Origin of the sequence: Providencia vermicola, assembly GCF_010748935.1 — a bacterium.
Classification (GTDB): Bacteria; Pseudomonadota; Gammaproteobacteria; order Enterobacterales; family Enterobacteriaceae; genus Providencia; species Providencia zhejiangensis.
This window is the reverse complement of sequence record NZ_CP048796.1, coordinates 65001-180343: the sequence shown is the minus strand read 5'-3', so window position 1 is coordinate 180343 and position 115343 is coordinate 65001. Positions and strand designations below refer to the sequence as shown.

98 protein-coding genes, 1 tRNA gene, 2 rRNA genes and 4 pseudogenes (2 of these 105 cut by a window edge) are annotated in these 115343 nt (G+C 40.7%); 50 read left to right on the top strand and 55 right to left on the bottom strand.

Going from position 1 to position 115343, the window contains the following annotated elements; genetic code table 11:
• The 20 genes from G3341_RS00785 to G3341_RS00690 form a co-directional block, all read right to left on the bottom strand.
• Positions 1-572, bottom strand: the 5' portion of a protein-coding gene (locus tag G3341_RS00785; RefSeq protein WP_230085850.1) for an inositol monophosphatase family protein. Its footprint begins 217 nt before the window's first position; the window shows 572 of its 789 coding nt (coding positions 1-572); it begins with the start codon at positions 570-572; its stop codon lies off the left edge, out of view.
• Between the two features lie 583 nt (positions 573-1155).
• On the bottom strand, positions 1156-1416 hold the full coding sequence (locus tag G3341_RS00780) for an acyl carrier protein (RefSeq protein WP_154624771.1): 261 nt from the start codon (positions 1414-1416) through the stop codon (positions 1156-1158).
• A complete protein-coding gene (locus tag G3341_RS00775; protein ID WP_163860498.1) occupies positions 1413-3527 on the bottom strand; it encodes a hypothetical protein in 2115 nt (704 codons plus the stop codon). The genes G3341_RS00780 and G3341_RS00775 overlap by 4 nt, the downstream gene beginning before the upstream one ends.
• A 99-nt stretch (positions 3528-3626) precedes the next feature.
• Positions 3627-4619, bottom strand: coding sequence for a hypothetical protein (locus G3341_RS00770; protein WP_163860497.1), 993 nt, complete (start codon positions 4617-4619; stop codon positions 3627-3629).
• A gap of 4 nt (positions 4620-4623) precedes the next feature.
• Complete coding sequence (locus G3341_RS00765; RefSeq protein WP_154624774.1) at positions 4624-5931, bottom strand: hypothetical protein; 1308 nt, start codon at positions 5929-5931, stop codon at positions 4624-4626.
• Between the two features lie 21 nt (positions 5932-5952).
• Positions 5953-8148, bottom strand: coding sequence for a type III secretion system translocon subunit SctE (sctE, locus tag G3341_RS00760; protein ID WP_163860496.1), 2196 nt, complete (start codon positions 8146-8148; stop codon positions 5953-5955).
• Between the two features lie 10 nt (positions 8149-8158).
• Positions 8159-8674 carry a type III secretion system translocator chaperone SicA gene (gene sicA, locus G3341_RS00755; protein ID WP_154624776.1) on the bottom strand — a complete coding sequence of 172 codons (516 nt, stop codon included), beginning with the start codon at positions 8672-8674 and terminating at the stop codon, positions 8159-8161.
• A gap of 109 nt (positions 8675-8783) precedes the next feature.
• Positions 8784-9887, bottom strand: coding sequence for an EscU/YscU/HrcU family type III secretion system export apparatus switch protein (locus tag G3341_RS00750; protein ID WP_154635689.1), 1104 nt, complete (start codon positions 9885-9887; stop codon positions 8784-8786).
• Positions 9888-9902: 15 nt separating this feature from the next.
• Complete coding sequence (sctT, locus tag G3341_RS00745) at positions 9903-10703, bottom strand: type III secretion system export apparatus subunit SctT (RefSeq protein ID WP_163860495.1); 801 nt, start codon at positions 10701-10703, stop codon at positions 9903-9905.
• Positions 10700-10972 (bottom strand): type III secretion system export apparatus subunit SctS, encoded by a 273-nt coding sequence (gene sctS / locus G3341_RS00740; RefSeq protein ID WP_163860494.1) that lies wholly within the window; start codon positions 10970-10972, stop codon positions 10700-10702. Before sctS ends, sctT begins: the two co-directional genes overlap by 4 nt.
• Before the next feature lie 12 nt (positions 10973-10984).
• A complete protein-coding gene (locus tag G3341_RS00735) occupies positions 10985-11650 on the bottom strand; it encodes an EscR/YscR/HrcR family type III secretion system export apparatus protein (RefSeq protein ID WP_163860493.1) in 666 nt (221 codons plus the stop codon).
• A 1-nt stretch (position 11651) separates the two neighbouring features.
• Entirely contained in the window at positions 11652-12581 is a 930-nt protein-coding gene (locus G3341_RS00730) for a FliM/FliN family flagellar motor switch protein (protein WP_163860492.1), read from the bottom strand.
• A 2-nt stretch (positions 12582-12583) separates the two neighbouring features.
• Complete coding sequence (locus tag G3341_RS00725; RefSeq protein ID WP_163860491.1) at positions 12584-13972, bottom strand: hypothetical protein; 1389 nt, start codon at positions 13970-13972, stop codon at positions 12584-12586.
• Positions 13944-14399, bottom strand: coding sequence for a hypothetical protein (locus tag G3341_RS00720; protein WP_154623048.1), 456 nt, complete (start codon positions 14397-14399; stop codon positions 13944-13946). The genes G3341_RS00725 and G3341_RS00720 overlap by 29 nt, the downstream gene beginning before the upstream one ends.
• Positions 14399-15691: a type III secretion system ATPase SctN gene (sctN, locus tag G3341_RS00715; RefSeq protein WP_163860490.1), complete on the bottom strand. Its 1293-nt coding sequence runs from the start codon at positions 15689-15691 to the stop codon at positions 14399-14401. The genes G3341_RS00720 and sctN overlap by 1 nt, the downstream gene beginning before the upstream one ends.
• 2 nt (positions 15692-15693) lie before the next feature.
• Positions 15694-16101 (bottom strand): type III secretion system protein, encoded by a 408-nt coding sequence (locus G3341_RS00710; protein WP_154623050.1) that lies wholly within the window; start codon positions 16099-16101, stop codon positions 15694-15696.
• Between the two features lie 11 nt (positions 16102-16112).
• Positions 16113-18182, bottom strand: a complete 2070-nt coding sequence (locus G3341_RS00705; protein ID WP_163860489.1) for an EscV/YscV/HrcV family type III secretion system export apparatus protein — start codon at positions 18180-18182, stop codon at positions 16113-16115.
• Between the two features lie 4 nt (positions 18183-18186).
• Positions 18187-19299, bottom strand: a complete 1113-nt coding sequence (gene sctW / locus G3341_RS00700; RefSeq protein WP_163860488.1) for a type III secretion system gatekeeper subunit SctW — start codon at positions 19297-19299, stop codon at positions 18187-18189.
• Complete coding sequence (sctC, locus tag G3341_RS00695; RefSeq protein ID WP_154623053.1) at positions 19290-20987, bottom strand: type III secretion system outer membrane ring subunit SctC; 1698 nt, start codon at positions 20985-20987, stop codon at positions 19290-19292. Before sctC ends, sctW begins: the two co-directional genes overlap by 10 nt.
• Entirely contained in the window at positions 20977-21756 is a 780-nt protein-coding gene (locus tag G3341_RS00690; protein WP_154623054.1) for an AraC family transcriptional regulator, read from the bottom strand. The genes sctC and G3341_RS00690 overlap by 11 nt, the downstream gene beginning before the upstream one ends.
• A 197-nt stretch (positions 21757-21953) precedes the next feature.
• Between G3341_RS00690 and G3341_RS00685 the strand changes: the two genes are divergently transcribed.
• The 10 genes from G3341_RS00685 to G3341_RS00640 all read left to right on the top strand — a co-directional run bounded on the left by G3341_RS00685 (position 21954) and on the right by G3341_RS00640 (position 29213).
• Complete coding sequence (locus tag G3341_RS00685) at positions 21954-23150, top strand: PrgH/EprH family type III secretion apparatus protein (RefSeq protein ID WP_154623055.1); 1197 nt, start codon at positions 21954-21956, stop codon at positions 23148-23150.
• An 11-nt stretch (positions 23151-23161) separates the two neighbouring features.
• A complete protein-coding gene (locus G3341_RS00680; protein ID WP_154623056.1) occupies positions 23162-23491 on the top strand; it encodes an EscF/YscF/HrpA family type III secretion system needle major subunit in 330 nt (109 codons plus the stop codon).
• 54 nt (positions 23492-23545) lie between these two features.
• Positions 23546-23839: a type III secretion system inner rod subunit SctI gene (gene sctI / locus G3341_RS00675; RefSeq protein WP_154623057.1), complete on the top strand. Its 294-nt coding sequence runs from the start codon at positions 23546-23548 to the stop codon at positions 23837-23839.
• A gap of 3 nt (positions 23840-23842) precedes the next feature.
• Entirely contained in the window at positions 23843-24601 is a 759-nt protein-coding gene (gene sctJ / locus G3341_RS00670) for a type III secretion system inner membrane ring lipoprotein SctJ (protein WP_154623058.1), read from the top strand.
• Positions 24585-25139 carry a hypothetical protein gene (locus G3341_RS00665; RefSeq protein WP_154623059.1) on the top strand — a complete coding sequence of 185 codons (555 nt, stop codon included), beginning with the start codon at positions 24585-24587 and terminating at the stop codon, positions 25137-25139. Before sctJ ends, G3341_RS00665 begins: the two co-directional genes overlap by 17 nt.
• Positions 25117-25767 carry a hypothetical protein gene (locus G3341_RS00660; RefSeq protein WP_154623060.1) on the top strand — a complete coding sequence of 217 codons (651 nt, stop codon included), beginning with the start codon at positions 25117-25119 and terminating at the stop codon, positions 25765-25767. Before G3341_RS00665 ends, G3341_RS00660 begins: the two co-directional genes overlap by 23 nt.
• Complete coding sequence (locus G3341_RS00655) at positions 25745-26239, top strand: hypothetical protein (protein WP_163860487.1); 495 nt, start codon at positions 25745-25747, stop codon at positions 26237-26239. The genes G3341_RS00660 and G3341_RS00655 overlap by 23 nt, the downstream gene beginning before the upstream one ends.
• A gap of 344 nt (positions 26240-26583) precedes the next feature.
• Positions 26584-27012 carry a winged helix-turn-helix domain-containing protein gene (locus G3341_RS00650; RefSeq protein ID WP_154635688.1) on the top strand — a complete coding sequence of 143 codons (429 nt, stop codon included), beginning with the start codon at positions 26584-26586 and terminating at the stop codon, positions 27010-27012.
• Positions 27013-27026: 14 nt separating this feature from the next.
• Positions 27027-27461, top strand: a complete 435-nt coding sequence (locus G3341_RS00645) for a YbaY family lipoprotein (protein WP_163860486.1) — start codon at positions 27027-27029, stop codon at positions 27459-27461.
• A 1293-nt stretch (positions 27462-28754) separates the two neighbouring features.
• The gene (locus tag G3341_RS00640; RefSeq protein WP_154622707.1) at positions 28755-29213 is read left to right on the top strand and encodes a hypothetical protein; all 459 of its coding nucleotides are present in this window, start codon (positions 28755-28757) and stop codon (positions 29211-29213) included.
• A gap of 78 nt (positions 29214-29291) precedes the next feature.
• Here G3341_RS00640 and G3341_RS00635 read toward each other — a convergent pair whose 3' ends face one another.
• Positions 29292-30809, bottom strand: coding sequence for an MFS transporter (locus G3341_RS00635; protein ID WP_163860485.1), 1518 nt, complete (start codon positions 30807-30809; stop codon positions 29292-29294).
• Position 30810: 1 nt separating this feature from the next.
• Positions 30811-31896: an HlyD family secretion protein gene (locus tag G3341_RS00630; protein WP_163860484.1), complete on the bottom strand. Its 1086-nt coding sequence runs from the start codon at positions 31894-31896 to the stop codon at positions 30811-30813.
• Positions 31897-32024: 128 nt separating this feature from the next.
• On the opposite strand from G3341_RS00630, the gene G3341_RS00625 reads away from it, so the two are divergent.
• Positions 32025-32648 carry a TetR/AcrR family transcriptional regulator C-terminal domain-containing protein gene (locus G3341_RS00625; RefSeq protein WP_154622704.1) on the top strand — a complete coding sequence of 208 codons (624 nt, stop codon included), beginning with the start codon at positions 32025-32027 and terminating at the stop codon, positions 32646-32648.
• A 271-nt stretch (positions 32649-32919) separates the two neighbouring features.
• Here the strand turns inward: G3341_RS00625 and G3341_RS00620 are convergent, their stop codons facing one another.
• From G3341_RS00620 to G3341_RS00575, 10 genes are all read right to left on the bottom strand, one after another.
• On the bottom strand, positions 32920-33921 hold the full coding sequence (locus G3341_RS00620) for a fimbrial protein (protein WP_230085797.1): 1002 nt from the start codon (positions 33919-33921) through the stop codon (positions 32920-32922).
• Between the two features lie 13 nt (positions 33922-33934).
• A complete protein-coding gene (locus G3341_RS00615) occupies positions 33935-34501 on the bottom strand; it encodes a fimbrial protein (RefSeq protein WP_154635686.1) in 567 nt (188 codons plus the stop codon).
• 39 nt (positions 34502-34540) lie between these two features.
• Positions 34541-35155: a fimbrial protein gene (locus tag G3341_RS00610; protein WP_154622808.1), complete on the bottom strand. Its 615-nt coding sequence runs from the start codon at positions 35153-35155 to the stop codon at positions 34541-34543.
• A 10-nt stretch (positions 35156-35165) separates the two neighbouring features.
• The gene (locus G3341_RS00605; protein ID WP_154622809.1) at positions 35166-35915 is read right to left on the bottom strand and encodes a fimbria/pilus periplasmic chaperone; all 750 of its coding nucleotides are present in this window, start codon (positions 35913-35915) and stop codon (positions 35166-35168) included.
• 13 nt (positions 35916-35928) lie between these two features.
• On the bottom strand, positions 35929-38460 hold the full coding sequence (locus tag G3341_RS00600) for an outer membrane usher protein (protein WP_163860483.1): 2532 nt from the start codon (positions 38458-38460) through the stop codon (positions 35929-35931).
• 28 nt (positions 38461-38488) lie between these two features.
• Positions 38489-39034, bottom strand: a complete 546-nt coding sequence (locus G3341_RS00595; protein ID WP_244316460.1) for a fimbrial protein — start codon at positions 39032-39034, stop codon at positions 38489-38491.
• A gap of 66 nt (positions 39035-39100) precedes the next feature.
• Positions 39101-39664 carry a fimbrial protein gene (locus tag G3341_RS00590; protein ID WP_154622811.1) on the bottom strand — a complete coding sequence of 188 codons (564 nt, stop codon included), beginning with the start codon at positions 39662-39664 and terminating at the stop codon, positions 39101-39103.
• An 82-nt stretch (positions 39665-39746) separates the two neighbouring features.
• The gene (locus G3341_RS00585; protein WP_154635685.1) at positions 39747-40136 is read right to left on the bottom strand and encodes a helix-turn-helix domain-containing protein; all 390 of its coding nucleotides are present in this window, start codon (positions 40134-40136) and stop codon (positions 39747-39749) included.
• 907 nt (positions 40137-41043) lie between these two features.
• Positions 41044-41610 carry a tyrosine-type DNA invertase gene (locus G3341_RS00580; protein WP_154622043.1) on the bottom strand — a complete coding sequence of 189 codons (567 nt, stop codon included), beginning with the start codon at positions 41608-41610 and terminating at the stop codon, positions 41044-41046.
• Between the two features lie 732 nt (positions 41611-42342).
• Positions 42343-43125, bottom strand: coding sequence for an SDR family NAD(P)-dependent oxidoreductase (locus tag G3341_RS00575; protein WP_244316459.1), 783 nt, complete (start codon positions 43123-43125; stop codon positions 42343-42345).
• 235 nt (positions 43126-43360) lie between these two features.
• Here G3341_RS00575 and G3341_RS00570 point away from each other — a divergent pair, with 235 nt between their 5' ends.
• Positions 43361-44506 (top strand): MFS transporter, encoded by a 1146-nt coding sequence (locus tag G3341_RS00570; protein WP_244316458.1) that lies wholly within the window; start codon positions 43361-43363, stop codon positions 44504-44506.
• Here G3341_RS00570 and G3341_RS00565 read toward each other — a convergent pair.
• Entirely contained in the window at positions 44483-47209 is a 2727-nt protein-coding gene (locus tag G3341_RS00565) for an ATP-binding protein (RefSeq protein ID WP_154622040.1), read from the bottom strand. The two genes, G3341_RS00570 and G3341_RS00565, sit on opposite strands and share 24 nt — an antisense overlap.
• A gap of 654 nt (positions 47210-47863) precedes the next feature.
• Between G3341_RS00565 and G3341_RS00560 the strand changes: the two genes are divergently transcribed.
• The 4 genes from G3341_RS00560 to G3341_RS00545 all read left to right on the top strand — a co-directional run bounded on the left by G3341_RS00560 (position 47864) and on the right by G3341_RS00545 (position 52541).
• Positions 47864-48343: a cold-shock protein gene (locus G3341_RS00560; protein ID WP_154622039.1), complete on the top strand. Its 480-nt coding sequence runs from the start codon at positions 47864-47866 to the stop codon at positions 48341-48343.
• Positions 48344-48386: 43 nt separating this feature from the next.
• Positions 48387-49127 (top strand): MurR/RpiR family transcriptional regulator, encoded by a 741-nt coding sequence (locus G3341_RS00555; protein WP_154598569.1) that lies wholly within the window; start codon positions 48387-48389, stop codon positions 49125-49127.
• A 472-nt stretch (positions 49128-49599) separates the two neighbouring features.
• The gene (locus tag G3341_RS00550; protein ID WP_154623532.1) at positions 49600-51156 is read left to right on the top strand and encodes a PTS transporter subunit EIIC; all 1557 of its coding nucleotides are present in this window, start codon (positions 49600-49602) and stop codon (positions 51154-51156) included.
• 14 nt (positions 51157-51170) lie between these two features.
• Positions 51171-52541 carry a class-II fumarase/aspartase family protein gene (locus G3341_RS00545; RefSeq protein ID WP_154623533.1) on the top strand — a complete coding sequence of 457 codons (1371 nt, stop codon included), beginning with the start codon at positions 51171-51173 and terminating at the stop codon, positions 52539-52541.
• Positions 52542-52633: 92 nt separating this feature from the next.
• Here the strand turns inward: G3341_RS00545 and G3341_RS00540 are convergent.
• Positions 52634-53235: pseudogene (locus G3341_RS00540) on the bottom strand (tyrosine-type recombinase/integrase); the annotation flags it as partial.
• A gap of 158 nt (positions 53236-53393) precedes the next feature.
• A tRNA-Sec gene (locus G3341_RS00535) sits at positions 53394-53488 on the bottom strand.
• A 255-nt stretch (positions 53489-53743) separates the two neighbouring features.
• Here G3341_RS00535 and prlC point away from each other — a divergent pair.
• Both prlC and rsmJ read left to right on the top strand, forming a co-directional pair.
• Positions 53744-55786 (top strand): oligopeptidase A, encoded by a 2043-nt coding sequence (gene prlC / locus G3341_RS00530; protein ID WP_154624688.1) that lies wholly within the window; start codon positions 53744-53746, stop codon positions 55784-55786.
• Positions 55779-56543: a 16S rRNA (guanine(1516)-N(2))-methyltransferase RsmJ gene (gene rsmJ, locus G3341_RS00525; protein WP_154624689.1), complete on the top strand. Its 765-nt coding sequence runs from the start codon at positions 55779-55781 to the stop codon at positions 56541-56543. The genes prlC and rsmJ overlap by 8 nt, the downstream gene beginning before the upstream one ends.
• Positions 56544-56602: 59 nt before the next feature.
• On the opposite strand, the pseudogene G3341_RS00520 reads toward rsmJ, so the two are convergent.
• A pseudogene (locus tag G3341_RS00520) lies at positions 56603-56944 on the bottom strand (NADP-specific glutamate dehydrogenase); the annotation flags it as partial.
• A gap of 344 nt (positions 56945-57288) precedes the next feature.
• Here G3341_RS00520 and G3341_RS00515 point away from each other — a divergent pair.
• The 9 genes and pseudogenes from G3341_RS00515 to G3341_RS00475 form a co-directional block, all read left to right on the top strand.
• Positions 57289-58083, top strand: a complete 795-nt coding sequence (locus G3341_RS00515) for a class I fructose-bisphosphate aldolase (RefSeq protein WP_154624591.1) — start codon at positions 57289-57291, stop codon at positions 58081-58083.
• A gap of 11 nt (positions 58084-58094) precedes the next feature.
• Entirely contained in the window at positions 58095-58652 is a 558-nt protein-coding gene (locus G3341_RS00510; protein WP_004916012.1) for a glycerol-3-phosphate responsive antiterminator, read from the top strand.
• A 275-nt stretch (positions 58653-58927) separates the two neighbouring features.
• Complete coding sequence (locus tag G3341_RS00505; RefSeq protein WP_072502633.1) at positions 58928-60469, top strand: FGGY-family carbohydrate kinase; 1542 nt, start codon at positions 58928-58930, stop codon at positions 60467-60469.
• An 18-nt stretch (positions 60470-60487) separates the two neighbouring features.
• Positions 60488-61249 carry an SDR family NAD(P)-dependent oxidoreductase gene (locus G3341_RS00500; RefSeq protein ID WP_163860480.1) on the top strand — a complete coding sequence of 254 codons (762 nt, stop codon included), beginning with the start codon at positions 60488-60490 and terminating at the stop codon, positions 61247-61249.
• Positions 61250-61283: 34 nt separating this feature from the next.
• Entirely contained in the window at positions 61284-62279 is a 996-nt protein-coding gene (locus G3341_RS00495; protein ID WP_060561511.1) for a 2-hydroxyacid dehydrogenase, read from the top strand.
• Between the two features lie 435 nt (positions 62280-62714).
• Positions 62715-63971 (top strand): PTS galactitol transporter subunit IIC, encoded by a 1257-nt coding sequence (locus G3341_RS00490; RefSeq protein WP_154624588.1) that lies wholly within the window; start codon positions 62715-62717, stop codon positions 63969-63971.
• Positions 63972-64535: 564 nt separating this feature from the next.
• Positions 64536-65245, top strand: a pseudogene (locus tag G3341_RS00485) (AAA domain-containing protein); the annotation flags it as partial.
• Between the two features lie 323 nt (positions 65246-65568).
• Complete coding sequence (locus tag G3341_RS00480; protein WP_163860479.1) at positions 65569-66090, top strand: serine hydrolase; 522 nt, start codon at positions 65569-65571, stop codon at positions 66088-66090.
• Positions 66091-66114: 24 nt separating this feature from the next.
• A pseudogene (locus tag G3341_RS00475) lies at positions 66115-66258 on the top strand (class I SAM-dependent methyltransferase); the annotation flags it as partial.
• Between the two features lie 59 nt (positions 66259-66317).
• On the opposite strand, the gene gdhA reads toward G3341_RS00475, so the two are convergent.
• Together gdhA and uspA are read right to left on the bottom strand one after the other, a co-directional pair.
• Positions 66318-67649 carry an NADP-specific glutamate dehydrogenase gene (gdhA, locus tag G3341_RS00470; RefSeq protein ID WP_154624239.1) on the bottom strand — a complete coding sequence of 444 codons (1332 nt, stop codon included), beginning with the start codon at positions 67647-67649 and terminating at the stop codon, positions 66318-66320.
• A 264-nt stretch (positions 67650-67913) separates the two neighbouring features.
• A complete protein-coding gene (gene uspA / locus G3341_RS00465; RefSeq protein ID WP_047756456.1) occupies positions 67914-68348 on the bottom strand; it encodes a universal stress protein UspA in 435 nt (144 codons plus the stop codon).
• 473 nt (positions 68349-68821) lie between these two features.
• Between uspA and uspB the strand changes: the two genes are divergently transcribed.
• Positions 68822-69160: a universal stress protein UspB gene (gene uspB / locus G3341_RS00460; protein WP_154623236.1), complete on the top strand. Its 339-nt coding sequence runs from the start codon at positions 68822-68824 to the stop codon at positions 69158-69160.
• Positions 69161-69287: 127 nt separating this feature from the next.
• On the opposite strand, the gene pitA is transcribed toward uspB, so the two are convergent.
• Positions 69288-70775: an inorganic phosphate transporter PitA gene (gene pitA / locus G3341_RS00455; RefSeq protein ID WP_154623235.1), complete on the bottom strand. Its 1488-nt coding sequence runs from the start codon at positions 70773-70775 to the stop codon at positions 69288-69290.
• Positions 70776-71249: 474 nt separating this feature from the next.
• Between pitA and G3341_RS00450 the strand changes: the two genes are divergently transcribed.
• Positions 71250-72449 carry an NAD(P)/FAD-dependent oxidoreductase gene (locus G3341_RS00450; protein ID WP_163860477.1) on the top strand — a complete coding sequence of 400 codons (1200 nt, stop codon included), beginning with the start codon at positions 71250-71252 and terminating at the stop codon, positions 72447-72449.
• A 512-nt stretch (positions 72450-72961) separates the two neighbouring features.
• Entirely contained in the window at positions 72962-73660 is a 699-nt protein-coding gene (locus tag G3341_RS00445; RefSeq protein ID WP_154622044.1) for a pirin family protein, read from the top strand.
• Between the two features lie 60 nt (positions 73661-73720).
• On the opposite strand, the gene pckA is transcribed toward G3341_RS00445, so the two are convergent.
• The 4 genes from pckA to G3341_RS00425 form a co-directional block, all read right to left on the bottom strand.
• Complete coding sequence (pckA, locus tag G3341_RS00440) at positions 73721-75340, bottom strand: phosphoenolpyruvate carboxykinase (ATP) (RefSeq protein ID WP_154622045.1); 1620 nt, start codon at positions 75338-75340, stop codon at positions 73721-73723.
• A gap of 204 nt (positions 75341-75544) precedes the next feature.
• Positions 75545-76417: an Hsp33 family molecular chaperone HslO gene (gene hslO, locus G3341_RS00435; protein ID WP_163860476.1), complete on the bottom strand. Its 873-nt coding sequence runs from the start codon at positions 76415-76417 to the stop codon at positions 75545-75547.
• A gap of 112 nt (positions 76418-76529) precedes the next feature.
• Complete coding sequence (gene hslR / locus G3341_RS00430) at positions 76530-76940, bottom strand: ribosome-associated heat shock protein Hsp15 (protein ID WP_163860475.1); 411 nt, start codon at positions 76938-76940, stop codon at positions 76530-76532.
• Positions 76941-76991: 51 nt separating this feature from the next.
• Positions 76992-79085, bottom strand: coding sequence for an IgaA/UmoB family intracellular growth attenuator (locus G3341_RS00425; protein ID WP_163860474.1), 2094 nt, complete (start codon positions 79083-79085; stop codon positions 76992-76994).
• A gap of 430 nt (positions 79086-79515) precedes the next feature.
• Between G3341_RS00425 and nudE the strand changes: the two genes are divergently transcribed.
• On the top strand, positions 79516-80067 hold the full coding sequence (nudE, locus tag G3341_RS00420) for an ADP compounds hydrolase NudE (protein WP_154621841.1): 552 nt from the start codon (positions 79516-79518) through the stop codon (positions 80065-80067).
• A 119-nt stretch (positions 80068-80186) separates the two neighbouring features.
• On the opposite strand, the gene mrcA is transcribed toward nudE, so the two are convergent.
• Positions 80187-82718: a peptidoglycan glycosyltransferase/peptidoglycan DD-transpeptidase MrcA gene (gene mrcA / locus G3341_RS00415; RefSeq protein WP_163860473.1), complete on the bottom strand. Its 2532-nt coding sequence runs from the start codon at positions 82716-82718 to the stop codon at positions 80187-80189.
• A 116-nt stretch (positions 82719-82834) separates the two neighbouring features.
• On the opposite strand from mrcA, the gene pilM reads away from it, so the two are divergent.
• The 12 genes from pilM to G3341_RS00355 all read left to right on the top strand — a co-directional run bounded on the left by pilM (position 82835) and on the right by G3341_RS00355 (position 93503).
• Positions 82835-83677 carry a pilus assembly protein PilM gene (gene pilM / locus G3341_RS00410; protein ID WP_163860472.1) on the top strand — a complete coding sequence of 281 codons (843 nt, stop codon included), beginning with the start codon at positions 82835-82837 and terminating at the stop codon, positions 83675-83677.
• Entirely contained in the window at positions 83664-84203 is a 540-nt protein-coding gene (locus G3341_RS00405) for a PilN domain-containing protein (protein WP_163860471.1), read from the top strand. Before pilM ends, G3341_RS00405 begins: the two co-directional genes overlap by 14 nt.
• Positions 84196-84744 carry a hypothetical protein gene (locus G3341_RS00400; RefSeq protein WP_154621845.1) on the top strand — a complete coding sequence of 183 codons (549 nt, stop codon included), beginning with the start codon at positions 84196-84198 and terminating at the stop codon, positions 84742-84744. The genes G3341_RS00405 and G3341_RS00400 overlap by 8 nt, the downstream gene beginning before the upstream one ends.
• Complete coding sequence (locus G3341_RS00395) at positions 84737-85777, top strand: secretin N-terminal domain-containing protein (RefSeq protein ID WP_163860470.1); 1041 nt, start codon at positions 84737-84739, stop codon at positions 85775-85777. The genes G3341_RS00400 and G3341_RS00395 overlap by 8 nt, the downstream gene beginning before the upstream one ends.
• A gap of 503 nt (positions 85778-86280) precedes the next feature.
• The gene (gene aroK, locus G3341_RS00390) at positions 86281-86802 is read left to right on the top strand and encodes a shikimate kinase AroK (protein ID WP_154621847.1); all 522 of its coding nucleotides are present in this window, start codon (positions 86281-86283) and stop codon (positions 86800-86802) included.
• A gap of 34 nt (positions 86803-86836) precedes the next feature.
• Positions 86837-87925, top strand: a complete 1089-nt coding sequence (gene aroB / locus G3341_RS00385) for a 3-dehydroquinate synthase (RefSeq protein WP_154621848.1) — start codon at positions 86837-86839, stop codon at positions 87923-87925.
• Between the two features lie 327 nt (positions 87926-88252).
• Positions 88253-89161, top strand: coding sequence for an SPOR domain-containing protein (locus G3341_RS00380; RefSeq protein WP_163860469.1), 909 nt, complete (start codon positions 88253-88255; stop codon positions 89159-89161).
• A gap of 80 nt (positions 89162-89241) precedes the next feature.
• On the top strand, positions 89242-90126 hold the full coding sequence (dam, locus tag G3341_RS00375; protein ID WP_154621850.1) for an adenine-specific DNA-methyltransferase: 885 nt from the start codon (positions 89242-89244) through the stop codon (positions 90124-90126).
• A 34-nt stretch (positions 90127-90160) separates the two neighbouring features.
• Positions 90161-90835, top strand: a complete 675-nt coding sequence (gene rpe / locus G3341_RS00370; protein WP_154621851.1) for a ribulose-phosphate 3-epimerase — start codon at positions 90161-90163, stop codon at positions 90833-90835.
• Positions 90832-91524: a phosphoglycolate phosphatase gene (locus G3341_RS00365; RefSeq protein WP_163860468.1), complete on the top strand. Its 693-nt coding sequence runs from the start codon at positions 90832-90834 to the stop codon at positions 91522-91524. Before rpe ends, G3341_RS00365 begins: the two co-directional genes overlap by 4 nt.
• A 19-nt stretch (positions 91525-91543) precedes the next feature.
• The gene (gene trpS, locus G3341_RS00360) at positions 91544-92587 is read left to right on the top strand and encodes a tryptophan--tRNA ligase (RefSeq protein ID WP_154621853.1); all 1044 of its coding nucleotides are present in this window, start codon (positions 91544-91546) and stop codon (positions 92585-92587) included.
• 178 nt (positions 92588-92765) lie between these two features.
• A complete protein-coding gene (locus tag G3341_RS00355; RefSeq protein WP_163860467.1) occupies positions 92766-93503 on the top strand; it encodes a 3-oxoacyl-ACP reductase family protein in 738 nt (245 codons plus the stop codon).
• 57 nt (positions 93504-93560) lie between these two features.
• Here G3341_RS00355 and G3341_RS00350 read toward each other — a convergent pair whose 3' ends face one another.
• From G3341_RS00350 to G3341_RS00340, 3 genes are all read right to left on the bottom strand, one after another.
• Positions 93561-94742, bottom strand: coding sequence for a lactate oxidase (locus G3341_RS00350; protein ID WP_375097489.1), 1182 nt, complete (start codon positions 94740-94742; stop codon positions 93561-93563).
• Between the two features lie 48 nt (positions 94743-94790).
• Positions 94791-95357, bottom strand: coding sequence for a YceI family protein (locus G3341_RS00345; protein ID WP_163860466.1), 567 nt, complete (start codon positions 95355-95357; stop codon positions 94791-94793).
• 96 nt (positions 95358-95453) lie between these two features.
• Positions 95454-96131 carry a hydrolase gene (locus G3341_RS00340; RefSeq protein ID WP_004916074.1) on the bottom strand — a complete coding sequence of 226 codons (678 nt, stop codon included), beginning with the start codon at positions 96129-96131 and terminating at the stop codon, positions 95454-95456.
• Positions 96132-96397: 266 nt separating this feature from the next.
• Here G3341_RS00340 and G3341_RS00335 point away from each other — a divergent pair, with 266 nt between their 5' ends.
• A complete protein-coding gene (locus tag G3341_RS00335; RefSeq protein ID WP_163860465.1) occupies positions 96398-97267 on the top strand; it encodes a pirin family protein in 870 nt (289 codons plus the stop codon).
• Positions 97268-97323: 56 nt separating this feature from the next.
• Here the strand turns inward: G3341_RS00335 and G3341_RS00330 are convergent, their stop codons facing one another.
• Positions 97324-98235 carry a LysR substrate-binding domain-containing protein gene (locus G3341_RS00330; protein WP_163860464.1) on the bottom strand — a complete coding sequence of 304 codons (912 nt, stop codon included), beginning with the start codon at positions 98233-98235 and terminating at the stop codon, positions 97324-97326.
• Positions 98236-98421: 186 nt separating this feature from the next.
• On the opposite strand from G3341_RS00330, the gene G3341_RS00325 reads away from it, so the two are divergent.
• Positions 98422-100104, top strand: a complete 1683-nt coding sequence (locus G3341_RS00325) for an ABC transporter ATP-binding protein (RefSeq protein ID WP_163860463.1) — start codon at positions 98422-98424, stop codon at positions 100102-100104.
• A complete protein-coding gene (locus G3341_RS00320) occupies positions 100101-101732 on the top strand; it encodes an ATP-binding cassette domain-containing protein (protein ID WP_163860462.1) in 1632 nt (543 codons plus the stop codon). The genes G3341_RS00325 and G3341_RS00320 overlap by 4 nt, the downstream gene beginning before the upstream one ends.
• Before the next feature lie 5 nt (positions 101733-101737).
• Here G3341_RS00320 and yiiM read toward each other — a convergent pair whose 3' ends face one another.
• The 4 genes from yiiM to sodA all read right to left on the bottom strand — a co-directional run bounded on the left by yiiM (position 101738) and on the right by sodA (position 106514).
• Positions 101738-102418, bottom strand: a complete 681-nt coding sequence (gene yiiM, locus G3341_RS00315) for a 6-hydroxyaminopurine reductase (RefSeq protein ID WP_154621861.1) — start codon at positions 102416-102418, stop codon at positions 101738-101740.
• 67 nt (positions 102419-102485) lie between these two features.
• Entirely contained in the window at positions 102486-103955 is a 1470-nt protein-coding gene (locus tag G3341_RS00310; protein ID WP_163860461.1) for a DnaJ domain-containing protein, read from the bottom strand.
• Positions 103955-105652: an Hsp70 family protein gene (locus G3341_RS00305; protein WP_154621867.1), complete on the bottom strand. Its 1698-nt coding sequence runs from the start codon at positions 105650-105652 to the stop codon at positions 103955-103957. The genes G3341_RS00310 and G3341_RS00305 overlap by 1 nt, the downstream gene beginning before the upstream one ends.
• Positions 105653-105887: 235 nt before the next feature.
• Entirely contained in the window at positions 105888-106514 is a 627-nt protein-coding gene (gene sodA, locus G3341_RS00300) for a superoxide dismutase [Mn] (RefSeq protein WP_154621863.1), read from the bottom strand.
• A gap of 423 nt (positions 106515-106937) precedes the next feature.
• Here sodA and acs point away from each other — a divergent pair, with 423 nt between their 5' ends.
• From acs to actP, 3 genes are all read left to right on the top strand, one after another.
• Complete coding sequence (acs, locus tag G3341_RS00295; RefSeq protein ID WP_154621864.1) at positions 106938-108893, top strand: acetate--CoA ligase; 1956 nt, start codon at positions 106938-106940, stop codon at positions 108891-108893.
• Between the two features lie 67 nt (positions 108894-108960).
• Positions 108961-109272 carry a DUF485 domain-containing protein gene (locus G3341_RS00290; RefSeq protein ID WP_154621865.1) on the top strand — a complete coding sequence of 104 codons (312 nt, stop codon included), beginning with the start codon at positions 108961-108963 and terminating at the stop codon, positions 109270-109272.
• The gene (gene actP / locus G3341_RS00285; protein WP_154621866.1) at positions 109269-110918 is read left to right on the top strand and encodes a cation/acetate symporter ActP; all 1650 of its coding nucleotides are present in this window, start codon (positions 109269-109271) and stop codon (positions 110916-110918) included. The genes G3341_RS00290 and actP overlap by 4 nt, the downstream gene beginning before the upstream one ends.
• A gap of 120 nt (positions 110919-111038) precedes the next feature.
• Here the strand turns inward: actP and G3341_RS00280 are convergent, their stop codons facing one another.
• Complete coding sequence (locus G3341_RS00280) at positions 111039-111467, bottom strand: hypothetical protein (protein WP_154635690.1); 429 nt, start codon at positions 111465-111467, stop codon at positions 111039-111041.
• Between the two features lie 582 nt (positions 111468-112049).
• On the opposite strand from G3341_RS00280, the gene G3341_RS00275 reads away from it, so the two are divergent.
• Positions 112050-112193, top strand: coding sequence for a hypothetical protein (locus G3341_RS00275; RefSeq protein ID WP_163860460.1), 144 nt, complete (start codon positions 112050-112052; stop codon positions 112191-112193).
• A gap of 67 nt (positions 112194-112260) precedes the next feature.
• Here the strand turns inward: G3341_RS00275 and rrf are convergent.
• Positions 112261-112376: ribosomal RNA gene (gene rrf / locus G3341_RS00270) — 5S ribosomal RNA — on the bottom strand.
• A gap of 119 nt (positions 112377-112495) precedes the next feature.
• Positions 112496-115343: ribosomal RNA gene (locus G3341_RS00265) — 23S ribosomal RNA — on the bottom strand (it continues 238 nt past the right edge of the window).

Below are 115343 nucleotides of genomic sequence, written 5' to 3'. Positions count from 1 at the left end.
GCAGAACCATTGCGGACAAACATCCCTTTTTCATGAAGTAATTTATCTAAAAAAGGAATAATGTATTTAGGTGATATGCGAGTTGAAATCCCGACACCAAGCAAACCTTCATTCAAGGATTGAACCGCATTAACTTTGATAGGTGATTGATTTAAATAAGCCCCATGACCCGCCATTGCATGAAATAATTCATCCTGTACGGGGTCATAAACAACCGCGATTTGTGTATTTTGTTGTTCATCCAAGAGGGCTATCGAAATACACCAAGAAGGCAACCCAAAAATAAATGCACTAGTACCATCAATAGGGTCAACGACCCAAGTATATTCTGATGCACCTTGTGTATAACCCCCTTCTTCACCAAATAAAGTATCGAGGGGATATTGTTGGTGAATTTTCTCACGAATAAATTGTTCAGTATTTTTATCCGCAATAGTGACTAAGTCCTGCCCATCCTCTTTTTTCTTTTCAATGTTGAGTTGGTTTCGGTCATAATAGTAGGATACCGCTAATTTGCCGGCTTCAAGAGCAACTTGGCGAATAAAAGTATATCTCGCTGAAATCGCATTCATTCCCATCTCCAGATAATGAAATTAATATTTCGAAATATATATTTAACGAATCGTATATTCCGCGATCGATTTCATGAGATGATAAATTAATGTAATTTTTATTTTATAAAATATATTTTATTGTTATCAACTTATTGTTATATAAAGAACATAAATAAAATTACTCAATTGAGGTCGTTATTTTTCATTTTCTATTTTTTATTATTTTAAAATAAATTTTTCATTTAAATCCTGAAAAACACATCGTTTTATGATGACCTGACACCCACTTCCATTCGTAAAATTAACTCGCCCTTTGATAACGATTCACCAATAGCATGACTGTCTTTTGAGTTTTGATTAAATGATCTTTAACCGGCTAAATAGGATTTATTTTGTGACTGCTAATGTTGTGAAAATGCGAGTAGGGAGCTATTTTTTACTATCAATACTAAAAATATTTTTTAATAGAATAAATAAGCAGTTTAATGTGGTTAAAATTTAATATTAATTAGAAAAAACTTGATATTCATTATTGATAGCGCGCGTGGTTCATCGCTAATATGACCCGGACATCCTTGTCATTCAGGCCATTATATACACGCTATTTCAAGGTATTCCCTTGAGAAAGGTAGTCGACAATATCCTGTAATCGATACCATTTTACCCAGATACTATCGTTTAATGGTTGGCCAGTATAATTTTCAATAGCCGTAATTAACTCGAGCATTTCCAACGAATCGATATGCAAGTCTAAAATTAATGCTGAATCCATCTCAATGGGTTTATCGATACCCGAATAGGTGCGGATCGCTTTTATTTGCTCGGTAAGCCATGTTTGATGAATTAAATGACGGGTACTCATGACCCACTTCCTAATTTAAACCGCTGGTCATTGCCGATATAGTGTTTTTTCCGTGACAAATCTCTCGCCTGACCACCTGACGTCGTATATACCCTATTATCCGTATTAACCTGCCAACGATATTTCTTCTCCGTCGTATCACCATCTAATTTTTCCTTCGAGGGCGCTATCTCTCGAATAGGTTCGGCAGGCGCCTTTTCAATCTCAGAAGCTGTCATTGGCTGCTCCTCTACAACCTGTGCCACCTTCGCGTGATAGACTCCACTGATATGCCCCTTTAATGGCGTACTTGCTGTCGATTGCTCGTCCAACGGCTGTTTATTGCCTAACGATTTTTGTGTGTCTAATTCAGGATCTAATGCGTTGTTTTTCAGCTCCATGGCAGAACCCTTCGCGACATCAAGCATATTGCTTAATTCAACGACCACTTGTTTGGCCGTATCCACCAAGCGTGAATTGCTCACCGTTTGTATATGAGCATCAAAGAGGTGATCGGTAAGTTGTGTCACATGTTCTTCCAACAGCTGGTCGTCAATGCCATCCACGGCTTTCTGCGGTGGCTCCTTCGGGTTTTGAGCAAACAGTTTTGTACTCTCAGTATTCGAGTCACCCGCCCGATACCGCTGCCTTTCCAAAGGATTTGTACTTTGGTTAAATCCCCGACTGGTGAGCACAAACGGGTTGATTTTTTGGGTGTTTGATAGCCATTTTCCCTCCGCTGTACGTGTATATCCCCCCACTTGTTGCTGTCGAGAAGAGGACACCGGTGCTTGTTTTTCTTGGTTGGATTGCAGCAAAGGCGCTGCCTTACCCTCTACTGGCTGCCGTGTCGTCTCTGATAGTTCATCACTCGGTTTATCTTTTAACGGCTGCTGAGAAGGCGCGTTATAGTCAGTCTGAACCACATTATTCTGTGGTAACGAGCCACTTCCTTTAACCGTTTTTCCTTCATCGTTGAGCTGAACATGCAATTCAGTTCGGTAGCTTGTCGGCGCATCTGCCGCCGATGCTGCACTTTTGGACGTAACGGTTTGACTCTGGGCTGTCGGTAACGTGGTGACACCGTCAATGGTTACCGTTGCTGTCGCATTAGCATAATGACTCGGCGTATCAGAGACCTTATTAATGCAATGAGGGCATGCATAGTTATTGGTTATATAATAATTATTGATGACCGGTGCTGATGCTTGATCGCTGGTACGATACGGCATACCATCCACATCATCTGGCTGCGGTGAGGCAGCAGAAGATAGCGGGACATTTCGCTGAGTGACCGGAGGCTTTTCGGTCATTTTTGATTCAGGTGACGACAATGCGGCTGGGGTCGTTGACACATTCAAACCGATTGTCTCAATATGCTCCTCTAAGGCACGAAATCCTTGTTCCAAGCAGGCATTTTTATCTGCCCAGAGATTATGTTTTTGATAAGCTTGCATCGCGTTATCAAAGCGCGCCGTTTTGCCTTGCAGCAGTGAGCCCGTTAAAAAATGAGTGACCAATGTTGCATCATCAACAGACTGTTCAGGCGACAGCCCCGCCATCGATTTTAGTTGGCTATCCGTGTAATTTTCATTCAGCTTTGCCTTGATAGCAGGTGTAACATACTCAGCTAAAAAGCGCTGTTTAAGGGTATTGGCCTGATTGGGCAACTTAGCTAAGATATTTTGTAACTCTTTACTGAGAGATTGACTTGCTACTGCTTTTGACTTCTCCGATGCAGCTGAAACCACTTTTGCCGTATGCTTGATTAAGGCGGGGGTTATTTCCTCTCTATTTAATAATGAAAAGGAGGTTAATACGGCATTAATATGATTTCTATCTTCCTGTAAGATATGATGAATACTCTCAGGAGTCATATGATACTTTAAGGCTTCACTGCCTAACATCTCTGCTATTTTATTCGCTTTAACATCATTCAGTTGTCGATGTAACGCGATACTATCCGCTTGAATAGCCATAGTTTGTTTAGCTTCTAGAGGCGAGGTTTCTGCTACACTAGAAACATTCCCAATATGATTTGCCATGAACATATTTTGGCTAGTGACACCCACTCTTTTAGTCGAATGTGTATCTATATAGCTATTGAAAGGCGCTAATGAATTTGGTCGCATAGAATATTACTCTTCATTATATTTCTATCATTAATATCTGAAGGTAATGAGATATAATATGATTATATCTCATTTAAATAATGGGAAAATTAAAACTAATTAGGTATTGGCAAAAGCAACATTATATTGAAATAGGTCTTTTAATAATTGAATTAACAACTGAGTCAGTGTCTCAAAATGGCTATTATCTTGTCGAAAGGTTTCTAATAAACGCGATACGCTATTATTAACCGCATTCTTTTTACTATCTATCGCCGTTTGCATACTTTGGAAAGTCTGCACCATCATCTCCCCTTCTGGCGTACTCGCCCCCATGATTGGATTAACGGTTTCATAAATATCTTTTATCGGCTGCATATCAGGATAAATATAGATAACATGGTCTATTTCTTTAACTAAAAAGCCTTGCCCATTCAATTTTTTTTGCCAAAAAGCTAACATACCCGGTTTGCTATCAAAGCGAGCCATTGGCTTAATCACATTATCAATGTTATCTATGCTTAAATTGTGATCCCAAAAATTTTTAGTGTGCGCATAAGTATAATCTTGCAAACTATCCTTTAGTAAATTAAAAAACTTTTGCTTATTAAACTTAATATAACCATTACTACCACTATCTAAACATTGGCTAATCGCGCCCAACCCCTTATTAACTTTTTCCATAAACTGGGTTGCCGCTTTAGTAATTTCACCAAAACTTTTCTGATAATCTAAATTCACATCGTTAATGACATTAAAAATACTGGTTATATGAGATCGACCGTCTTGAATAACCTCTGCTGCAATTTTAGTGGAAGCACTATTATAGAAATCTGTGGTATTTTTTAATTCGCGCTCAACTAAGCGGGATTTTACCTTAATGTCTTCCTCCGTTTCTTGCCTATCTGTGTATTGGTAAATTTTTTCGGGTACATGCACATCATGATGTTTTAAGACTGCTTCTGCTTGCTCTTCTGGGTTCGTTGCCCTATCGACCACAAAATTCCCCCCTACTGGGCTGAGCTGTAAATTGCTCTGCGCCGTGAGTCTGTTAGCGGAAGTGGTTATGGGATTACACTGTGGGAGCATTGGATTAATTTCACTCATACTCATCGATTTAACCCCTCGTTGCAACAGCTTGGAAAGTTCTGATCTGCCCTTCAATAACGTCTTTAAGGATATCGAATACTTTTTTCATCAGATCCAAAACCGTATCGATCTGCTTCTCTTTATCATTGGCGATAGACCGTGCAGTATCACCAATATCTTGCAAGACCATTTTTTGTGCTTCCAATGCCTTCACATCCATTTGTACAGCAGATGTCACTAGCTGCCCCGCGTTATCAGATAGACGAGTCACACTCTCAATAATGCTGGATTTCTTTTGTGTTTGATTGGTGATTTTATCCAGTTTTGTTTGATGCTCATCTGCTTTTAGTTGACTACGTCTTCCGGCATCTTGGTGACGTAAACTTGCCAAATCATTTTGCTGATTCAGGGCCTTATTCGTCGTTTTGATGGTTGATGCACGACTCAATTCAATCGAATCCTGCGCGCTCGAAGTATGCTGATTTCTTGCCACACCATGCATATTGATCGCTTTCGTTTGCTTCACTAACTGCTTAGTTTGTAATGCCGCTCCCGCCAGCGTGACCCCCATCGATACCGCAAAACCTAATACCGCGCCAAGAAACGCTTTCTCACCTTCTTTGATCGTCGTATCTGCCGCGCTCTGCACCATTTGTGCTTTTAACTTTAAAAAATCGGCTTGCAGTTGGCGGTCTGTCGTATTAATGATCGACTTAATCTGACTCAATAGATTACGTAGCTCCATTAAAATATCGCTACTCATAATGCCGATAAATTGGCTATCTTTTATTGCATCAAAAGACTGAATTCCAGGTTTTACATCTTCACTATTTGCTTGAGCCACTTGCACATCTTTAATTGCAGATGCCGCCAGCATTAAGTTAACCCCTTGAGATAATTGCTTGATCTCACTTTCGTCCAAATTCGCTATCGTTGGAAACATGTTTTCCAACTTGCTATTTTCTTCCGCGATCACTTCTCTTACGGCGTTTTCAACTTTGGTTGCCGTTACCGCAATATGCGCTTGAAGGTTGGCGTAAGCCGATGAAAAACCACTGATCACTTTCGATGTTTCTTCAAGCTCCGCCTTATTCATGTTTTTCGCATCAAACAGAAACGATGGGTTAACAGTCGCTTGCTCAGGGCGCTTTAATAACGGCTTATCTTGTGATCTTGGTACCGTAATCTCAACGGCATCTCTGATAGAGACTTGCGGTGCAGCGGCTGGTGTTGACAGCGTTTGAGTATCACGACCCGTCAAAACAGCTCCCCCCTCAAGATTGTCTAACTTTTGAGTTGGCATAGAAAACTGCGTTGGTGATGAAATTGTCGTCATAATAGGGCTCCTTGATGAGAATTAGGCATAATTAGAGAGACTGATTGCACTGGCTTTACGGTCGTTGGATTGTTTCAGTGATGTCAGCGTGTCAGTGAATAGGTGATTAAACACTTCGTATTGCTTTGACAGCATCTTAATCAGGGACTCCAGCAACTCATCGAGAACTTTAATAATTTCATCATTCATCATCATTTTGGCGAATAACTTCTTAAGCTCTCGTAATTGTGCCGCCCCTTCTAAACGTAATGCACCAACAGTGACCGTGCTTGTTACTGACGTAGCAACGCCAGCCCCTTTCGCACCGACCTCTACGCGTGACGCTAATAGACTCTGTTTTCCAAGTTTTTTCCCTGTATCAACGATATCAGCAACATCATCAATTCGATCAGCGGCATTATCGACCACCTTCACCGTATCTTTGACGCTATCTGCTTGCTGATGCATCTTATCAACCGTTTTCACCGTATCTTTGATGCCGTCAGTCTGTTCATTGATCTTATTTACGTTTTTCGCTGCACTTTTTGCACTGTCAGCCTGTTCATGCGTTCTATCGGCTGCTTTCGCAATATTTTTGATATCACGAGCTTTCTTCGCGACCTGATTGGCGGTTTTGACTGTACTTTGCAACTCCTCCGCCGCATCCGTCAATTTAGTCAATTTCGTTAATACCACCATGTCATCCGCGGCTTTACCTAACGTTTTTATTTTGCTGAGTAGCTTTTTAACGAGGTTGATGATCGTATTCGTTATCGCCTTCACTGTGCTTTTTACGACCGTTTTAAGTGAATTTGCCGCCACTTTGGCGACTGTTTTTACGGTATTGGCGATGTTTTTCACAAAAGAGGACATAGAAACCAAAGAGAGAGCCAGAAAAGCGACAGCGGCAACTACCATGCCAACAATGCTACCAATCTTTTTCGCCTCTTCCACAGACATTCCAAACGACACCAGCATATCCGTGACAACATTTGAAATTTCCGTTGCTAGCATCTGCATTAAACTGGCATTACCCGTCTCTTCCAACACGATATCAGTGACCGAAATTGCGATACCGATGGCAGCAACAGCGAGTGTTAATGGGGCAGCCGCGCCGAATGTTGCAACTGTCGCAATAACCGATACTGCTAACATGACGTAGCTAAAAATCTTACTGGCACATGATGCCGCTTTATTCGCAGCGTCAGCTTTATGTTGAGCCTCTTCAGCTTCTTTGGCTTTTTTTTCTGAATCTTTACGAGAGGCTTCGCTGATCTTAGCCATCACCTCTTCCTGCTCTTTCATACTACGAATAGAGTCTTCATTCATCGCTTTTTTCAGCGATGCGGTCAACATCGTTAATAACGCAAGGGTGTTTTCCCACTTCTCACCATCCACTTCAACAGGGCGAGGGGCGGTATCAATAAAATTATTTAATACACTTCGATCACTATCGGCACTCTGAGCAAGCCCAGTGAGAACCTTATACGCATCTTCAAGTTGTGGACTAAGTACCGCGAGTTCAGCTTCTACCTGACTCATTTGCGCGGTCACATCATTCCGCTGCAAAATAAGCTGTTGCCCTTTTTCCTGTAAATGAGCCAGTTCGGATGTTAGCGTGTTAACTAACTGCGTTAATTGATGAAACTTTGACAATGTCTCTGCTGTTCTAGGTTCTTTTGCTAATGAGGATAGGTTTGATTGTGCCGTGACCAATTCCTTATTCACTGCGTTTTGTTGCTGAGTATTATCATCAATATCGGTCTGTAGCTGATTTTGGGTTACTGTCAGCTTATTTAACCGAGTTTCAACTTTTTCTACTGCTTGTTTAATCGACGCGACTTCTTGTTTTTTTGTTTCCAGTTTTTTGGTACTCTCTGAAAACGAATTAAATAAGGATTCCCCTTGTTGTTTTAGTGCTTCCGATTCAATATTTAATTGGTGCAGTTGATTACGTAATTCATTGATATTATTTTCACCTAATATCTTACGTATCGACGAGAAGGCCTCCAACATGGAGACTCTGGCATTCACCCCTTTTTTCGGTTCTTGCAGTTGTGGCTGGCTTTCTAGCTTACTGCGTTTCATTTGTTCATTGGATGTTAATTCTTCGCATGCAACCTCCATACTTAACACCGCTTTAGCGATGTTTTCCCCCATTTCTAATGGATTAACACCTTGTTGAAAGGCTTTAACTAAACCTATTCTGTCAGATGTTATATTTGTCATTGATGCCATATTATTTCCTCTACTTTATTGAAGAGTCTTCCTGCGCTGAATCAGTCTTTTCAAGATTCTTTTTCAATGCATTAAGGTAAGCCTGCGATTTGGCTTTTAACTCACTATCGGTACTACTGTCACAAACACTCTCAAAACAATGCAAAGCAGCACTACTCTTTTTCAACATTAAATTACATTGGCCTGCATGAAATAATGGTCGATAGTCATGTTTCGCTAAAACAAATGCTAACGCATATAATTCAGAGGCTTTTTCATAACGTTTAGTTAATTGATAAACAGCCGCTAATCCCATGACATAATCGGTATTATAGAAGTCATAAATACTGAGAAAACGAAAAAAAGTCTCCGCTTCTTTTAATTTACCTTGCTGATAAAATTCATATGCATAGGCATAAATTCCATCCATCATATCTTGTGAAATACCATGAATATCTTTATATGTTGAGCCATTCATTAAAGCAGACGTAATACTTTCAAGTAACTCATCCATATCAACGGGTTGTTGCTCTTTTTCACTCTTCATATATTAACCCCATAAGTTATTGAAGATATAAGATGCTCCACAGTGATAGTTGCATCTTAATTAATCAATGTTTAATTCTCTTATAAAAAACGATATTATTAGCAAACAATTAATTTTGGTTATTTTCTTGAGTCACTTCCTCTTCATTAATTAATCTCATCAATTCGTCATCAACAAATATTCCCATTTTTTCTAATTCAATACGTAATAACCAATTAATGATTTGCATAACATCTTGTAAGCAATGTTCATCAATAAAACTGTCTTTTCGATAATAACGCCATATTTTTCGTGCTAATGGAATATCTCTGACAACCGGTATTCCTTGTTGCTCTGCATATTTAATAATCATTTTGGCCTGTAGACCACGACTTTTAAATAATAAAAAAGGTAATGGCGCTATATTATCATCATAATAAATTAACATCGCGATATGGGTTGGATTTGCCATAACAAAGGTTGAATTACGGACATTTGCTTTTACTTCTTCAGACAGTATTTCATGATGCAAACCTTTACGCGCGCTTTTTAAATGAGGGTCACCTTCATTATCTTTATACTCTTTTTTTACCTCCTGTTTTTCCATCTTTAAGCCTTTAATAAATAGGAAAAACTCGGTAATGACATCAATAATAATGATCAGTAACGCTACGGCTAAAAAAACCACAACAAAACTCATACAGAGATCAACCCACTGATAAATCATGCCATTTATTGTGGTCCGATAAAGTAAAAAAATATCGTGTCGCCATAAGAAAAAAAAGACACTCGCAGAAATTGAAAAAACAATGAGATATAGAAAGGCTTTAACCAACTCCTTAAGTGAATTGAGCGAAAATATCTTTTTTATCCCAGAAATAGGGTTTAATTTAGAAAAATCAATTTTTATTGCCTCTGTTGCTAAACGAAAGCGGCTCTGTAATAAGGAGATTATTGAACCTGAAAGAAAACTCGCTAATAGCACCGGAGAAACAATCACAAAAAAAATACCAATAAATTCTGAAAATAGCTTATCAATATTAATGTCATTAGGTGATAATAAAAGACGCCTCATCAAGCCCCCAATTTCAAATAAACTGGTGGCGCCTGAAATCACATAGGCACTCACAACTAAAACTAATGCGGCAACACTATCTTTACTTTTAAAACTTTGCCCTTTTTTGGCAGAGTCTTTAATTTTTTTCTCAGTAGGCTGTTCGGTTTTTTCTGCCATCTTATACTCTCTCGATTATGGCATCGAAGAATTGAAAATTTCATTCAGTGTCGAAAGTGAAATTAAATTGACTAAAATTTCTGGTATTTCATTTTGAAAATAGAGTAAAAAGACAATAAATGCGATAATTGATTTGATTGCTAATGATAAAGAAAAGGCATTAAGTTGAGGGCAGAATCGGGAATATAACCCCAGCGCAACTTCACTAATAAATAGGGTGACTAAAATAGGGGATGCTAATGTAACCCCTTTCACCACCATCTGATTAATCCATTCCCCTATAGGTAAACTATTAAATTGAGCGAATCCAGCCGCGAAAGGAAGGGTTTGATAACTTTGAGCAAACGTTTTGACTAATAATACCATTCCCCCCTGCGATAGAAAGATCATACAGATGATATAACTGATGAAGACAGCCAGCTCAGATGATTCACTACCGCTTGCAGGGTCAACAATACTACTGATTGTTTCACCGCGTTGCGTATCAATTAGCTCACCGATAACACTCGCAATCATAAACGGCAACGCTAACATAAACGCGATCACGACCCCTATCGTCAATTCATAAACAACCACCTCAACAACACTGACATTCTCCCATTGAAATTCATGGGCAGATAAAAAAGGCCATAATCCTAATGCAATATAAATCGTGACACAGCTTTTAATCACGCTGCTATTCAGTAACTTATTACTGAGAAATGGCAGAAAAAAAAGGGTAGGCGCAATTCGTATCCAAGCAATCGCGACGATGGTTAATTGCTGTTGAAACGTAAAATAGAGCGATGAATAAAAAGACAATATATCTTGATTCATCCTAACGATCCTATGGCAGGAATTGCCATTGTGAATACTTCTAGCGCATAGCTCATGACTTTATCAGCCAACCAACCTGAAATCATAAATAAAGAGCCAAACACTGCCAGTAACTTAATACCAAAAGGTAATGTTTGCTCTTGAAGTTGCGTCACCGTTTGAATCAGGCCAACAAATAAGCCGACAACCGTCGCAACAATAATAGGAAGTGCCGATAATATAACAATCAGTAACATCGCCTTATTGCTACTATAAATAATTGCATCCATGGCATTTCCTCATTATTGTTGTGCTAATTCAAAGTATTGCATCACTAGTCCTTTGGAAATGAGTGACCACCCGTCAATAGCTACAAATAAAATCAATTTTACCGGCACTGATATAGTGACAGGGCTCATCATCATCATACCGAGTGCTAAAAGAATGCTAGAGATCACCAGATCAATGACCACAAAAGGCAAATAGATATAAAAACCAATTTCAAATGCAGATTTAATTTCACTTAATGCATAAGCAGGTAATAATGAAAAAAGTGTTGTCTGACCCTCTTCTATATAATTAATTTCTTCATTCGTGCCTTTTTGTACGGACTCAAAAAAATTGATGAGTTCAGGATCGGAATATTTTAGTAAATATGCTTTATAACGGCCTAATCCACCTTCAACAAAATTATCGACCGATTCCACACGCGTAAAATCCACCTTTTCTTCACGCATATAATGATTAATATCTTGAACAACCGGCATCATGACAAATAAAGATAACAGCATTGCAATACCGTTTAATGCCATCGTTGACGGTACCTGCTGTACCCCCATCGCATTACGTACCATAATTAATACAATAGATATTTTGAGATAGCAGGTACCTGCCGCAATAAGAAACGGCAGTAATGTAGCAAGAGAAATAACAGCTAATAGCGGAATTTCATTAGATACGATAGACATATTAAAGCCTTCTATCGCCTAAATTGCCAAGACGAGTGATTTCTAAACCTAACTCATCACTATCGCCAATATAGATTAGCTCCCCTTCCGCAATAAACTGTTTATTTGCATAAACTTTAACTTCGCGCTCTTTATTCTCACCAATGGAATATATTGAGCCAAGCTGCATATTCGCTAACTCATTAATCGTGATTTCACTGTGACCTAATACAAATGTCAGTTTGACCGATAACGTATTTACATCAAATGGTTGCACGACTTCATCAATCAGTGCTTCCGTTGACGCCTCAGTGTTATTTTCAGTCTCCGAATCAATCATTTCCTCAATCATAAATTGGCCTTCTTGTTGTTTTTGAAAACGGGCAAACAGACGCCCTGCAATTGACATATGCAGTTGTAATTTTTGGATATACAACACATCGTGTAATTCGATGGATTGCAACAGCTTCACGCTGATATCGCTATGGCCTAATATCCAATCTGCTTGTAATCGCAAACATTCTATAAAACGATTTTCGACTGGTTGCCGTGCTACCCCATTAATTGGAGAGGACAGCAACACTTTTCCTAGGTGAGACTCATGCACACATAACCAATGCTGAGTGACACTCTCATCATCAATAATTTCAATATTTCGGCAACGGAAACGTTCGGAGAAAAAAAGAGTCCTAGGGTATTCAGAATGAAACAAGCTAACCAAATCGGCCTCATTAAGGGCATCCCATGCATAATGTATCAATGTTGGCCAACGATAATCACACCATTCACCGACATGCACGAGCACCTGTACGGTTTCCTTCTCGCCCCCTAACGTCAGACGAAAATAACGCTCCCCTGATTTAGGTACAACGACATCGGCATCAGGTTGATAACGCTGCTGCCAAGCGCGCATTTGCACTTCTCGTGGGCTAATACGACGAATATTCAACATAATTAGTTATCTTCTGGCTCAGTGTGTTCTTGCTGCTGTTGGCGTTGCTTTTCATGCTGCTGACCTTCATAACGAATCGATAAAGGCTGCTCACCACGAAAAAGGTGTTGGTTTTCACGTAATACTTGATGAACTTCCTGACTAGTTGTACTGGCGAGTAACTCTCCACCATGCGGATTCAATTCAAACGTCACCGCGGGACTACTTTGCCATCGACTAAAGGTATAAGTGAGGCTGCGTCCTTCAATTTTTGCGACTTTTTCCGTCATTTGCTCAGTCATCTCAGCCCTAACTTGTGCCGTATTCATCGCCACTGTTGTGGATTGCCGCGCTTGAGCTGTTGTATGAACCTGTATGTTTGCATTCATCGGTGCAGGCAAAGTCCCATTTTGTTGTTCAAGTACATCAAGGCGCTCTGCCAGCGACTGAACCTGAGACACTGGCGTAGACTGAGTACTCTCGGTATCCATTGGCACATTAATCGGCTGTTCAGTTACCGCTGTTCGTTGTTTTTCAAGCGACAGAGAAGGCACAGTGAACGTATTTAACGTGACATTTTCTGTTGGATGAGCCTCTGCGAAAGCCAATGAAGAGGCATGCTGAGTGTCAGGCAGTGTTGTCGATGACTGAGTCGTGGGAGCAGTTTCAGATAAGGTGACAGGCCACTGAACGCCATCCTGTATTTCAGATAACAGGGAGGAAGATTGAATACCATGGTGTATTTTAGGCGTGATGACCGAAGGTTGAACAGGCACTTGTGACGTCTCAACATGGGTCAAATCAATATTAGACTGTGGTATATCTCGGGATTTTATCGGCGATAGCAAGTTTGACGAGGCCAATTGCTGAACACTACGTTGTGGCTTGGCTTGTTGTGTCGCTAAAGAAGGCTGCAAACTGTCGGCAATATTTTTATTGATGGTTTCACCGAATAGCGCCTGTTTCTCTGGGGTGGCTTTTAACTGGCTTTTGGGGAAATGATGCTGTTGAGTGTTATTGAAATTCCCGAATATTCCACCGCCGTCCTTCTGCAACATGCTGACCGTTGCTACCGGTAATATCTCTGCCGCTAAGTGTTCTCCCTGAAAGGTTTCGTCAGCCCCCTTCTCGACATTTAATCCTAATTGGCAAAACGCCATAAGCTTTTCGGCTGTTTCCGTATGGCGTAAGTGAATAGGCAACTGCATCAATAATGGCACGATACACTCTTCAGCCTGCTTTTTACGGTGTTTTTTCGGTGTCGAACGGTGAGCGTGCTTCGCTGCCAATGCTTTCATCTGTTTTTTGAGTACGGATAGATTATCGAGCGGCTTTCCATTGCCGGCTGGCATCGTTTGCTTATCTATCGGTACCACATTAGATTCATTCAGTTCCAATTTTATTGTTGTCATAAACGGACAACTCCTCAATTTCATTTTGTTGCTGACGTTCTAATTTTAAACACCGAGCAATTCGTTGCTGCTTGAGATAATTTCGGAATTTTTCGCACTTGTTACGTAAAGTGAACATACGCTGAACAAGATGTTTTCGTGATTGTTCATATTTGGTTAACTCGGCACTCATCGATTCAATTTGATATTCAAGGTGGGCAATTTCAGCTAACAAGGCGGCTTTTAGTCGCTGACGCTCCCAAAAAGCAACTTTGTTTAATTCCGCCGATAATTCATATAAACCCGTTTGTGTATTCAACACATTAATTCGTGATTGAATGTCTGTACGTTGTTGTTGCAATGCATTCATGAATGATTGCAATTTCAATTGCTCCTGCAAAACGCTTTCAAACCGTTTTTCATTGAGTGCAAGGAGGTCTTTAATCATTAGGATGCCAAATGACTGAGTTGATTTAACATTGCATCAAAATGTTCTGCTTCATTGATTTTTTGTTTTAAAAATTGCTCTATTTCCTCTTTTTTATCTAACGCATTATCATTATCGATACTTTCACCACGCTGATATTCTCCAAGCTCTAAATACAATTGGATTTGTTCTAATCGCGATAACCGCTCACGGACTTTAATCGCGAATTGTTGATGTTTTTCTGTTGTTACTTTCGAGGAGACGCGGCTAATACTATGCAGAATATCAATAGCGGGATAATGCCCTTTTCCGGCTAGCTTATGACTTAAATAAATATGCCCATCTAAAATCGAACGGATCTCATCACCAATAGGGTCTGCTTCATCTTCACTTTCGAGTAACACCGTGTAAAACGCGGTTATCGACCCTTTTTGGAGACGTCCGGGTCGCTCAAGCAACATGGGAAGTTGTTCAAAAACAGATGCGGGGTAACCTCGTCTAGCAGGTAATTCACCCGCAGCTAATGCAACATCCCGTAAGGCTCTTGCATAACGAGTCATGGAGTCCACAAAAAGCAATACATTGCGTCCAAGGTCACGAAAATATTCCGCAATTGTTGTCGCCAGTAAAGCGGCATTACAGCGTTCAATTGGAGGACTATCTGAGGTCGCGTATATTAAAATAGTCTGACCTGCATGAGGTGAGTTTTGCAGTTCATCAATAAATTCAATAACCTCTCTACCACGCTCCCCAATTAAAGCCATCACATGAATATCCGCTTCAGCGTGGTTAATGATCATATTCATTAACGATGTTTTGCCGCTGCCTGCGGCCGCAAAAATACCAATGCGTTGCCCTAACCCACAAGTTAATAAACCATCGACAGCTCGAATTCCAGTAATGAGAGGTTCATCAATAGCGCGCCTTGAGGTAACACTGACAGGTGGGCTATCAATACGCATTAACTTGGATTCATTTAACACACTTTCCTTTGCTGGTTCACCGAGTGTGCCAACCTGCTCACCGGCAGCATCAAAGATTTTGCCAGACAGTTGCTCATTCATTGCAAACACAAAAGATTGTCCTGTTGGGCGGATAACAACCTCGCGAGTTAATCCTTGGATTCGACCAATTAAGCTCAGCACTGTCAGCCCTTCTTTAAAGCCGACAACTTGTGCTTTTGCGAGACATTCACTTGAGGCTAAAGAACGTTCAACAATACAAATTTCGCCAATAAAAACACCGTGTAACGGTGCCTCCATCAAACAGCCATGAATGCGCGCTGGGTGCGCGCAGTAATCAAATAGTTTCATGGTTAGCCAACTAATGCTGTTCTGAACAAATTGCTACGTTCAAAAAATTCCTCGAAACTATCAGCAAACTGCTGTGCATGACTTAATGCCGTTTCTTTCATGACCGCGGACAGAACGAAAACATCATCGACAAGATTTAATGCCGGTTGACCTGGTTGAAAATTACGTGGTGGATATTGAATTATCATATTTAGCAAATTCTGACTGACAGAATCAAACCTTGCTGCACTATACTCCGCTAAATGACACCAAATAATTACGTCATCACTAGAAAGGTCAATATTAATCGCTGGTGCATCATTCATTTCTAATTGAATATTTGAATGACAATCTAATTGAGGATTAATTAAATCACTACGCCCCATGTCATTTAAAAATGAATTTAATGCTTCAACAAAACGATACTTCATAAGAAATTTCCTTATATTGTCTTAATAATATTCACTTTCACCATGTCAGAAACCTCATTAAATGAGAGAACTTCTAACTCAGGAAAGCGTCCTTCAAGGATTTTTTTCACAAAACGGCGGATATCAACAGGAACCAATACCGTAATATCCCGAGCTGAGAGATAGCTGTTTTCAAGGGCTAATTCCGCAGATTGAATTAATTCATTGGTTGTTTCGGGTTCGAGATGCAAGTAAACCCCGCCTGCCGATTGCCGAATACCTTGGCGAATGGTGTCTTCAAATACAGAATTCACCATTAATACATTTAAGCGGCCTTCAACAGCGAAACGGGAAGAGATATAACGCGACATCGACGTTCGAACATGCTCGACTAACATCAAACTGTCTTTTTCTTTTGGCGCCCACTGGACAAGGGTTTCAACGATTAATTTCATATTACGAACTGAAATTTTTTCCATTAATAAACGTTGAAAAACTTCCGTGACTTTTTGCACTGTTGAATGCCGATAGCACTCCTTTAATAACTCCGGATATTTGTTTTCTAGATCATCAAGTAGATTTTTAGTTTCTTGAATACCGAAAAACTCATTAATATGACGCAATAAAAGCGTGCTAACACAATCAATCATTTCTGTTACATCATCGCGTATCATCAATCCTAATTGTTCAACTTGCTCGATATCTTGATTAATAATCCAAGAACTCACTGCACCATACTCATCCGTAAAATGTATTAGCTCGATCCCTAAATATTCCAGCTCATCACTCACTGTTAATAAACGATGACCGCCAAAACAGATATCATACTCACCTGCTTTGACTTCATTTATTAAAATGATAATTTTATTATTAGGTACAATCGGTGAGTAATTAATGGCAATATCGGGTATTCGATAGCCATAGCGAATAAACACATCCTTTTTAAAACGCGCTAAGAAATTTTTCTCTTCAAGTGATTTTTTATATTGTTGGTTGACAGAAATAATAATGGGTAGCGTTTCAGGAATATACTCTTCCTCAATAGCACTGTTTTCCCTTTGTGTTTCTCCTTCAGTTATCTCTGTACCCACATTAACGCGCTCAGCTTGTGTCTGCTGATAAGTTTTATCTTTACGTTTTTTCCAAAAACGGACAAAAAATATTATCGATAAGAGCGCTGATAAGAAAATAAATATCGCTGTCGGAAACCCAGGTAAGAACCCCATAAATAAAACAATGAGTGCGGTAATGAGGATCGTAAAATCATTGGCAAATAACTCAGAAACAATATTCTGTCCCAAGTTTTTATCGTTGCCACCCACTCGGGTGACAATAAAACCAGCACTGATAGAGATAAGTAACGCAGGGATTTGCGCAACAAGTCCATCACCGATGGTTAATAATGAGAACGTGTTCAGCGCAGAAGAGATATCCATTCCCTGTTGTGCCATACCAACGGAAACCCCACCGATTAAGTTAACAAAAATAATGACAATCCCAGCTATTGCGTCTCCTTTAATAAACTTCATCGCACCATCAAAAGAACCAAATAGCTGACTCTCTTTTTCTAAATCACCTCGGCGCTCTTTGACCGTTGCTTCATCAATAACTCCTGCCCGTAAGTCAGCATCAATGCTCATTTGCTTTCCGGGCATCGCATCAAGCGAAAAACGGGCAGCCACTTCCGCGATACGTTCAGAACCTTTAGTAATAACAATAAATTGTACGATGGTTACAATCGCAAATACGACCATCCCAACAACCAAGTTATCTTGAATAACAAACTCACCAAAGGTGGCAATAATTTCCCCAGCGTCAGCTTCTAATAGGATCAGTCGACTAGTACTAATCGATAAAGCAAGGCGAAATAATGTGCTGATTAATAAAATTGAGGGAAAGGATTGAAAATTGAGGATCCGAGTAATATAAAAAGAACTCATAAAAATAAGTACTGAGATCATAATATTCAAGCCAATCAGTAAATCGACCAATATCGTCGGTAACGGAATAATGAGCATCGCGATGACCATCACCATAATCACTAATACCATCAATTCTGGCCGATTACGGATCGCTAAAAGAAATCCAGTAAACTTATTCATTTGATTAAAAATCCTCCCTTTGAAAATAGTTACGCATCATTAATTCTTCTTGTGCCATCACATAATGCATACAATCTTTCAATTGATTTATTAATTCATCGCGCGCTTCCAATGATTGAAAGACGCTAACGGGTATTGTTGCAAATGCCAAAATTAATAATTGCAAAAATCGAGCACGCAAATCAGTACTCATCATGCTTAACTGGGAAGAAATAAATAATAATAAACCTTCATTGAAATTAGTGTGATTTCGAATACCTGCCGTAAATAATTTACTAAGCTCTTTTTCAAATTTTTCGTTAATAAATTGCCGATGGTGCTTAAATAGATTTGATTGAAAAAATTGTTGGATAAATACATGGTCTAATGACTGTAACTCTCTTAATCGTCCTACACGAATAAAATAGTTACCGAACTCACCCATATTAATGTCACCTAAGGGAAGCGCTTGCAGATCACAAGCCAATGCACGACTTAAATAACGCATAATATTTTCACGTTCTTGGCTTTCCATCTCTTCCACCCATTGTTCATATAAATAAACAACAGGACCTTCATAAGCCAAAAACTCACGGTATAACATACGCAAGTTTCCCGCCGACTGTTTTATTTTTTGCGCAAAAGCCTTTGCAATAAGGGCGATATTCACGCCAGCTTGCGTACTTCTATCGATATCTTCTTGGTGAAGTTGCTCTTCCAGTTTTTTGAGTTGTTCAAGCTGCTCTTGCTTAAGTTTTCCACGATTAATTAATGCTGCCAACGCCATTAATAAATCGCTGGGGTCGGAGAAAAAACGCAATAAAAATGCTTTTAACTCTTTAGGTGTCATAAATTGACGATTGAGTATGCCCTCAACATTTAAAATAGTTTCATCCGCATTCTCATCAAGGATACGTTCAGCAAACTGCATCCAATCTTCCGTGTCATCTTGCTTACCACTACTTCTTTTTACATGGCTCGCTGCTAACATCGACATCGACGCATATTCTCCGGAGCTATCAATCACCCCTTGCCCACGTAATACCTCATCCGAATCATCACCCGTTTTGGATGAACGACTCTTTTCTTGTGCCCCTCCTAACATGCGGGCACCACCACCCAAAGGCGCTATTGCCATGATTCCCCCATATAGGTTTTTAAAAATTGGATGGTGCTATGTAACTGTTTGTCATGTTGTTTGATGCGAAGGTTTTCAGAAAATTGTCGGCCATCCCATACTTCATTTTCATCCAACAAACGAGGTTGGATTAAGAATAGCCGTACCATTTTTTGTTTATTCATTGATGAATGGCTAAATAGACGACCAACCAATGGGATATCGCCTAATAAAGGAATATGACTTTCATTTTCTACAATCTGTTCTCGAGTATATCCGCCTATCAATAAACTACTGTTTTGAGCGATACGAGCAACGGTATTAATCGTTGTTCGATTGACCGAAGGGAGCCCTTCAACATTAGACGTTTCACCATTTTTTGATTGTTTTTCAGCACCATCCTCAATATTCACTTCCATTTCTACATGGTTACCCGCTGAAATGCGTGGCATCACACTGACCATCGTGCCGTAGGTGACTTGCTCTAAAGTGGCGATACGTTCACCCTGTAACTTAGCGTAGAAACTGGTGTTGTTATCAAATAAAGCAGGAATATTTTCTTGAGTTAATAACACGGGGCGAGACACAATATGCCCATTGCCACTTTTACTTAGCGCATCAATACGCAATAAGAAATCTGTACTATCAGACAGTGTACTGCGGTTAAAAGAAAACGAACTGTTACCGGTATTAATGGTGCCAACTTCCCAATTAACACCTAAGTTATCTAATTCACTACGTGTGATATCAATGATCCACAACGACAATTCAACTTGTCGGCGCCGAGTATCTAATGTCCTGACTAATTGGCGAACATAACGAATTTGTTCAGGGGAACCTTTAACAATTAAACTGTTACTATCTGGATGTGCCACTAATGAAAAAGGAACATTAGATGGATTACGAGTACCATTGAATGCAGGCATGGGCTCTACAGCCTCACCAATCGGCGCATCCATCAAGGCATCAATGTCATCTCCTATGTTATCTTTTGGTGCCGATGCAATTTTTTGCGTTGGTACAGTCCCTACAGGGGTATTTTTAAATAATTCACTGATGACTGATAACATACCTGGAACAGTAATATTATTACCGCGTAATGAATAAGTTCTATCTGTCACCGAAGCATATTTGACCGCAATAACGGCAAGCTCCCCACCCGAAAGAGCTTCTTGTTTTACTTGCTCATCAAGATAGGCTGTCGCGGCTTGTATCAATTCAACATATAAAGGAGGGCCAGAAACAAACAATAAGCTGTTTCCTCCTTGAGTACGAACAGGAAAGCGCTGGTCATAGATACCATTTTTTTTAATATAATTGAGAACTTGATGACTACTGGCATTATTCATAGGAATAATAGCACTACGCATCTCGCTATTATCGTAAACATAAATAGCGGCACCATCATCATACCAAACCAATGCGATACGGCGCGTTAACGCCTTAAACATCTCATCAGCATGTGCCAAATTAAAATTACCCGTTATCCGCTTTTGTGCCGCGAGTTTGCTAAGAATAATCGGTTTATTAAGTCGCTCAGCTATAGCATCAAAAACTTTGCCGACCATAATATTATTTGCAACAAACGTTTCTTGATTCATCTCCTGCTGAACAGGTTCAGCCATGATAATTTCAGTTTGCGCTGAAAAAACATTTACACTGAGTAAAAGTAGCGATACTAATATCATCCCACTTCTTTTACTTTTCATATAGTTTCACTCCAAGATGCCTAATATCTGAAGGGGTTAACCCTAATTCTTTTTTTATATCATTCGTAAAATGAGAGGCTGAGCAATAACCTGCTTCAAGGCCGATATCTAATATAGAATTATCACTTTCAATAAGCTTTAAGATGGCTGAGGCCATACGAACACTCATAATTTTTCTTTTTGCTGTTTTATTAAAGTTTTCTCGATACAGTTGCCTAAAATAAGAGGCCGATATGCCATACTGTTTACACAATTGATTAATATTGGCATTTTTATCTTTTTCGGCGGCGGAAAGTAAAAATCGCATAATGCCGTATGCTTCATAACGCCTTAATATGTTGCACCATAAATTGAATTCAGGCTGTTGCTGAATAATTAAGCCAATAACAATATCTTTGATTGTAAGATCATAAATATAATCATTAGAAATATAGATAACATCACTATTTTTGCTCCCCGGTTCCATCATTTCCTTTTCTAAGAGAAATGATTGCTTCATAGCAGAATCAATAACAGCAAGGATCTCCACTACCTCTGAAAGCTCTAATGAATAAATTAACCAATCTTTTCTGCTAATAATAGAATCGAACTCTAATTGCGAACAAACAAATAAAGACTGCTCTTCAATATTAATTCTCTTCCCTGAATACGATGAATTGAAACTTATCCCCATTTCAGCTGAATGAGGAACAGCCAAAACCAACTTATCCTGCAAAGAAAAACAACACTCTTTATTTTCGAGTAGTGCAGCAATGTTCGTATCAATCATGATGCTTATACTTTTATTTAAAAAGATTCGATATAGCTAAATTGAAGAAAATGCACTTTTTATACAAGGGAATATTCCGGAATAACTCATACCTAATAAACAAATCAATCAGTCAGAATGATTAAGATAAATTCTACTGACAAAAATGAAGTAATACTTTTTACTGATACTAATTTCTTATCCGTGGAATTCATTTTATGACAGATACAAATAGCCGCGCTTGTATAATGAAAATTGCTAGCGGCCCTATGAGTGGGCATGAGTTGGTATTAACAGCAGATGCTCATCTTATTGTTATCGACCCCAATATTCAATACAGAGCAGAAGTCGATGATAATGGCTTTACCACCTATTATATTCCTAGTGCTGCCGAGCATTATGAACTCGCTGTCGTGACAGAACAAGACCCAACAAACAGCAGTGATAACATACAAGAAAAAATATTTAGCCTGAATATTAATGATGGGATTAAATCATTTACTATTCCCATTGTTTATCAAGAATTAATGCTTGCTGATATATTCCCGATTGCTTTTAAAGCACTTGATATGCCATGGAAATTAACCGATATAGAAGAAAGTATACCGCATAGCGCGTTTTGTGATGATAAAAAAAATAACTTAACGTCTCTGACTGAAAAACGCAAAACCATTTTTATCTGTACTTTTCTATTGTTTATTTCTTTTGTGGGTATTTATCTATACCCTACAAATAATTCAGAAAAAAAAATAAATATGCTAGAAAACATACTACAAGATAGCCATTACCCCATCATCGCCACTCGAGATGGACAAGGGGATGCATTAATTCTCGTACAAACACAGCGTGATGCCGATTGGAGTGTACAGCGTTTAAATAAAGAAAATTATGCTGATAAATATCACATAAAAAAAATCAATGATCTTGAAAGTGAGATTGAAAACCACATTTATGATTATATACCTAACCTTTTAAAAGTAGATTTATCCAATCCTTGCCAACCCGTTATACGTATAATCAAAGAACAAGCCTTATCTAAAGATAGGAAAATTATTGATAATATAATAAAAAGCCATCTTGCCTGTTATACCGATAGTAAGGTGATAGAAATAGAGTCAAAAGCATTAATCCAGATAGCTGAACTTGGTTTGACTGAAAGTAACGTTCCATGGAAAAAAATAAATAAAGATAATCACGTTATTTTTATTATTCAGGGAAATCTTAATGATAAGCAAACGTCTTCAATTGTTCAGCTAGCTGAACGTTTTTCTCATAAATGGGGAAATAAGTATATTCAGTTTTCAGTATCTTTGGCGACTAATCAGTTAGCAGGAAAATCATTTATCCGTAACGATCAAGGCTTCATTATTTTAGGTCATAACCATTGGTCGTTTAATTCAAATACTCTTAACTAATGAGGTGATATATGTCAGATGGATCTACATCAGATATTTTAGGTATTAATAGTGCCACCGGTAATTGGGATTCATCCGCGTTTGAAACACCAGTTAAAGGTGATCATAACTGGGGGATGATGTATCGCAGTAGTGCGAATGTCAGTATTCGCGCTAAGGAATTAGCTGACGAATTAAAAAATATGCTTGATGGTAAAAGTGAAAAATTAGAAGTCGATAACCCATTAGTACTCGGAAAAATTACGGCTTTAAGCGGTAACTATAATATGGCACGTCAATTACAAAGTAGCTTAATGAAATCTATTAAAGATACAGCCTCAGCGATTATTCGTAATATTTAATTTATATCGAAGAGCATCAGTTAAGTGATGCTCTACTTTTTAGGAACTAATATCATGCAAATCACCAACCATACTATGTTACCACCAACACCAGATAACATTTCAGACAATACTTCAAGCCAATCACTTGAAGATAAAGTGAAAGAGTTATATGCACAATATTCTGTTGAGGTAAAAAATAAAAAGCAGCAACTGATTATTCAGGGAAATAGTCTAGATGTCAGCAATCCCGTGGAGATGTTGAAAATGCAGGATGCCATTGGACAATATGCATTAGAGCTCAATTTTGTCTCCACACTCACCCACAAAGCAACCAATGCCATTGATACATTATTAAAAGCCCAATAAGCCATGAATATAGTCAAAAAACTGCTCTTGGTTGGCATGATTGGATTCTTGGTCGGTTGTGATGATCAATTATTACTCAGCCACCTTAGCCAGCGACAAAGTAACGAAGTCCTCGCTGTGTTACAAGAACACGGCGTTGATGCTTCACGTAAACAAGATAATAAGCAAGGAGACTCAATTAGAATCGCGCCTAATGACTTTGTTATCGCCGTTGATTTGTTACGACAATATCATTTGCCATCCAAAGATCCCATTGAGATTATCCAAGCTTTTCCTGGAGATTCTTTAGTGGCGTCACCACAAGCAGAGAGAACCCGACTATTATCATTAATAGAACAACGTTTAGAGCAATCATTATTAACCATCCCTGATATTGTCAATGCAAGAGTACATGTTAGCTATCCTCTAAGCAGCAATAGCGCCACAAAACAAATACAAAAAGTATCCAGTCTGGTGACCTATTCAGGTAATGAAGACCCCAAACTCATGATGAATAAAATCAAATTATTCCTAACCAATAGTTTCGCAGAAACCAGCTATGACAATGTGTCTGTTGTCGTCGTTAAACGACCACCACTGCAACATCAAACACGCCATCAACCTAAAACTCTGTTGAATCCAGTTTGGGTTACGGTCATTTCCTTGTCAGTCATCATGGTGATTGGTTTATTAATATTTGTTTGGCGTCGGCAGCCATTTTTCAAGACTAAGGCAGATACAAATAATATGACTGAGGTAAAAACCCATGGCGTCGGAGAGTAATATATCATTGCTTTTAAAAACGGATATTTTCTTAGCGCCAGGAAGCTATTTTCATCCTGAATATAGTAATATTCATTACCATAAATTGCCTCCAATATTAAAGAAAATACATAACCATCGATTAATTCGACAATACCCGATGCCTTGGCCGGATCGTACCACGATGATATTGCCAAATATTCTCTTACAAGAATGGGCGAACCTCCCGAAGGTTGCGCTTGGATTAGGCACAATTCTCTATAAGGAAGAGCTTCCTTGGTGGGGAAAACTCACCGTTTACTCAGATTTACGCCAACAGTTTGCTAACCCGCTTTGGCAAGTGAGTGGAGTAAATATTCCCTCACCACAGAGACTACTGGCTCTCGGAGCAGAACAACTTTTTGCTCAATTAATTCCATTCGGTGCAGTATATACCGACAGGTTAAAACATATGTTTAGCTATAAAACGCGCCAACTCATCCCTTCCGCCGTAAAAGCAATATTACCTTGGAATATTATTGAAGAGACTTGTCACTATGTCCGAAAAAATGCAGCCTGATATTCAACAAACCGCAAGAGAAAAAGTACTCATAAAACATAATACAATTAGTGCCTTTCGCTATGCAAAACACATAACAAAACAAGCTCACAAGCAAGTAACCGAAAACTATCAGAAAGCTCAGCAAGAAATAGAGCATATCCGTCATGTTGCTTATCAACAAGGTTATCAAGATGGATTAAAACAGTTACTCTCGAATATGATTGAAAGTATTGAGATGAGCGAGAAACGCTTTCAGCAACAATTAAGTCAAAGTAAAGAACAACTTTTACATCAACTCTCTGAATTTTTCCACGATAAACTATTACAAACAATCATTGCTGAACATTTCATTCAACAATCGAATATGGAACCCGCTATTTTGTATTTACCGAGTTCATTACAAGAGAACTCCCCTCAAAAAAACGCTCATATTAAATTTATACCAAGTCAAAATGAGGATATCGCCTTAGAAATAGGCAATGAAATTATTCATTTTTCGCCTTCTATCGCCGTAAAACATCTATTACCACAACTATTATCGATTCCAAGCCGCTGTCAAGTATTAGCAGAACGAAAAATAGCCTACCAAACGATGAGGAATAACCTTAATCAAGGAGAAACCAATGATTACGCCGCTAAAAAATAATCATTTAAAAACACCATCAGAGCATACACTACCCACAAATCACGACAGCTCAACGTTAGTCAATAAAGTCAAAAATACATGGCAAGCTAAAACAATCGAAAATACCAAGCAGCTTAAGCTAACGACTCAAGAGATTGAAAATATTAAAACATTTTTTACAACATTGAGAGTCAGTGATCCAAAAGATATTAAAAACTCGGAAGATCATAAAACAAACTTCTTAGCGCTTTGTAAAAAACTCAATAGACTCTCTTCTGAAGAAAAAAAAAGGTTTATTGCTGGCGCCATACAATTACTCGGAAAGCCCGATACCTTTGATAATCAAGAATTACTCAAGAAAACGTTCAATCACGCATTTTATCGTGTTAATGCGGTAAAATTTATGCTCCAACCACTGACAGAACAAATGAATAATCAGATAGGCCATAACAAACTAGAAGATGATGGTGATGATGAGCTTTCATTCGTCTAATCTATCGTATTTTTAATATATTATCGTTTTTTCCTTTCTTCACAAAGATTTGATAAGAATCCTATTCGAAATTTATAGACTTAGCATATTTCTTATCATGCTAAGTCTTAGTCAAACACCCCGCTCAATAAAATATAAAAAATAAATATACTAAATTGATATATATAACTGAGCGCATAGCGATAAATTAAGCCATCCTAAAAAATCATCTGGATTTATTAAAAATCGTCTTTTTTTTATAAAAATCTTATTGTGTGTCGTTTTTTTATATTGTGGCACACTATCTTGAACGTTAGGATATGGCAAATAACTTGTCGATGAAATTATATATATGGAAAAATAATATGAATAAGACAGATCAAATTGAGCAAGAACCCCTTATTATTTTATCGGAATATGTTGTTTACAACCCTCTCAAGCGAACGCTCTCTCGCGGTAAGAAAACGATTAATCTTTCAGAGAATGAGTCATGCTTATTGAAACTATTACTGAATAAAACCAGTAGTAAGCGCGAAATTATGTATGAGATTTGGGAAAAACGCGGAACGATTGTGACTGAAAGCAGCTATTATAAGTTAGTCAGACAGCTTCGCTTATCATTTAAAAAAATAGAGCTTGATGAAAATTTAATCATGACCCTACCTAGGGTTGGTATCCTATATACAGGCACAAAATCAGAAGCTAATCGCTCAATGTTCAACCCTCAAAAGAAAGGGATATATTCTTATGTTCAATGTTTTTTCAATAAGGTATTTAACCGCACTATTTTATAATCAAGAGAATAGAAATGAAACTAATTAACCGCAATAACAAATTCACATCATCAATATATTTATTGCTATTGGTCTTTTTTTTGTCTGGCTGTACAAAAAACTTAACTGAAAATAAAAATAATAAGTTATCTATCATTGAGGGAACGATTCATTCCAAATCTATTGATATCCCTAATGATTCATTGGTTACCCTTTCTCTTTCACCAATCGGTAAAAACGAAAATGAGAGTATTACAAGCGATAATTTTCAATTTAAAACTAAAAAATCAGGGCGTTTTTTAACATTTAAAATCAGACTATCATCTGAAATGAATAAATTAAGAAGTCAGTTAGGAATCAGTGCAAGAATAGAAAAAGATAATCAGCTAATAATGATGAGCGATACTATCAATCCTATACCTAAAAGCGCTTCTGGTCATGTTTCTCTTACGGTTATAACAAGTCAGTAAGAGTCATTGAATAAAACGATCAATCGCTCATTAAAATTCATATGGAAGAATTGCATTACAAGAAAAACGAGAAGATTCAGTGTTATCTATAGTCTATGGTGATTATAATGAGGCTATTTATAGCGATATTCTATAACGTTATTCTTCCATATACTCCCCTCCTACAGTTAAGTTAAAATTCATCACAAGAACTGAAGAAATAAATCTCTGTATAAAAAACAATCTTGTCTAAGGTTAGATAGATTAACGACCTTGTGTCATGAGCATTTCATGAAAAATCAGCAGCTGACTTAATTCCAACCGTTTAAAATCAAACAATAAAGTGAACATAACTGCCCATATAAATATTTGAATGGAGATACCATACCTGTTTTTTACAGAAGAGATAATAGCGAATTTCTTCCACAATAAAATGCAATAACCGATGGAAACATGCAAGATAATTGATTTAATAAGCATAAAATGACCGTATCTATTAATCGTTGATATAATATTCACATTGATACTTGACGTAAATCGAATTCATTATAGCTTTTTAATCGTTATTTAACATTACTTGACTTTATTAACACCAAATAAATAACAGTGCTAACTTTTATTTATCATAAATAAATAATAGAATTATCTATGATAGATAATCTGTAATGTTGCTATATTAAACAACTGTATTTATTCAACATACATGTTTAGATTAACAAAATCTAAACATTATAGTGATGCCCCTTCCATTCTATCATTATAAAATATTTTATTCCTACCAACATCCAATAAACATAATCAATTAATAATAGACGAGTTAAACTCGCCCTTACTCTTTATGAGAGGTCGACCATATGAAAATAACTAATCACGCCTAAATAAGTCACTATTATAGCTTTTATATTATCTATCTCTAGATTTAAAAAGCATTTTATTGTTTTTGTGGGAATAAATAGAACATTTCAAATCTTATGTTATATTTAAAAAGTAATCTTACCGCTATATATTAGATTAAAACGATAATCCAACTGTTATTTTTATAAGGTTCAATTGGCCAGTTAATTATGCTCATTCATTAACTGGCCAATTGAAATGAAAAATCTTTTATTCTTTATGATAGTTCGTTTCAATATTCGGCTATTTTTATTTGATAGCTATTAATTAAATATTAACATCCTAATTTTTTAAATTTAAGTTGAGGTCACTATGTTTTATGGATATGTAACAAATATTATTGGATATACAAGTAATCAGACAGATAACCGTTCCGTCTTGCTAACCTGAACCGTGACGGGGCCAAGAAACCCTGAGATATTGACTTTTCTTTTTGAAGGTGTTGATGCCTATGCCGTATCGCTTTTTATCGCGACCGAGCATAAAAGCGGTTCTGATATGATGCTAACGATCATTGATGCAGATGAACAGGCTACAAGGCCTCAAAATAGTCGAAAAGTAAATGATTTTTATATTAGTCCTACAGGTTATTCGGCGAGTAAATTAGAGGTAACAAAAAAGATCGAACAACCCACTCAAGGCTATATTACCGAGGTAGATTATATTGCTAAAAATCTGGGGCGTGATGACTATTTTATTTTTTTTAATGATGAGTCATTGATCCTATCAATGGATAACCCATCCGTTATGGATGTGTTCTTCACCTATATGATGAATTATTATGATAACAATAACATTTATAATTTAAAATTCGAGGCTCAATTGAACAATGAGGATAATTTACATTACATCACTAAATTAACGATGGGTAAAAATTAAAGCCTCTATTTCAGTATTGCCTCCTAATAAGGAGGCAATATCGATATTACGATAATATTCTCACAACGAGCCTGTGAGTCATTCTTTTCCAGGTACAATACTATTTTCAGGTGCTGGTTTTAAGAATATAAGTAAAAACAATACCATAATTGCAATGAGTAATGTCATGGCAAAACCATCGATAAAAGAACCTACACTTGACTCCCGACTGATTAACGATAAAACGACACTGAACGTGTCTGCCGAAGATAGCTTCTGTTCTCCTGTTTGGATAAAAGCTCTTTTAGTTTCGAAATGCCCATCAAAAGCTACCCGTAAATAAGTATTCATTAATGCACCCGATATAGCCGGCATTAATACCCTAGCAATAGAGATGTATGCGCCTAAATTTAATGCATCCTGAGGCTTAATATTAACAACAAATGAAGCAATTAAACCTATCAATACTAAACATTCACCAAATGACTGCATAATCATGAGTGGTACGAATTCATCAACCCGCCATTGATAATCCACCTGCATTCCTAATACGCTAGCACCGCCAATAATCGTTACACCAATCACCATTAGTAATCGTGAATCAACTCTACGCGCCAACCAAATTGCTATTGGGCTAAATAAGAGATAAGCGATAAAAGCAATGTTAGTCACTTCTCCTATTTGATAGGGTTTTAACCCACTGATTGTCGTTAAAAATGAAGGAATAAATAGAGAGTTCGCTAGCATTAAAAAACCGTATAGGCAGGAAACAATAAAGCACAACAACAAGTTTCGATTTGCTAGCCAACCAGGATGAGCAAATGTTTGATTAAAAAGGAATGAACGAACGATAAAAATAGTAAAAAGAATCACACTTCCTAATAGACAAGAAACAATCAATCCAGAGTCATACCAACCAAACATTTCACCTTGCACAATACCAATATAAAGTAAAACCAAACTGACGCTTTTCAGCGCCATGCCTCCCCAATCCGTTTTAGCTAAAATATCACGGTTAATTTCAGCTACTGGCATACCTTTCCATGTAAATATAAAGATAAAACACGTAAAAAAAGTACAAATCCAATACATCCATTGCCAGCCAAAGATTTCAATAAATGATCCTGAAATTCCGACGCCAGCATCCATGCCTAAAGAGACCCGTAAACTGTAAGCGGCCATGACAATCAACCAGACATTTGGCTGTAAATTTCGTAAAGCTAATGAAATTGTCATCGGCAAATACACGCCTAAACAGAAACCAATGACAAAATGAATTGATACTAATTCAATAAGTAAGCGACCATCTACACCTAATAATGGAAATGACAAAAAACTCACTAATAAAACAATACTGGTACTCATTAATATTTTTTCAGCACCCAAGACGACCATAAACCAAGGTGTTAACGTCATGCTGATTAGCTGTGCCGCATTTAATGAAACATTAATCCACGATCCTTCTTGCGCACTTAAACCAAAAACACCACGAATATCGGCCAGTGACAAAGAAAACATTCTCACAAATAATGTCGACAAGACAGCCCCGAGAAATACCGAAATAACAACAAAAAGAGGCTTCGTTTCTTTAGCATTTTGCAATATTCTTAGTGACATATTACTTTCCTTGCGAATGCATACTCTGCGTATCAATATTCACAACAACTGACATTCCAGGCCGGAGCTTATCTATGTCATTTGATTGCGTTGAGAGAAAACTAATATAAACAGGGATCCGTTGAACCACCTTTGTAAAATTCCCGCTACTATTATCTGCGGGAATTAATGCGGCCTCACCACTACTTTGCGCACCAATATCACGAACAACACCACGAAACTCCATACCGGGAAAAGCATCAATCGCAATAGAAACGGATTGTCCTGACTGAACGTTTTTAAGTTGGGTTTCTTTTAACTGCGCAATGATATAAGGCTTAGAACGAGGTGTCACAGTAACAATTTCCGTACCCGGTGTGACTAAACTGCCTACATTAAGCTTAATTTTATTCAACTGGCCATCGAATGGTGCCACTATCGTGGAATACGAAATTTGCGTCTCTGCTTGTTGATAATTTGCTAATGCAATATCTCGTTCTGCCAGACGGATCTTTTCTTGTTGCATTAATACTAATTTAGATTGTTTTGCTTGCTCCCATTCGGCTTTAGCTGCTTGCTCTAATTTTATTAATCGCTGTAAATCTGATTGAGCATCAAGATGATTTTGAGAGGTTATTGCTCCACTTTTAATTAATTCCTTACGCAACAAAGGACTACGCTGCATTTGTGCCACTTCAATCCCCGCAGCCTTATAGCGGTTTAATAGCTTTTCAATTGTCAGGTCATGCTCTTTAATTTCATCAGCAAGATTCGCAAATTGTTGCTCCGCTTTTATATACTTTGCTTTAGCAATTTTCTGATTCAACAGCTCTTCTTGGTTATTAATTTCAGCAATAACTTCCCCTTGATGAACATATTGATAATCATCGACTAAGATTCGTGAAATATAGCCTGTCATTCTTGACTTTAAGATTGCTGAATCTGATTTAATATACGCATTATTTGACTCTTGATAGCGCTGATTACTTTGCCACCTATTCCAATTGAACGTGGTAATTGCAACTAATATGCCTATACATAACACGCTTATCCACGGTGTTAATCCAAAGATTTTTTTGGAAAATTTTTTAGTTTCCTCAGTCGCCATGTCATCAACCTCAATATGCATACCTACAAGTGGCAAAATAAACTATACTGACAACCTAACAACGTTAGGTTAGATAAATATGTTAGACTAACAATGTTAGGGAATAAAGATATAATTGAGAATTATTTATGAAAAATCAAAAAATCACACGATTACAAGTACTTGAAACAGCACTGCAACTGCTAGAGACCGACGGTATTGATGGATTGACGATGCGTAAGCTTGCCGATGCTCTGCATATCAAAGCCGCTTCACTGTATTGGCATTTCAATAACAAACAGTCCTTAGTCGAAGGCATGGCAGACCATATTGTGGCTAATGTCGCGGTGGGTGATCTAAATGAAGAGGATTGGAAGACTAATTTATTAAACATTACCCATCAATTGCGAGACGCTTTGTTACAGCATCGAGATGGCGCGCGAGTTTTCGCTGGAACCTATGTTATTTCAGATAATGTATTACGTATCAATAACGCGTTGATTAAAACCTTTATGCAATCAGGCATGTCAGCAGAAAAAGCAGCAAACTCAACCATGACTATATTTTATTTTATTTTGGGATGCTGCATAGAACAACAAGCAGCACTCTACTCTCATGATAATGAGATAGATGAAAAACTAAATAAATTCAATGAAATATATAAGAATCAATACCCATACACATGGGCTGCTAAAACCATATTGTTTACCAATAACTATGAGCAACGTTTTCTAGATGGCCTCACACTCATTATTCGCGGCCTAGAAAAATAATCGCAATCACGACTTAACGAGCTGAATATTAGAATCATAATCAGCTCGTTAGCCAATAAAAATTAACCTAAGCGTTTTCTATCCTTACCGATAAAATGATAAATAGGCTGAAATCATGACTAAATCCCCAAACGCTTTTTAAGTCAAAATACCGAGTGCTTTATTTTCACCACTAAAAACACCAGATTAATTTTGAATAAATATTATTCCATCGGAATAACGAGCCGTTATTAAAAGAGATTTTTATTTGATAATAGCCCCTTTTTTATAATTAAGGTGTAGACATGATAATTGTCGCGGCAGAATTAAATTGCCCTTCTGTTAGCTCATTTGGCGATAAATTAGGTTTCTTAACTAACGTAAACATTAGTGTATCTCGGCCACGCCCATTCTCTATTTTTGAATTGAAAGAGCCATTCATCGGCGACACTCGTTGTCCTTGATGATAAACCTCTACACCTAATCCGCGCATGATAGGGCCTTGATTACCGATATCACCCGTTCTAATGAGCAATGCATCAGACGAAAAGGTTGAGGTTTCACCGCTTAAGGTCATTTTTATTGGTGCGGTGAGATTATTATCTTCACAGCTGTATGTGAGCTCAACATTGCGCTGAAAGCGGCTTGCGCTACCAACTGTTGAAATACCCGATGCATTGACCATTTCAAAATCAACAATAATGATTTGGTTATTATTGATATCACAAGTTCCTGTCCCTACCACCACATCATTTCCAGAATAGAAATTCCATCTATAATAGAAATGGTCAATATATTGGTTGCTATTTATAAATGTCGCATATTTATGGAGATCCAATGTCATTAACAGATCACCTTTTCTCACCAATACGGAAGGCGTTGGCCTCACATTTACCTGTAAATATAACTTTATTGGCAGAGGCTCAGTGGCGGTTGTTAAACGGAAAACGGGAATTTCTCGACCACTAAATGGCGCTAAATAATAAGCACCACGTATAACAACGCCGGCTTTTAATTCTGGGTTATTTCTAAATGCAGGACCTAAACTCGCCCCTGTAACATTGAGGTAATCAACGTATGCAGAAGGTGCCTCGTTACGGCAAGTCATGAAATCGCTCACATCCGCAAACTCATTAATTCGATTAGGTACAGCAAAAATATCATTATCAATAGGTACATCATAAATATTCTGTGTTCCGCCACGAAATTCTTGACCACCATTTGTTCTGCATTGAAATGCAAAAATGGAAGGGGAAAATAATGAGGTTACGAGGAGTAATAATAATATCTTCATTTTTACTGATACCCTAATCATAAATTAAACTAAAAACAGCGGTTGCAGTAAAATGGCCAAATGCAATACTTTTATTTTTTATTGCATCAGGTTCTCCTTGCACATTCGCATTAAAACTTAAAATATTCGTACCATTTTCTAAATTGTATGCGGGCGTCATGCTATTAATGGGAATTTTTTTACCGCTATAATCTAAAATTTCAATTGCTATACCTGAAGCCATGCTGGCAGAATCCACTGCCAGCAGCCCCGGTAAATTTGGATCCTCTGTTCCTGTAAATTTGACAGCGACTGTTTTAAAGATACTGTTATCACAGTCATCTAGATGAATATTAAAATTTTCCAGTGGTGTTTTTTGGTTAATATAAAGGTATTTATTGACGATAGTACCAAAGTCCACAATGATATTTTCATCACCGGGTCTCACTGTACAAGCTTCGGCGACAAGTAATCCACGAATCTTAATTTCACCGATTTGACCATTCTTTGCATAATTCGGTGACGAAAAAAAGAATAAACTTAATAGCATTGTGAGTATTATCTTTTTTAATTTATAAAATTTGAAATTTAAGTGATTCATATAAATACCTTCAATGCTATATCAGCCAATTGGGTAAGCTTATTCATAGGTGATTTGAAAAGAAATAACGCTTCTGTACGCACCCGCCTGTAATTTTTCAGCAACTCTAACGGGGGCAACGTAATAAGTTAAAATATTTTGTCCAGACGAAATCAGTTGTGGTTCGCTGTATTCACCAAAAACGATTTCGTTTCCTTTTAGATTGGTGATTTGCAACCCTAGCCCCGTAACACCTTCAACACGGGCAATACTAGGACGAAACGGAACAACGGGAGCAATAAAACGAATTTTCATACCCGGTTGGGAAGTACTCCAAGTAACATTACCTGATTTGTCATCTCTTAGGACGGTTGGCGTTTCGATACAATCCAGTAATTCAATATAAATAGGGGTTTTATGTCCTTGAGCACCAATGACTTTTAATGACGCGGTGTCAATATTACCCAAATCAACCGATTGAAATGCAGAATCCATCGATAAGTGACAAGCACTCTCAGTTAAGGAGCCGTAAACAAAAATTTTTCCATTTGCACCTTCGACATCCCAATTTCCTGCGGTGTTATCAAAAGTATTTTCAGCTACCGCATATATCACCGGTGAAGGAACAATAAAAAATAACCCGAGAAGTAAGGGAAGATTTTTTTGATTAATCATCTTTTCCTCTCTATTTATTTTCAGGCGCAACCTGACAGATATTAGCTTGGCATTTAAATTGCAATTTAGGGCGACCACCATAATCATTGATATAGGTCAGTACAGGGCTCGTCCCCACAGTAGAGCTTGACACACCTAAGTTTTCTTCACTAAACGGAGCGACCATAACGGCTTTAAAGTTTTGATTTACAGGTGAATTCATACGCTCAGCTGCGCCAATAATTGTGATATAAAAAGGCGTTGGGTTTTTAATAATATATTGGTCGCCTTGTTTAATCAGCTGTGTTTTTTCCTGCCAAGGGCTATTCAACATTTCAGTCTCACTGAGCATGATATTTTTAGGACGATAAAATAATTTAATTTTGCTTTGTAAAGCTAATTGCAAAACATTCGGTTTATCACTTTTCGGTGGGATCTCTCTTAAGTTAAAGTAATAAACACTTTCTCTATCTTGAGGTAATTGGCTTATTTCCGGCAGTGCCTCAACACGAACTTGGCTCGATTTTTCAGGCTCAACCCTTTGCACTGGGGGCAATACAGCAAAAGGTGAGTTCACTTTTACCCCTTGAATATTTTCTATCCAGCCTTGTGCTAAATAAGGCAGTTGGTTATTTTTATTGGTAATGGTGATTGAAACGCTTTTTTGATCGCCATTAAAAATAATCCGAGTTCTATCTATAGCAATTGCGGATAAAGCACTTCCGCTAAATAAACTGCTTAATAAAATAGTATTGATATATAATTTAGTTAATTTCTTCATAGCAATCACTCATCTACAGATTATTATCTGTTTCATTACGTTTATTCGATAATGGTTTACAAGGAATAAATAAGCCTTGATTAATTGTTTCTAAGTTCTCAGGAAAATGAATTTCACATTGCGCTTCACCACCCCAATGAATAATCATCATTTCATTTGGGTTGATACCACTGATGTAGGCATATCCATTATCAGTGACGATTCCTGTTTCTTTTCCTTTTAAATTGGTAACTTGAGCACCAAATGGCGGTACAGAACCGTCAGACATGCGCATTGAAAGCATCATTTTTTCGCCCGATAACACATTAAACTTACGGTAACCAATTGCTCCTTCTGTTAATGTCGCTTGAACAATGGAGTCAGTAATTTCGGCATTATTGGGTAATGCGTTTAAATCGACTTTAACTTTACTGCGGTAATAGCTATTCAGGTCAGGGACAACAACTTTACCGAATGCATTCGATGCAATAGGGATCCCACGATCTGACACGGGAATTTTAGCTACGCCGTCGGTGTCGATCAGTAAGCGAGTGCCGCCAATATTTGATACACGGTGAGTATCAGCACCATTTAAGGTCATGGTGACTCCACCTTGAGCCCCTAACCCAAATGACGTGTAATTGTTGTGAATATAGCTCGCATTCGCGGTTAATTTAGCACTATCTCCATAATAGGTAAGGTAGGTGCTCGCGGTTCCGCCTTTGTTGGTTGAACCTGCACTGACTTGATAATTGGCTCTATCTGACAGCTTGTCATAATAGGTTGCTCGATTAACGGTATCATCCCGCGTTGCTTGTAATGAATAACCTATATTGGCACCATTTCCCCAAGGCATTGATGCTGAGATATAAAGGCCATCATCATTTGTTTCGTTATATTTATTGCGATAAGCTGATAACGAAATATTAATATTTTTCAAGCTTCCCCAATCTAAGGTTTTTGTCACCATGAGGTTGTAGCGATTGCTTTCTGGCTTATCCCAATAGGTTTGATGCGAATAGTTTAAATACGCTGTAATTTTTGATTCCCTAAAATTTTTATTTAAGGAAATCACATACATTTCTTTATTACTGCCTTGACGCTCACCTGAATCTTTAGCCGCTAAAAAATCAGTCACCGTCATAAAACTACGTTCTGAGAAACGGTAACCTGCGAATTGGACTTGGCTATCATAATCATCAAAACGTTTCGAATAGTTTATTCGATAAGAATTACCTGTCAGTTTTTGATGGTTAGGAATATTTGCAATGGAATGCGTAACATCGAAAGACAAGGCGCCAAATGCTAATAAATCTCGCCCTACACCCACGTTAAATGCATTGTAGTCTTGGCTATTTAATGAACCTGCGAATAACGACCAGCCGTTGGTAACCCCCCAAGACATTTCACCACTTGCAAATGTATCGCCATTGACATGGTGATCCATATCTGTAGGACGCCCCATGGCTAATTTATACCGAACGCTGCCTGGGCGGGTTAAATAAGGAATATTAGCCGTTTCAACTTGATATTCTTGAACCGAGCCATCTTGTTCTTCGATGCGAACATCCAGCTTACCTGTCGTCGCATCACTTAAATTTTGGATGCGAAAAGGCCCAGCAGCGACTTGTTCTTGGTAAATAATTCTGCCTTGTTGGCTAACAATGACCGTCGCATTACTTGTCGCAACCCCTGTTATTTCAGGTGCATATCCACGTAAATTAGGTGGGAGCATTAAAATATCAGAGCGTAGACTTATACCTGTAAATCGAAAACTATCGAATAAATCCGTGTTTAGATAATCTTCACCCAAGGTCAATTTTGCTTTGATACTGGTTAATGCTTTATAAATATAAAGTCGGCTCCATTGGAAATTATGCTCACTTTTACTATTTGAGCCAGTTTCTCGTTGAGCATTTCCTTGCCAATCTCCCCTAAAGCGCCATGCGCCAAGGTTTACACCAATAACACCATTTGCCGTCATATTATAGTTGCTATTGTTGTCATGAGGCTTATTAGCTCTTGCGTTAATGTTGTAGTCTAAAATAGCCCCTGAAATCCCTTCATCCCAAAGAGAAGGCGGATCCCAATTCGTAGTTCTATATTCAAGATAGGCTTGAGGAATACTCAAATATAATGTTGAGTCAGATAAATCCCCATGAGCTTTGAAACCGGGTAAGCTGTTTAAATCAAGGCACTCATTATTATGCCACCACGTTATTTTCTTCAAAGCATCCGCCGTTAACCCTAACTGTTGAACTTGTTCTTGAGTAATACACACAAGACTTTCTTCAGGGTCATCCTCAGGTGCATAAAATGAAAATCGTTGCTCAGGCAGAGTTTCTTTATTTAATTGGACTTTTAGCGGATAAGTGCTAGGCATAATATAGCCAGCACGTGAGAATTGCTTAATATCGATGTTTTTTTTGTCTTCTAAATCAAATAATGCCGTATTAAACTGTATGGTATCGGCGGCATATAACTGGGTTGATAATGACCCAAAAGTAATCATTATCATTGTCGTTATTATATTTATTTTGTCTTGTTTAAAAAACATAAAAAACATCCCTAAAACACCAATATAACTTCTAGAATTAATAATAATCGACCTTGAACCTTAATAAGGTTTGGTAATTACCCGCTTTAACAGGATGATAGTTGGTGACTAATTGCATTTGATATTTCAGTATCATTGTGCCGGGAGTCATTCCTAATGCAGGCAATGGCTTTCCTGGTGTAATGGAATATCCGGAGAGATCATGCAATGCCAATTGCACTCCTTTTGCCTCACCCGAAAGGGTGAAAAAACCCCCTTCTGATGGACCATCAAAAGTGACTTCAAATGAATTCCATTCGTTATTCTCTTTTGAGTATTTTTCCCAACGGCAATCAACAAGTTTAATATTGAACTCTTTTATGGGGCCTTTCCCAACTTCACGAATATAGCTTGTTGGAAGTACCCCCATATTAATGGTCTGATCCCTTGACCCGATATCTATTGCGCAGGCAGTATCGACTATTTCGCCGCCCATTGTGACTTTCCCCCATCCATGAGGTGATGCCGCCATTTGTGGCGAAAGAAATAATGTTAGCAGAAATAGGGAAGATACTTTTCTTGGGAAATAGATAAATCCTTTCACTTTAGCCTCTGACTTAATTTGGTGATTAATAGAGGAATACGAAAGTACTCCTCTTTAACTAATCAATTAGTTATAAGTTAAGGTAAAGTTAGTCACACCTTCGAATTTACCTAGGGGGATTTTATCTACTGCAACGTTTGCACCTTGTACGTAAGCGCTATAGCGCAGAATATTATCACCCGCTTGTAATTGATGTTCTTGTGCTGTAGCAACACCCATATCTAATGCAACACCGTTTGTATCAATTAATTGAATACCAACGTTACCAGCGCTAGTTGGGTCCGTTGCATCTAAGCCTGTTACACCTAATAATTTAGGGTTAAACGCAGCACTAGCGCCAGAGAATGTGATGTTGACCTTGTCATTGTAGACTTTGTCTTCTGCATCTTTAGGGAATACACAGTCTTCCAATTCAATATTGAATTGTTTAGCACTAGAAGTTCCGCCATTTGCTAAAACAGAGTTAGCAATTTGGCCCAACCATACTGTTTGGTCAATAGAGTCAGCGCTAATTGAGCAAGGTGCATCGATAATTTCACCTTTAAAGGTCACTTTACCATGCCCTTGATCAGCGAGTGCTGGAGAAGCGATAGCGGCAGAAACAAGTGCTGCTACAAATACTTTTTTCATTTGAACCTCATTGATATATAACAAAGTGATGGTTACTCAACAATTAAGTGAGCATAGTTAAAACTGTATGTTTTTTTAATAACTACTTACTGTATACAGAATTTAATATAATTTCTGTTTGTCGATTGAAAATATAATGAAAATCATCTTGCTCATCTGAAAAATGTTCATTGTTATGAATAAATGAATTAGCATCAGGATATTCTTCATTTATTTTAGATATTATATTTTCGAAAAACTTACTAGGATGAGTATCTAGATAAAATAAGATTGAAAATAGCATTCCACAATTAATGCTACAGACTCCTCTTTCATATCTAGAAATTTGCTGTTGTGATATCTTTAATTTTTTAGCTAGATCTTTACCACTTAGTCCTTTTTCTTTTCTAAGATGGGATAATTCCAAACCAATTTGTTCAGTTATTATTTTCTGAAAATTATCTATACTGGTTTTTAACTTATTATTTTTCATATCTCACCAATAAAGCTTTATGTAATATGGCTACATAATCAATCCCGCCTAAAAAGCAAATAATTCGATTATCTTGCAATCAATAAACGCAACAAAATAAATCAAAATGTTGCGTAAAATAGGTTTTAGCAAATTTGTTTTATATATTGTATTTTTTAGAATTAAAATCTTTAATTTGCGTATATGTATAGTAAGGATAGATCATTTGACTAGTTATTTTTTTTTGATAAACACACCGCAGTCGGTAACTTTTTGTTGTAGATAACAAATTTATACATTAATTGCTGATAATAGCTAAAAAGTATTATGCAAACAGAACTTTATGCTGTTTGATTTTGGTTAGTCTCAGAATTATACTTATTAAGCATTTTAAACATTTTGATTTATTATGTTGCGTTACCATTTGATTTTAAACGGCATTTGATATACACCATTGATTTATATGCATTGTTTTATTTTGTTTATATTTTCATCTTATTTTTTGCTTTATAATTTTATTTTTCAGTTATTTAAATTGCGTAAAATAACCACTTTAGCATTAAACACCGGAAAATATTAAATCAGTTTTTTATGTCTATAAATTATCTTTATATGACAATCTCAATAAGATCATCTGTGTAATTCTTATGTATTTTTATTGATAATATATTGTTAATTTTACACGTAAGTATAAATACTCATATTTAGAGTATTTAAATGATGATAATTGGTTAAAGAAAAATAAGTAAAATAATTAACTAACCATATTTTAATATAATGTATCTACCGCTCTATTTGAGGAATAGTGATCTCAACTTCTTTATAAAAACACCTCAGCCATAAAGCCAATCAGCTGAATAACTGTGGTGTTCCTGATATTTAATTCATTTTATAATATTGAGCTTTGGTTTCATGCTGACATCGCTCATTAAGCCGTCTCTTGATTAGACCAAATACCACTAAAGCGTTTTTCATTACTTGCGGTATAAATGACAGTATGGGCTATATTTCGGTGGCCTAAATAGTCTTGAATTAATCGAGTATCCCTACCGAGATCAGCTAATGCATATCCACATGCATGTCTTAGCATATGCGGGTGGAGCTTGACAGGAAGTCCGGCGATTTTGCCGTATTGCTCAAATAGACGATAGATTTGATAGCGAGAGATTTGGCTCCCTTTCTGAGAGATAAATAAGCAATCTGAGCCAGAAGTTTTCCAAGAGTCTCTCTCAATTAACCATCTTTCTATCGCGGTAAATTCTTCTGGGATTATCGGTTGAACAGTGGATAGCCCCCCTTTTAATCGCCTGATATAGATAACTTTCTGTATAAAATCAATATCCGACATAGTGATATGAGTAAGCTCGCTAACCCTTAGACCATGTAGGAAACTCATTAATAACAAGCAATAGTCGCGGTTGGGATAGCGACCTTGCTGTGTTGCTTTTAATAGGGAATTCACTTCTGTTCGTGTAATAAATTTACGTTTAGTCATTATGATCTCATTTATACCTCGTTACATTTCGCTATATACCAACAATAAATTAACTAAAAATAATTAATTTTCAGAAAATTAGATATAATATGCCAGAAAAATACGTGATGATACCTGAATACACGTATTTGAGCATGGCGACTTTTTATACTCTTAAATCGGATTAAAAAGCGAAAAAAAGCCAAAAGAATGACGTAATTGAAAGATAAAATATATCTTTTGATTTGGCTTCCAGAGGTAAGCTGATTTATGAGTCAATGTTATCGTGCTGCCCTATTCAAAAACATGTTTGAATAATCTAACCATTGAACATTTTCGGTAGATTGAACCATGACTGGGTATTTAAAAAGGCTTATTAAATAGGTGAAGAAGAGATAAAAAAACGCTTTGGGTCCGCTTTATTCGTATAACTCATGCAGTTTAAGCAGAGCAGACACGGAGGGTTTTTCCCCTATCGAAAGTATTTTTTCCTTTACCGACAAAACGATATTTCATCCTCTTATATTGCAGCCATATGATGTAGATGGCTTGAACCCCCTTTCCGGCCATTAGTGGAAGGTTCACAATTAAGGCTTTTTAGTTTGTACACTTTCACCGCTATCCGTCTGTGCTTACTGCTCTTTGACTGGCAAGCTTAGCTTCCTATGCACTTTGTTTGAAAAATCTACCACGCTGGCGAATCCGAAAATACTCATGAATCCACCAGCGTCTGTATAAGAGGCATCCTGCATATTACATAAATCGGTCAGCCCCGCCTGAAGCCTCAATGGTCTGACCGGTAACAAACTGATTCCGATCAGACAGTAAGAATGCGGTTATTGCCGCAATATCTTCCGGCAATCCAAAACGGCCTACAGGTGTTTTTTCTTTACCCAGTAATGCCATGACCTCCTTATCCGTTTTGTCAGCCAGCTCAGGACGACGATTGCGGACATTCGGCAGCATATTCTGGGCCCAATTATCGGTTGTGACAGCGCCCACCCCCACTGCATTGACCAAAATTCCATTAGGTGCAACACTCAGTGCCAGACTACGGGTCAGGTTATTGATTGCCGCGCTCAGAGCATGCGAAACCGTCAGTTGCGGGTTTGGATAGATCCCGCCAATAGAGGAAATATTCACAATCCGTCCCCAGTTTCGGGCCTGCATTCTGGGGATCACGGCCTTACAAAAACGTCGCATTGCAGAAAATTTAGTTTCTGTCATCGACTGCCACTCTTCTTCTGATGTGGTCAGCAGCGTGCCCGCATGGGCTCTTCCTGCATTATTTACGAGCAAATCAATGTGCTGAAAAACACTTTCGGCCTGTTTGACCACCAGCTCAGGCAGTTCAGGATCCGTGACGTCCCCAGCAATAGGCAGAACCGTTACACCGTATTTATCTGCAATTTTTTGTGCTGCTAATATCAATTCCGCTTTTTGTCTAGCAACCATGACCAGATGCACGCCATTCGCCGCCAGCTCTACGCAAATACTGAAACCAATACCGGTTCGGGCCCCGGTTACTAGAGCCACTTTTCCTGCCAGTTTTAAATCCATTTTCTGCTCCTTACATGATGACCCATGATTAATGTGAACAACATTAGTCGCAAATTTCTGTTTCAGACGCTTGGGGAGCAAAATTCAGACGTCTGAAAAAAGTGATCAAAGAATCGAAGATTGGCATTGCATAGAGTGGACAACATTGAGTTTAGAACGAGGTGTGAACATGTGTCGTGATAGCCACGAGCTTTCTTCAGTCAGGATCCTAATGCTGGCAATTATCTGCTGTATTGTTGTCGCTAATATTTATTTTAATCAATCCGTTTTGAATCTGATTGCCGGCTCTTTTCCTAATGAATGGAAAGCGGTTTCGTTGATCCCCATGGCCACCCAGTTAGGTTATGCAGCTGGCTTGTTCTTACTGATCCCTCTGGGCGATTATATAGAACGTCAACGACTTATCCTGCGTCAGGCACAAGTTCTGTTTCTGGCACTGATCGGCATGATACTGTCTCCAACAGCATCAGTACTGGTGTTTTTTTCCTTCCTGACGGGCGTTGCAGCAACCGTCGCCCAACAAATCGTACCGCTTGCGGCTTCGCTATCGAAAAGTTCATCACGCGGTAAAACGGTGGGCACGGTAATGAGCGGTGTTCTGGCTGGAATTCTCGCGGGACGGGCTATTGGCGGTTTTATCGGTCAGTATTTCGACTGGCGGGGGGTCTTTTTATCGGGCGCGATCATGACACTGCTGGCGATATTTTTCATCGCCCGTATTTTGCCTTCTCAGTCGTTGCCCACCCCGAAATTTAACTACCTCGCGGTACTGCGTTCCTTAAGGCTGCTGTGGAAAAGCGAGCCACTGCTGCGGAATGCCACACTGACACAGGCCCTATTATTTGCTTCCTTCAGTGTGCTATGGACGGCACTGCCTTTCTGGCTAGCTCATCGCTACCATTACGGTGCGGGTATAACGGGATCGCTGGCAGCACTGGGGTTAATCGGAATTCTGTGCGCGCCTCTGGCAGGAGGTGTCAGCGATCGTCAAGGCCCTTTCCGAATGGTTATCTTAGGCGTGGTACTCATGCTGCTGGCTTGGGCTGTTTTCTGGGGCTGGAACAGTATAGCCGGTATGGTGGTGGGGATTCTGTTACTGGATGCGGGAGAACAATGTGTCCTGATCGCCAATCAACACACCATTTATTCTTTGTCCCCCGATGCCCGAAACCGTCTTAATACACTCTTTATGTGCGTCATGTTTATAGGTGGTGCATGCGGCTCACTGACAGCCACCTGGCTATGGGAGAGCACGCATAACTGGACGTTGATCGTTGCTGCTGGGGCGGGGCTGGTGATATTGGGTATGTTAATCGCCATCAGACGCAACACTTCATCCCCCCAGACGAGTACATAGCGCGACCGCATTTCTGATATCTGTCGAGTGTTGAGAATCATCAATATGGCTTAGCACCTCCATGATTAACTGTTTTGCCCCCACGTTGTCACCCGTTTCAGCCTGTAGCGTCGCCAGCGAACAAACGATGCGCAAAGCCCACCCATATGCCTGTTGCTGGTGTGCTTTATTCAGCGCCAGTTCCAATTGCTGGCGCTGGGCGTAGATAGGTAAGTGTGTGGCGGCAAGACGTATCAGTTCGGGCGTACACCAATTTTCATGCGGGGTTTGCTGTAACAGTCTGGTGTCCATTTCTGATAATAAAGGGGAGTACTGCCAGTCTAATCCCATAGCACGCAGCGAGTTAAACAATGTCGTTTGCTTGACAGCGGGATGGCTGAACTGCTCAGCCCAATGGAGAAACAACTCACCGTAGGTTTTCCAAAAATAGAGATCGTGCTTTTCTGCCAGTTCAATAAGCCAGATAGCGGCCTTTCTTACCCAACGTGGATTACGATCCAGCGCGGCTGTCATGCAGGCACCTTCAGCCAGTGCGCAGCACAGCGAACAAATATGTTGCAAACGTGCCGCTTTTTTCACTGCTCGCCATGCCACCTGCTTAGCGGCTCTATACTCCCCCTGTACCCAGAGTACACGGGATAAAAATGCCTCACCGGCGGTTTCCTGATCGAGTCCAAAACGGAAAGTGTGACCGGAACCGTCAATGGCAAACCTGTCCAGAGATTGTTGCAGATAATCGCGACCGAGAGCATGCTGACCCAAAAAATGCCAAGATACCCCCAAGATTCGCAACCCTGTAGCCAGCGCGTTAGTATCATTAATCGTTCGCGCAAGCATGCACATTGACTGCGCATGGTGAAGCGATTGATCCAGTTTTCCGGTTCGCAAGTTATACAACCATAGTCCGTAGTAAGCCTGTAAGCGGATCTCGTTATCGTCGAGTTGTTCTGCAAGTGTCAGCGCCGTTTGCCAAGTGAGGCAAGTTTCAGGAGTAGGCCCTTTTGCCCAAGTAGACGCTTTGCCCGCTGCTGCGTTGAGATTCATTCTCTGCTGTAATGTTAAAGGCGCTTCACCGAGCAACGGATAAATATAACGCTGGCATTCATTATAAAGTGAATATTCAATCCAGAACGGCGTCATGGCCTGTAATATCTCAAGCCCTTTTGCTTGATCAGCCCCTTCAGTTAAGGTGTGCTGCAAAACACTGCGTAAATCATTAAGGACAGAGTCATAACGTGCTCGCCACTGTTTCGTTGGCAGCTTATACCAATCAAGCTGAGCTTGCTCCGCTTGGCGATGGCAATAATCAGCAAGTTGGGCGGCAAACCTTGGGTATTCGCCTTGCTGCCTGAGTTTATCGCAAGCGAACTGGCGGAGTGTTTCCAGTAAACGAAAACGGGTAACGGGTACCTGAGTACTGACCTGAATCAGTGACAAGGAGAGTAATCGTTGGAGATCGTCGACAATCTGCCAACCATTTTCTTCAGGGGACTGCAAGAAGTCGATAACCGCATTTACCGTGAACATATCGGTAAAAATCCCCAAAGAGCAGAATAATTTCTGTTCACGTGGATTGAGTAATTGATAAGTCCACTCCAGCGTAGTCTTGATTTTTTGATGTCGGGATACCCGAACGCTTTGCCTGTTACTCAGAAGCTGAAAGCGATCCTCCAAACAATGATAAATCTCACTGACGCTCATTATGGGCAACCGAGAGGCAGCAAGTTCAATTGCTAGGGGGAGCCCGTCAAGATGACGGCATAATTCACCTATCACAGAGAGTTCCGCATTTGACGGATGGAAATCAAATCGCTGGGCCTGAGCCCGTTCAATAAACAGGCGGACGCTGGGAAACAGCAACAAACGTTGAAAATCGGTCTCTTCTTTTTCCGGAACCTGAAGTGGCGGTAAGAGGTACTGTTGCTCACCTGCCATCTCTGTTGCCACCTGACTGGTAAGCAACATAGTAATATTCGGTGCCGCATTCAGTAGCAGGGCAATCACCGGTTTTAATTCTTTAATCACATGTTCGCCATTATCAATCATCAGTAAGCATTCGCGTCGAGCAAGCTGGTGAGATAAATCATGGTCGTTATGAATAGCAGCCAATGGTAGATGCAAGGCCTGCGAGAAAACAGAGAGAAGACCGGAGGCGTCGGTGATGTGTGCCAGTTCAGCCACACACACACCATCGGGATACTCTGTGCGGACCCGATTAACGACTTCCCATGCAAGACGTGTCTTACCCACGCCGCCTAGACCCGTGATGGTGACCAGAGGATGCTGACGTATTAAGGCGCTGACCGCCTGTACAGCTTGGTCACGCCCTAAAATTGATGTCAGGAAGGGGAAAACAACGGGAGATTTTCTGGCTGGCTCTGGCAATATTACTGGAGGTCTGGATGAAAGATTAAAGCGGTATCCGGAACCAAATTCGGTCGTTAGAAGATGACGATCACGGCCAAGCACGCGGCGAATTGCGGAAATTTGCGCCTGAAGATTATTTTCCTCAACAATTTCATTACCCCATACCTGAGTAAGCAACCTGTCTTTACTGACGACTTCACCTTCTGCACTGACCAGAACAACCAGCACATCAAAGGCTCTAGCAGAAATTTTAACCGGTTTACCGCGATGCAGTAGGATCCTCAATTGAGGCCAAATTTGCCACTCAGCGAAGCGGATTTCATCGGTAGCTTTCATGGTGTCACTCTCTTCTGTCGGGATCCTCTGTTGCAGGTCAGCGGTAGTATAAAATCAGGGGCAACGTGTCACATAGCGCTGGAGTTAATTCAGCAATAATAACATGGGTGATTTTTCATCACACTCAGGTGAGTTATATAAAGCACAATAACATTGAATAGAACCATATAGAGAGACAATCTCCACATTTGGCACAACGTGGACTTTCATGATTAAGCTGATATTAAATCAAATAACAAAACAGCTACTTTTTCATTAGCCTCTTTTCAGTCAATCTTGCAGTGCCGTAATATTCACCCTGCCCCTTTCGCTTCTTCTAACTAACGTCAGCCAAGGTTCTGAGTAACACCGAATTTGTTGATCGTCTTGGTAGAGAGGCTCTATTTCAGTATGGTATTGTAGGGCAATAAGGGTATCGATAATTGTGAAGATTTCACGGCCTAATCGAAGTATGAGGATGGATATGCTCGTCTTACTTCACGTTGCTGTGTTTTGTTAAGCGATGGTAATACATTGATTTGTGACTCAGCTGCACCTCGAATTATTTAGCTTAAAATAACTAATTTTTAGGTAACAAGCTAAATTAAAGGCATAGTTTGCACTCTCATTGTGCTTTATACTGCAAGCTGTAATGACATCATTAAATAGGCGGTAATGGCGATGAATGGAAAAATCACAACGTGGTTTGAAGATAAAGGTTTTGGGTTTATCAAAGATGAAAACGGCGATAACCGCTATTTTCATGTGATTAAGGTCGCCAATCCTGATTTGATTAAGAAAAATGCAGCGGTCACCTTTGAGCCAACAACAAATAATAAAGGGTTATCGGCTTACGCTGTTAAAGTGATACCTGAAAGCAAGTATATTTATATTGCTGGTGAACGTATTAAGCTGACATCTATTAAGTCTTATAAGGTTTACAGTGAAGAAGTCCCTGCTGACACAGGAATTAATAAAGAAAATACCGTATTATCTGTAGGTGCTTTAATGAATAGTATTAGGCCAAAATCAGAGATTAAAGCGGGTGATATGCGCTCATTAAAAAAATTGGCGATCACCACGTTACATGGCACAACGCTGATCTTCTCAGAAGATGAAATAGATATTGATGAAACGGTAAAATTGATTAAGTAACCGGTTTTTGATGCTGTTTTTATACTGAATAGGGCGGTAAGGTATGTTGGAATTTTTAAAAAATTACGATAACTTAACAATTAGCGAAAAAAAAGTCTTAAAATATCTTACCGATAATATTACTGATATCCCTTATTTAAATATTAATGAATTAGTGGCTAAAACCTTTGTCTCAAAAACGGTGATCATTAACTTATCGCAAAAATTAGGGTTTAGTGGTTTTAAAGAGCTTAAATTTCAAATTAATAATTATATTCTCAGTAAGAATAAAACAGAAAAAATAACCCCGTCATCTTATAAAAAACAACTAGAAAGAAACATTAATAAAAGTTTTACATTGATCAATGAGGAGCAAATTGCTAATTGTGCCAAAACGTTGCGTCATTCTAGGAACATTTTTATTGTTGCTAGGGGAACAAGTAAAGCGGTAGGTTTTTATCTTGAACATATGTTGTTTGCACTGGGACTTCATTGCTTTTTTATTAATGATTACAACCTCTCTGATTCATTCACACGCTTAGTGACCAAGGACGATACAGTGATTTTTATCTCTCTGTCTGGGGGAACAAAAAAAATCATTGAAACCGCGAAGATTGTGCAGTTAAAAGAGGCAAATATCATTAGTATGACTGCATTTCATACCAATGAGCTTACTAGCTATGCAGATAATACTCTATTTTGTTTTTCAGATAGTTATGACACGAAGATCGATGATACTAAATCCAGAACTGGCTTTTTTATTTTAGTTGACTTATTGATCAATGAATTAGAGTATTTGCTTTAAAATAAGCTGCACTTGTCATATTTCAAAATATCCTGCTTTTCGTTAAAATATGGTGACTACGTTGATTTGTTACTTATCGACATCTCGAATTGCTAAAGTATCAATAAAGTTAAACGAAAATTTTTTCATCTACAGAAGTTGCCTATGTACTTTTTATTATATCCACTTAACTTAAATAATTTTAACCATTATTTAATCTGAGCAACAATATTATCCCTAGACTATTTAAAGTAAATTTTTTTCATATTGTAAAAAATAAAATGACCCAGGTCATAATTAATGACCTAAGATAATATTTAAAACCGCAACATCATTTATTTTACTCGATCTCCGATGCTAGTATCCCTTTTATACTCGTCATACTTCTAGTTGCAGCGTTTTCTAAGCACATAGCGATTTTTTTGCTTGTCGCTTAACTGCATCTCGAATTATTTAGAATATATTTCATATTCGAAGTCATAAGGAAAAAAATATGGCCAAAAGAAAGTTTGGTGAATCAATTCAACGTTTTGGGAGAACCTTACTTCTTCCAATCGGTGTTTTGGCGCCCATTGGTATGATTTTGGGTATCAGCGGTGCTTTAGTTCAGACCTACATGATAGCTCGGTTTCCTTTTCTGGGGAATGAGACCGTTAATGCGTTATTAGTCAGTATTCGTTCAATTGCAGGTGTTATTTTTGACAACATCCCGCTCCTTTTCGCAATGGGGGTGGCTTATGGCATGAGCTTAAAAGATAAAGGCATTGCTGTTTTTGCCTCTGTCGTTGGCTACCTAACATTAATCATAACCATTAATGTCTGGCTAGTACTGACAGGTAAGCTTGCTGACCCTGCCATTATGACTCAGGTTGGACAAATTAAGGTGTTAGGCATACAAACCATGAATATTAGCGCCGCAGGCGGGATAATCACTGGATTAATTGCTGCTTGGGCGACCGATAAATTCTATAACCTTGAGTTACCGACTGCATTTGCCTTCTTCTCAGGTAAAAAATCTGTCTCGATTATTATGATTGGTTTAATGATCGCAGTGGGTGCTGTCTTACCTTTTATTTGGGAAATTTTGGTTCTTGGCTTGATGAAATTATCCGCCGTGATCCTCAGCCCTGTCGGACCATTCTTTACTGCGGGTGGTGAACGACTCTTTATTCCATTTGGCTTACACCATGTTTGGAACGTTTTATTTAGATTTACAGAAGCAGGTGGCTCTTACGTTATTGATGGACAGACGTTTGTCGGTGTTGTTCCTGCCATGACGGAAGTGTTATTCAAACAAGGACCAAACAGTGAATACTGGGCGATGATGCCAAGCCTGACTCGTTTTATGGCTCAACAGCAGATGTTAGTGACCTTGTTCTTATTCCCTGCTATTGCCTTAGCCATCTATAAGACATCCAAAAAAGAGAACCGTGCTGAAGTTAAATCAATGCTGGTGACCATGGTCTTAACAGCCATGTTAGGTAACGTGACCGAACCATTAGAATTTACCTTCGTCTTTATCGCACCTCTTTTATATTTAGTTTATGCAATCATTGTTGGTATTGGTGCAGTTTTACTCTCTTTAGCAGGTGTTGCAATCGGCTATATCCGAGGAACGGTGTTTGACTTTACTATCTTTGGCTTGCTGTATGAACACACGAACTGGATCTTCTTAGTTATTATTGGAAGCTGTTTAGCTGTTGTAACTTACTTTATCTTCTACTGGGCGATCATCAAATTTGATATCAAAACACCAGGCAGAGAAGAATCAAGTAATTTGAAAAATACCTTAATTAAAGAAAAACGCTATGGCGAGATTGCAGAAAAACTGATTAACGCTTTAGGCGGTAAACAAAATATTCGTAATGTTGATAACTGTATTACCCGTATGCGTATTGACGTCGCAGAAGTGAATCAAATTGATAAAGAGTTAATGCTGGAATCTGGTTGCACTGCATTCTTCTTCCCATCGGCAAACCATGTCCATGTTGTCTATGGTCCAAAAGTTGAGTTTGTTCGTAATGCTGTTGATGAAGCAATGAAGAAATAAAGAAGGGATACAAAATGAGAGCGTTATACGATTCTAAAAGTAAAACGATTGATGACCGTGGAATAAAAGACCTGTTATCGAATGAAGCCAAATATTCAACTTGGTTAATGTTTGAATCAATGCTAGCTCAGGCTCAGGCCGAACTTGGTTTTATTCCTCAATCAGCAGCGGATGAAATTAAAGAAAAAGCCGTCATCGAAAATATTGATTTCGAAGAAATGAACCGTATTTATCAAAAAATCGGTCATGGCTTTGTACCTTTTTTAAAAGTACTGGTAAATGCTTGTTCCGAAGAGAGCGGTAAATATATCCATTATGGAATTACCACGCAGAATATACAGCAGAGTTCACAGCTGTATATGATGAAGACGGTACATCATAAGTTTATGTTGCTGTTAGGCGAGATCATTGAAAACTTATCTAATTTAGCATTGAAAACCAAATCGATGGTAATGCCAGGAAGAACCCATGGCCGCCATGCGATCCCGATTACCTATGGATATAAGGTTTCTGTCTGGATCAGTGATTTCATTGATTGTTATCAACGCATGCAAGAATGTGAAAAGCGTGTATTTACTATCATGATGGGTGGTGCTGTTGGGGCATTTAACTCAATGCCGGGTGTCGGCTTAAAGGTACAAAAAAGGGTTGCCGAGTTAGTGGGCATGGAAGCGATGGAAGTACCATCAAGAAACCTTAGTACCCATAAGTTAGAATATATGGCTAACTTAGCGTTGATGGCTAACATCTGTCATAAGATTGGTGAAGAAGTTTATAGCACAACATTGGAAGAAATCGCTGAGGTTTCTGAAGGGTTTACTAAAGGCACCGTGGGTAGCAGTACTATGCCACATAAAATTAACCCTAAATTAGCCAAAGGGATCATTGCTAACTCACAGAAATTGTATTCCTTGCCAAGTGTGGGTATGTACTCTGCGGTAAGACCATATGAAGGGGATAGCAGTTCATACATGCTGTTTGATGGCCTGATTGAAGAAGCATTAGAGCTCACTACGGAGATCTTGTTGAGAACCGAAGAGCTGTCTAGAACTATTGTGCCTCATGAAGAAAGAATGCTACATAACGCCCTCAGAAATAAAGGATTAGATAATACTGAATACGTTATGATGAAAATGGCTGAAAAATTGGGTAAAGATAAAGCTCACTCACTACTCTATGACGAAGCGATTAAAACCGCTGCTGATGGTGAGGATTTTTATACGAACTTAACTAAGAATGAGATCATTTCAGCCACATTTAGCAATGATGAAATCAAAGAAATGTTAGACCCTCGAGCTTACATTGGTTTGTCTGTTGAAATTGCCGAGAAAGAAGCAAAACGTGGGTTTGCGACTGTGCAAAAGATTCAACAACATTATAAATAAACCATAATGTTAAGAATAAATAATATATTAAATATTATTTGCAATCTCTAATTAATATGGTCGTCTTTATATCCATAAGTAAAGACGACCAATCATGACTTAAAACTCACACTGGCCACATTATCAAACTCCCCTCCAACTCCCCCCATGTAGTCGGCATACCACTACATCATTTCCCTGCACCTTTTCATATACTAAGCGTGATTATACGTACCACGGATCGCATTCTTATCGATATGTGCAAGCTAGGTTTCAATCCATGCTGAATGAAATCCCTTTTCATGCAGAATCGTACTCATTGTGTCGGGAAGCCGTACCCTGTTAGCCTTTCTTTATATCCCAGCAACTCAATAACCTGATTCACGCTTTCTTTGCTGATCGGCTTTCTATGGTCGTTACAATCGATCAACACAAATTCATAATGCCCAAACAGCGGTTTAAGTGAATTACATAGCTCGTTCGGCTGTTTTGATAACGGTACAACATGCGCTCGCTTCATTTTCATGACTTCAGCAGGTATCTCCCAAATTCCTTTTTCTAAATCAATATCCTGCCAATGGGCAAAGCGGAGTTCTTGCGGTCGAACAGCCGTTAGCAAAATAATTTTAGTCGCAGTTTTGGTGATCATATTATCTGTGTAACCTGCTAAATTTTTTAGAAAATATGGCAACTCTTGAGCTATTAAGAACGCGAAATAAGAATTTCGGGGTGCAAAATAGACTATATCTAAATGCCTCCCTAACAAACAGCCTTAATTGGGTGATATGAGTAGAACCGAGTTGATGATAATAGACTTTATCTGTTGAATTTAATGGGGTTAATTGATTTTAGTGGAGGTGCATTGAACTTGTGTGGCGGAAGATCACAGGAGTCGAACCTGCCCGGGACTGCTGGCAGCCCCAACTGGATTTGAAATCCAGCCGCCTCACCGGAGACGACGATCTTCCTTTCTGTAGAAGCTCGATTATAGCCCGAATAGTCTGTTTTCCAAAGCTTAGTGAATAAAATAGTCACATTTATTGATAAATATTAAGCACAAAAAACGCTATCGTGTATTGAGGTTTTCATTTCCGCCCCCATATAATTTTACATATTCACAGTGGCGTGCTGCTTTCGTTAAGCTGAGGGTCAGCCGTTTAACTTATTGTCACTACAGTAAGCCTTGGCCTACGAGCGCAAGCCTGCTATCACAGGATGTTTATATGACAAACCCATTATTAACCGATTCTGTACTACCTCATTTTGCTAAAATTGAACCTGAGCATGTGTTTCCTGCGGTTCAACAAGTTCTGACTGAATATCGTCAAACTGTCGAAAATATCCTGTCAGCTAACAATCAATACACTTGGGATAACCTATGTCAGCCTCTTGAAGAAGCAAGCGATAAACTTTCCCGTGTGTGGTCACCCGTTGGGCACCTTCATTCTGTTAAAAATAGCCCAGAGCTACGTGAAGCTTATGAAAAATGTCTACCGCTGCTCTCTGAGTTTAGTACTTGGATGGGCCAACATGAGCCGCTATATCAGGCATATAAATCACTGAAAGACAGTGCTCATTTCGCTTCACTCAGCCAACCCCAGAAAAAATCAATTGAAAATACCCTACGCGATTTTGAGTTATCGGGTATTGGTCTGCCGCCTGAGAAACAACAACGCTATGGCGAAATCGTGGCACGTTTGTCAGAAATTGCCTCTAAATTCAGCAACAATGTCCTTGATGCGACAATGGGTTGGACAAAGTTAATTAAAGATCAAAACGAACTGGCTGGTATGCCGGAAAGCGCTATTGCCGCAGCAAAAGCGATGGCGGAGTCCAAGGGCGAAGAAGGCTATTTACTCACCCTAGATATGCCAAGTTATTTGCCAGTGATGACTTATGCTGATAACGCGGAATTACGCCGTGAAATGAGTTATGCCTACAGCACTCGCGCATCAGATCAAGGCCCAAATGCGGGAAAATGGGATAACAGTGAACTTATCGATGAGTTGATGGCACTACGTCATGAACTTGCGCAATTACTTGGTTTTAAAAACTTTGCTGAAAAATCACTCGCAACGAAAATGGCTGAATCGCCAGAACAAGTATTGGATTTCTTAACGAATTTGGCTGATCGAGCACATCAACAAGGTAAAAATGAATTAGCAGAATTAACGGCATTCGCTAAAGAACATTATGGTGTTGAGAAGCTGGAATCTTGGGATCTCGCTTATTACAGTGAAAAACAGAAACAATACAAATTCTCTCTCAGTGATGAGCAACTGCGCCCCTATTTCCCTGAACAACGTGTGATTGAAGGCTTATTTGAAGTCGTTCATCGTATTTATGGGTTAACCGCCAAAGAGCGCAAAGACGTTGAAACATGGCATCCCGATGTGCGTTTCTTCGAACTGTATGATGATACCCATACCCTGCGCGGTAGCTTCTACCTAGACCTCTATGCACGTGAACACAAACGTGGCGGGGCATGGATGGATGATTGTGCAGGAAGAATGGTTCACAAAGATGGCTCATTGCAAAATCCTGTTGCTTATTTAACTTGTAACTTTAATAAACCACTTGGCGATAAACCTGCTCTGTTTACCCATGATGAAGTGATCACCCTATTCCATGAATTTGGTCATGGTTTGCATCATATGATGACAAAAATCGATGTGGCTGACGTTGCGGGTATTAACGGTGTGCCATGGGATGCAGTGGAACTGCCTAGTCAGTTTATGGAAAACTGGTGCTGGGAACCTGAAGCGCTAGAGTTTATTTCTGGGCATTATGAAACAGGTGAACCATTACCACGTGAAATGCTCGACAGCATGTTAGCTGCCAAAAACTATCAATCGGCAATGTTTGTACTACGCCAGTTAGAATTTGGCTTGTTTGATTTCCGTTTACACGCTGAATATGACCCTGCGAAAGGCGCGCAAGTCATGCCAACCCTTTACGCGGTCAAAGAAAAAGTTGCGGTTGTACCATCACCTGAGTGGAGCCGTTTCCCACATGCCTTTAGCCATATTTTTGCTGGAGGTTATGCGGCGGGTTATTACAGCTACCTATGGGCCGATGTATTAGCAGCCGATGCTTATTCACGCTTCGCAGAAGAAGGTATTTTTAATCGAGAAACAGGGCAATCATTCCTCGATAATATTCTGAGCCGTGGTGGCTCAGAGGAGCCAATGGTACTGTTTGAGCGTTTCCGCGGTCGTAAACCTGAATTAGATGCGATGTTGAAGAGCTATGGTATCGATGGCTGATCACATCAAGATCCAGTTGATCTGTGAAGAGGGTGCCGACCAAGGCACCCTTTCTCAACTTGCGGATAAATGGCAACTTGCTCATTGCGCTGATGCCGTTATGGCGCTCGTTCTCACGCCTGAAAATTTGCAACTACGCAAATTAGATGAACCCAAACTGGGTGGAATTTTTGTCGATTTTGTTTCTGGTGCCATGGCCCATCGACGTAAGTTTGGTGGAGGGCGTGGTGAAGCGGTAGCAAAAGCGGTTGGCATCAAAAAAGACTATTTGCCCAATGTCATTGATGCAACGGCTGGGCTTGGCCGAGATGCTTTTGTGCTCGCTGCACTAGGCTGCCATGTAAAAATGTTTGAGCGCCATCCTGTGGTTGCTGCACTTTTGGACGATGGACTGCAACGTGGCTACCAAGACAGTGAGATTGGAGAATGGCTACAACAACGCATGTCACTGATCCATGCCTCGAGTATTACTGCATTAGCAGATATCACAACATCCCCCGATGTGGTTTATCTCGATCCGATGTACCCTCATCGGCAAAAGAGTGCATTAGTCAAAAAGGAAATGCGGGTTTTTCAATCATTAGTCGGTGCTGATGAGGATGCTGACGCTTTACTTGCTCCTGCTTTAGTCTTAGCTAAACGTCGTGTCGTGGTGAAGCGACCTGATTATGCTGAGCCCCTTGCTGGTCAAAAAGCCCCTTCCGCGGTCATAACCAAAAATCATCGATTCGATATTTATCCCTGTATTAAAACATAACGACGAAGGGCGTATATTACTGTTATCTCCGCCCTTTCGCGTATGTTTAAACTAAATAATTACAAAATACCCTGTGCGAGCATTGCATCTGCGACTTTAACAAAGCCCGCAATGTTTGCACCTTGTACATAGTTAGTTTGTTTTGCCTCACCACCAAACTCGACACAGTGATTGTGGATATCCAGCATAATATGGTGTAAACGCGCGTCCACTTTTTCGGCTTTCCATCCCATACGAGCCGCATTTTGCGCCATTTCTAAACCTGACGTTGCAACACCACCGGTGTTCGCCGCTTTACCTGGCGCAAACAATACGCCAGCTTCAAGGAAAAGCTCTGTAGCTGGGATGGTTGTTGGCATATTTGCCCCTTTAGCAACGGCTTTCACACCATTTTTGATGATATGTCAAAAAGTTTAACGCGACACTTATCACAATTTTGCAACATCCATTAGACAACGCAAACTTGGGTATGGTAGAGATAATAACCATACCCAGTTTATTAAACTTAGTTAATTTACACCCAGCTAACTTTAATAAACTGACTGACAGATTAATTTTCCGATTAAAATCATCTAATAAGAAAATTACCTATCAGTATGAAAAAGAAGTCATCAAATACCGATTAGGTTTTCTATTTTTCTAAGCCGAAAAGAAAAACAGAAAACCACAGGGTCAGTGAACTGAAAGCCCTCAGAGATCAAAACGGTCTCTGAGGGCTTTTTTTATTTTTTATAAAGGAAATATTATGTCTAAACAACGCCGTTTATCCAAAATTTTTGCAAAAGATGGTAAGTCCGTCACACTGGCACTCGACGGTTATTTTTTCTCCACCAAAACTGCTGGCATCGATAACACCATCAAGAAAATGCCTGAACTGGCTGCTAACGGTTTAGATTGCGCCTTAATCACTTATGGTATGGCAAGAAACTATGCAGATGCCTTTAATGATGTTTCAATCGTGCTACGTGTTGATTCTACGGTAAATGTGTATGACAACAGCGTGCCTGATACCCAACAAGTTTTTGGTGCCGAAGAAGCACTGAAAATAGGTGCTGATGGCATGGTATGCATGACCTTCCCGGGCGCATTTAATGAAGAGAAAACTCACGCTATGACGGCAAGATTGGTCAAACAAGCTGAGCAATGGAATATGCCATTTATCGTTGAATCACTGCCATACGGCTATGCAGTCACGAGCCCTGAATCCAATGAAGCCAAAGTGATTGCTGACTCTGCGCGTATTGCGGTTGAGTTAGGGGCAGATATCATCAAAACACGTTTTTCTGGCACACCAGACGACTATTTGATTGTCGAAGCATCAATGGTACCGGTTTTAGCACTCGGTGGACCAAAAACCGATACACTGAGTTATTTCAAATTTGTTGAACACTGTATGAAGATGGGAGCCAAAGGCGTTGCTGTCGGCCGTAACATCACTCAAGACCCTAACCCTGTCGCGATGGTGGCTGGCCTTAACGCTATCATCCATCTCGGTGCATCACCTGAAGAGGCATTTGCGCTCTATCAAAATAAAAATTAGGAATTATTAGCATGAATTTAAATAACACCATCATCCCATCGGTTCGCAACTATAAATATTTCGAGCGCGCACTTGCTAGCCACTCTGAATATATCTTATTGCCGGACGCCGATATCGGCAATTTACAGTCGATGATTGGGAAATGCCATAAAGCGGGAAAAAAGGTGTTAGTCCATTTGGAGTTATTAGGTGGATTTAAACCTGACCAAGCTGGCGTCACCGTATTAAAGAATTTTTATAAGGTGGATGGTGTTATTTCATCAAATTTTACCGCCCTACGTTACGCAAAAAAAGAAGGGTTAGACACCATCTTTCGCGTATTACTCGTTGATTCACGCTCACTAGAACAGGCCAGTAATATGGTCAAAAACTATTCCGTGGATGTCGATGCGATCGAGTTATTACCTGCTGAATATGCTTGTACCTGTTTTGATTTATTAAAACGCAGTTTTAACCAAGCCAATACGCAATTTATTGCAGGTGGCTTTGTTAAACGAAAATACTTAGTTGAAAAGATTTTTTATACCGGTTTTAACGGCATTACCACCAGTGAACATACATTGTGGTAATTAAAGTTTGAGTTGTAAACCCTACGCCAACACCATTACAACTCAAATAATTAAAATAATGATAAACCCAAAATATACGCTCTACAGCGATTCAACATAAAACAATAGAGCTGTTGTATGAAATATCTGTGGTGTAACAGCCACCCAAAATAGTTCGTGCTACAGCTAGGCGGTAAATGAGGATATCCCAGGGAGCATACATAAGTATGTGACTCGGGTAGCCAAATACAGCCAACGACGCTGTGGTGCGAAATATGAAGGGTTAGAGGAGTTCCATGAAAAAATATATCTTAGGAATTGATAATGGCGGCACTGTGACCAAGGCTGCTATCTATAACCTCGAAGGCCAAGTACTGGCTATTGCGTCCAATACCACTCGGATGATCACCCCAAAACCCTTTTTTACTGAAAGGGATATTGAGGAGTTATGGCAATCTAATTTACTCGTTATCAAAGAGGTACTTAAAAAATCAGTTATTGATGCTGCCGATATTATTGGCATCTCAGTAACCGGTCATGGCAATGGTCTCTATTTAGTTGATGAGCAGGGAAAACCCACTCGTAATGGCATTATTTCAACAGATAATCGTGCCAAAAAATATGTTGAACAATGGTATCAATCACCTAAATTCGAAAGTGAAATTCTACCTAAAACCATGCAATCGATTTGGGCAGGCCAACCTGTCGCCCTACTCGCTTGGCTGCAAGATAATGAACCTGAAACACTGGAAAAGGCGCGTTACATCTTTATGGTGAAAGATCTGATCCGCTTTTATTTGACGGGTGAAGCCACACAAGAGCTGACCGACATCTCAGGTACTAACTTGATTAACGTACGCGATCGTTGCTACGACAATGAACTACTCGCTTTCTGGGGTGGGCTATCGTGGAAAGATAAACTACCGCCAATCAAGCTATCAACTGATTGTTGTGGCCGTATCACAGAAGAAATCGCTGCACTGACTGGCCTTAAAGCAGGCACGCCAGTTTCAGGTGGCATCTTTGATATTTCCGCTTCGTCATTGGCTTCAGGTATCAACCAAATCAACAAATTGGCGATTGTTGCAGGAACCTGGAGCATCAACGAATACGTCACCGACAAACCGGTGGTTGATAAAGATTTGTTTATGACGTCGATTTACCCGATGGAAAATCGTTGGCAAATTACTGAAGCCAGCCCGACATCTGCCAGTAATTTAGAATGGTTTATCACCCAATTTATGGCGGCAGATAAGCAGCTTGAAGAAGCCAAAGGCAGTTCAGTATATGAACTGTGTAACCAATTAGTGGCTTCCACCACGCCAGATGAAAGCCAATTGATGTTCTTCCCGTTTGTTTTTGGTTCCAACACCATTCCAGATGCCACTGCCGGTTTTGTTGGTGTCACCAGTTTCCATCAACGCGCTCACTTCCTCCGTGCTATCTATGAAGGAGTTGCATTCAGTCACCTTTATCATGTCGAGCGCCTGCGCCGTATTAATCCACAGTTGAGCAATGTGATCCGCATCGCGGGCGGTATTACCCACTCACCCGTTTGGCTACAAATTTTTGCCGATATCTTCCAGAGCCAATTAGAAATCGTCGATGTGAAAGAGCACGGTACCCTTGGTGCCGCCATGACCGCAGCGGTGATGGAAGGCTATTTTCCCGATGTTTTTGCGGCTTGTGATGCGATGGTAAAAGTGTCTGAAGTGATCCATCCACAAACGGATAAACAAGCGGTTTATGCCAAAAAATACGCCATGTACAAACGCATGTTAGATGATATGCAACCGACATGGAAATCACATAACCCCCAGCAAACCATTGATGCTTAAATAAGGAGTTAGTTGTTCATGGAACTCAATTTACACGGTAAAAATGCGCTGGTCACTGGTGGGGCGACTGGACTAGGACGTGAGCTGGTGCAATCGCTGGTAAAAGAAGGCGTTAACGTCTGCTTTACTTATCGTAGCCATCCAGAAGCCGCATTAGCGCTAGTTGAGGCGCTAAATGGTTTAGATGGGACTGAGGTAGTTGCTATCCGAACCAACTTAGGCGACAGCCAAGAGATTGATGCATTATTTGAGCAGGGGCTCACCCATTTCAAACAATTCGATATCCTGATTAATAATGCAGGTATTTGGCCGACAGGGATGGTCGCAGATATTACACTGGAAGAGTGGGATAACGTGATGAACATCAACCTAAAATCCGTTTTCCATTTAAGCCAATTATTTATCAATCAATGTTCAAATAAGCAAATCACTGGCTCAGTGCTCAACATTACCTCGCAAGCAGCGTTTCATGGTTCAACGACTGGTCACTCACACTACGCCGCCAGTAAAGCGGGCTTAGTCGCCTTTTCAATATCACTGGCGCGTGAGGTTGCCAAACAAGGCATTAATGTTAACAACATTGCAGTTGGCATTATGGATACTGAAATGATCCGCGGCAACCTAGAGAAAGACCCACAATATTATCTGAATCGAATTCCTGTTGGGCGTGTCGCCTCCCCTGCTGAAATCGCGGATATTGGGGTGTTCTTGGTTTCAGAAAAAGCCAGTTATATGACGGGAGCAACCATTGATGTGACTGGTGGGATGTTAATGCGCTAAGCCCATAGGACAACAAAAAATTTTGGAGAGCAACATGAAATGTCTGGCAATTGCGGATCTATTTATTGATAAACCAACCATGGAGGCTGGGCTAGAAAAGCTACGCCAACAAGGTTATGAGGTTATCGTTCGTCAGTGGGCACACCCTTCTATTGAAAAACTGCAAGAAGATAACTTGCAAGTTGAGCAACACGGTGCGGAAGCGGTGATTTTACCAGCGGATTTATATGCGGATTTACAAGATGTTGAGTTAGTGATCACCCAGTTCGCCCCTGTGAATAAAGCAGTAATCGATAAACTACCAAAACTGAAATATATCGGTGTATTGCGTGGTGGCATTGAAAATATCAATAAAGAATATGCCGAGAACAAAGGCATTAAGGTAATGAATACACCAGGGCGTAATGCACGCAGTGTGGCTGAATTTACGGTTGGCATGATGTTGGCTGAAACACGTAATATTGCACGTGCACATGATGCATTGAAGGATAAATATTGGCGTAAAGATTTCGTCAACGCGGATGTGATCCCAGAAATTGGTGGAAAAACCATTGGGTTAGTTGGCTTTGGCCATATTGCTCAACTGGTGGCTAAATTCCTTAAAGGCTTTGATACCAACGTCATATTTTACGATAAATACGTTGACGCTGTTGACGGTTACACCAAAGTTGATTCACTTGAAGATTTGGTTAAAGTTGCCGACATTATTTCGCTACACGCACGTTTATCCCCAGAAACACAAAACTTGATCAACGAAAAACACTTTAAATTAATGAAACCCACCGCCGTAATAGTGAATACCGCGCGTTCAGGTTTAATTAATGAGCGTGATTTGCTGCAAGCACTCAAAGAAAAACGCATTATGGGTGCCGCTATCGATACCTTTGATGATGAGCCATTAAAAGAGGAGAGCGAATTTTATTTATTAGACAATGTGACCATCACACCGCATATGGCAGGTAGTACTTTAGATGCATTCAGCAATACGCCAAAACTATTTGCTGAGATATTTTTAAAACAACAAAAATAATTAATTTAACGAAAAGAACATCGGCAAAAAATATAAAAAATAAACGATAGGGTGAAACCTGTCAGGGGCACCCTATACCCTACAAAAACAACCTTATGTATTTTGAGTAATTATAAACCACAACTTATTTCACTATCAGGTTTATTTTTTTATTCAATACGCAGTAGGTAAATACTCTAAATAGTTCGCGTTGTGGCTAGGCGACAAGCAAACGAGTCGCTAGGGCATACATAAGTATGTAACTAGGGTTCGTAAATGAAGATAGTAACGCCACCGCGCGAAATATGACGAGCATATAAATACTCTAAATAGTTCGCGTTGTGGCTAGGCGACAAGCAAACGAGTCGCTAGGGCATACAAAAGTATGTGACTAGGGTTCGTGAATGAAGCCAACAACGCCACAGCGCGAAATATGACGAGTATTGGGAGAAAGACATGGATATAATCAACAATATCATCGGGCTGGGCGCATCGGTTATGATGCCAATAATATTTTTCATTATTGCATTATGTTTTGGCGTTCGCGTAGGCACCGCTTTTAAAGCGGGTATGTTAGTCGGCATCGGTTTTGTTGGTGTTGGCTTAGTCATCAACTTATTACTATCGAATTTAGGACCCGCCTCGCAATCGATGGTTGAAAAGATGGGTTTAAACCTAACCGTGGTTGATACGGGTTGGCCTACTGCCTCCACCATTGGCTGGGGCTCACCGATTATGGTGCCAGTTGTACTAGGCTTTATTGCGATCAACTTAGTGATGGTTTTATTTAAGCTCACAAAAACCATTAATATTGATATCTTTAACTATTGGATATTTTTATTAGTCGGTTCTGTAGTGTATGCGGGTACTGAAAGCTACTGGCTATCAATTGGTATCACTTATGTGATCTTTATTGCCACTTTGGTTGCGGCAGATATTACTGCACCTTATCTACAACGTAATTATAATTTACAAGGTATTTCCTTCCCTCATCTGACTTGTATTATGTATGTACCGTTTGGCATCGTGACAAACTATATTATCGAGAAAATTCCAGGGTTAAATAAAATTAACCTCGAACCCGAAACGATTAATAAAAAATTCGGTGTATTCGGTGAACCATTAACATTAGGCTTTATTTTAGGTTTGGTATTAGCATTGATGGCAGGCTATCCTATCAGTGAATCTGTTGCACTCGCCGTGACCGTGTCTGCGGCAATGTTACTCCTGCCTAAAATGATCGAAATTTTAGTCCAAGGTCTGTTAATTGTTCGCGATGCCGTTGAAGCAAAATTGAAAAAGAAATTCCCTAACCGTGATTTCTATATTGGCATGGATACTGCGCTGTTAATTGGTGAGCCTTCCGTGTTGGCAACTGGGCTATTACTGATCCCAATGGCGATTGTGTTAGCTTTCGTACTACCGGGCAACAAAGTATTACCTTTCGTTGACCTTGCTTCATTGATGTTTTTATTAGCTATGGTGACACCATTCTGTAAGCGTAATATGTTTAGAATGTTTATCTGTGGCACATTAGTCCTAACATCCATTTACTATGTGGGAACCGATATTTCCACGGAATATACGCAAGCTGCGGTGAATTCGAATATCCCAGTACCAGAAGGGATTTCAGAAATGACCAATATCGTGGGTGGAGCAACCACACCTGCGGGCTGGGCAGCAGTAAAAATTGGCGAATTAATCGCTAAGTAATCCTCAATTAACAGCTAACTATAACTTCTCTTAGTTAGCTGTTTTATTTCAAATACTCACCAGCGCTACGGGTAACCAATTTCCCTTCTCTCTTCTTTATAAATACCCTCACTCACTACAGTTTTAGGCCGAGAGCATTCATAACGTGAAGTCTATAAAATTCATTTAATTTAAGTTAATCTTAATAACTATTAAAATATTTTAAATAATGACAGGTGGAAAAATAGGCATTCGAAACCTCTACCAATAGATATTTTAAGTAGTTGGCAACGTATGGCATTTTTTCACCCTTACTCGTCCGATATTAATCACAAGAAAAAATTATCTATATCCCGAAAAGCGCTTACAGAAAACAAGAACAACCAATTACCTTGGCTTTGTGATAAATACCGAGTGCAATATAAAATGCCTAAAACAACCGCATTTATTCTTTACCTTGGTGAGTTTGATAAAAATCTAAGTAATTCGCTCATTCAAGATATTGTCGGTTCAGAAACAGGGCAAGCTAAAGAAGAGTGCGAACAACGTTTCAGTAACCATCTTTGCCATTGGAACCCACAAACTTTCTCAATCCAACAAATTGCGGATCACATCAATTCATGGGGCTGTCAGTTAGAAGTCATGAATAACCCGATTTGGATTGGTATTCTTTTATGGGTACACCGCCATTGTATTGAACCTATGTTCAGCCTTGCCAATAATAGGACTGACAATGACCGTATGACCCATGCGGATCCAAAGGACGACATTCTCAGCCTCTCCATCAATGACAAGCTCAAAAACCATGAAGTTGTATCAAAGGGGAATACGGGTAATAAACAATACCGAGATAGCCACGGCAAAGACCTATTCATGTTATTATCTCGCCTAATGCAGGAAAATATTACGCTACAATCTATTTATGTGATCACACCTTTTAATGCGGTTAAAACTGCATTAATCGAATTACTCAAGGAAACAGATCTACCAGCTATACAACAGCCAGTGGTTAAAATCACACCAGAAGAGGTCAACCATTGGGTCAAACATAAGATTGGCGCCGTGCATACCTTCCAAGGTAAAGAAAATGATACCGTTATTTTTGTACTCGGTTGCAGTATCGGTGAATAGGGTGGCGCACAATGGGCAGCGAGTAAGCCCAACCTAGTTAATGTCGCTCTAACACGCGCCAAGAAATATATTTTTGTAATTGGTGATCCTGATGTATGGGCCATCTACCAAGCTTTTCAGATGTCGCCAATACATTGCCAAAAGAAATAGGCACTTTGGAATAACTCATTAAATAGGCTCTAGAAGCTGATCGTATTATGGTGAGCTTCTAACCAAGTCATCACGTTAAACGGCTAAATCAAATATAAAGTAATACTCATTGATATGCTTAATTAGCTAACACTACAGAAAATCACTCTCGATTTAAAAAGTACTGTTTAATAGTATGCCGCAGCCATTGATGTGCTAGATCCCTGTCTAACCGTGGGTGCCATGCTTGAACAATAAACACCGATTCCAATTCAAGCAGCAAGTCGATCTCTACCAGCGGAAAGCTTAGCGGACTTCATTGCTTATCCCAACCCTCTTTTCCCTGTTGGAACACAATTTGATTATTGTAATACGGGCTATTTTCAAACCATTACAAATGGATAATAACTTTATAGTGGGATCGTACCCCGTCCACACCACAATTGCTCGTGGGTACCGTGAAAACAATGCATGTGGCTATCAATTAAGTGAAAGTCTTTGGACTCAAACCGGTGATGGTGCTGTTCATTCAAATGTTTTAGATTTAATGAAATGGGGTGAAAATGACACCAGTGGTAAAGCCAGAGGCAAAGCACTAGTCGAGAAAATGCTTCAGGCATTACCGGCTAGAAATAGGATAGGTAAAGCCATTGAACACCATCAGAAATATGCTTATGGCATTATTATTTCACAACACTTCGGCATCACACATTTCGAGCATTCAGGAGGCTGGGCTACCTATTTTTTACGTTTACCTGATTTAGGCTTAACGGTCGCTGTTTTGGCAAATATTGAAGATTTCGACACGCAAAAGATGGCTTATGAGATTACCGATATCATTTTGACTCAATCTACGGAATTCCATGACGACCATGATTAATAATGAGTGCAGTGGTCAACAAAAATTGCTCCCGCTTTAGCCTTAGCTAAACGTCGTGTCGTGGTGAAGCGACCTGATTATGCTGAGCCCCTTGCTGGTCAAAAAGCCCCTTCCGCGGTCATAACCAAAAATCATCGATTCGATATTTATCCCTGTATTAAAACATAACGACGAAGGGCGTATATTACTGTTATCTCCGCCCTTTCGCGTATGTTTAAACTAAATAATTACAAAATACCCTGTGCGAGCATTGCATCTGCGACTTTAACAAAGCCCGCAATGTTTGCACCTTGTACATAGTTAGTTTGTTTTGCCTCACCACCAAACTCGACACAGTGATTGTGGATATCCAGCATAATATGGTGTAAACGCGCGTCCACTTTTTCGGCTTTCCAACCCATACGAGCCGCATTTTGCGCCATTTCTAAACCTGACGTTGCAACACCACCGGCATTCGCCGCTTTACCTGGCGCAAACAATACACCCGCTTCAAGGAAAAGCTCTGTAGCTGGGATGGTTGTTGGCATATTTGCCCCTTCAGCAACGGCTTTAACACCATTTTTGATTAGTAGCTCCGCCGCTTCAAGATCTAACTCATTTTGAGTCGCACACGGTAGAGCAATATCAACAGGTACACACCATGGTTGCTTACCAGCCAAATAAGTTAAACCAAACTCTTTTGCATAGGCCTCAACACGACCATAGCTATTTTTGATTTCTTCTAAACGAGCAAGCTTTTCTGGTGTAAAGCCAGCTTCATCGACCACCGTACCGTTTGAGTCAGAAGCAGTAACAACTTTTGCTCCCAGTTCCATGCACTTTTCAATGGTATATTGAGCGACGTTACCAGAACCCGATACCGCAACACGCATTCCTTCAAAACCTAACCCATGACGTTTTAGCATCGCATTTGTGAAATAGACAAGGCCGTAACCGGTTGCTTCTGGGCGAATTAAGCTTCCACCGAAAGAAAGTCCCTTGCCAGTAAAGACACATGAGGTGTCATTAGAAAGCTTTTTCATCATGCCTGCCATAAAGCCAACTTCACGGCCACCAACACCGATATCACCAGCAGGTACGTCAGTATCCGCCCCTAAATGGCGATATAATTCGGTCATTAATGATTGGCAGAAACGCATGACTTCACCATAACTTTTTCCTTTTGGATCAAAGTCAGAACCTCCCTTACCTCCCCCCATTGGCAATGTCGTCAATGCATTTTTCAATGTTTGTTCAAAGCCAAGAAATTTTAGAATGGAGAGGTTAACTGAAGGGTGAAAACGCATACCGCCTTTGAATGGGCCGATTGCAGAGCTATATTGCACACGCCAAGCTCTATTTACCTGTACTTTGCCTTGATCATCCACCCAACAGACACGGAATTGGATCACTCTTTCCGGTTCTACGAAACGTTCAAGTAGTGCTTGCTCACGATATTTAGGGTTATTTTCTAAGAATGGCCAAAGCGAGGTAAACACTTCACGGACAGCTTGTAGGAATTCAGGTTGCTGAGGATCTCTTTTTTGTACAGACTCCAGAAATGATGATAATGAACTCATCGGCGCCTTCCTTTTTAAATTTTTTGTTGTGATATTCCTCACTCTTTCTTGTGATAATTTTTTAGGAAATGTGAGGTTGATGTGCATTTGCCTATTGAATATATCATTAGTTTGTATTCAAGTTTCAAGCTTTTTTTTTACTCTAACGCAAAAAAATTTCTTGACCCTACAATAGTTAACTTAATTTAAATTTTTTTTAGCAAAAAAAACGCCTGCATAAGCAAGCGTTTTTAGCGAATAATTTTTCATTTTTAACTGAATCGATTATTCTTCATCGTCATTCAGTGGCACAATCAACATATCAACATGAACTGTATTGATCAACTGGCGAGCCGAAGACATCAACTTACTCCAGAAATCTTGGTGATGACCACACACGACTAAGTCCATATCGTATTTTTTGATTGCATCAACCAAAACTTGGCCTAAATCACCGCTACCGCTCAATGTTTCTTGGATCTCATAACCTGCACCAGCAGAAAGATCTTTTAAAGCGTTACGAGTCTCGTCCGTAATACGTTGCTGCATGTCGCCCAAATTCACATCGATTAAACCGGTGTAAAGATCTGAGTAATTCACATCAACATGGATCATGGATACTTTAGCCCCGTAAGGTTTTGCCATTGATACGGCTTTATCCAGTAATACTTTACTTTCAGGTGATAAATCTACCGCTACGAGAATATGTTTGTACGCCATAAAGTCAACTCCTTCCGAATGCTGATTTTGTGATAAGTTAAGAGCCTATGCGAGTTTAGCCTCTTAACTCACCAATCGCTTATAAATACTATACCCGCATACTATGGCACATGAGTGTCGTTTTGATCACATCTGTGCAGATTAGACGCGTTAATCTTTCATCACATAATATTTTAGAAAACAATAACATCATCTATCCAATATTAATATATAAACAAGAATGATGTGTGATATTTTTCAATATAAACAAGTAATAACTAAATTCTTAGCCATTCATCCTAACATTACGCTTTTCCACCCAATTTCACTTTCTTTTTCACTCAAATAGCAATAAAGATCGCTCAAAAATACTTCTATTTGTACTTTTTTTAGGCCGCGCATTATCCTACAATGGATAATAAATTGGTTTACACTGTGTTTGCTTTATTTCCTTTGTAACAACAGCGCAAGCTGATATACCTAAGGAGGTGAGTATGTTCAGTATGGTTGCCTTGTTTTGGGCCTTATGCATCTTATGTATCATCAATATGATACGCTATTTTTCTTCTATTCGCGTTTTGCTTTATATCCTACGCGATACTGATCCCTTACTTTATCAGTCCGTTGATGGTAATGGGTTTTTCACCACTCATGGTCAATTAAACAAGCAATTAAAGCTCGTTCGTTATATCAACAATAAACACTATCTCGACCATTTTGACCCTGAAGTTATATTGCGATGCGATAGGATTCGTAAGCAATTTTTACAGATCAGTCAACTTAGCATCTTAGTCGCTGTCAGTTTAATTTATCTGCTTTTCTTTGCCGCTTAACAGCCAAGCAAAACTCACTAGTTACCCAACATTTTTTAAAGCAAAAAAATAGTGATGAACTTATTAGCTCATCACTATTATCGTTATTCATTTTGTCAGCTATACAGTAGAAAACGCTTACTCTGTACTAAATGATCATCAATGCAATCCAGTATAATCCACCGGACAAGCCGATAGAAACAGGTAGTGTCAATAACCATGCCAAAGCAATGCTCTTAATTGTTTTGCTCTGTACACCACCGCCATCAACGACCATGGTTCCAGCCACTGCCGAAGATAGAACTTGGGTGGTAGAAACAGGCATTCCCGTATAACTTGCAACACCGATTGAAACCGCGGCGGTAACCTGTGCGGACACACCTTGTGCATAGGTCATGCCTTTCTTACCGATTTTTTCACCAATCGTCACAGCAACACGTTTCCAGCCAAACATTGTTCCGATAGACAGCGCTAACGCAACGGAAATGATGATCCACAATGGTGCATATTCAACGGTATACAATAGGTCATTGCTTAGCTTTTTCAGTAAACTAGCATCTTGTGAGCTGGTTTCTGGCAGCTTAGCAACGGCATTCGCTGTATCTGAGATACACATGAGTAAACGGCGCATATGGTTGCGCTGCTCTGGTGTTAACTCATCGTAGCTTTGAATACCATTCAGCAATTGTTGTGCTTGATTTAGAACGATAGGTGTACGTGAGCTATCGCAATGGAACTCTTCACCAATCTCATCAGTACCCGTAACCGTCGGCGTATTTTCAATCGCATGGTTTAAGGCTGGTTTATGTGTCTCATAGTATTGTTGTAAATGTACAACGGCATCATGAGTTCTTGCGATCTCATAACCACTTGAGTTCATATTGACGACAAAGCCCGCGGGTGCAACACCAATCAATACCAGCATGATAAGACCGATGCCTTTTTGCCCATCGTTTGCACCATGAGAGAAACTCACGCCAACTGCTGATAGGATCAATGCAGTACGCGTCCAAAATGGTGGCTTGCGCTTACCATCTTTTTTCTCACGTTCTGCTGGTGTTAAGTGAATACGGCGACGCTTTTTGGTTCCACTCCAATAACGGCGCAAAACAAAAATCATCAATCCAGCGATCACAAAACCAATAGCAGGAGAAAGGATAAGGGACATGAAAATACTGATCATTTTAGGTATATTCAACGCATCTACGATGGATGAATCAGTCACGATTGCGTTGGTTAAACCAACACCAATGATCGCCCCAATCAATGTATGAGAACTTGATGCGGGGATACCAAAATACCAGGTTCCAAGGTTCCAGATAATTGCAGCCAGTAGCAATGAAAAGACCATTGCGAGGCCGTGAGCTGAGCTCACATTAAGCAAAAGGTCTGTCGGCAGCAAGTGAACAATCGCATACGCAACGCTCAAACCTCCGAGCAGAACACCAAAAAAGTTAAACACACCCGCCATAACAACCGCAAATTGCGCTCGCATTGCACGGGTATAGATAACCGTTGCTACCGCATTCGCGGTATCATGGAAGCCATTTATTGCCTCATAGAACAGCACAAATAACAGTGCCAGTACTAACAATAGGCCTGTGTAAAATTCCAAACCTGTAAAAAGATGTAGCATAGACGTTAAGCCATTTTATGTTGGTCATGAACGCGGCGCATTATCAGTGACAAACGCTAGCGGTGGAAGCAAAATCTAACCTTTTTTTGATTTCGCTACTGTGAAAAAAAGTACAACATGGTCATTACCCTATATTTATCAGTATATTACACAATTTGTTTTTATTCTGATTTTTTTAAACTTTTTCGTTAGAATTTCACCCAAATTAGAGTGAATTCATCTTTTTTAGCGAATATCTAACAACCTACTGATTTTTTAGATGCGCCATAAATCGATTTTTAGCGCAAGCTAAAGGCTTAATCATAAGCAACAAAGTAAGCCCAAAAGTTCAGCAGAACCTAATTATAATATGTATTCAAGACTTTTCATTAGTTGTTGTATAACGAGCCACATGATAACCATTGAAATATAATTTGATACAATCACTTACTGAATAAACGTGTTTAACATCAACTAGATAGAGAATTTTGTATTGTGAAAAATTATGACGTCATTATCCTTGGTGCAGGTGCTGCGGGACTGTTTTGTGCATCATTAGCAGGAAAACGAGGGCTAAATACACTTGTATTGGATAACGGAAAGAAACTCGGTAGAAAAATTCTCATGTCAGGTGGCGGGCGTTGTAACTTTACCAATATTTATGCCGATCACAGCAATTACCTATCCGCAAATCCTCACTTTTGTAAGTCAGCACTTGCTCGCTATACACAGTGGGATTTTATTGCGTTAGTTAATAAATACAATATTCCCTATCACGAAAAAACACTCGGTCAGTTATTTTGTGACAATAGCGCACAAGATATTGTCGACATGTTAGAAGCTGAGTGCCGTTCACCCAATATCACCGTAAAATTACGCAGCGAAGTAACCCATGTTGAGAAAACCGATGATGGTTTTATTGTTACTGCAAACGGAAATGAAGTAAGTACACACTCACTTGTTGTGGCTACAGGGGGGCTGTCGATGCCAGGCCTTGGAGCAACACCATTTGGCTATCGACTCGCAGAGCAATTCGGTCACCCTATTTTACCGACTCGTGCTGCCCTCGTTCCTTTTACGCTACATAAGCCGCTATTAGAAGCCTTACAAGTTCTCTCTGGGGTGTCAGTCGCCGCCACCGTGACCGCCGCTAACGGTACTCTGTTTAAAGAAAATATTCTATTCACCCATCGTGGACTATCTGGTCCTGCTATTTTACAGATTTCAAGCTATTGGAACCCAGGTGAATATGTAAGTATTAACTTACTTCCTGAGCACGATCTCATCGACTATTTGAGTGAAGAGAAACAGAATCACCCAAACCAATCACTCAAAACAACGCTCAGTAAGCTATTACCTAAGCGATTAATTGAAGTCTTACAGGCTCAGGGGCAAATCCCTGATTGCGCACTGAAACAACTTAATCATCCACAAATCGAAGCATTGCATCATAATTTGCATCAATGGCAAGTCCAACCCAATGGTACCGAAGGTTATCGAACCGCAGAGGTGACTTTAGGTGGGGTGGATACACGGGAACTCTCATCGAAAACCATGGAATCCCTCAAAATAAAAGGGTTGTATTTTATTGGCGAAGTGGTCGATGTTACAGGTTGGCTCGGTGGCTACAATTTCCAATGGGCATGGAGCTCCGCGTCTGCTTGCGCTGAAAGCCTCCCCTTTAACGCAAAATAAACGAAATAGTAGACGCCCTACGATAAATTGTAGGGCGTTTCCCCATAATTCGACAAAGGCGATTTACGCTTTGCAGACGCATAATACCCTTACTCTTAGTGTGTCTCGTTCAAAAATCTCGTTTTAACAAAAAAAATTTAATCCATTGAAAAATAATGGATATTTTTAATTTTTATAGAAATCATATAATTGCAGATTTTATTATAATTTATCTGATTTTGATTAAAAAAAACGCTTTACAAACGATAGTGATAACTATTATCATCAAATCACTTCCTCGACATAGCTTATACAGCAACTGTCTTGGCAGTACGACATTGCTCACATTGCTTCCAGTGTTTAGTTTAGCCAGCTTAGTGCTGGCTATTTTTTTATCTATTCATCTCATTCAAATTTTTTGGATCCTAAGGTCAAACCTGTCTACTTCTCTCTTTTGCCAAGTTAGCTAAACTGTCAGCAATACATTTAGCGCACCTCAGCACAAATAGGGGCGCTTTTAAGGAGATGACACAATGATCTATGTACGTAAAGCGAATGAACGCGGCCATGCTAATCATGGTTGGCTAGACAGCTGGCATACCTTTTCGTTTGCTAACTATTATGATGAACAGTTTATGGGTTTCTCCGCGCTCCGTGTCATCAACGAAGATTTTATCGATGCTGGTCAAGGTTTTGGCACTCATCCCCATAAAGACATGGAGATCTTAACTTATGTTCTTGAAGGTACGGTGGAACATAAAGACAGCATGGGTAACATGGAGCAGATCCCAGCGGGTGAATTTCAAATCATGAGCGCCGGTACAGGCATACGTCATTCAGAGTACAATCCAGATGATAAAAATCGTCTTCACTTGTACCAAATTTGGATTTTACCTGAAAAGGCGGGTATCGAGCCTCGTTATGAGCAAAAACGCTTTGATTCTGCGGATGGCAAGCAATTAGTCCTCTCGCCAGATGCAAGAGAAGGTTCGTTAAAAGTCTATCAAGACATGACATTATGGCGTTGGGCATTACCCCAAGACGAGACACACACCTATACGCTTGCAGATAAGCGAGTTGTTTGGATCCAAGTGGTCAAAGGCACTGTTGAGGTGAATGGCCAAACCGCAACAACCAGCGATGGTTTAGCCATTTGGCAAGAAAACCAACTGACGATTAAGGCAAGTGAAGATAGCGAAATCTTACTGTTCGATTTACCTGCCGCTGAATAATGTTTCAATGTCAAAAAGGCCCTCAATTGAGGGCCTTATCTTTTAAAACTCAACACGTTATTACAGTTTAGGACCTGCTTTAACCAGAGCCTCACCCGCTGGGGTATCTGTATACTTATCGAAGTTTTTCACGAAACGGTCAGCTAAATCTTTCGCTTTCTCATCCCATTGTGCTTTGTCAGCGTAAGTATTACGTGGGTCAAGAATGTTGGTATCTACGCCCGGTAATGCTGTTGGCACTTCCAGATCAAAGATAGGCAGTTTAATGGTATCTGCTTTCTCGATATCACCGCTTAAGATAGCGTCAATGATGGCACGAGTATCTTTAATAGAGATACGCTTGCCCGTACCATTCCAGCCTGTATTCACTAAGTAGGCTTTCGCACCCGCAGCTTCCATACGTTTAACTAATACTTCTGCATATTGTGTTGGGTGCAAGGACAGGAATGCTGCACCAAAACAGGCAGAGAACGTTGGTGTAGGCTCTGTTACGCCACGTTCAGTACCGGCTAATTTCGCAGTGAAGCCAGATAGGAAGTGGTACTGAGTTTGTTCTGGCGTCAAACGTGAAACAGGAGGTAATACCCCAAATGCATCCGCCGTTAAGAAGATAACTTTAGTGGCGTGACCCGCTTTAGAGATAGGTTTAACAATATTTTCGATGTGGTAAATAGGGTAAGAAACACGGGTGTTTTCTGTTTTTGAACCATCATCAAAGTCAACACTGCCATCGGCCAGCACTGTGACGTTTTCTAATAATGCATCACGCTTGATAGCACCGTAGATGTCCGGCTCAGCTTCTTTAGATAGGTGGATAGTTTTCGCATAGCAACCCCCTTCAAAGTTGAACACGCCATCATCATCCCAACCATGCTCATCATCACCAATCAACTTACGTTTTGGATCTGTAGACAGCGTCGTTTTACCTGTACCAGACAGACCGAAGAAGATCGCCACATCGCCCTCTTCACCAACGTTAGCAGAGCAGTGCATGGACGCAATGCCTTTCAGTGGAAGCAGGTAGTTCATCATTGAGAACATACCTTTCTTCATTTCACCGCCGTACCAAGAGCCACCAATTAGCTGCATACGTTCAGTTAAGTTGAAAGCAACAAAGTTTTCTGAATTCAGACCTTGTTCTTTCCAATTTGGGTTAGTGCATTTTGCACCATTCATCACAATAAAGTCTGGTTCAAAACCAACCAGTTCAGCGTCAGTTGGACGAATGAACATATTTTTTACGAAATGCGCTTGCCAAGCCACTTCCGTGATAAAACGTACTTTTAAGCGAGTGTCTGCGTTCGCACCACAGAATGCATCAACAACAAACAGGCGCTTACCTGACAGTTGTTCAGTGACCAAATGCTTTAAATGACTCCAAACTTCTTGGGTCATTGGTTTGTTATCGTTTTTACCTTTACCTTGGTCTGCCCACCAAACGGTATCACGGGTCACATCATCACGTACAATATACTTATCCTTTGGAGAACGACCTGTAAAAATACCGGTATCAACAGCGACAGCACCTAGTGTGGTCACCGTTCCACGCTCATAGCCTTCTAATCCAGGTTTAGTTTCTTCCTTGAACAACAGCTCATAACTCGGGTTGTAAACAACGTCAGCTACATCGTGAATGCCGTACTGTTCGAGTTCCTTAGGGGTAATACTTTTAGCGCTCATTATTATTGCTCCTGGTAATCATAACTAATCTACAGATGATCATAATTCTTTACGACTAATTAACAGCGATAGCTATCAAAGAATTGAAAATGTATAATTTTTTTTAATTCATTATGAGACTTAGAGCACGTAATAAGCCTTTAAAATTATAAAAAAAGGGTGCAAAATTGCACCCTCGTCACATAATTAGGTTGCTAAATCGTATCAGTGAAGTTGCTGATTTTGCACATTTTTTAACCCTTGAATATCGGATTCAATAAATACGTAGTGTGAGCCACAATATTCACACTCCATATCAATTTTTCCATCTTTTTGCAATATATCGATAACATCTTCTTCAGGTAACGTCATTAAGGTACTTTCACAACGCTCGCGTGAGCAAGTACAGCGAAACTCGACCGATTGCGGGTCATACAAAGTCACATCTTCTTCATGATAAAGGCGGTGTAGCACTTCTTTGACATCCAGTGCGCTCAGCTCTTCACCTTTAATCGTTGCCGTGAGTTGCACTAAGTGATCGAAAATATCATGGCTATCTTCATCGGCAGCCGGTAAAACTTGCAGTAACATACCACCAGCAATGGCCTTACCCTCTGACTCACCTACGCGGATAAATAAACGAGTAGGTAACTGCTCTGACTGCATGAAATAAGCATCAATACACTCTTCCAGCGTTTCACCTTCAATCGCAACAATCCCCTGATAACGTTCACCTTGATTTGGCGTGATCGTAATGACCATATAACCATTACCAATCATCTGCTTTAAGGTGCTTCCTGCCACAACAGGACCATTGATACGAGCAACGCCACGCATTTGTTGTAAGTTATTGCCATTAATCACCGCCAAGTTCACAGGGCCATCGCCTTGAATTTGAACAGTAATATCACCATCAAACTTTAAGGTTGCAGTCAGCAGACTCGTTGCAACAAGCAATTCACCTAATAATCCTTTAACGGCATCAGGGTAATCATGATTATTCAGGATTTGCTGAAATGTCTCGTCAACATTGATCATTTCCCCACGTACAGCATGTTGTTCAAACAGGAAACGGTGGAGTAGGTCTTGTTTAGCCATAATTTCTCTCTATTACTGATAAGGGGTTTTTGCCTAGAGGACTAAGCGACAACCTCTCTTGATTAAAACACGTTTAAATCGAATAAAATTGACCCTTCCGCGTCAACCGCCCTTAGGATGAACCGTGGGAGTTCGATTGTTTAAATTTTAGTAAGGTACGACGTTCTTTTTTATCTGGGCGTCGTTCAGGATGAGGCATCGTTAACGCATTCATCTTTCGTGCTTGCTGGACTTTTTCGCGCTGTTCGAGACTTTCTTGCGTTTCACGATAAAGCAATTGCGCCTCCGGTGCTCCTCGGCGCTGGCTACTTATCTCTAAAACCTCAATCGTTCGTTCATCATTCCCTTGCCTTAGCCTGATCAAGGCGTTTAGTTCGACTATTTTGCCCGGCTTCGTTCTTTGCCCATTATAGTGAACTTTTCCACCATCAATCATATCGCGAGCGATAGAACGTGTTTTATAAAAACGCGCTGCCCATAACCATTTATCAAGGCGAACCTGTTCTGTTGGTGGTTGTTTCATGATGTTATCCTCAATGCCAATCTTTAAAATGAGGCCTCCATCATTTAGACGTTATCTTTGATGGGAGAGATTGTCTGCCTCAAAGCACTTATCATAATACTGTTGAATATTACGTAAGCGCTTTTTGTTATTCATGATACGGATTATCACTAAAGTGCCGTTTAGTATCACACAAGCAGCGAGAAAAAGCGCAAATAAGGAGCTACTGACATACCGAGACAATACTTGTTCATCAGGTTTACTATGAAGCGTGATATGCAATGTCCCATTCGCATCGGTCGATAAATTGGTGATGATACCTTCAATATCGAATGGCGTATTAATAAGCAAGCCTGCTATTCGTTTCAGTTCCATCCAACGTTGCAGAGGAGTCATATCATTAAACGTGCTTCCCACGATAAAATCGACTAATGCCTTATTTTCATCGCTAATTAACAGCACACCACCAGGTGGGGGGCTATTAAGTTTTGCGGCCTCTTTTTCCACTTCGCCTTTGATAAACTCATATGTGGTGACTTCAACAAGGTTTTCCAAGGCCTCGGCGCTTCCTGCGCGTAATAAAACATGCGCACCGCTTAATTTACCGGTGGACGCTTTGACCACTAACGTTCCCCAATCATCTGTGCTGCCTAGGTTTATGAGGGCGTTTTTCAGTTTGGAGCACGCATTCTCTTCGTAACATAATTCATTCGTTCTCAATATTATTTCAGAAAAATCAAAAATAATATTCATCCCTGATTTCATAATGTCACGTTGTAATCGGGGGTTAACGCCAACACTGTTTTTATCAGGATGCAATTGGCTTTGCACCGTATTTAACAATCGAATGGCCCGCTCTACAATTTCTGATTCTGGATCCGGCGCTAAATTCATATTGTTCCAATAAACACCTGAACAATCAAAAGGCGCAAACTGGGCATGATTCGAGTCAGATAAATTGGGGGGGCGATAGCACATTCCAACCCCTTTCGCGACAAGACTATCACCAATCTTCAACTTGCGGGTTTCCAATTCAGCCACACTGGTGACTTTCACTTTCTCCGAGCCTTCAAGCCATGCAACGCCAAGTTTTACGGGTAAGCACATGGATTGATAGGAAAACATCAAAATTAGAACCAATAGCCCCGTTGCGAGTACCAGTAGATTTTTTTTATATCGACGATAGGGGTAATAGCGTTCCTCTTCATGCAATGACAGGTATTGTCCATGCCGTAGAACTTGCCCTGAGGCATACATATCGATATTTGTCGCTTTATCCAATTCATGATGGATATACGGCTCCCAATGGGGTGGATAATAAAGATCTGTACCACCAATAGATACCGTTGATGATTGTCTTTTATCTAATTCACCATACAGTTCCCATCGCTTCGGTTGCCCAAAAACACATTGAACATCTTGAAATTTTTTAGGAAAAACACGAAACCGAAATAGCGCCAGCAACCCAATAACAAAGCAGAGAAAAGCGCCTACAAATCCCCACGACTGCACAACAGGAATTGCCACTAACGCTAAATACCCAAGTAAGAAACTGAGGCAGATCAAAATAGCGCCAAACCAACCTGAAGAATGATTTAGCTGATGTTCTTCTAGTGTCTCCTTGCGTACACGCAATAGCTGGACATTAGGCTCCCCTCTTTCATGAATAGCCGCCTCTGGCGTCGTGACTTCAGTCGCTTCTTCTGAAGACCATTCATAATTAAAATCTTTTAGCGAAAAGCCATTTAGCGAAATAATTAATGGCAAATGGTTAGTTTCCACTAACTCCATGACATTTTTTTGCTGTAAATAAGGCTCAAGCTGCTCGGGAAGTTTAACCTCAATGGTATCAATAAAATAACGCCAGCCATTCGTCTGTTCTTGCCGTAAATTAAAGCGAGTCACCGAATTACAGACGGTGGCAATCACGGCATTTTTCTTCAATTGCCACGGATTTTGCTCAGAGCCTTGGGGAGAAAAAAGATTGGTGCGTAAGTACTGTGAGATAATCTGATAATCAGAGTCGATCATCTTGCGAAAAGAGGGTTCAGCCTGAGAAGGGATCTGATAGACGCCAGAATTCCGCCCCCGCCTGAAATACAGAAAGGAAGCCATTATAGTTAGGCTAATTATTACAATAGCCGTTATAATGACGTAATTAAGCATTTTTTCCCCAATGAAATAATATCAAGAAAAGCATAGCAATCACTACGCTGCCGCTATATAAGCCAATTCCTATTCTCTTTTTAATTTTTATGTTAATTTACAATATGTTGTAATTAAAAATTTTTATTTATTAATCTGTGCTATTTTTATACGCTGATATATACATAAAATAATTCAATCTGTATGTTGGCACACGCCCAACTCACACTATTTGATATAGGAACTTAGGTGACTTGAACCTTTGAGCACTGTACTCTATTTACCACACCAGTCCTATAACTTGAAGCGTGTTGGCTATACTAACAGCATTTTATCAACCCGATAATCTCTATTAATTTTTTTTGATATAAGCCATAGTTAATAACCGTGTAAAAGCGATGTTTCATCAATCGCCTATTTTTTTATTCATTCACCCTATTCGAGAACCATTATGACAGAGCTTAAAAAGCCAAAAATTTTGAATATTCAGGATGTTGCTCATTCCAAATTATTCAGCATCCAATCTGTTGACCTCGAGTTTAGCAACGGTGAAAAACGTATCTATGAAAGAATGCGCCCTGGAAAACGTGAAGCTGTTCTCATCGTTCCTCTCATAAATGACAGCTTAATCTTAATCCGAGAGTATGCCGTCGGTATTGAAGATTACGAGCTAGGGTTCCCTAAAGGCGCTATCGATCCGGGCGAAACACCAATTGAAGCTGCACAACGCGAGCTAAAAGAAGAAATTGGTTTCGGTGCAAACCAGATCACACAAGTTGCCAAGCTCACCATGTCACCATCTTACTTTTCGAGTAAGATGAATATACTTATCGCGAGTGACCTGTATAACGAAAAGCTGGAAGGTGATGAACCAGAACCTTTACAACAAGTTAGATGGCCAATTGCCCGCATGATGGAGTTGCTTGAGCATCCGGACTTCAATGAAGCCCGTAATATCAGCGCACTATTTTACCTTGAACGCTTCTTAAAAAATCGTAGCTAGCGTCACATCGAACTTTAAATAATCGCTTAAAAATAAATAGGAAAATCAATATAACGATTTTCCTATTTAACGATCATTTTATAACCACCTCTTCACCGATTACAAGGTGAAGCAGCACATTAGAACAACTCTTGGCTTTCACCACTCTCTTCAATAATGGTGGTACCGACTTCCTGAATGGCATGCTCTTTCGGCTCAGTTCCCTCAATAAAGTACTCTTTACGTGAACTACCTAGCTTACCTGTGCGGCTATCGATAGACACCGCAATAATCCCTTTCGGTGGTTTCATCATCGTAACAGGAACGCCTTCTAAGATAGATTTCATGAAATCATCCCATATTGGCTGAGCGCTCTTCGCACCAGCCTCACCGCCACTGATAGCTGTACGGCCTAAAGTACGTTTGTTATCGTCAAAACCAATCCAAGCTGACGCAACAACATCGGGGCCATAACCAGAGAACCACGCATCTTTCGAGCTGTTTGTCGTTCCTGTTTTGCCACCAATATCACGACGCCCACCTAAATCTCTTGCTGCGCGCCAACCCGTACCTAACCAACCGGGTTCCCCGTAAATGTTGGTCATCATCGCATCCCTAATTAAGAAAGCTAACGGCGTACTAATCACATGAGGTGCATACTGATTTTCAGTCGTGGCCTCTTCAGGGCTCGCTGCTGGTACATCCATTGTTGGCTCTTGTGCAGCAAGTTTATCATCCGATTGAGTGACTTCTTCAGTAGACTCATCATCAATACCTTTAAGTGCTATCGTCCGCTCAGTATTGCCATACACAACTGGAATATCCGTACAATCAGGGCAGGCTATTCTTGGTTTCGCTTCAAAAAGTACCTCACCCTCTGCATTCTCAATTTTTTGAATATAGTAAGGATCAATCAGATAGCCACCATTCACCATCACCGCATAGCCTCGCACCATCTGCATTGGCGTAAATGAAGGTGCACCTAGCGCTAAGGCTTCAGTTCGATTGATATTCTCGGCAGGGAAGCCAAAGCGTGTCAGATAATCGGCCGCATAGTCAACGCCCATAGCTCTCATGGCGCGCACCATCACTACGTTCTTCGACTCACCTAACCCTTGTCTTAAGCGAATAGGGCCTGCATAACGCGGCGGTGAATTTTTAGGTCGCCAGTCTGACCCTGCCCCTGCATCCCAACGGCTGATAGGCACATCATTTAACAGTGAGGCCAGCGTTAAACCTTTATCCATTGCAGCTGTATATAAGAAAGGCTTTATATTTGAACCAACTTGGCGCAATGACTGAGTAACACGGTTAAATTCACTCATGTTAAAGTCAAAGCCTCCCACCAATGCAATGATGGCACCGTTATTTGGATTTAGCGCAACAAAAGCCCCATTTACCTCAGGAACTTGCCCCAACCACCAAATATCCTTCACCTTACGGATCCAAATTTGCTCACCCGCGTTGATCACAGAGTTAACTTTGCTGGGTGTTCCGCCTTGCTGAGTATCTGAAATAAACTTACGAGCCCAACGCACTCCTGCCAGCGTGATGGTTTCTGTTGACCCGTCCGCCAATTGTACCGTGGCTTCACTGGCCGTAGAGGAAAGCACAACAGCCGGTAATAGTGGGCCATAAACAGGGGATTTTTTAAGTTTTTCGATGATTTGTTCTGTCGACCAAGCTGGCTCTCCTGCTGTCCACAACACTTCAGCGGGCCCGCGATAACCATGACGAACATCATAATCAATTAAATTATTTCGTACCGCATCAGTGGCTGCGAGTTGGTCTTTACGTATAACCGTTGTGTAGACCTTGTAACCGTCAGTATACGCATCTTCACCATGTTGCTCATACAATGTCTGACGCGCCATTTCAGCGAGGTAAGGCGCTGAGAAATCGATTTTGGGTGCGTGATAAGATGCCTCAATTGGCTCACTTTTTGCCTGTTCATATTCTGCTTGGGTGATGTATTTCTCTTCTAACATACGCCCCAGAACGACGTTACGACGGCTGATCGCTTTTTCATAAGAGAATAAAGGATTTGAAGTTGAAGGCGCCTTTGGTAAACCCGCAATCATCGCGATTTCACTCAACGTCAACTCATTGACTGTTTTACCAAAATACACATAGGCTGCTGCGCCCACGCCATAAGCACGGTTACCAAGGTAAATTTTATTGAGATACAGCTCCATGATCTCATCCTTGGTAAATAACTGCTCGATTCTTACGGCCAGAAACGCTTCTTTTACCTTACGCATCAACGTTTTTTCTGGGCTTAAGTAAAAATTTCTAGCTAATTGCTGAGTGATGGTACTCGCCCCTTGAGAAGCATGACCCGATGATGCCATCACCGTAACCGCTCGGAAAATACCGACAGGGTCGATACCATGGTGTTCATAAAAACGGCTATCTTCCGTTGCAATAAAGGCATTGACCATGAGGGGAGGAATATCAGCTAATGGCAACGGAATACGGCGCTTCTCACCATATTGTGCAATTAATTCACCATCAGCACTGAAGACTTGCATCGGCGTTTGTAAGCGGATGTCTTTCATTGTTGCGACGTCAGGTAACTCATCTTCGACATATTTGTACATGCCAAAAATCGAAGCGGTTCCCAAAAAAATGCAACAAATAACAATAATAAAAAAATATTTTACGAACTTCACCGGATAATTCCCATACTCAACAGACAGGAGGGTTTAGATATAGCTGGCGCGTAGTATAAAGCTTATACAGCTCAATAGAAATCGTAATTTATTTGTTGATGATAAGGAAATTATCTATGTATTCACAAAAATGGAACATCGGCATCGACCTTTTTCAAACAACGATCCGGCTTGTTGCCGCAAAGCAAACCCGCAAACGCTGGTACTTATGTGAATGTTGGCAACAAAATATCCCGAACGAAATCAGCGGCCAATCTGAAAATGACAAACGTGATATCCTACAAGAAATTTTAATACAATGGCGTCGGAAATTACCTAAAAATTGTCATGTCTCAATCGCTTTTTCCTCCTTACGGACACTCAAACAGCAAGTTCCCCTACCTGCGCAAGTCACATTAAAGCAACCTGAGTTAGGTTGGTATCTACAAACCCGTGCTGAAAAACTTTTTCCGCTTAATTCAGAAGAGTTAGTTATCGACTATCGAGTGATTAACAACTGTGCTTATTTAAATGGTGTTCGTAAGTCTGAAATCATTTTTTGGCAAAACTTGTTGCATGAAAGTGGTTTCTTACTGGCCGCTATCGATGTTGCGCCTTGTGTTTTACGTTATATTGCGCGACATGCTGGGATACCGGATGAAAGCTGGCTATTACATTATCGGCAAGGGGAGTGGCTATGGTCAGGCCCTGTCAGTCAACCCGCGAGTTATAACCAAATTCAAGAGAATGAGCGTTCAACGCTCTCACAAATGATTTCTCAACTCCAAGAAGAAAATACCGCGCTGAAGCTTCCTTTCTATTATATCGGTGATCACCACCAAGCTCAGACAATACAATCATGGAACTTATTACAGGCTTTCCATCATCATACCGCTAAAATCCCTCACCAGCTGGGGGAGTTTGTTATCGCAGCAGGGTTAGCACTACGCCATAAGGATAATGAACATGTATCAAGTTAATTTTTTACCTTGGCGACAACAAAAAATGGCAGCTAAAAAACGCTATTGTGTAGTGTTATGCCTCTTTCAAAGTTTTTTCGTCATCGTGTGCATGATTTATTTTTCAGCGCAACAGCAGTTGGAACTGCGACAACGACAAATCACTAAGACACAACTTACCCAGCAGGTCACACACAATCAGCACCATATTCAACTGGTTACAGAAAAACACATACAGCTCACCAAGTGGCAACGCTATCAAGAGAGCTTAGCTCGACAAGCACAACGTAACTCATTAAGGCTAAGTATCTTGCATAAACTGCCAGAACTTACGCCACCCAAAAGCTGGTTAGCGTATTTTTCACTCACAGACAAACATTTCGAGATAGCGGCAAGGAGTTATGATCCTCATGATATTCACCAGTTAATCACGCGATTAGAAAACAGCCCATTACTACAAAAAATACAGCTCATAAAAATGGAGAGGTCAGAAAAAATTAATTACCTACATTTGAGCGCGAACTATTTGGAAGGTACAGATGAATGAGAGCACTTCAGCATTTTGGTATCGCCCGTTTTGGCAACAATCCATCCCTTTTTGGGCGGTAATGAGCCTAATCTTGCTGGCCTATTTTCAGTTTTATTGGCAAGAAATCGAATATCAACTGACCGAACTGAAAAATGAAACTCAGCACCTTGCCGTTCAGTCACAACAAAAGGAAAAAATACGGCGACAGCTTCCATCGCTACAACAACTTGACCAACAACTTATCGAACTAGAACAGAAATTTGCATTAGCGAAGCAAGATTCAGCACAATTTATCACCTATTTGCAGCAAATTGTCACTCACACCAATGTCGCACTTAAACGCTTACACCCATCAACAAATAGGGAGAATAATGAACAACGCTATTTCATTGAAGTTCAAGGTAATTACCCTGAAATCTATCATTTTATTGATAATCTTATATCAACGTTATCCCACCAAACAGGGGGAGTTTCTGAGGTAAACTTTCAGTCTAAAAACGGGCAATTAACCGCAATATTAACTATTACATTTATCAAGGATGATATTATTAATGAATAATAAATTGCTTTTTGTGGTCACCATTCTTTTGATTTCATTGAAGGTTACAGCACAAGAGATGCGCGACCCCTTTATCCCTCTCTTAAAAGAAGCGAATGGCAATGAAACGGTATTAATCTCAGCAAAAAGTACACCGCAAAAAATTGTGGCACCACTTGTCGAAAAAATTTTTACGTTAACCTCGGTCAGTGCAGATACAGCCCTGCAACAGTTACAGCAGACGCACACCGCTTTATTATCAAATGAAGGCTTCGCAACCAGCCATTCTATTACCAATAGCTTAGTGATCAAAGACACGGCAATACGCCTAAAATTGATTGAAGACTGGCTAAAGCAATTAGATGTCCCTAAGCAACAAGTTCAAATCACGGCACATATCATCAGCAGTAGTCGAACAGCTCTGCAAGAACTCGGTTTAGAGTGGGGAATGCTGTCAGGAAGCCCTAATAATAAACGCTATCAACGTTATAACCGATATGATTCAACTCAGGGACAATTCAACTTTAACCTACTGCGACTGGGTGAAGGTTTGTTAGAGCTAAAGCTGAACGCATTGGAAAAAGAAAATTTACTTTCTATTATTGCGAGTCCTCGTTTGATGGCATCACATAAGCATCCAGCGAGTATTCAGCAAGGCACAGAGATCCCCTATGTGACCAGTACTGAAAAGACAACTAACGTACAATTCAAAGATGCCGTTTTGGGAATGGAGGTCACCCCCACCCTTTCACGCGGTGATCAGGTTGAATTATTACTGAAAATTAGTCATAACTCGCCAGATACCGCCCTTACAACAAGTGAAAGCAACTATTTAGCGATCAACAAACAAGAAATCGCTACATCCGTCACGATCCGCAATAATGAAACACTCATACTTGGTGGGATTTTCCAACAGAAGCAAGAGAAAACAGAAACAGGTTTCCCTTTTTTATCAGACATCCCTCTTCTAGGAAAATTATTTACTAGTACGGGTAAACATATTGACCGTAGAATTCTTGTGGTTTTTATCACGCCAAAGCTTATCAGTATCTAGATAAAAAAATAACATTGATACTTCAAGTAGTTGAACAAATATAAAGGAAATGTCAGTCGAGAAAATTATTTTTTATGCCATAAACCTGCCGGATAAATTTGACGCTGACGCCGTTTTAGCATACAAGGTTATCCATTGAGTGTTCTAACTATCCGTAGATTAAAGAACAAGCTATCAGCCGCTGATAAAATAGCCGCAATCAATTTGCTCTATAAATTAACAGGTCCGCTGTTTCTTTTATGCGGCGGTAATGCTGTTAAAACTCATTTTGAACAATACGTTAGGCAAAATAAACGGCGTAGCAAAAGAAACCAGTAACACAAGTGTGGCACTTTGTTCGCTCAGTGCCACATTTATATAGTTGCAATTCAGGTTGATGTATTGAGATAATTTTCTTATCTGATCTCACTTATCATTCATGAGGTTTCAGTTTAGGTCCCGTCGCTAATTCGATTGGCGGGGCGGGTTATCATTAACGAATAATCGTAGTAATACCAAAAAACATGGCAGAGAAACGCAATATCTTTCTGGTTGGACCGATGGGTGCCGGCAAAAGTACTATTGGTCGTCAATTGGCTCAACAGCTTAATATGGAGTTTTTTGACTCTGATCACGAGATTGAAAAACGTACAGGCGCAGATGTAAGCTGGGTCTTTGACCTAGAAGGCGAGGAAGGCTTCCGCGATCGCGAAGAAAAAATCATCAATGAGCTTACCGAAAAACAAGGCATCGTGCTCGCAACAGGTGGCGGTTCAGTAAAATCGAAAGAAACTCGCAATCGCCTATCCGCTCGTGGTGTTGTTGTGTATCTCGAAACCACTATCGAGAAGCAGTTGTCTCGAACTCAACGTGATAAAAAACGTCCACTATTACAGGTAGACGAACCTGCACGTGAGGTTCTCGAAAAACTGGCATCTGAACGCAACCCAATGTATGAAGAGATCGCTGATATCACTATTCATACTGATGAGCAAAGTGCCAAAGTTGTGGCGAGCCAAATCATCGAGCTGTTAGAAAAAAACTAACTTAACACCCGTAATGGCTACAAGGTAAAGCAAGATGGAAAAAATCACTGTTACGTTGGATGAACGTAGTTATCCAATCACTATTGCCCCTGGTCTTTACAACCAACCAGATGCTTTTTGGCCTCTTAAAGCAGGTCAACGAGCCATGGTCGTGACCAACGAAACACTTGCGCCCATCTATCTCGATAAAGTCACGCAAGCCCTTAAAGCAATAGGAGTAACAGTCGATTCCATCGTTCTACCTGATGGTGAACAATACAAATCGTTGTTCATTATGAACGATGTATTCACTGCATTACTTGAAAAACACCATAATCGCGATACCACCCTCATTGCTCTTGGTGGGGGAGTTATCGGTGACCTAACAGGTTTCGCTGCGGCAAGCTATCAGCGTGGTGTACGCTTTATTCAAGTCCCCACGACGTTACTGTCACAAGTTGACTCTTCCGTTGGTGGTAAGACTGCGGTTAACCATCCATTAGGTAAAAATATGATCGGGGCATTTTATCAACCCGCCTCTGTCATCATTGACCTTGATTGTTTAAAAACGCTACCAAAGAGAGAGTTTGCCTCTGGTCTCGCCGAGGTCATCAAATATGGCATCATTCTTGATGGTGAGTTTTTTAGCTGGTTAGAAGAAAATATCGATGCCTTGATGGCATTAGATAACCAAACAATGGCTTACTGCATTCGTCGTTGTTGTGAATTAAAAGCGCAAGTGGTCGCTGCTGATGAAAAAGAAACCAGCGGGTTAAGAGCATTACTTAACCTCGGTCATACTTTTGGCCACGCCATTGAAGCACATATGGGCTATGGTGTCTGGCTGCATGGTGAAGCCGTTGCTGCGGGTATGGTCATGGCAGCGAAAACAGCAGAACGCATAGGAACATTCACAGCGCAACAAACACAGCGCATCATTACGCTGTTAGAACGTGCACAATTACCCGTTACCGGCCCAGAGCAAATGCAACCCGATGACTATTTACCTCACATGCTAAGAGATAAAAAAGTCATGGGCGGAAAATTGCATTTGATCTTACCAACCACCATCGGACATGCAGAAATGCGTTCAGATGTTGAAACACAAGTCGTTCAAGATGCAATATCTTCCTGTTTACCCTAAAACCTGAATCGCCTTTGAGCAATTATCAACCAGAAGCATTTTAAAACCAGCCAGATAACCTGAGGTTTTAAAATGTTTCTGGCAGATATGTCTTAAAGTCGTTAAATTATACGCTATGTCTAAAGTTTCAGGTTACAACATTCACTTAAACACTTAGACTTTTAGACATGTCATGTCCATGTCGTATTTATCGTATGCAAACGATATGGCAAGTATAAAACTATCCTTTGCAACATTGCGGGTATACACTATTTACTCGTTAAGAGGCCGTAATGAAAAGAGAAATTTTATCTCGATCACAAGGCAATTTTTATTCGGGAGGGCAAAATGGACGAATTTAAACCAGATAATCAGCCTCAAGCACAGAATGATCTGCGGCCTGATGCATCCGACCGTCCAACTGGTCGTAGCCGCCCATCACCAGCAGCAAAACCCAAATTAACACTATCACGTCAGCATATCATGATCGGTGTTGGTGTTTTAGTTTTGTTATTACTGATTATCGCCATTAGCTCAGCCTTAAAGGCGCCAACGGAGCATGAAAGACAGCAAGCGACGACGTCCTCATCGAATGAGCGTAACATCGATTTATCAGGTTCCTCGTCGCTCAGTGCTAATCAGGGTCAACAAGGACAAACACAAGAAATTAATGTCCCCTCTGTGAACCCAACCCCAACACAGGGTACTCAGCAGCAACCACAAAATGGTTATGGTGAACGAATTGAGATCCCAGGTGATGTTGCCGATGCTTTGAATCAAGGACAAACACTTAATCAAGGCGCCCAAAATACACCTGCACAGAATATCGCACCACCACCAGTGGTTCAGACGCCACCTGCATCAAAACCACAAACTACGCCGGTGAAACCTGAGAAACCACAGACAAAGCCTGTAGAAACCAAACAACCTGTTCAGACTAAGCAGCCAGCAAAAACCACAACGGCAAATAACGCTCAAAGTGGTAATTTAATGTCTGCTCCAGCAGGTAACTATACATTACAGTTAAGCAGTGCAAGCCGCTCAGATACATTAGAAGCTTTCGCTAAACAACATAAACTCAATAACTATAAAGTTTATAAAACAATCCGTAATGGGCAAACTTGGTATGTTCTGATCCACGGAAACTATCGTTCTGTTAATGAAGCTAAAAGCGCTATTGCGACTTTACCAGCAGAAATTCAAGCGAAAAAACCATGGGTTAGAAATATGAAGCAAGTTCAACAGGATCAAAAATAACAACGTTTTATCGCGGGCGCATTATGCTGTCCTGACAGAGTACCTAATACGACTCTAAACGTTTGTAATAATAAGACGGCATGAAAAAAACACGCGCTTTTTTGAAATGGGCTGGCGGTAAATACCCTCTAGTGGAAGATATTAAAAAACATCTTCCACAGGGTGATTGCTTGATCGAGCCCTTTGTAGGGGCAGGCTCTGTTTTTCTAAACACCAGCTATGACGCTTATGTCCTAGCGGATATCAACAGTGACCTAATTAATCTCTACAATACGGTAAAATACCGGACTGACTCTTTTATCGGGGAAGTTCGTCAGATCTTTACGCCTGAATTTAATACTGCTGAGCAGTACTATCTGAAGCGTGAAGAATTTAACCAATCTACAGACCCTATCAAACGTAGTGTATTATTTTTATATCTGAATCGTCATTGCTACAATGGTCTATGCCGTTACAATTCACGTGGTGAATTTAACGTTCCATTTGGCCGTTATAAAAAGCCTTACTTTCCAGAAGAAGAGCTACTATGGTTTGCCGAAAAGGCTCAAAAAGCCACCTTTGTCACTCAACACTACGAAAGTACACTCTTGTCGGCACCATCAGGTTCCGTGGTTTACTGTGACCCACCGTATGCCCCATTGTCTGAAACAGCAAACTTTACGGCATACCACACCAATGCATTCAGTGCGCAAGAACAACAAAATCTTGCTCGCCTAGCGCATTATTTGTCTTCAGATCGCAAAATTCCGGTTCTGATTTCAAATCATGACACGCCAGCAACCAGAGAGTGGTATCATCAGGCTAAATTACATATAGTCAAAGTGCGTCGAACAATCAGTCGAAACATACTTAATCGTAATAAAGTCAATGAACTATTGGCATTATATAATGAAGAACCCGCACTAAAATTGCCAAAAAAAACGGATAAGACAAGCACCAAACGCCTTTCGTCCGGCGTGGAATGACTCTCGGGTAACATTTAAATAATCGGAGACAATAATGAAAGATTTTCTCATTGCCCCATCTATTTTATCTGCAGATTTTGCCCGTTTAGGCGAAGATACCGCAAAAGTACTGGCAGCTGGTGCAGATATTGTGCACTTTGATGTTATGGATAACCACTATGTTCCTAACCTCACTTTCGGCGCACCGATTTGTAAAGCTCTGCGTGATTACGGTATCACCGCTCCGATTGATGTTCACTTGATGGTTAAACCTGTCGACAGAATTATTCCTGATTTTGCCAAAGCTGGCGCAAACCACATCAGTTTTCATGTGGAAGCCAGTGAGCACGTCGATAGAACACTGCAACTGATTAAAGAGCACGGTTGTACCGCGGGTTTGGTTTTCAACCCAGCAACACCATTGAGCCACCTAGAGTATGTGATGGATAAAGTAGACATGATCCTACTCATGTCGGTAAACCCAGGATTTGGTGGCCAATCTTTTATCCCTCATACACTAACTAAATTGCGCCAAGTCCGTAAAATGATTGATGAAAGCGGTTATGATATTCGCTTGGAAATCGATGGTGGCGTGAAAATTGATAATATTGCCGAAATTGCTGCTGCGGGTGCCGACACCTTTGTTGCAGGCTCTGCAATTTTTGGTCAACCCGATTACAAAGCCGTCATTGATCAAATGCGTAAGGAATTACAAAAGGTATCTCAATGACACAACCGCGTTTAGAAAATATCAAAGCCATCGCGTTTGATTTAGATGGTACTCTCGTTGACAGCGCTGCTGGGCTGTCAGAAGCGTTAGACCGCGCCCTAGAAGAACAAGGCTTTCCACCCGCTGGAAAAGAGCGTGTTTCAATTTGGGTAGGTAACGGCGCTGACATCATGATTGACCGCGCCTTAACCTGGGCGGGAGCAACGATAACTCCCAAGCTCCACAGCGCCACTCGCGAAAGCTTCGATAAATTCTATGCAACTTCTGTCACAACAGGCAGCGAGTTATTTCCTGAAGTCAAAGCAACACTGGAAAAACTCGCTCAGCACGGCTTACCGATGGCTATTGTGACCAATAAACCAACCCCATTTATCGCCCCTTTACTGAAGAAATTAGCCATTGATAGCTATTTTTCTCTGGTTCTTGGCGGTGATGATGTGAAAGAAAAAAAACCACACCCAGCTCCACTGTACCTGACCATGGGCAAGCTGGGTTTACGTAAAGAGGAATTGCTTTTTGTCGGTGATTCCCGTAATGATATTATTGCCGCAAAAAGCGCACAATGCCCTAGCGTTGGCTTAACTTATGGTTATAACTACGGTGAATCCATCGCACTGAGCGAACCTGACTGTGTATTAACACACTTTTCAGATATCCTGCCTACTATCGGTTTATCTGACACAAAATAATTAAAGGATATAACAAGCAATGAGTGAACCCACTGAAAAACAAAAGCAAACCCAAAAACCTATCGTATTCAGCGGCGCGCAGCCTTCCGGTGAATTGACCATCGGTAACTACATGGGTGCGCTACGTCAGTGGGTACAAATGCAAGATGATTACGACTGCATCTATTGTATCGTTGACCAACATGCCATTACAGTACGCCAAGATCCAGACGAGCTCCGTAAAAGAACACTCGATACATTAGCACTCTATCTTGCTTGCGGCATCGACCATCAAAAAAGCACTATTTTTGTCCAATCTCATGTTCCACAACATGCACAACTCAGCTGGGCACTGAACTGCTACACCTATTTCGGCGAATTAAGCCGTATGACTCAGTTTAAAGACAAATCAGCGCGCCATTCAGAGAACATCAACGCGGGTCTGTTTGATTACCCAGTATTAATGGTGGCCGATATCCTGCTATATCAAACCAACAAGGTTCCTGTTGGGATTGACCAAAAACAGCATCTTGAATTGAGCCGCGATGTCGCTCAGCGTTTTAACGCGATTTATGGTGATATCTTCACTGTTCCAGATCCGTTTATTCCAACAGGTGGCGGCGCTCGAGTAATGGCATTGCAAGATCCAACGAAGAAAATGTCTAAGTCGGATGAAAACCGCAATAACCTGATCGCTCTACTCGAAGATCCAAAAGGTGCTGCGAAGAAAATTAAGCGCGCAATGACCGATTCAGAAGAGCCACCTCGTGTTATTTATGATATCGAAAATAAACCTGGGGTCTCAAACCTGCTAGATATTCTGTCAGGCATTACAGGTAAAAGTATTCCTGAACTTGAAGCTGAATTTGCAGGCCAGATGTACGGTCATCTAAAAGGTGCGGTTGCTGAAGCGGTAGCAGGTATGTTGACAACCCTGCAAGAGCGTTACCACCACTTCCGTAATGATGAAGCTTTGCTCAACAAAATTATGGATGAAGGTGCAACCAAAGCAGCAGCACGTGCCCAAGAAACATTGGATAAAGTGTATCAAGCGATTGGTTTTGTAAAACGCCCTCAACTGTAATAAAAATATGCCCTTGCCTTTTCTAAGGTAAGGGCTTTTCATTTAAGCATTCATTCTCCCCTTCACCTTCACCTTCAATTATTTTCAATAACTTCATCGATTTATCACTCTGGTGTCTTGCTGCTTTTCTCAGTCAAATACCTCATTCATGAATATGTGATTACGTTAAGGTGAGTCTATGTTATTCAAAAATAAATCTGCTTTTGTTCAAGGTGGGTCGAGAGGTATCGGTGCTGCTATCGTCAAACAATTTGCTCAAGCGGGTGCCAGTGTCGCTTTTACCTACGCCTCTTCTGCTGATAAAGCTGAAGCTTTAGTGGCCGAGATTGAACACTTTTCAGGTAATGTGTTGGCAATCAAAGCAAATAGTGCTCATGAAAAAGAAATAAAAGCCGCCATCACACAAGCTGCCAGCACTTTTGGTAGCCTTGATATCTTAGTTAACAACGTTGGTATTTTAGAACTCGGCACGTTGGATAGTTTGTCATTAGAAGCGTTCGATCGTTCCTATTATCTCAATGTTCGTAGCCTGTTTATTGCTAGCCAAGCAGCATTAGAAGTGATGAATAATAATGGGCGTATCATTCATATTGGTAGCATTAACGCACAAAGGATGCCCTTTGAAGGCGGTAGTGCTTATGCAATGAGTAAAGCGGCTATCGTAGGACTGACTAAAGGGATGGCGCGTGATGTCGCTAGTCGAGGTATTACTGTGAATAATATCCAGCCAGGTCCTGTCAACACAGACATGAATCCCGAACAAGGGGAGTTTGCAGAGAGTCTAAAACAGATCATGGCGTTAAAACGTTATGCCAGCGCCGACGAAATAGCAAGTTTTGTCACCTATTTAGCCAGCCCAGCTGCGGCTTATATCACGGGGGCAAACTTAAATATTGATGGTGGATTTAGCATCTAATGGTCTTCACTGTATAAAAAGACGGGGGTTATCTCCCGTCTTTTTACTTAATGAATTTTATTGAAAATCTTTATCGGTATAAAGCGTCGTTGCTTTTACACTTTCAATATTTTTCGTACCACCCAACATCATATTAATGGATAACTCTTTATTCAGTTGCTGAATAACGGAATTCACCCCTTCTGCACCGCCTAAATTTAACCCATATAAAATTGGGCGACCAATCGCGACAACATCAGCACCACTTGCTAACGCTTTAAACACATGGGAACCACGGCGAACACCACTATCAAAAACGATAGGAACACGTTTGTTTACCACTTTTGCAATGGAAGGTAGAACATCAAAAGAAGCAGGGCCACTATCTAGTTGTCGTCCACCATGATTGGATACCCAAATCGCATCTGCCCCCGCCTTAATCACTCTATCTGCATCTTCAGGTGACTGGATCCCTTTCACTATAACAGGTAAGCCAGATAGTTTTTTCACATAAGCAATATCTGCTGGCGTAAAGGCTTGTTTCGCTTGAGCATAAATTTCACTGATCCCTGCCCCTTTACCTGTTTTCGAACCATCATCATTTTGTTTAGCAAACAGCTCTAAGTTGGCAAAGCCAAGTGGAAATTGGAAGTTATTGCGAATATCATCTTCGCGATACCCACCAACAGGCGAATCCACCGTTAAAATAATCGCTTTGGCACCACTCTCTTTCGCACGTTTCAAGGTAAATTCATTAAACGCATTATTCTTGCTCATATAAAGTTGGAAGAAAAAGGGGCTTTCTCCTGAAACTTCGGCAACTTCTTCAATAGTTTTATTACCATAAGTACTTAGTGAAAAAATTGATCCTGCTTGCGCCATCCCTCTGGCAGTCGCAATTTCACCATCTTGATGAGCTAAACCTTGAGCGGCCATCGGGGCTTGGATAATCGGCGTTTTTAAATCAATTCCTAAAAATTGGGTTGATAAGTCAATATCTTTGATTTCAATACCTTGCATTACTCTTGGCATGATATACTTTCTATCAAAGCTACGGGTATTTTTATCCAGATTCAGCTCATCTTCCGCACCACCTCGAATATAGCCAAAAGCCCCTTTTTCCATGTTTTTTGCAACTTGGTCTTCTAGCTCATCTAAGTTGATAATTTTAATCGGGCCTTCTTTAATACTCGCTTGATAATCCACAGCTTGTGCAGCGCCAACGGATAAAGCCAAAGCCACTATCGCCGATGACATCATCGCGATGGGGTGTTTTTTTACTCTCTGTAACATACTCCACCTTCCAATTTATTGTTTGATGGCTTCCGCTTGTATTTTTATCACCACCTCTTTTGCCATTCCCTCTTTTGCAAGGAAATCGACTCCCCATTTTGTACGGTCAATGGTCGTTTCAAAGTCACCACCACAAACATCTGCTTTAAAAATAGGACTGAAATAACAACCGAATTTGGTGGTTTTCAATTGAACGGGATGAGACTGTCCTTTCATGGTTAAAATGCCATCAATCGAAACCGGTTTATTATCCGCAAAGTTCCATCTAGTTGATTTAAACTCGATGGTTGGGTATTTCTCTACTTCTAACATATCAGCGCTCTTAATATGGTTATCAAACGCTGTTAGACCGGTATTTAATGTCTCCGTTGGAATTTTGACATTAATGCTTCCCATGTTTTTTTCTGGGGAATAGCTCATATCACCACTAATGTTGTAGAAACCACCGCTATTCGTGGATGTATTAAAGTGATCAATATAAAAAACGGCTTTAGTATGGGTTGGATCTAACTGATAATTTGCTGCCTGAGCAGTGCCAACGACAAATAGTGAAGCCAGTAATGGCAATATACATTTTTTCATTGAGTACATCCTAATTATTCGTTTTATTTGAATTAATAAAGATAGGTAGCCTCTACTTTCGTAAAGGCTACTGAGCATTCGAGTGAGAAACTCGGCTTAGCGTTCTGAATCTAATTGTTCATTGTTTTTCAAAACGTCTTGAGCTTTCATATAGCTTTCAATGAGCAATTGATATGCAGGAAAAATTTGCGTGTAAGCTTGTGCCCATTCTGCCGCATCTTCGCGATTCCACGTTTTCTGAATTTCAGATGCAACTGCGGCTGTATCCATAGGGACAACACCAGCTTGAACCATGCGTGCTAAAGTAATTTCTTGTGCCATTTTGCTATAAGTACCAGATGCATCAATGACGACAAACACTTGGTAACCATCTGCCACTGCACTAATCGCTGGGAAAGCCATGCAAACACTGGTTATCGTGCCCGCGATAATCAGCTGTTTTTTACCCGTTGCTTTCACTGCTTCAACAAATTCAGGGTTATCCCATGCGTTAATTTCACCGCGACGAGCAATATATTGTGCGTGCGGCGCATTTTGGTGAATTTCAGGGATCAGAGGGCCATTAGGACCTTGTGGGACAGAAGCTGTTGTGATGACAGGCATTTTTGCTAATGAGGCTATTTTTGCAAGAACAGCAGCGCGTGCACGCAGCTCTGTCATTGGCATATCACCAACGGTTTGGAATAAACCGCTTTGGTGATCTATCAATAACATTACTGCATCATCTGGATTAATAACAGGACGCTGCCCATTGAAGTTTGCTGGATTACTCATAATGAAACCTCTTAATCAATAAAATAATGAAATGCTTTTAAACGAGAAATAGAACAATCGCTGCCCCGCTCTCTTGTTATTTACATTAATTCATCGGTTTTTTGTTGAGTAGTCCGGTTTTTAGTAAACACTGTTCTAAAAATAGGATAATAAAAGTCTGATTTATTGTTCTAATAATGAAACAATGAAACCTATTTTTACCACTACTGATCACGAAATCGTGCCCCTATGATAAATACATCAGAATCTATTTTAGGAGTATGACCATGAAAAAGATCATTGGTATTTATAACGCACCGCGCAGCCATTGGGTTGGAGATGGCTTCCCCGTTCGTTCATTGTTTAGCTATAACAATCACGGGAAATATCTCAACCCATTTCTTTTACTTGATAGAGCAGGACCTTTTACATTTCCAAGTTCAGATGCTGAAAACCGTGGTGTTGGAGAACATCCACACAAGGGTTTCGAAACGGTGACTATCGTCTATGATGGTGAGGTTGCACATCATGACTCGACAGGTGAAGGGGGAGTGATTGGTCCTGGAGACGTACAGTGGATGACAGCGGCATCTGGTATTTTGCACCAAGAGTACCAATCCGATGACTTTATGAAAAACGGGGGCACCCTAGATATGGTGCAGCTGTGGGTCAATTTACCGGCTAAAGATAAATTGGCGACCCCAGGATACCAGCTGTTAAAAAGTAGCCATATTCCCAATGTTGTTTTACCTAATGATGCCGGTATCTTACGTGTTATTGCCGGTGATTATTTAGGGAATCAAGGTTCTGCTCGCACGTTTACTCCTCTGGATGTTTGGAATTTGACGCTGAAAAAAGGCAAAACCTTCGGACTACAAACCAAAACAGGCCGTCATGTTGGCCTAGTCATGTTGCATGGTTCACTCATTATTGATGGCCACACAAGTTTAAACGAAGGGGAGCTAATTATCCTCGATGATAGTGATAGCAATATTATCATGGAAGCCACTGAAGAAGCGGTGGTGCTCTTCTTAAGCGGTGAACCTATTGATGAGCCGGTTGTTGGCTATGGTCCATTTGTGATGAATAGCGATAAAGAGATCATTGAAGCAGTTAATGACTTTAATAATGGTAAATTTGGGCGTATACATCAATAACGTTTATCACTCCCCAATGGCATCACCATTGGGGAGTTCTTTTTTACCATAATGAATTATGACGATTTCACCGTTGGTGAAATATTCTCAGCCAAATAATTTAATAACAGTTGAACAGATGGCAATAAACCTTTTCTTGATGGATAAACTGCATGAATAATATCTTCAGGAAAACGCCATTCAGGTAAGATCTCAATCAATGCTCCTGAACTTAGGTCTTTTTCCACCACGCCATAAGGCAATCGAGCAATACCAATTCCCTTTAATGCAGCTTTATACAAGGTCAAAATATCTGTTGTCGCTAATTTGGGGATAAAATGCTGCGTGAAGCTTAAATCATCACTGTTTTTCAGAGTCATCGTATAATTTTGCGAATGCTCGGAATTTGCCAATATTGGATAATTCACTAACTCTTCGGGTTGTTGCAGAGGCTCTTCTCCCTTAAATAACAACGGGCTAGCAACCAAAATACGTCGTGAATAACCGAGTACTTTCATCATTAAACCTGAATCATCTAATGGCAACGAACGCACACGCAGCGCGACATCTAGTCCTTCACTGATCACATCAACAGGTCGATTAACCGCTAAGATCTGTACATCGATATCCGGATACTTCACCATAAAATCAACTAATAGATCTTGCAGATACACTTGTAGTAAGGCAACAGGACAAGACAACTTAATGATCCCTTTTGGGTCGATTTGGACAGAGCAAATCAGCTCCTCAGCGATTTTCGCTTCATCGACCACATTTTTACATTGCTGATAAAAGGTTTGGCCGATTTCAGTCACATGGAACTGACGAGTGGAACGGTAAATTAAGGAAACATTGAGTTTTTTCTCAAGCTCAGCAATACGGCGGCTAAGCTTGGATTTTGGGATACCCAATGCGAGGCCTGCTTGAGAGAATCCACCGTGTTCTATCACTTTGACATAATAATAGAGGTCATTTAAATCATACCGCATTGCCATTCCCTTTTTATTCCAGTCCTATTTATCTTACTGAAAAACGCAAATAAGTCTGCTGAATTTAATCACGTTTTCTTCTCGATAAAGCCCGTTATCCAAACAAATAGTCTCGGCATCGAAACAACTCATCACCTGTTAAACAAAGAAATCCATTAAAGTAGCGAATTAGCAATGGAGGTTTCTATGTACCGCGCACTTTGGGCATTGCTACGCCCTTATCGTTTCACTCTAACATTTGCTCTCATTTTACAGGCCATCGCAGGTATTAGCTCCCTGATCCCTTGGCTTGCAATTAGCCAAGTTGCCTTATCCCCTGTTGAACAAAGAAATACTTGGGTCATTATCGCATTGATTAGTGGGATTTTATGGCTCGTTTGTCAAACAGTTGCCTTATACCTAACCCATCAAACGGATAACCAATTATGCTATCAATTGAGGCTAAAAATACTGGATAAACTTCATCGACTTCCTTTAAGTGAATTCGTGTATTCAGGCAAAGAAGGGATCCAAAAAATGGTGGATCGCGATGTGCGCTTGCTTCATCAACTCACCGCCCACGCGCCGGCCGATTCGGCTCAATTGTTGGTGGTTCCAATAACAGCAACACTGGTCTTATTATGGACCAATTGGGCATTAATGATTTTTTGCCTACTTCCTTTAATCATCACCATTTACCTGTTCCGCCAGCTACGCTCACCACGTTATCAATCGCTATTCACAGCTCGTAACCAAACGATGGGGGATTTATATGCTCAATATGCGGAGTTTGCCGACAACCCATTACTTGCCAGGCAGTATCCAAACCGCGCCATTCAACGGGTTATGACACAAACGCTTTCCGCCTTTCTAATGGCTTTTAACCACTGGGTCAACAAAATCGGTGCATTCAGTTCGCTAACCCAAATAGGCATGAGCACCACATTACTGACGTTATGGGTGATTATTGGCGCGTTTGTCGTGCCGACATCGGTATCACTGCCGCAAATGGTGTTATTTATTCTTTTGATGCATAGTATTACTGCGCCAATTGCAGCCATGGGTCATGGTGCCGATGCCCTCAACCATGCGGTCGCAGCTTCAGAGCGTATTCGCCATTTTCTTGAGCAACCAGACATGCAGTATGGTGATAAATCACTGCAAGGAGTGCCTTGTTCCATCTATATTCACGATGTTGATTATTGTGTACAGAATAAAACGTTACTCTCTAACCTTAACTTGACCATTCAGCCGGGTCAGCTTATCGCTATTGTAGGTGCATCGGGAGCAGGGAAAAGTACACTTTTACAATTGATGGCGCGATTCCTCGACCCAACTCGTGGCGAATTATACTTTGATACAACGCCTCTCCCTCAATTCTCATTAGCGGGGTTAAACCAGCAAGTATCTATCGTGATGCAAAATACTCAACCGATGCCGTATTCGCTCAAAGAAAATCTACAGTTATTTGCGCCCGATGCAACAGACGTAGAAATCACTGACTACCTTGAAAAATTAAATCTGCTAACGCGGTTTCAGCAATTACCAAAGGGGCTAGACAGTTTAGTTGGTCATGATATCACCTTATCAGGCGGTGAAGCTCAACGTTTAGCCATTGCTCGTGTGCTGCTCTCTAAAGCCCCTATTCTGTTGTTTGATGAGCCAACATCGGCATTAGATCCGCAAAATGCCGAACTCTTTTTCCAGCTATTAAGCCAAGACCCGCGTACTCGCATCTTGATCACTCATGATCTGGCCTCCTTATGTCATGCAGATACGGTGATCTTATTGGAAGAAGGGCAAATTATTGCTCAAGGCACACATCAACAACTCTCTGAACATACTCCCCAATATCAACAGCTACTACATGCATTGGAGGAAACAGCATGATCCGTATGTTCTTAAATACCGTCCGCAGTGCGCTATTATGGATGGTATTCGCTGCTATCTTAGACGGTATTAGCGGACTGCTACTCGTTCCTGTGATCATCAATTGGGGAGCCGGTGATATCCGTGCGCTGGTTTGGCTTTTGGTCAGTAGCTTAGCTTCATTAACCGTTGTTTTTATCGCCACTCAGAAAGGCTACCTTGCGGGTGGCATCGTTATGCGCTCGCTTACCTCTGCTTTAATACGCCATCTACCTGTCTCATTAAAACCAATTCCGAGTGCAACAAGTTTAGTTTCAGGGCCAGTCTCCCATGCAATGTCCATCCCAGCCCACTTATTACATCCTATCATTAGCGGAATTGTTACCCCTTTGACCGTGATCTTGGGGGCATGGATTCTGAATTTTTGGCTAGGGGGCATCCTGTTAATGATCGGCTTTATGCTATTCATTGTTTTACGTTTTTCTGCCAAACAGGTGTCATTCTCTGAAAAGCAAGTATCTGTCTCACAGCAGAATGTCATTGATAAATTAGATCACTTTGCCACACACCAACCGTTGTTTCGTAGAGCAGGTATCAGCCAACAGCAACAACAAAGTCTAGAACTGAGTTTGGCTCAGCAATATCAGACACAAAAAGAACTTCAGCGTCGTAGCTTGCCTTTTCATTTACTGTTTTCATTCGCTATTCAAGTATCCTTTATCGGTTTATTCGCATTAGGCTTATTGGCTGTCAATCATGGAACACTCACACTCTCTATGTGGTTAGCTGCCATGTTGTTATTAGCGCGTTTTATTGAGCCACTCTGGTTGCTTTCCCATTTAGACCAAGCCTTACGCCAAGCTAAAAAATCCCTCAATCAGATTGCTCAAGCATTGGAAACACCTGAGCTTCATTTTGTGCGTTCATCACCAATACCAACTGACAATAGCGTGAGTTGTCATGCCTTGTCTCAGCGCACAGCGGAGGGTAAAACGCAATTAAAGCCGCTAGATTTAACGTTAAAAGCCAATACATTTACGGCTATTGTAGGGGCATCTGGTGCAGGAAAAAGTACTTTGTTGCATCTTTTGGCGCGCTTGCAAGACCCTTCACAAGGCGAAGTCCGGTATGGTAATCAAAATATAGCGCTACTATCACAAGAAGCACTTTGTCGTAAGCGAGGAATATTATTTCAAGATAACCGATTATTTAAAGGCAGCTTACGACAAAATTTAGCGGTTCATTCAGACGAGATTGATGACACATCAATGATTGCGATGCTTCAACAACTCAATATCGATGCAGACCACGCTTTACTCGATGCGGATGTCGGTGCAGGAGGACAACGATTCTCTGGTGGGCAACGACAGCGTTTATGCATTGCGAGGCTACTATTAAGTCGTCCTGATATTATTTTGATGGATGAGCCAACCGCCAGCCTTGATTACATCAATACGGCTTCTGTGATTGAGCAGCTACTCAGAGCCAAACAACAGACACGTATTGTGGTCACTCACCAACCGATGCTAGCCAGCCAAGCGGATCATATTGTTGTGATGGCTTCTGGTGAAATCATTGACCAAGGAACACACGCGGAATTATTCGCCCGTGAGCCTTGGTATCAACAATTTATCGGCGGCCACCTCTAAGCATATTAGCCACGCTTGCCAAATAAGCGATGGCTAAATGCCTCAATTCGACGATGCTCAAGCCTATTTTGCATCGTCAGACTCCAACTTGCAGACAACCCTGCGGCGCCAAGCAAACGCTGATATAGCTCTTCATCAAAGGGAGCATGAAAAGCGATCATAATCGCTTCTTGAACAGAAACATCGCTGTTACGACTTAAGAGCGTTATTGGTGTTGCGGTACTGATTGATCCCGTTTTTATCACTCGGTACAACCAACCACAACGACCATTTTCTTGCATTCTTTGAGCAAAATTTTCAACGCCGGTAAGACCGTTAAGCTTGTAACATGGCGATCGAGGTTGCGTCACTTGAATACGAGCATCACCCCAAGCATAAATATCGCCAATAAAGACATTCTCTTCCGTCATTCCTTGGGTTGAAATATTTTCACCAAACGCTGGCGGAGTGAAAAGAGACTCTAGCTCAGGGTAAGCATTAGTCCAAAATGGGTAGTGCTCTGCCGGATAATGACATAGTGCGCGATCAGGGCCTCCATGAAAGCGTTTTTCAGCTTGCTCATCCCCCTCAAGCCCTAATTGCCCCAAGGATAACAAACCATCCACTTGACGCTTATGGATAGCACTCTGACCACACTCTCGTGTCGCTTTGACTTCGCCAATATAGACTTGAGGATGAATTTGCATCGATATCACACCTTAATAATGGCTTTAAATTCAGTAGAACAACAATTATTAGGCGAGATATAGGCTGTTACCCTACCTTGAAAAACTCAGTATAGAACGCCAATATCTCAAACATTGTTTTATAACAAATAATATAGAGAACCACTAACCAAACCAATGAAAACCATGAAAACTTAAACCACTGTAGCAGTGACCATGGGCTAACCAATAGACGATACATCATCATACTTGGTCTGCGTAAAGCGGGCTGATCTCTCGGCCATGCATACCATAAAAGCCCCATAAGGATAAAAATGACCATAGCTTGCGCACCTTGTGCAGGCCCTATATTTAAACCGACTATCAATTCGCGAGCAATGCCAAAGAAGGTGATAACAAAGATGGCTAGCACCCCCAAGCTAATCAAAAAGTCACTCATGAGGAAGAGAGTAAATCCCTTTTTTGATCTCGCATGAAACCAAAACATAATATAATCACTAAAAAATAAGTAATATATCATGACCACAGTGACTGCGAGCGTGATGCCTACACTCACGTCGGGTTTAGCGCCTATCACATTTAATAGTAGCCCCCAAAATACACATAAAAAGATACCACGCCAATTGAGCGCTATTCGCCGTTGTTTAATAAATGATAATACCGCGGGATTAAACTTTTCTTTTAACTCAGGATACTCATTCGTCAGCTGAGACACCTGCTGCTCTATCTGCGGAATGAGCTCGGGTATCAAACGGACTTTAAAAGAGACTTTCTCACTTTGACTCGTCAGTATACGCATGGATTCGGCAACCACATAATCGCCATGAACAGCATCAACCTGACACTGTTTCCATGCCCGAGCCACCTCGGTTTGGCGTAGCTGTTCAGTTAATGCGTTTTGAATATAAAACGGAATAATTTGCTCTGAGTTATATTCATCCAGCCGCCAGCCTAATAGAGACGAAACATGTTCCACAATGGCTTCGGTTAAACCTTCTTGCGCTGATAATGCCCATGCAAAATCTTGATGAAATCGCTGCTGTGTTTGCAAACTGCCTTTTTGAGAGACATTTTCCCACAATTCGACTAATTCACGTTTTGCGGCTTTTTCATCAATAATAAACAGCTTCGCAAGCCAATCAATTAACTCTTGGGTATAAGGTATTTCAACAACAGGTAATTCATTAACCGATGGTTGATCGTCATCTAACAATCTATCTGAAAATGGATAAGTCATCCGAATTTCAGGCTGTTCTAGCAGTTGTTGTTCATCATCATTAACGGCGTCTTCATTAACAGATTCTTGATATAAGAGGCTTTCTAAATGAGGCACATCAATGTCTATATTCGCCTGCTCTTCCGCATATTCATCATCGATAGATTCATCATCAATAGCGTAAGCGGCATATCTTTTTGCCTCCTCAAAAGCTTCACGTAATTGTTGATACTCTTCAGGGTGGCTATCGGGTCGATATTTCTTTACCTGCCGTGCATAAGCACGACGAATTTCCTTTTCATCGTTTGTTTGCTCAATCCCCAATGTTTGCCAAATACTCATTAATGCGAGTCTCCCTCATAACGACTCAAAAATTGTTCCACTTGCTGACGAATAGCGGCGATACGGCGTAAATCTTGGCTATCAAGAGCCCTTTCAAACTCCGTCGTTACTTGATCCATCCAATAACGATCTTCACCCAGCAAAAATTCATACAACCGAGCACAGCGTGACAATAGTATGCGATTCTCTTTTCTATCTCGTGGGTGCTGTTTTAAATCTGCGATTTTTAATAAGCTTTGTTCGATTTGTTGTTCACTCATTTGCCCCGGCACTTTCTCTATCAATAACCGAAATACCTCGGGGTTACCTTGATAACGACACTCAACTTCGAGTAATCCATCAACGGTATAGGTAAATCGGACATCAATATCCACTTCTCCGGCAGGCTTCTGAGGGATATCAATCGTCATTTCACCCAAAAAGACGTTATCTTGGACACGACGCGCTTCCCCTTGATAAATCTTTAATAGAATAATTTTTTGGTTATCTTCAACCGTGCTAACGGTTTGCATCTTGCTCACAGGTAAGAAGGTATTTCGCTCAATTAAAGGTAAAAAATAACCTGACTCATAATAGGCTCCATTTCTTTTTGACGTTTCAATACCCAAAGAAAATGGCATCACATCGGTTAAAATAACATCATCAAGAGCGGTATCAGCCATCACCATACCTGCTTGAACTCCCGCCCCCAACGCAACTGCTTCATCAGGATTGAGGTCATGACGAGGAAAACGACCAAATAGACGAGCGACAGTTTGTCGGATCAGAGGCATGCGGGTTGCACCTCCCACGAGCAAAATATCATCGAGGTCATTAAGGGTGAAACGTGAATCATGCAAGGCTTGTAAGATAGGTTGCTGTAAACGAGTTAATAATGACTGACAACATGTCGTTAGCATTTGCTCCGTCATCGTCCAATGCCAATCTTGTTCATTCCAACGTAAAGAGACGGAGGCTTCTCCGCCTTTGCTCAGCGCTATTTTTAATGCTTCGGCTTGTTCAAGTAAGGGAGCGCGTATCTCAGCTTGGACTTCTTTAAGGGCGGGATGCTGTTTTAACATCCATTGATAAATTTCTTCACTGAAATCATCTCCGCCTAGTCGAACATCACCACTACTCGCACAGACTTCAATCACACCTTCAAACATATCAATGATTGAAACATCAAACGTGCCACCACCGAGGTCAAATGTGAGATATTTATGTTCTTTATTTTCAAGAAGACCAAAAGCAAGGGATGCCGCAGTAGGCTCATTCAATAACCTTAAAACATTGAGCCCAGCCAATTGTCCTGCTGTTTTCACTGCACGTCGTTGCACATCATTAAAATAGGCAGGAACCGTAATCACCGCATCCTTAACGGCATAGCCAAGCCAAGCTTCAACATCTTCTTTTAATTGACGTAGCAATAATGCAGAGAGCTCTTCGGCTCGAAAAGTTTGAGTGCCTAGTGATAATTCCGCGTTAGTGCCCATAAAGCGTTTAAAACTGGCTTGAGTGAGATGGGGATGGCTTTGCAAACGTTTCTGAGCTGATTTACCGACCAATATCTGTTCATTATCATCAAGGCCGATAACTGACGGAGTCAAAACATCGCCTTGCTTATTCGGTATTAAAACGGCTCTTCCCTCAATCCACAAACTGACAGCACTATTACTCGTACCGAGGTCTATTCCCATTACCATATCATTCGCCATTTCATTTCCTTTATGTTCTTTATTTATCATTATCCGCCATTCACTTTATAGACACCAGATGAAATAGAATATCAATATATTAGCCGTATTGATGAGACTGATTATGAATAAAACAAAAAAAATTAAAACGAGACAATACTGAGATTGGTAGGGAAAAGAAGAGGCTAAAAAACAAAAAGGCGCAGCCCTTAAAATAAAGAGCTACGCCAGATAAGTCGTGAATCAAATAAGTAAATTATTTGGTTTTCTCAGCGAAGCGTTTAGCCGCTTCATCCCAGTTCACTACAGACCAAAATGCTTTGATGTAGTCAGGGCGACGGTTTTGGAATTTCAGGTAATAAGCGTGTTCCCATACATCCAGACCAATGATTGGGTAGCCTGAAGTACCAGAAATGGCTTCACCCATCAGAGGGCTATCTTGGTTAGCGGTAGAAACGATAGCCAGTTTGCCGTCATCTTTCAGTACTAGCCATGCCCAACCGGAACCGAAACGAGAAGCAGCTGCTTTTTCAAACTGCTCTTTGAATGCATCAACACTACCAAAATCACGCTCAATAGCCGCTTTCAGCTCGCCACCAAGCTCAGTACCTAATTTCAGGCCTTTCCAGAACAAAGTATGGTTTGAGTGCCCACCAGCATTGTTGCGAACAAAAGTACGTTGATCAGCAGGAACTTTATCCAATTGTTGGATCAGATCGTCGATGTCTAAGTTAGCGAGTTCCGGTAATTTTTCTAACGCAGCATTAGTGTTGTTCACATACGTTTGATGATGCTTAGTATGATGGATTTCCATGGTTTGCTTATCAAAATGTGGTTCCAACGCATCATAAGCATAAGGTAAAGCAGGTAATGTATAGCTCATTGTATTTGTCTCCAGTGACTTGTTGACATATACCTCTATATCTCTCACTCAGTACCAAGACACATAGGGTATACACTTCATAAACTTCACACCTTGTGAATCAATCTTAATTATAGTTATTTTACTGTTAATGAAAATCATTATCAAACCCATGATATTTATATGGTCTTTCTCATCAACTATCATTGGTGATTTATTTAGCAACTAATACCAATATCACCCTACTTTGTTTTTCTTTAATTTTACCTTTTCACATATAATTAGATGATTAATCCAATTGGCGATTTCGCATCAAATGATAATCCTGTTAAATTCATTACAATTAATACGTGATCTCCCACTCAAAAGAAAAACAAATTTATATTTCCTGCTTTAGTTAACCATTTTTTGACATAGTATTAACATCTGCAAGGAGATAAAAATATGACTCAAATAACTAAGCATCCCGTTCCTGCTGAAATTGCAGAAAATGCCCTGATAAACGAGCAACAGTACAACAATGAGTATCAACTCTCTATTCAAGACCCAGAAAAGTTTTGGGGAGAGAAAGGGAAGGTTGTTGATTGGATTAAGCCGTATACCCGAGTAAAAAACACCTCCTTCGATCCTGGCCATATCAGCATTCGCTGGTTTGAAGATGGCACCCTTAACTTAAGCGCTAACTGTTTAGATCGCCATCTGGCAGATAAAGGCGATCAGACCGCCATCATTTGGGAGGGTGATGACCCCTCCCAATCAAAAAATATCACTTATCGAGAACTGCATCATGATGTAAGTCAGTTCGCTAATGTGTTGAAACAGCAAGGTATTCGTAAAGGCGATGTGGTCGCGATTTACATGCCGATGGTCGTTGAAGCCGCAGTTGCCATGCTCGCTTGTGCTCGCATTGGTGCAATTCATACGGTTATTTTTGCAGGCTTCTCCCCAGAAGCGGTATCAGGCCGTGTTATCGACTGTAAGGCAAAACTCATCATTACAGCGGATGAAGGCTTACGTGCTGGTCGCGCTATACCGCTGAAGAAAAATGTTGACGATGCATTAACCAATCCAAACGTCACAACCGTTGAAAACGTGATTGTCTACCGTCGTACCGGAAATGTACCGAGTTGGGTAGAAGGGCGTGATCTATGGTGGCATGACGTAACGAAAGGTGTCAGTGCAGACTGTCCACCTGAAGAAATGAATGCCGAAGACCCGCTATTTATTCTGTATACCTCGGGTTCAACAGGTAAACCTAAAGGGGTTCTGCATACAACAGGCGGCTATTTAGTCTATGCAACACTGACGTTTAAATATACTTTCGACTATCACCCTGGTGAGGTTTATTGGTGTACTGCCGATGTAGGTTGGGTAACAGGCCATAGCTACCTGCTATATGGTCCATTATCTAATGGTGCAAAAACCTTGATGTTTGAAGGTGTACCTAACTACCCTGCTGTAAACCGTATGAGCCAAGTAGTTGATAAACACAGCGTTAATATTCTTTATACTGCTCCAACCGCTATCCGTGCTCTCATGGCTGAAGGCGATAAAGCTATTGAAGGCACTCATCGTCGTTCATTGCGTATCCTTGGGTCTGTAGGCGAACCTATCAACCCAGAAGCTTGGGAATGGTTCTATAAGAAAATTGGTGATAGCCGCTGTCCAATCGTTGATACATGGTGGCAGACCGAAACGGGTGGCTTTATGATCACTCCGCTTCCGGGTGCAACAATGCTAAAACCTGGCTCAGCAACATTACCATTCTTTGGTGTTCGTCCTGCTCTTGTCGATAACCTAGGAGAACCGCTAGAAGGTGCGACAGAAGGTAACCTAGTTATTGTTGACTCATGGCCTGGCCAAGCTCGTACCTTATATGGTGACCATGAGCGCTTTGAACAAACCTATTTTTCAACGTTTAAAGGTATGTATTTTAGTGGTGATGGGGCTCGTCGAGATGAAGACGGCTATTTCTGGATCACCGGTCGTGTAGATGATGTATTGAATATTTCTGGTCACCGCTTAGGTACCGCTGAAATTGAATCGGCATTAGTCGCACACCCGAAAATTGCAGAAGCTGCCGTTGTCGGCATCCCACATAACATTAAGGGGCAAGCGATCTACGCTTATGTCACCTTAATTTCAGGGGAAGAACCTTCACCAGAGCTGTATACCGAAGTCCGTAACTGGGTACGTAAAGAAATCGGCCCAATCGCGACGCCAGATGTTCTACACTGGACGGATTCGCTTCCGAAAACCCGCTCCGGTAAGATCATGCGCCGTATCCTACGTAAAATCGCATCCGGTGATACCAGTAACTTAGGTGATACCTCCACACTGGCAGATCCAGGTGTTGTCGAAAAACTACTCGAAGAAAAACAATCAATGAGTATGTCATAAGCCTGAGGGTCGCCTTTATGGCGACCTTACATACATTCCAATAAGACGATAACAGAGGAGAACTCTGATGAATGCTACTGCTTATCAAGAGGTAGAGAATAACCCTCGTTTTAAAGAATTGGTAAGGAAACGTGGTCGATTTTCATGGTTGTTGTCAGCTATCACACTAATATTGTATGTCGGTTTTATCTTTCTTATTGCTTTTAACCCAAGTTGGCTTGGAACACCTATCACTGAAGGCTCTTATATCACGCGAGGTATACCTGTTGGTGTAGGGCTCATCGTCATCTCTTTCCTGTTAACTGGCCTATATGTTATTCGGGCAAATGGTGAATATGACCGCTTAACGGCTGAAATCCTAAAAGAGGTGCAAAAATGATAAAAATTATTCCCCTTATCCTACTTTTTGCCTCTTCAGCCGCATTCTCAGATGCGCTGACAGGCGATGTTGAGCGACAGCCTGTGAATATCCAAGCCATTATCATGTTCTTGTTATTCGTTGGATTCACCCTCTATATCACTTATTGGGCATCAAAAAGAACTCGCTCTCGTTCGGATTACTATACTGCTGGCGGTAAAATTACCGGTTTCCAAAATGGTATGGCTATCGCGGGTGACTTTATGTCCGCCGCATCCTTCTTAGGCATTTCTGCGCTTGTGTATACCTCAGGCTATGATGGATTAATCTATTCCATCGGTTTCTTAATCGGTTGGCCAATTATTCTGTTTCTCATTGCTGAGCGCTTACGTAACCTCGGTCGTTATACTTTTGCTGACGTAGCCTCATATCGACTAAAACAAAGACCAATACGGATTTTATCTGCTGTCGGTTCACTGGTCGTTGTTGCACTTTACCTTATTGCTCAGATGGTTGGTGCAGGAAAACTGATTGAACTATTGTTTGGTTTGAATTACCACATTGCCGTCGTTATTGTCGGGATCTTGATGGTGCTATACGTTCTGTTTGGCGGGATGCTCGCCACAACATGGGTGCAAATTATCAAGGCAATCCTATTATTATCAGGCGCAACATTCATGGCTATCATGGTTATGAAACATGTTGGCTTTAATTTCAACACGCTATTTAAAGAAGCGGTAGAAATACATGGCAATGGCCTTTCTATTATGAGCCCAGGGGGATTAGTCTCTGATCCTATATCTGCGTTATCACTTGGCTTAGCATTGATGTTCGGTACAGCGGGCCTTCCTCATATCATCATGCGTTTCTTTACGGTCAGCGATGCAAAAGAAGCACGTAAGAGTGTTTTCTATGCTACTGGTTTTATTGGTTACTTCTATATTTTAACCTTTATTATCGGCTTCGGTGCGATTGTACTTGTCAGTGCAAACCCTGAATTTAAAGATGCAGCAGGTAAACTGATCGGCGGCACCAATATGGCGGCAGTACACCTTGCAAACGCTGTTGGAGGAAACTTCTTTCTCGGCTTTATTTCCGCCGTCGCATTTGCCACCATATTAGCCGTTGTAGCAGGATTAACTCTTGCTGGCGCCTCTGCCGTTTCACATGACCTTTACGCAATGGCAATAAAAAATGGTAAAGCGAATGAAAAAGATGAGCTACGTGTCTCTAAAATTACTGTCGTCATTTTAGGGTTTGTCGCTATCGGCTTAGGTATTTTATTCGAAAATCAAAATATCGCCTTCATGGTAGGACTCGCATTCTCTATCGCGGCAAGCTGTAATTTCCCGATTATTCTACTCTCCATGTATTGGAAAAACTTAACGACACGCGGAGCCTTAGCGGGTGGATGGCTTGGCTTACTGACAGCGGTTATATTGATGATTTTAGGGCCGACAATTTGGGTCAGCATCCTACATCATGAAAAACCAGTTTATCCTTATGAATACCCTGCATTTTTCTCTATGATCGTTGCATTTGTCGCTTCATGGCTATTCTCTGTAACTGATAACTCAGAACAAGGAAAAATGGAAAAAGAACGTTTCAGAGAGCAATTTGTTCGTTCACAAATTGGTTTAGGTATCGAACAAGGTAAATCACACTAACGATATAGAAACCCAATACCCTAGAAAGATAGACAATAAGCAAAGCGGCTCATAATGAGCCGCTTTTTTATCAGCTAGCTAAATTTTATAACGTGGCGTATTGTCGTTAAAAATAATTAGTTACTTAGAATAAGTGGCTTTTTCTATTTGAACCCATTCACTCACTTGTTCAAGAAAATTAGCAGGATTATTTTTTGATTCTATTTTTAAATTTTCAAACTCATTTTTATTATTCGGAATATACATTGATAATAGATTACCTAATACGGTTTTTTTATTAGCAAATTTACGGCCAATCTTAAATGTCTTATACAACATAGCTGCCAAAGCAGCGCTGATAGCCAAAATTCCAACTATAGAGACTAAACTATAATCAATGTGTAGCAATTTACGTAGTTCATTGAGCAACAAAAAGGGCGTAAAAAACATAACAAGTAAAGATAGAATAACTGCACCATCCTGCCCATTATTAAACTCATGCTCTTTTTGCTTACTAACAGCCACAATATGGCTGAATATCTGGCTATTGGCTGATCTTATATTTTTCATTTTTCCCACCTTAATAAATGAGAACATATTGTGCGTAGTAAAAATCTTTCGTAACACCGAGTTAAGTTACTTATTAGTAGTATATATTTAACTTTTTGCAACATCAATTTAACATTAGTTATCTATTTTTATAGGGTATTATCTTTAAATTAAAGAAAGAATAAGAGCAGTAAGCAGAAATGGCATAAGATCAATAAACTGAATGACTTTTACTTTATGAGTTGATTTTATTGATATTATTAGTTGTCTTATTTTAATAAAAGATGAAGAAAAAACGATTTAAACGACTGATTCATGCTTTACTCAATAAATATTCGTCTCCTTCTATTATGGTCAGAATAATAAAAAACCATCCTTAACAAGAATGAGCTAAAGGTCGTCAATGACCTCTACCGCTATTTGACTCTCCCCTAACAGCCTCTGAGGCCAGAGCTTATAAGCTAGCGAGTTATTTACCTATAAGTTGATGAGATGGATATCGAGTACTCAGTATGATAAAGCGATCTAAACCATGATGTTATTTCGATACCGATTGCGATTCATAAAAATAAACACCAGTCATCCTATAAAATGGTCTCAACCATGAAAATAAGTCGAATAGTGAGCCATTCCTTTATCTCTACTCAATGTATTGGCTATCAATATGCGGTTCGCTGGTGCAGGATTGGTGAGGAAGTACCGGGGATGGGGTTGGTGTTTGGTGGTGACAGTAAGGCAGAAGGATGATAAAACGGTATCACATCCCCCAAACGCAAAAAAGCCACCCATCGGGTGGCTTTCTCACTAATTTAATGTCTGGCAGTTCCCTACTCTCACATGGGGAGACCCCACACTACCATCGGCGCTACGGCGTTTCACTGCTGAGTTCGGCATGGGGTCAGGTGGGACCACCGCGCTATTGCCGCCAGACAAATTCGGTTTTCGTTCCCGTCGGCTTACACCAACCAGAACAGCAATCTTGAACAAGCTAATTTCTCGCACTCTGCGTGCGCTTCACAACGTTCTCTCTAAAACACCTTCGGTGTTGTCAGGTTAAGCCTCACGGTTCATTAGTACTGGTTAGCTCAACGTATCGCTACGCTTACACACCCAGCCTATCAACGTCTTAGTCTTAAACGTTCCTTTAGGACCCTTAAAGAGTCAGGGAAGACTCATCTCAAGGCAAGTTTCCCGCTTAGATGCTTTCAGCGGTTATCTCTTCCGCACTTAGCTACCGGGCAGTGCCATTGGCATGACAACCCGAACACCAGTGGTGCGTCCACTCCGGTCCTCTCGTACTAGGAGCAGCCCCTTTCAATCTTCCAACGCCCACGGCAGATAGGGACCGAACTGTCTCACGACGTTCTAAACCCAGCTCGCGTACCACTTTAAATGGCGAACAGCCATACCCTTGGGACCTACTTCAGCCCCAGGATGTGATGAGCCGACATCGAGGTGCCAAACACCGCCGTCGATATGAACTCTTGGGCGGTATCAGCCTGTTATCCCCGGAGTACCTTTTATCCGTTGAGCGATGGCCCTTCCATTCAGAACCACCGGATCACTAAGACCTACTTTCGTACCTGCTCGAGCCGTCACTCTCGCAGTCAAGCTGGCTTATGCCTTTGCACTAACCGCATGATGTCCGACCATGCTTAGCCAACCTTCGTGCTCCTCCGTTACTCTTTGGGAGGAGACCGCCCCAGTCAAACTACCCACCAGACACTGTCCGCACCCCAGATGATGGGGCCACGTTAGAACATCAAACATTAAAGGGTGGTATTTCAAGGTTGGCTCCATGCAGACTGGCGTCCACACTTCAAAGCCTCCCACCTATCCTACACATCAAGGCTCAATGTTCAGTGTCAAGCTATAGTAAAGGTTCACGGGGTCTTTCCGTCTTGCCGCGGGTACACTGCATCTTCACAGCGAGTTCAATTTCACTGAGTCTCGGGTGGAGACAGCCTGGCCATCATTACGCCATTCGTGCAGGTCGGAACTTACCCGACAAGGAATTTCGCTACCTTAGGACCGTTATAGTTACGGCCGCCGTTTACTGGGGCTTCGATCAAGAGCTTCTCCTTACGGATAACCCCATCAATTAACCTTCCAGCACCGGGCAGGCGTCACACCGTATACGTCCACTTTCGTGTTTGCACAGTGCTGTGTTTTTAATAAACAGTTGCAGCCAGCTGGTATCTGCGACTGGCTTCAGCTCCATCCGCGAGGGACTTCACCTAGCGCCAGCGTGCCTTCTCCCGAAGTTACGGCACCATTTTGCCTAGTTCCTTCACCCGAGTTCTCTCAAGCGCCTGAGTATTCTCTACCTGACCACCTGTGTCGGTTTGGGGTACGATTAATGATAATCTAGAGCTTAGAGGCTTTTCCTGGAAGCGGGGCATGAGCTACTTCGCCACCGTAGTGACTCGTCATCAGACCTCAGCATGTAGTGAACCGGATTTGCCTAATTCACCTGCCTACATCCTTAAACCGGGACAACCGTCGCCCGGCCAGCCTAGCCTTCTCCGTCCCCCCATCGCAATTATCACCAGTACAGGAATATTAACCTGTTTCCCATCGACTACGCATTTCTGCCTCGCCTTAGGGGTCGACTCACCCTGCCCCGATTAACGTTGGACAGGAACCCTTGGTCTTCCGGCGTGCGGGTTTTTCACCCGCATTATCGTTACTTATGTCAGCATTCGCACTTCTGATACCTCCAGCATGCCTCGCAGCACACCTTCACAGGCTTACAGAACGCTCCCCTACCCAACAACATTTACATGTCGCTGCCGCAGCTTCGGTGCATGGTTTAGCCCCGTTACATCTTCCGCGCAGGCCGACTCGACCAGTGAGCTATTACGCTTTCTTTAAATGATGGCTGCTTCTAAGCCAACATCCTGGCTGTCTGAGCCTTCCCACTTCGTTTCCCACTTAACCATGACTTTGGGACCTTAGCTGGCGGTCTGGGTTGTTTCCCTCTTCACGACGAACGTTAGCACCCGCCGTGTGTCTCCCGTGATAACATTCTTCGGTATTCGTAGTTTGCATCGGGTTGGTAAGTCGGGATGACCCCCTAGCCGAAACAGTGCTCTACCCCCGAAGATGAGTTCACGAGGCGCTACCTAAATAGCTTTCGGGGAGAACCAGCTATCTCCCGGTTTGATTGGCCTTTCACCCCCAGCCACAAGTCATCCGCTAATTTTTCAACATTAGTCGGTTCGGTCCTCCAGTTAGTGTTACCCAACCTTCAACCTGCCCATGGCTAGATCACCGGGTTTCGGGTCTATACCCTGCAACTTAATCGCCCAGTTAAGACTCGGTTTCCCTACGGCTCCCCTATACGGTTAACCTTGCTACAGAATATAAGTCGCTGACCCATTATACAAAAGGTACGCAGTCACCCCATCCTCAAATGTCCCGCTTGTCTTTGCGGCCAATCTTGCCCGATTTTTTAACTTCCGCTGCTCGTGTACTTCTATGTACACTGCGCTGCGGCTTGAAAAAATCAGCCAATCTTGTTTGCAAATCCTGCGCTGTTCTTGTGGTGGTTGTTTAAACCCTCACTCAATTGCCGAGGCACTTGAGTGATGGGGCTCCCACTGCTTGTACGTACACGGTTTCAGGTTCTATTTCACTCCCCTCGCCGGGGTTCTTTTCGCCTTTCCCTCACGGTACTGGTTCACTATCGGTCAATCAGGAGTATTTAGCCTTGGAGGATGGTCCCCCCATATTCAGACAGGATAACACGTGTCCCGCCCTACTCGTCGAGTTCACAACACCAACACCTTCGGATACGGGGCTATCACCCTTTACTGCCGGACTTTCCAGACCGTTCTCCTGATGCTGATGCTGATTAAGACTCTGGGCTGCTCCCCGTTCGCTCGCCGCTACTAG

Excerpts from the sequence above, each read along its gene's own strand:
- G3341_RS00395 (WP_163860470.1), top strand. The coding sequence starts at position 84,737 with ATGAATAATAAATTGCTTTTTGTGGTCACCATTCTTTTGATTTCATTG.
- aroB (WP_154621848.1), top strand. The coding sequence starts at position 86,837 with ATGGAAAAAATCACTGTTACGTTGGATGAACGTAGTTATCCAATCACT.
- G3341_RS00660 (WP_154623060.1), top strand. The coding sequence starts at position 25,117 with ATGTCCGAAAAAATGCAGCCTGATATTCAACAAACCGCAAGAGAAAAA.
- sodA (WP_154621863.1), bottom strand. The coding sequence starts at position 106,514 with ATGAGCTATACATTACCTGCTTTACCTTATGCTTATGATGCGTTGGAA.
- hslO (WP_163860476.1), bottom strand. The coding sequence starts at position 76,417 with ATGGCTAAACAAGACCTACTCCACCGTTTCCTGTTTGAACAACATGCT.
- prlC (WP_154624688.1), top strand. The coding sequence starts at position 53,744 with ATGACAAACCCATTATTAACCGATTCTGTACTACCTCATTTTGCTAAA.
- G3341_RS00590 (WP_154622811.1), bottom strand. The coding sequence starts at position 39,664 with ATGAAAAAAGTATTTGTAGCAGCACTTGTTTCTGCCGCTATCGCTTCT.
- G3341_RS00515 (WP_154624591.1), top strand. The coding sequence starts at position 57,289 with ATGTCTAAACAACGCCGTTTATCCAAAATTTTTGCAAAAGATGGTAAG.
- G3341_RS00275 (WP_163860460.1), top strand. The coding sequence starts at position 112,050 with ATGAAAATAAGTCGAATAGTGAGCCATTCCTTTATCTCTACTCAATGT.
- pilM (WP_163860472.1), top strand. The coding sequence starts at position 82,835 with ATGTATTCACAAAAATGGAACATCGGCATCGACCTTTTTCAAACAACG.
- G3341_RS00630 (WP_163860484.1), bottom strand. The coding sequence starts at position 31,896 with ATGGCGACTGAGGAAACTAAAAAATTTTCCAAAAAAATCTTTGGATTA.
- G3341_RS00290 (WP_154621865.1), top strand. The coding sequence starts at position 108,961 with ATGAATGCTACTGCTTATCAAGAGGTAGAGAATAACCCTCGTTTTAAA.
- sctW (WP_163860488.1), bottom strand. The coding sequence starts at position 19,299 with ATGGCAATAGCGCCTTTGGGTGGTGGTGCCCGCATGTTAGGAGGGGCA.
- sctE (WP_163860496.1), bottom strand. The coding sequence starts at position 8,148 with ATGGCATCAATGACAAATATAACATCTGACAGAATAGGTTTAGTTAAA.
- G3341_RS00645 (WP_163860486.1), top strand. The coding sequence starts at position 27,027 with ATGAAACTAATTAACCGCAATAACAAATTCACATCATCAATATATTTA.
- G3341_RS00665 (WP_154623059.1), top strand. The coding sequence starts at position 24,585 with ATGGCGTCGGAGAGTAATATATCATTGCTTTTAAAAACGGATATTTTC.
- G3341_RS00345 (WP_163860466.1), bottom strand. The coding sequence starts at position 95,357 with ATGAAAAAATGTATATTGCCATTACTGGCTTCACTATTTGTCGTTGGC.
- G3341_RS00605 (WP_154622809.1), bottom strand. The coding sequence starts at position 35,915 with ATGAAGAAATTAACTAAATTATATATCAATACTATTTTATTAAGCAGT.
- G3341_RS00510 (WP_004916012.1), top strand. The coding sequence starts at position 58,095 with ATGAATTTAAATAACACCATCATCCCATCGGTTCGCAACTATAAATAT.
- sctN (WP_163860490.1), bottom strand. The coding sequence starts at position 15,691 with ATGAAACTATTTGATTACTGCGCGCACCCAGCGCGCATTCATGGCTGT.
- nudE (WP_154621841.1), top strand. The coding sequence starts at position 79,516 with ATGACAGAGCTTAAAAAGCCAAAAATTTTGAATATTCAGGATGTTGCT.
- G3341_RS00325 (WP_163860463.1), top strand. The coding sequence starts at position 98,422 with ATGTACCGCGCACTTTGGGCATTGCTACGCCCTTATCGTTTCACTCTA.
- G3341_RS00350 (WP_375097489.1), bottom strand. The coding sequence starts at position 94,742 with ATGATGTCATCGGCGATAGTGGCTTTGGCTTTATCCGTTGGCGCTGCA.
- G3341_RS00445 (WP_154622044.1), top strand. The coding sequence starts at position 72,962 with ATGATCTATGTACGTAAAGCGAATGAACGCGGCCATGCTAATCATGGT.
- G3341_RS00330 (WP_163860464.1), bottom strand. The coding sequence starts at position 98,235 with ATGCGGTATGATTTAAATGACCTCTATTATTATGTCAAAGTGATAGAA.
- G3341_RS00560 (WP_154622039.1), top strand. The coding sequence starts at position 47,864 with ATGGCGATGAATGGAAAAATCACAACGTGGTTTGAAGATAAAGGTTTT.
- G3341_RS00635 (WP_163860485.1), bottom strand. The coding sequence starts at position 30,809 with ATGTCACTAAGAATATTGCAAAATGCTAAAGAAACGAAGCCTCTTTTT.
- G3341_RS00405 (WP_163860471.1), top strand. The coding sequence starts at position 83,664 with ATGTATCAAGTTAATTTTTTACCTTGGCGACAACAAAAAATGGCAGCT.
- G3341_RS00710 (WP_154623050.1), bottom strand. The coding sequence starts at position 16,101 with ATGAAGTATCGTTTTGTTGAAGCATTAAATTCATTTTTAAATGACATG.
- G3341_RS00655 (WP_163860487.1), top strand. The coding sequence starts at position 25,745 with ATGATTACGCCGCTAAAAAATAATCATTTAAAAACACCATCAGAGCAT.
- G3341_RS00505 (WP_072502633.1), top strand. The coding sequence starts at position 58,928 with ATGAAAAAATATATCTTAGGAATTGATAATGGCGGCACTGTGACCAAG.
- sctC (WP_154623053.1), bottom strand. The coding sequence starts at position 20,987 with ATGAAAAGTAAAAGAAGTGGGATGATATTAGTATCGCTACTTTTACTC.
- G3341_RS00620 (WP_230085797.1), bottom strand. The coding sequence starts at position 33,921 with ATGAAGATATTATTATTACTCCTCGTAACCTCATTATTTTCCCCTTCC.
- sctS (WP_163860494.1), bottom strand. The coding sequence starts at position 10,972 with ATGGATGCAATTATTTATAGTAGCAATAAGGCGATGTTACTGATTGTT.
- G3341_RS00775 (WP_163860498.1), bottom strand. The coding sequence starts at position 3,527 with ATGCGACCAAATTCATTAGCGCCTTTCAATAGCTATATAGATACACAT.
- G3341_RS00500 (WP_163860480.1), top strand. The coding sequence starts at position 60,488 with ATGGAACTCAATTTACACGGTAAAAATGCGCTGGTCACTGGTGGGGCG.
- G3341_RS00650 (WP_154635688.1), top strand. The coding sequence starts at position 26,584 with ATGAATAAGACAGATCAAATTGAGCAAGAACCCCTTATTATTTTATCG.
- G3341_RS00545 (WP_154623533.1), top strand. The coding sequence starts at position 51,171 with ATGAGAGCGTTATACGATTCTAAAAGTAAAACGATTGATGACCGTGGA.
- actP (WP_154621866.1), top strand. The coding sequence starts at position 109,269 with ATGATAAAAATTATTCCCCTTATCCTACTTTTTGCCTCTTCAGCCGCA.
- G3341_RS00725 (WP_163860491.1), bottom strand. The coding sequence starts at position 13,972 with ATGACAACAATAAAATTGGAACTGAATGAATCTAATGTGGTACCGATA.
- G3341_RS00570 (WP_244316458.1), top strand. The coding sequence starts at position 43,361 with ATGCTGGCAATTATCTGCTGTATTGTTGTCGCTAATATTTATTTTAAT.
- G3341_RS00585 (WP_154635685.1), bottom strand. The coding sequence starts at position 40,136 with ATGAAAAATAATAAGTTAAAAACCAGTATAGATAATTTTCAGAAAATA.
- G3341_RS00765 (WP_154624774.1), bottom strand. The coding sequence starts at position 5,931 with ATGACGACAATTTCATCACCAACGCAGTTTTCTATGCCAACTCAAAAG.
- G3341_RS00555 (WP_154598569.1), top strand. The coding sequence starts at position 48,387 with ATGTTGGAATTTTTAAAAAATTACGATAACTTAACAATTAGCGAAAAA.
- sctJ (WP_154623058.1), top strand. The coding sequence starts at position 23,843 with ATGAATATAGTCAAAAAACTGCTCTTGGTTGGCATGATTGGATTCTTG.
- G3341_RS00610 (WP_154622808.1), bottom strand. The coding sequence starts at position 35,155 with ATGATTAATCAAAAAAATCTTCCCTTACTTCTCGGGTTATTTTTTATT.
- sicA (WP_154624776.1), bottom strand. The coding sequence starts at position 8,674 with ATGAAGAGTGAAAAAGAGCAACAACCCGTTGATATGGATGAGTTACTT.
- G3341_RS00780 (WP_154624771.1), bottom strand. The coding sequence starts at position 1,416 with ATGAGTACCCGTCATTTAATTCATCAAACATGGCTTACCGAGCAAATA.
- acs (WP_154621864.1), top strand. The coding sequence starts at position 106,938 with ATGACTCAAATAACTAAGCATCCCGTTCCTGCTGAAATTGCAGAAAAT.
- aroK (WP_154621847.1), top strand. The coding sequence starts at position 86,281 with ATGGCAGAGAAACGCAATATCTTTCTGGTTGGACCGATGGGTGCCGGC.
- trpS (WP_154621853.1), top strand. The coding sequence starts at position 91,544 with ATGAGTGAACCCACTGAAAAACAAAAGCAAACCCAAAAACCTATCGTA.
- uspB (WP_154623236.1), top strand. The coding sequence starts at position 68,822 with ATGTTCAGTATGGTTGCCTTGTTTTGGGCCTTATGCATCTTATGTATC.
- G3341_RS00320 (WP_163860462.1), top strand. The coding sequence starts at position 100,101 with ATGATCCGTATGTTCTTAAATACCGTCCGCAGTGCGCTATTATGGATG.
- gdhA (WP_154624239.1), bottom strand. The coding sequence starts at position 67,649 with ATGAGTTCATTATCATCATTTCTGGAGTCTGTACAAAAAAGAGATCCT.
- G3341_RS00730 (WP_163860492.1), bottom strand. The coding sequence starts at position 12,581 with ATGTTGAATATTCGTCGTATTAGCCCACGAGAAGTGCAAATGCGCGCT.
- G3341_RS00615 (WP_154635686.1), bottom strand. The coding sequence starts at position 34,501 with ATGAATCACTTAAATTTCAAATTTTATAAATTAAAAAAGATAATACTC.
- G3341_RS00305 (WP_154621867.1), bottom strand. The coding sequence starts at position 105,652 with ATGGCGAATGATATGGTAATGGGAATAGACCTCGGTACGAGTAATAGT.
- G3341_RS00490 (WP_154624588.1), top strand. The coding sequence starts at position 62,715 with ATGGATATAATCAACAATATCATCGGGCTGGGCGCATCGGTTATGATG.
- G3341_RS00340 (WP_004916074.1), bottom strand. The coding sequence starts at position 96,131 with ATGAGTAATCCAGCAAACTTCAATGGGCAGCGTCCTGTTATTAATCCA.
- G3341_RS00425 (WP_163860474.1), bottom strand. The coding sequence starts at position 79,085 with ATGCTTAATTACGTCATTATAACGGCTATTGTAATAATTAGCCTAACT.
- G3341_RS00625 (WP_154622704.1), top strand. The coding sequence starts at position 32,025 with ATGAAAAATCAAAAAATCACACGATTACAAGTACTTGAAACAGCACTG.
- rsmJ (WP_154624689.1), top strand. The coding sequence starts at position 55,779 with ATGGCTGATCACATCAAGATCCAGTTGATCTGTGAAGAGGGTGCCGAC.
- G3341_RS00400 (WP_154621845.1), top strand. The coding sequence starts at position 84,196 with ATGAATGAGAGCACTTCAGCATTTTGGTATCGCCCGTTTTGGCAACAA.
- G3341_RS00495 (WP_060561511.1), top strand. The coding sequence starts at position 61,284 with ATGAAATGTCTGGCAATTGCGGATCTATTTATTGATAAACCAACCATG.
- G3341_RS00280 (WP_154635690.1), bottom strand. The coding sequence starts at position 111,467 with ATGAAAAATATAAGATCAGCCAATAGCCAGATATTCAGCCATATTGTG.
- G3341_RS00565 (WP_154622040.1), bottom strand. The coding sequence starts at position 47,209 with ATGAAAGCTACCGATGAAATCCGCTTCGCTGAGTGGCAAATTTGGCCT.
- G3341_RS00335 (WP_163860465.1), top strand. The coding sequence starts at position 96,398 with ATGAAAAAGATCATTGGTATTTATAACGCACCGCGCAGCCATTGGGTT.
- rpe (WP_154621851.1), top strand. The coding sequence starts at position 90,161 with ATGAAAGATTTTCTCATTGCCCCATCTATTTTATCTGCAGATTTTGCC.
- G3341_RS00580 (WP_154622043.1), bottom strand. The coding sequence starts at position 41,610 with ATGACTAAACGTAAATTTATTACACGAACAGAAGTGAATTCCCTATTA.
- G3341_RS00310 (WP_163860461.1), bottom strand. The coding sequence starts at position 103,955 with ATGAGTATTTGGCAAACATTGGGGATTGAGCAAACAAACGATGAAAAG.
- G3341_RS00600 (WP_163860483.1), bottom strand. The coding sequence starts at position 38,460 with ATGTTTTTTATGTTTTTTAAACAAGACAAAATAAATATAATAACGACA.
- G3341_RS00720 (WP_154623048.1), bottom strand. The coding sequence starts at position 14,399 with ATGATTAAAGACCTCCTTGCACTCAATGAAAAACGGTTTGAAAGCGTT.
- dam (WP_154621850.1), top strand. The coding sequence starts at position 89,242 with ATGAAAAAAACACGCGCTTTTTTGAAATGGGCTGGCGGTAAATACCCT.
- G3341_RS00770 (WP_163860497.1), bottom strand. The coding sequence starts at position 4,619 with ATGAGTATGAGTGAAATTAATCCAATGCTCCCACAGTGTAATCCCATA.
- G3341_RS00380 (WP_163860469.1), top strand. The coding sequence starts at position 88,253 with ATGGACGAATTTAAACCAGATAATCAGCCTCAAGCACAGAATGATCTG.
- G3341_RS00690 (WP_154623054.1), bottom strand. The coding sequence starts at position 21,756 with ATGATTGATACGAACATTGCTGCACTACTCGAAAATAAAGAGTGTTGT.
- G3341_RS00680 (WP_154623056.1), top strand. The coding sequence starts at position 23,162 with ATGTCAGATGGATCTACATCAGATATTTTAGGTATTAATAGTGCCACC.
- pckA (WP_154622045.1), bottom strand. The coding sequence starts at position 75,340 with ATGAGCGCTAAAAGTATTACCCCTAAGGAACTCGAACAGTACGGCATT.
- G3341_RS00735 (WP_163860493.1), bottom strand. The coding sequence starts at position 11,650 with ATGTCTATCGTATCTAATGAAATTCCGCTATTAGCTGTTATTTCTCTT.
- sctI (WP_154623057.1), top strand. The coding sequence starts at position 23,546 with ATGCAAATCACCAACCATACTATGTTACCACCAACACCAGATAACATT.
- hslR (WP_163860475.1), bottom strand. The coding sequence starts at position 76,940 with ATGAAACAACCACCAACAGAACAGGTTCGCCTTGATAAATGGTTATGG.
- yiiM (WP_154621861.1), bottom strand. The coding sequence starts at position 102,418 with ATGCAAATTCATCCTCAAGTCTATATTGGCGAAGTCAAAGCGACACGA.
- G3341_RS00550 (WP_154623532.1), top strand. The coding sequence starts at position 49,600 with ATGGCCAAAAGAAAGTTTGGTGAATCAATTCAACGTTTTGGGAGAACC.
- G3341_RS00705 (WP_163860489.1), bottom strand. The coding sequence starts at position 18,182 with ATGAATAAGTTTACTGGATTTCTTTTAGCGATCCGTAATCGGCCAGAA.
- G3341_RS00750 (WP_154635689.1), bottom strand. The coding sequence starts at position 9,887 with ATGGCAGAAAAAACCGAACAGCCTACTGAGAAAAAAATTAAAGACTCT.
- sctT (WP_163860495.1), bottom strand. The coding sequence starts at position 10,703 with ATGAATCAAGATATATTGTCTTTTTATTCATCGCTCTATTTTACGTTT.
- G3341_RS00365 (WP_163860468.1), top strand. The coding sequence starts at position 90,832 with ATGACACAACCGCGTTTAGAAAATATCAAAGCCATCGCGTTTGATTTA.
- G3341_RS00685 (WP_154623055.1), top strand. The coding sequence starts at position 21,954 with ATGACAGATACAAATAGCCGCGCTTGTATAATGAAAATTGCTAGCGGC.
- pitA (WP_154623235.1), bottom strand. The coding sequence starts at position 70,775 with ATGCTACATCTTTTTACAGGTTTGGAATTTTACACAGGCCTATTGTTA.
- uspA (WP_047756456.1), bottom strand. The coding sequence starts at position 68,348 with ATGGCGTACAAACATATTCTCGTAGCGGTAGATTTATCACCTGAAAGT.
- G3341_RS00355 (WP_163860467.1), top strand. The coding sequence starts at position 92,766 with ATGTTATTCAAAAATAAATCTGCTTTTGTTCAAGGTGGGTCGAGAGGT.